The organism is Pectobacterium jejuense, from assembly GCF_026800125.1.
Lineage (GTDB): Bacteria > Pseudomonadota > Gammaproteobacteria > Enterobacterales > Enterobacteriaceae > Pectobacterium > Pectobacterium jejuense.
On record NZ_JAPQKX010000001.1, the window covers coordinates 574,225 to 689,567 of the forward strand.

The window sequence follows — 115,343 nt, forward strand, 5'->3', positions numbered from 1 at the left end:
GAATCGGGAGCTTGACCTGATGGGTGCGCCAGCGACGGATCATGCTCATGCCGTCTTCGTCGGGTAGCCCGAGGTCGACAATGGCGATATCCGGCATATTCTCATGCAGAAAATAATCCGCTTCTTTGGCGTCTGACGCCGCGTCAACCTGATGCCCCATTTCGTTCATCTGAACGGTTAAATGGTGGCGCAATAATACATTATCTTCAACGACCAGAATTCGCATCGCTATATCCTCTGTCGAATAGATAGAATCATATTTATCAAAATACCTTGATGCACTCTATCTTCCACGTATGTCGCCCCCGCGTATCAACATTATACGCAGAGAACGTTATTTATTTTATTTGTTAAATTATCCACAGGGAGAATAAACCGGGTATAAACAGGCTGGAAATGGTTGGTTTTATGCAAAACTGGCGGGCAGGGCGCCCGCCAGAGAGAGGTCACGTTCGGGTCTGAGAACGGTTATTTCAGGTCATCGACCATAGCGATAGCACGGCCGATATAGTTGGCTGGTGTCATCGCCTTCAGGCGCGTTTTTTCCGCTTCTGGCAATTCCAGACCATCAATAAATTCCTGAATACCGGCAGCATCAACACGTTTGCCACGCGTCAGCTCTTTCAGCTTCTCGTACGGCTTTTCAATTCCGTAGCGGCGCATCACTGTTTGGATTGGCTCTGCCAATACTTCCCAGTTGTGATCAAGTTCGTCAGCCAGACGATCGCGGTTCACTTCCAGTTTGCTGATGCCTTTCATCGTGGCCTGATACGCAATCAGCGCATAGCCCACGCCGACGCCCAGATTACGCAGTACGGTAGAGTCAGTGAGGTCACGCTGCCAACGGGAAACCGGCAGTTTGCTAGCCAGATGTCCCAGAACGGCATTCGCCAGACCCAGGTTGCCTTCCGAGTTTTCGAAGTCAATCGGGTTAACTTTATGCGGCATGGTGGAGGAACCGATTTCGCCAGCAATAGTCTTCTGCTTGAAGTGATTCAGGGCAATGTAGCCCCAAATATCACGGTCAAAGTCGATCAAAATCGTGTTGAAACGCGCGATGCAGTCAAACAGCTCAGCGATGTAATCGTGCGGTTCGATCTGCGTGGTGTACGGGTTCCAGTTGATACCCAGTGAGGTAACAAAGCTTTCGCTGAACTGGTGCCAATCCACTTCCGGGTAGGCTGCCAGATGGGCGTTATAGTTACCGACGGCACCATTAATCTTGCCCAGAATCTCAACCTGTTGCAGTTGGCGATATTGGCGGTCCATACGGTAAGCCACGTTAGCGAACTCTTTACCGATGGTGGATGGCGTAGCGGGCTGGCCGTGTGTACGGGAAAGCAGCGGGATATCGCGGTATTCCTGTGCCAGCGTTTTCAGCGCATCAATGATTTGACGCCAGTGCGGCAGGATGACATCGCGGCGAGCGGTATCCAGCATCAGCGCATGAGACAGGTTATTGATGTCTTCTGAAGTACAGGCGAAGTGGATGAATTCGTTGACGGCGTGCAGCGCCGGAATCGCGGCAACTTTCTCTTTCAGGAAATACTCAACGGCTTTCACGTCGTGGTTGGTCGTACGCTCGATCGTTTTAATGCGGGCCGCATCTTCTTCACTGAATTCGGCGACAATTTTATCAAGGAAAGCGTTTGCGTCAGCGTCAAATGCAGGAACTTCCTGGATCTCTGCACAGGCCGCCAGTTTTTGCAGCCAACGTACTTCAACCTGCACACGGAATTTCAGCAAACCGAATTCGCTGAAAATGGTGCGCAACGTGCTGACTTTATCGCCGTAGCGTCCATCGATAGGGGAAACGGCGGTCAGTGAGGATAATTCCATCGCAAGCAACTCCTGAGATTGGTTTCAATAACGATTAATTTCAATAAAAACGATTAATTTCAGTAAGGACAATGAGTTATTAACAATAATCCATTTCGTGACGCTGGCGTTACTCACACCAGCGTCGCTCATAGCGGCAAGAATACCATCAATCGGATGGGCAACGCGCCAATATCTGTTTTGCTTCTTTAACCAACTTGCCGCGTGAGAGCATCAGCTGTAAGCGTCCGCCGCCAATTTGCTGCCAGAGCACCGCAGAGCGGATTCCGGCCAGCAGCGCCGCGCGCACTTTCGCCTGTACCTGGCTGTTTTTCAGCACTTCCGGGGAACCGGTAACCTGAATACGTGGCCCCAGCGTACTGATGACATCCACATAAATCGCCGCCAGCGCGCTCACAATCGTTTCGGAGAGCAGGTCAAAATGCTCCAGTTGGCGTTCCAACTGCCCGATGCGTTTGCCCAATTCGTCAAGCGCGGCAGACTTCGCATTCAGCTTGCGCTCTAGCGCAATCAGGCTGAAAGCGTAGCGTGATAGTTCTGCACCCGCGCCTTTGTTGCTGCTGGTATTCAGAATCCCTAACAGCGTATCCAGCCCAACTTTCAGGTTTTGCTCGTCATTGCCGTAAACGGCCAACGTGGACGCCGGATTGAGATTCAAAACGCTGTTCAGCGAGGTATGCAGCACATCGTTATTACAGCTACCGGTATGGGCCAACTGCTGGACTACATACGCCGATTGGCAAATGCCTGCTAACGCCAGCGTAATGTCATGATAGTTCTTAGCCACGGTTACTCCTGTAAGCGTTCTTCAATGATGGCGCCGCCAAGGCAAACGTCGTCCAGATAAAAGACGGCGGATTGGCCCGGAGTCACGGCTGCGACAGGCTCATCAAAACGCACGGTAATGCGATCGTCGCCCAGTGGCGTGACGGTGCAGGGGATATCCGCCTGACGATAACGGGTTTTCACCGTACAACGTAATTCAGCGGTGAGCGGCTGACGATCGACCCAGTGTAACTGCTGTGCGATTAAACCGTACGACATCAGGCGAGGGTGTTCGTGACCCTGAGCGACATAAAGAATATTGTTGGCGACATCTTTATCCACCACGTACCAAGGGTCTTCGCCGCCGTCTTTGACGCCGCCAATACCAAGACCTTTGCGTTGCCCCAGCGTGTGGTACATCAGCCCTTGATGCTGTCCCATCGGTTTGTTGTCATCGACGGACAGAATCGGACCCGGCTGTGCGGGCAGGTAGCGCGCCAGAAAATCGGTGAATTTGCGCTCACCGATGAAGCAAATACCGGTAGAGTCTTTTTTCTTCGCGGTTGCCAGTTCCAGCTCTTCGGCAATTTTACGAACCTGCGGTTTTTCCAGCTCACCGACCGGGAACAGGCTCTGTGCGATCTGCTCGTGGCTCAGCGTATAAAGAAAATAGCTCTGGTCTTTGTTGCCGTCCATGCCGCGTAGCAAACGGCTCTTACCGTCAACGTCGTGACGACGGACATAGTGGCCTGTCGCGATGTAGTCTGCCCCGAGATCCTCGGCGGCGAACTCCAGGAAGGCTTTGAATTTGATTTCTTTGTTGCACAGGATATCGGGGTTGGGGGTACGGCCCGCTTTGTATTCTTCAAGGAAGAGTTCAAACACGTTATCCCAATATTCAGCGGCAAAGTTGACGGTATGTAATTCGATACCCAGCTTGTCGCAAACGGCCTGCGCATCGGCAAGATCGGTGGCCGCTGAGCAATACTCTGTGTCGTCGTCCTCTTCCCAGTTCTTCATGAACAGGCCTTCAACATGATAGCCCTGTTGCTGTAACAGGTAAGCGGAAACGGAGGAATCAACACCGCCGGACATACCGACAATCACTTTTTTCTGGCTGTTATCTGACATGGAAGTCTCACGAACTGAAATTTACTGACGCATTGATGCGAAAAACAAGCGGCATATTTTAGCATGTTGAGCCGAGGGCTGCATCGCTATTCCTGCCGCGCAGTGGTCAGGCCATTCACGGCAGGTTTATAAACAGACCTCTGTCTAAAAAGGCCAGTTGAACGCACCCAATACGGTTAACGGATAGCGTTCTGGCTGCTGATAGCAGCGAATACTTTCGGCCACCAGCGGTGAACGAAGCTGGCGAGAATGCAGAATTTCCTCGGCGGTCAGCCAGCGGCAGCATTCGATATCGCTGTCGTGCGGCTGGGTGTCGACCCGCGTAGGCAGATCGAGCGCGAAGCAAAAGCGTAAAAACGGCGTGTTATCGGGTGCGATCCATTGGTGCAGACGCAAGAAGCTTTGCGGTGTAGCCTGAATGCCCGTTTCTTCCCACAGCTCACGGCTTGCAGCCTGAATCAGCGTCTCATCGGCTTCCAGATGACCCGCAGGCTGGTTCCACAATAATTTATCGTTAATTAACTCTTCGACGAGCAGAAAATGGTTTTCGGCCTGTACCACACAGGCGACTGTCACATGGGGTTTAAACATCCATTATCTCCTTCCATTCTCCGGGTAACAGGTTTTCTACGGTCTGATTGGCCATGCCGTATCGAATCAGACGCAAGGTAGGATACCCGATATTTGCCGTCATACGACGAACTTGCCGATTACGGCCTTCATACAGCGTGATTTTTAACCAGCAGTCGGGAATGCTTTTACGCTCGCGTATGGGAGGATTGCGTGGCCACAGCCAGTTGGGTTCCGGTACGATCTCCGCGCCGGCGGGTAGCGTTTTGCCGTCATTCAGATCTAAACCCGTACGAAAGCGCGTCAATGCGGCGTCGTCAGGAATACCTTCGACCTGAACATAGTAAGTTTTGGCCGTTTTTTGCGTCGGTTGGGTCAGTCGAGCCTGAAGTTTGCCGTCATTGGTGAGAATCATCAGGCCTTCGCTGTCGCGATCCAGACGCCCGGCGGCATAAATACCGCTAATCGGAATATAATCTTTCAGCGTGCGGCGTCCGGCTTCATCAGTGAATTGCGGTAGCACATCGAAGGGTTTATTGAACAAAACGATGCGGCGCGGCGCGTTGTCAGGCTGCCTTTTTCTTGCCGACTGTGAGCTGAATCGTTTAACTTTGTGATTTTTAACAGAGAATTTATTCATCATCTTTATAGTCGCGGATAACAAAAGCATTATACTCAAATGGTTTGCGATTGGCGCGGGCTAAATATTCAAGTAGTATTGACACGCATCTTACAAGTCATTAACAAAATTGCGCTCGAAGGAGAGGTTAATGGAAAGCAAAGTAGTTGTACCGACAGAAGGTCAGAAAATCACGGTTGACGCTCAAGGCAAACTGGTTGTTCCAAACAATCCGGTCATTCCGTTTATCGAAGGCGACGGCATCGGTATCGATGTAACGCCAGCCATGATCAACGTCGTTGACGCCGCCGTGAAGAAAGCCTATCAGGGCAAGCGCGCGATTTCCTGGATGGAAATCTATACGGGTGAAAAATCCACGCAAGTCTACGGTAAAGATGTTTGGCTGCCGGAAGAAACACTGGATTTGATCCGTGAATACCGTGTGGCGATTAAGGGCCCGCTGACAACGCCAGTCGGTGGTGGTATTCGTTCTTTGAACGTTGCACTGCGCCAACAGTTGGATCTGTATGTTTGCCTGCGTCCGGTACGCTACTACGAAGGTACACCTAGCCCGGTTAAACAGCCTGAGCTGACCGACATGGTGATCTTCCGCGAAAACGCCGAAGACATCTATGCAGGTATCGAGTGGAAAGCGGGTTCTGCTGAAGCAGACAAAGTGATCAAATTCCTGCGTGAAGAAATGGGCGTTAACAAAATCCGTTTCCCTGAGCAGTGTGGTATCGGCGTGAAGCCGTGTTCCGAAGAAGGTACTAAACGTCTGGTTCGCGCCGCAATCGAATACGCGATCACCAACGACCGTGATTCCGTCACGTTGGTACACAAAGGCAACATCATGAAATTCACCGAAGGCGCGTTCAAAGACTGGGGATACCAGTTGGCGCGTGAAGAATTCGGCGGTGAGCTGATCGATGGTGGCCCGTGGGTGAAAATCAAGAACCCGAACACTGGCAAAGAGATCGTAGTAAAAGACGTGATCGCCGATGCGTTCCTGCAACAAATCCTGCTGCGTCCTGCTGAATACGATGTCATCGCCTGTATGAACCTGAACGGTGACTACATTTCTGATGCCCTGGCTGCACAGGTTGGCGGTATCGGTATTGCACCGGGCGCGAACATCGGTGACGAATGCGCACTGTTTGAAGCCACGCACGGTACTGCACCGAAATATGCGGGTCAGGACAAAGTGAACCCAGGTTCCGTGATTCTGTCTGCTGAAATGATGTTACGTCACCTGCAATGGTTCGAAGCGGCTGACTTGATTGTTAAAGGCGTTGAAGGCGCGATCAAGAACAAGACCGTGACTTACGATTTCGAACGTCTGATGGAAGGCGCGAAGCTGCGTAAATGTAGCGAATTCGCTCAAGACATCATCGACAATATGTAATCTGCTATTCAGTGCAGATGAAAATCAGGGGCCAATTTGGCCCCTTTTTCTTTATGGGTGACCATACTTTATGGATGGCCAATACTTTGTGAGCCGGGGATGAGCCGGAAATACATGTGTTCGGGAATCGGGCTGTCCCAGCCGCCGATGTACATCGCAAAGCCGATCATGCCGAAAAGGATGCCGAGCACCAGTACCGTCATCGTGATACCGGACAGTGCAGTGTGTCGCCATAGCGGTTTGGTTGTTTCGCTGCCTTTTGCCTGTGAACCCGAGGGCTTCGTCAGCGAAAAATGAAGCGTCGATGCCACCGGGCAGGATTCGACGCAGGTCATGCAGGCCGTGCATTCCGCTGTTCTCACTTGAATGAGCTTATCCACCGGGATGTTAGACGGGCAGGCCTTGGCGCACTTACCGCAATCGATACAGCTGGTGGCATTACGGCGAATCTTGAAAGGCGACAGCAGCGAAAATACCCCCATGAGCGCACCGTAGGGACAAAGGTAGCGACACCAAAAATGGCGGACGAACAGGCTGACAAATGTAAAAAGAAAAACGCAGACTAACGTGATGGTGCCGATATTGCGGAAGAAACCGAGCATTTTGACGTCGGCGATCAAACCGTAGGGTGACATCAGGAACATATAAATGCCCTGTGCTGGCATGGATAAGGCGATATAGAGGAAAAAACCTAATAATAGATATTTCAGGCTGCGCAGTGGAATATCCAGCCACTTCGGAAGAATGAAGTGACGGCCAAATATTTTTTTCCCCAATGCGCCTACCCACTCGGAAATTGTGCCGATAGGGCACAGCCAGGAGCAGAACGATTTCTTCAGCAACAGGCTGGTGAGAACAAATGCGAGAAGTAATAGCATTGACGCAAGGTGGATAGGGGGAAAATTACCTGTTTCCCACGTGAATTTAACGTTCATCAATCCGGCAATTGGCAGCCAGCCTTCTATGCCGCCTGGCCTCGACATATAAAGGCTCGTGCCGCCAGTTTCAAAGTAGCGTACCCAAAAATAGAAGGTGATGCCGATATAAACGTTAATCGCCAATAGCAGAATTTGCGTCGCTCTGCGCCAGGTCAGGGCGTTGCGCCAGTCATTCCAGGGAAGTTTACCGCCAGTGGTTCCGGGGCGGCGTTGCCACCGCTTTCTTGCTTTCTCACTCATTGCTCTCAATTGCCCCCATTTATTTTTTTCACTCGGCGCTTTCAATACACCGAAGGGATCGTGGGGCAACGTTATCACGCTCAGAATGGTTAAAAATTGATTTGTGCATTGTAAATGCATGTTTGTTGTTTTTTTAGCTGATTGATTTGAATAAGAAGAGAGGGGCAAGAGAGCAGAAGGGCGATTTTTTCTAAGAGCAAGATGAGAGATATAAAAAAGAATGGATACGCAAACGTACCCATTCTATTAATTACCAGACGGTATTATTTTTGAATATATCTGTCATGCTTCAAATTGCATGTGTGGTCCGGCATCAACGTATAGGAATGCCTTGCTACATTTGCACAATTCTCATGACGTAGGTTATTTTTTATTAAAAGCAAAAAATTATAGTTGTTATTAAATAATCTTTTTTTATTGTTTTCTTTTAATTATCACCTGGGTTTTTAATTCATGGCTTTTTAGATTATGCCTGAGTGTGCTGTTTTGCCTGTAGTTCCTCTTTTCGCATCGTTCTGACAATTTTATAAATCCATTGCAGCGAGACATTATATTTTTTAGCCAGCGCGCTGTGATTGCGTCCGTCAAACTCTTCATAGATTTGAAGATCGCGTTGAGACGCGCGCCAGGAGATTCCCATCGGGAAATAAACGTTTTGTCCGCCCCATACGGTCATCATATGTTTGGCAACGGCATTGCCGACCAGCTCGGCGGTTTGTGGATCCAACTCCGTGACGGTTTTAACCGTATCGGCAACGTGTTGAGAAAGCTCGACCAGAAGCTCAGGACCTTTACTGCGAAATTGTGGCTCAGTCATAAATCACCCTATTGTTATGTGTGTTGTTACTGACGTGAAAACTGGGTTGTTACCTTTGCAGAGACTTCCCTGCTGCTATGTGTTTATTTAAAACTATAGTTGTTTTCATGTCAACATCTTTAGTTTTAATTTAAGTTGTTTTTGGTTGTAAAAAGAAATGACAACAGGAAGGGCTACACGCAAAAGAGGCCGATGAGGGACAAAAAAAATCCCGCCACAGGGCGGGAAAGGAACAACATAGACAGGGTGAATAACACAACATCAACAAGGGTTGATGAAACAATAGCACGGTGATTGTATAAAACTGTTGCGCGTAGGTAAGGTTACTTGGGCGGGGGTAAACGTTTTTTAGCGCTGAAACGTTTGTTGATAAAGCGGTTACTCACAACTCTTTTATAGGCAAAATATTTGTTGATAAAACAAACCGGTGTCCGTATCGGTCCACCGGTTTTGATGAGAAGAAAAGAGAGCGCTATAGCGCGGGATACCGCCAGTATCGGGCTATAGCAGCACCGAATACCAGAACACGCGGCCAATGATCTCGACGTCAGATTCGTAGGCTTCTTCATCAGTCTCGCGATTGAAGCTATGGATGACGAGAAGACCGCCCGGTTTGCGGTAAAGTTGTTTGATTCGTTTTAATTTGTCGTTGCCGCCGCCTTCCTGAGCGATGGCGTAGAGCTTTCCATCAATGATGCGTTTGTTGTTAGTATCAACCGCAACGGTGGTGCCATCAGGAATGATGGGTTCCATACTGTCGCCCGCTGCCGGGAAACAAAGAACGCCTGAACCGTCCGTATTTGCACCCACCTTACGCAGCGTAGCTTTGGAGAAACGGAGCTTAAAGCCGTTGTAATCCTCACTTTGAATGCGTCCGTCACCGCAGGCAAACTCAATATCCTTTAAAAAAGGCACTTCCACCTCGTCCTCTGATAGTTCTGTTGTGCTGTCCCAAGCTGATACGGTGCCCCATTCGGATTTTGGCGGAATGCTGGGTTCCTGAAGCGAGCGAGTGACTTCGCTGCTACGCATTGGGTCTTCGCCGTTTGCCAGCCATTCAGGGCGAACATGTAGTGCATTGGAAAGCTCAACAATTTTGGTTGTCTGCGACGCTTTCCCCACCTCGATCTTCTGTATGGCGGCCTGAGATACGCCAATCATGTCGCCAAGTGCTTTTTGGCTAAGCCCTTGTGCAGTTCTGGCGGTCTTTAATCGTTCTGCAAGTGTCGTTTTCATTCGTTCAATGTACAACCTAGGTTGTCATTTATCAAGCGGGTATTAATCTTGTTTAAAAAAACCACCGCCGTTCGTCATTAACGCATGCAATAGTCACGCATGAATACAACTTTGAATACGATTTTAGTTGTTATTCTATGACGCGAATCCTGTGTGACTGGATGAGATAGCGTCGGCATCCCTAAGCGCTATCGCTTGATTATCAAAAATCCTAATAAGTAGCAGGCAGTCATAGTATCGCCTTATTCCACCGCCTGATTTGCTTTAAACGTGTGAGTCACTTGATCTAAATCACAATCTGGCTGTATGCATTTTGCTCTTATGGAAATCCCGCTGTGGGAAATATAACCAATAAATTCGTTTCATTAAGCATACGCATGACTGCGTGTCGCGGAGGATGTATGTCTGTAATTCGCACGTGTTTAAGTCTGTTTGGTGGTGATACGGTAATTGTTCGGTGTACAAATACCTTTGAAGTGAAAATGAGCAGTAGTGAACAGGAAACCATGACCGAAGAGAATAGTGCTACGCAGGATTCGATTTGCCGTCATGCAGAAGGCGAAGTGTATTTAACGGTGCCTTATACCGGGATTTGGGATGTCGTGATCCGAGCGAAAAATGACACGCCTGAGCATTCAATAACCTATTTCCCCGCCTGATGACGCTCTGGTTGGTTATATTCTGTTAATAACTTGATAATACGTTGTCGTTATCTGGTCATGAGTACTTGAATATACCAACCTTCCCCTTCCTTTTCTTCCCTCATTGCTCAACGTTGTGAGTACGTCGGTATCTTTCTATTTCGTTTTTCATCTATTATCTTAATTGATGCTTCCACTTGTTATTATTCATGATTCGCAGGGGTGATAGAGTCTGGATCTTTTGCCATACTCATACTCAGCCTTGACTCTTGGCAAGATAGGGGGGGATTTTCTAACGTTGGCTTGCTGTTCTTATCGTGCTCATTGCTGCAACATTTTGGATTTATAGCTAAATTTTTGTCTAATCTGAACATTAATACGATGGGAGGGGGGAACCCATGAGTCGTGCCCCAATAAGCAAAGATGAAGACAAACGTCTTGCTGCTCTTCGTGAGTATGGAGTTAAGAACGTATTATTCGACCCGAGTCTGAGTAACCTGATTAGTCTGGCCGCTAACATCTTCAGCGTGCCTATCGTTTTGGTATCGTTGGTCGAGGCTGAACGCCAACTGTTTGCCGCTAGCGTGGGCGTTCCTTTTTGCGAAACGCCTCGCGATATCTCTTTTTGCGCGCATACGATCCTAAAGAAAAAAATCATGGTCGTGCCCGATGCCCTCAAGGATGCGCGTTTTAAAAATAACCCGCTGGTTGTGGGCGTTCCCTACATTCGTTTTTATGCCGGCATTCCATTAATTACGCCGTCCGGGCATGCCATCGGCACCTTGTGCATTATCGATTTGAAACCCAGAACGACATTCACCAAACGTGATGAGCATAATTTGCAGGATCTGGCTTCATTAGTCATGGACAAGCTGGAAATGCGACGTCTGGAACTGGCGCGAAAAGCCAGTCAGGTGCGTTTTGAAAATATTGCTAATACCTCGCCCGATACCATTTTGTGCGTTAATGAGAAGGGGATGATCACCTTCTGGAATACCGCCGCTGAGCACATGCTGGAATATACTGACGAGGAGATTATTGGCCGCAGTATTAATACCATCGTGCCCGATGCCTTTGTCGTGCAGCTCAATCATCTGGTCACCGATCGCGATTCGCTGATGAAAGGCGTGACGCTGGAACTGAACGTTCAAGCCAAAAGCGGTAGCCTGGTTCCAGTCGAATTGTCGGTTTCGATGTGGGAAGACAACGCCAATATTAGCTATGGCGCGATATTGCGTGACATTACAGAACGGCGACGGAATGAAGAGCGGCTGTTCTTACTCGCGCATCTGGATCCACTCACCGGATTGGCAAACCGCACGCTGCTGACATCCAATCTGGAAACTGCACTAAAGAATGAACCTGCGGTTTGTATCATGATGGTCGATCTGGACGGGTTTAAGGATGTGAATGACAGTCTGGGGCATTCCAGCGGCGATAATATTCTGGTGCATGTCGCCAAAAAAATAAAAGCTACGGTTCGCTCTGGTGATGTTGTGGCGCGAATGGGCGGGGATGAGTTTGCGCTGCTGTTCCCCGGCCTGAGTGACAAAAAGGTCGCGGGCAAAATTGCCGAACAAATTATTCATGAAATTTCGCAGGCGATGATTATTGACGATCATCAAATCAATATTAGTGCCAGCATTGGTGCGGTGCTGTACCCAGAATATGGGCTGACCGTGCAGGACCTGTTGACCAGCGCGGATCTGGCGCTGTATCAGGCGAAATCTGAAGGTCGAAACTGCTACCGCTTTTTTACGCGCGAGCTGCTTGAGGTCTTTCAGGCTAAGCATGCCTTCCAGTTAGAATTTGTGCGTGCTTACGAGCAGCATGAGTTTGAGATGTTCTACCAGCCACAGGTCAAACTGGCGACGAATGAGATTGTTGGTGCCGAGGCGCTGCTGCGCTGGCGTCATCCGGAAAGAGGGCTGCTTAGCCCCGCGGCCTTTCTTACCGCACTGGAAAACGGCCCGTGGGCAGAACGCGTCGGTGATTGGATCGTCGAAACGGCATGCCGGCAGGCGGCGGAATGGAGCCAGGCGAGCGACAGCTATTTTCGTATCAGCATTAATCTTTTCAGCGCACAGTTTCGTACCGGTATGTTGGCGCAAAAGATTATGGATATTCTTGCGCGTACCGGGTTACAGCCAGGTTCGCTGGAGCTGGAAATCACGGAAAATATCATCCTGCGTTACGATGAAAGTATGCTGCAGCCGTTAAATACGCTGCGTGAAGCGGGAATCGGTATTGCTTTTGATGATTATGGCACGGGCTATGCGTCGCTCAGCATGCTTAAAAACTACCCGGTGACTCGGCTGAAAATCGATCAAACGTTTGTCAGAACTATGTGCGAGTCTCCGCCGGATGCGGCGATTGTTCGAGCGATCCTGTATCTCGGGAAAAGTTTCGGTCTGGGGGTGATTGCCGAAGGGGTCGAAACATTAGAGCAGAGCGAGCGTCTGCGGGGTAAAGGGTGTGAGGAAGCGCAGGGATATCTGTTTGGACATCCAATGCCTGCCGAGGAATTCACCCAGTTACTGAAACTGAATAAGCCAATAGACGTTTAAGCAAGACAGACGTTTAGACAAGATAGACGAACGGCGGTTTTACCATCCAGCCTTACCAGAAAGCCAGCGCCAGCTGGCTTTCATACTTTGCGCTCCCTGCACGGTTAACAGACTAAAAAGTAGAATCTGGATCACATTTTTTCTATAGTGCTGGCTCGTAACCCAGTATCGGATGTCCCGTGCACGAAATATTTGAGATGCTCCTTGCGGTCTTCGACCGCGCCGCCTTGATGCTGATCTGTCTGTTTTTCCTGACAAGAACGCGTCAGTTCCGGCAATTACTGCAAAAAGAGCAACATTCGCCAGGAGAGCGGGTGACGGTGACGGCCATCTTTTCACTGTTTGCGCTGTTTGGTACCTATTCCGGCATTAATGTTGAAGGGTCGCTCGTCAACGTGCGTGTAATTGCCGTGATGTCCGGCGGCATTCTCTTCGGTCCTTGGGTCGGCATTGCGACCGGTATCATCGCGGGAGCGCACCGTTATCTCATTGATATTGATGGTATCACCTCCGTCCCTTGCCTGATTACCAGCATCATCGCGGGTATCACTTCCGGCTACATCAATAAGAAAGTCAAAAAAGAGCAGCAGTGGAGCATCGGGATTCTGGGCGGCATGCTGTGTGAGTCGTTAACCATGTTGCTGGTTGTGGCATGGGCGACGCCGATCGAGTTAGGGCTCGATATTGTTTCAAAAATTGCGGTGCCGATGATTCTTGGTTCCGTCTGTATTGGCCTGATCGTCCTGCTGGTACAAAGCGTGGCGAATGAAAAAGAGGTGATTGCCGCGAGGCAGGCCAAACTCGCGCTGGATATCGCACACAAAACACTGCCGTATTTCCGCAACATCAACAGCGATTCACTGACGGCCATCTGTAGGATCATTCGGACTGAAATTAATGCAGATGCGGTGGCAATAACGAACACGCAGCACATTCAGGCTTATGTGGGAATTGGGGAAGAAAAGTATAATATCGGCCACGACATTATCAGCCCCATGACGCAGCAGGCGATTCATGACGGGAAAATCATCATTAAAAATAATGATGAACAGCACCTGACGCCGGAAATCCATTCGATGATCGTCATCCCACTGTGGGAACACGGGCAGGTAACCGGCACGCTGAAAATCTATTATCGCCATGCGCATAAAATTACCTATTCATTGCGTGTGATGGCCGTCGGTTTATCGCAAATAATGTCAACGCAAATTGAAGTGTCCCGCACCGAGCAGTTGCGTGATATGGCAAATAAAGCGGAACTGAGAGCGCTGCAAAGTAAGATCAATCCGCACTTTCTTTTTAATGCGCTGAATGCGATTTCCTCATCTATTCGTATTAATCCCGATACCGCGCGCCAGCTGGTGATCAATCTGTCTCGCTATTTGCGCTATAACCTCGAACTCAACGACGATGCGCTGATTGATATAAAGAAAGAGCTGTACCAGATTCAGGATTATATCGCGATTGAGCAAGCGCGGTTCGGCGCCAAGCTAACGGTGATTTACGATATCGACGACGATTTAGCGTACAAAATCCCCAGCTTGTTAATTCAGCCGCTGGTAGAAAACGCGATTGTGCACGGTATTCAGCCTTGCAGAGGCAAAGGAACCGTTGTGCTATCCGTGAAGGAGCAGGGCGATAAGCTGCTGGTGGCGGTAAAAGATACGGGTAATGGCATTAGTCAGGAAACGATGGATCGCGTCGCACGTAACGAATTGCCAGGGAATAGAATTGGTCTGCTGAATGTCCATCACCGGGTTCGCCTGCTTTATGGCGATGGGCTGCATATTCGCCGTCTGGAACCGGGGACCGAAATTTATTTCTACATTCCACGAGAAGATAAAACCCCGTCGGCGCTGCCGGATGCCATTCAGGTGCCGCCGCCGGGCTCTTCTGCTGCTGAACAAACAGGAGGCAACCCATGAAAGCCATTATTGTTGAAGATGAGTTCCTCGCGCAGCAAGAGCTGAGTTACCTCATCAAACAGCACAGCGATATTACGATTGAGGCGACATTCGATGACGGGCTGGATGTACTGAAATACCTGCAACATAACGAGGTCGATGCGATCTTTCTGGATATCAATATTCCCTCGTTGGACGGCGTCTGGCTGGCGCAAAATATCAGCAAATTCGCGCATAAGCCCTACATCATTTTTATTACGGCTTACAAAGAACATGCCGTTGAAGCGTTTGAAGTCGAAGCCTTCGATTACATTCTTAAGCCGTATCATGAATCACGTATCGTCACGATGTTGCGTAAGCTGGAAACAACCTGGCAACAGCGACAAATAGCGCCTGCTGTTGAAACGGGCGTGCCTTCTGGTGCCCCGAGAAGTGCGCAGCACACCATTAACCTGATGAAAGACGAACGGATTATCGTCACGGATATTAACAATATCTACTACGCGGCCGCGCAGGAAAAGGTCACGTTGGTTTATACACGGCGTGAGGAATTCATCATGCCGATGAATATTACTGAGTTTTGCAGCCGTTTGCCGGAAGAGTACTTCTTCCGCTGCCATCGTTCTTACTGCGTCAACCTGACGAAAATCCGTGAAATTGTGCCGTGGTTTAATAATACCTATATCCTGCGATTGAACGATCTGGATTTTGAAGTCCCGGTAAGCCGAAGCAAGATAAAGGCGTTCAGGTCATTGATGCGCCTTTAACGGCATTTCATTCCGCGTTTCAGGCATCTCATTCCCCATTCGATCAACCACTGTCAGCCCGCTTGTATACTGGCCTCAGCCCATAAGCTGACAGTGTTTTGATGGATTCTCTCTTCTCCACATCAGCTTATATTTTTTAGCGTGCCGAGTGAATCGGACCAATTTTTGATGTAGGGGAAAACCCATGAATACCAAACCTGTTAACCGTGGATTGATTGTCCTCGGTACGATCATCACCCAAATGGGACTCGGCACGATTTACACCTGGAGTTTATTCAACCAGCCGCTGGTGGACAAATTTGGCTGGACGTTGAGCTCCGTGGCGACGACGTTTTCCATTACCAGTTTCTGTCTGGCCTTCGCCACGCTGTTTGCCGGTAAGTTTCAGGAGCGTATTGGTCTGCGCCGCTTAACGATGATCGCCGGTATCGCGCTGGGCGCGGGGCTGATGGCGAGTGCGGCAAGTCCGTCACTGACGCTGATTTATCTGTTGATGGGCGTTGTTGTCGGTTTTGCGGACGGCACGGCTTACATCACGACGCTGTCTAATTTGATCAAATGGTTCCCGAACCGCAAAGGATTGATTGCGGGCATTTCTGTTGGCGCATTTGGTACCGGAAGCCTGCTGTTCAAATACGTAAACAGCTTCTTGATTGCGGAAGTGGGTGTGTCAGAAGCCTTTTTCTACTGGGGCATTATCGTCATGGCGATGATTCTGGTCGGTAGTTCACTGCTGAAAGAACCTGCTGCGGTACCCGTTCAACAGGCTGCGGTTCAGGGGCAGGCGCGTGATTTCTCGCTGGCTGAAATGTTGGCGACCAAAGAATCGTATTTGCTGTTTATTATCTTCTTCACCGCGTGTATGAGCGGCCTGTATTTGATTGGTATTGTGAAAGATATCGGTGTGCAAATGGCCGGAATGGATATGGCCATGGCGGCCAATGCCGTGTCTGCGATTGCGATTTTTAATACCGTCGGACGTATTGTGCTGGGTGCGCTTTCCGATAATGTCGGACGTATGCGGGTGATCAGTTTTACCCTGTTCGTGACGATTCTGGCGGTGTCAGTGATGACGTTCCTGCCGCTTAACCCGCTTCTGTTCTTTACCTGTGTCAGTGCGATTGCCTTCTGCTTTGGTGGCAATATCACGGTGTTCCCGGCGATTGTTGGCGACTTCTTCGGCCTGAAAAATCACAGCAAAAACTATGGCGTGATTTATCAGGGATTCGGTATTGGTGCATTGTCTGGCTCATTTATCGCCGCTCAACTCGGAGGCTTCCAGGCTACCTTTATGGCCATCATCATTATGTCTGTCGTTTCGATTCTGATCACCCTGTGGGTTAAACCACCGAAACATCAGCCCGTTGCGGCCTCAATGCGTACGGATATGGCACACGCACAGAGCTAATCGAATACCGCGGCGGGCAGTCGAAGGACTGTCCGCCACAAGGTTTTTCTGACATAAGGTTTTTCTGCCACACGACTTCCCCTCTCTTATCGGCTGAAATATCGCGATACAGTTCATCACTTCCCCGGTCATCTACGTGTCACAGGCGAACCCTAGCGTCGTTATCAGCACGCCTTTTTCCTAAAACACGTTTTCCAAAATGAAATTTTCCTAAAAATAACGCGATTTTCCTAAAAAATCGTACCGGAGAAAACATCATGATGATTCGGTTTAGGTTCACGTCTGTTGTTTTGATGCTGTTAAGTGTGGTCTTGCTCATTCCGCTGTCTGCCACGGCGGCTGTTGAACTGACGTTTTGGCATGGCATGGACAGCAACCTGAACACGGAATTAATACGGCTGGTCAATCGGTTTAACGAATCTCAGACGGTGTATCACGTTGAGCCTATCTACAAGGGCAGCTATGAACAGACGCTGGCCGCTGGCATTGCCGCTTATCGCACGGGGAACGCGCCGGATATTTTGCAGGTTTATGATGTCGGTACACCGAATATGATGCACAGCGGGGCGATTATCCCGGTGTTCGATCTGTTCAATCAGGTTGGTATCGATAATAACGAAAACGCCTTTTTGCCTGCGGTGGGGCTGTTTTACAGCGACAGCCAGACCGGGCACCTGATTTCCCAGCCGTTTAACAGTTCAACCCCCGTTCTCTACTACAACAAAGATGCGTTTATTAAAGCGGGGCTCGATCCTGATAAGCCGCCACGCACCTGGAATGAGCTGGCGTACGACGCGATGCGGCTGCGAGAGAGTGGAATGACATGCGGCTATACGAATGCAGGGCAGCAGGGCTGGATATTGCTGGAGGCCTTTAGCGTGTGGAACGGATTGCCGATTGCGACGAAAAACAATGGATTCGATGGTGTCGACGCGCACCTGTTGGTGAATGGTCCATTGCAGGTCGCCCACATCACCCAGCTTGCGGAGATGATGAAGAAGAAGGAATTCAGCTATTTCGGCCGCAATGATGAAGGCACCACGCGCTTTTATAACGGCGACTGCGGCATATTGACCACCTCATCGGGTGGGCTACGCAAGATTCAGAACTATGCCAAATTTCACTACGGTGTCGGCATGCTGCCTTACAGCGAAGAAGCGAAAGGCGCGCCGCAGAATACGTTCATCGGAGGGGCGAGTCTTTGGGTCATGAAAGGGAAAGCAGCATCGCATTATCAAGGGATCGCTGAGTTCCTGCATTTCCTCACGCTGCCGGAAAATGCCGCCGAATGGCATCAGATGACGGGCTATCTACCAGTGACGCAACCCGCTTACGAGCTCACGCGCGATCAGGGATTCTATGCCCGATATCCCGGCAGCGATGTGGCGATGAAACAGCTCACCAATAAACCGCCACTGCCTTATACGCGCGGGTTCCGTTTGGGCAACATGCCACAAATTCGCACCATCATGGATGAAGAACTGGAGAAGGTCTGGGCAGAGCAAGAAACGCCGCAGCAGGCGCTGGACAATGTGGTTTCTCGGGGCGATCTCCTGTTGCAGCATTTCGCGCAGTCGGTTTCCCGTCACTCGTGACATTTCCCGTTGATTTGGAGTTTTCGACAGATGACAAGGCAAAATAGAGGCATAACTCAGGACGTGATTGCGGGGCAAAACGCGACGATTCTGGCAGTGGCACATCGTGGCGTTTGGGATTCGGCACCGGAAAATTCGCTGGCGGCGCTGCGTGAGGCGATTCGTCTGGGCGTTGATATCGTGGAAATTGATGCGCAATTAACGGCAGATAGCCACGTTGTCGTGATTCATGATGATACGCTCGATCGCACGAGCGATATGAGCGGTCGCATTGGCAAGATGACGCTGGCGGAGATTCGTCAGGCACGTCTGCGCGGGAGCGATGGCGGTTCGTCATGGCCATTGAGTAACGAAAAAGTCCCACTGTTGTATGAAGTTCTCGAAGAGGCGCGAGGGCGTATTGTCATCAATGTGGATGTCAAACATGAGCAGGAATTGGGTGTGATCGCCCGTGATATTCGCGATAAAGGCCTGAGTGCTGGTGTGATCATGAAAAGCCCGGTTGATCTTGCTTCTGCCCGGTTTCCCATTGCATCACCGTCGCTGGATACCCAAGTACCCTATATGCCGATGATCCACCTCAAACGGGGGAAAACTGTCGATATTTTGCGACAGATTGATGATATTGGCGTCGGCATTGTTGAAGCCAATTTTGATCATATTGATGCGGTGACCGAAGCGTATGCCGAGTTTCAACGGCTTGGGGTACGGATTTGGGTGAATACGCTGGATTGTTCGCATTCGCTCGACTATAGCGACACGCGAGCCTTAGCCGAACCTGACGCCGTATGGGGCGCATTAATTCGCGCTGGGGTGGGGGCGATTCAGGTGGATCACGCTGCCGAATTTATCGAATTTCGCTCAACGTTGTTGCGCTGACATATCAGGATTGACAGCCGGCAGGATGCCGCTTTCCTTTTGAAAAGTGTAAAGTTATGTGGATTTAGTAACTGAAAAGTTAAGAATGCTTGAAAATGCCACGGCAACCCATACGATGTATGAGTGCAAACTTTATCTTTCTGCAAGAGGAAATCAGACCTTTATGATGCGTATTGCGCTTTTCCTGATCACCAACCTGGCGGTGATGTTGGTTTTCGGGCTGGTACTCAGCCTGACGGGAATTCAGTCCAGCAGTGTCCAGGGCTTAATGATTATGGCTGGGCTGTTTGGCTTTGGCGGTGCGTTTGTTTCACTGCTGATGTCTAAATGGATGGCGTTACGGTCCGTTGGCGGTGAAGTCATTGAACAACCACGTAACGAAACTGAACGCTGGCTGATGGAAACGGTTCGCTCACAGTCACAGCAGGCTGGGATCGCGATGCCACAGGTGGCAATCTACCATGCACCGGACATCAATGCGTTCGCGACGGGAGCCCGTCGTGATGCGTCGCTGGTGGCCGTGAGTACGGGTTTACTGCAAAACATGAGCCGTGACGAAGCGGAAGCGGTTATCGCGCATGAGATTAGCCACATCGCGAATGGCGACATGGTGACCATGACGTTGGTTCAGGGGATCGTAAACACCTTCGTTATCTTTATCTCTCGTCTCATTGCACAAGTCGTTTCCGGTTTCCTGTCCGGCAACCGTGACGAAGGTGAAAGCAGCAATGGCAACCCGCTGGTTTACTTTGCTGTCGCCACCGTGCTGGAACTGGTGTTTGGTATTCTTGCCAGCATCATTACCATGTGGTTCTCACGCTACCGTGAATTCCATGCGGATGCGGGTTCAGCCAAGCTGGTGGGGCGCGAGAAAATGATCGCTGCACTGCAACGCCTGAAGACCAGCTATGAACCGCAGGAAGAGAGCAGCATGATGGCTTTCTGCATTAACGGAAAATCGAAATCCTTCAGCGAACTGTTCATGTCACACCCGCCGTTGGATAAGCGTATCGAAGCGCTGCGCTCCGGCGAATACCTGAAGTAATTTACGTATTATCTTCTAAAGCTATCTTCCCAAAGGCCCATTCGGGCCTTTGTTATTTCTGCGTTTATTGGTTCAGCAATCCTGCGTTTTCTCCGCCCGAATGTTTTCATTAGATCTGAAACAGGTGGTGAAAATATGAAGAATGTTTTATAAAATAAAACCACGATCACGGAAAAATGAAACATTGTTTCTATAATGCCGATATAACAGGCGTCTCGCGTGAGATTGGTGGCCTGATTTTTGAACAACCGGTGTCGGGATGACCGATTTATCGGGCGAACGAAAGGTCAGGTTATCGAAGAGTATGCGCGTGTGGCGTCAGATTCTTCATGATAAGTTCTAAGGATTTACGGATGGCCAAAGGTAACAAGATCCCCCTAACGTTTCATACCTACCAGGATTCAGCAACCGGCACCGAAGTTGTGCGCTTAACCCCGCCCGATGTTATCTGCCATCGCAACTATTTCTACCAGAAGTGTTTCTTCAATGACGGCAGCAAGCTGCTGTTTGGTGCTGCGTTTGATGGCCCGTGGAACTACTATCTGCTGGATTTAAAAGAGCAGAGCGCCACGCAGCTGACGGAAGGCAAAGGCGATAACACCTTCGGTGGCTTCCTGTCTCCGAATGACGATGCGCTGTATTACGTTAAAAATACCCGCAATCTGATGCGTGTCGATCTGGCTACGCTGGAAGAGAAAACGATTTATCAGGTACCTGACGATTGGGTCGGCTACGGTACCTGGGTTGCCAACTCCGATTGCACTAAAATGGTCGGTATTGAGATCAAAAAAGAAGACTGGAAACCACTGACCGATTGGAAAAAATTCCAGGAATTCTATTTCACTAATCCTTGCTGTCGTCTGATTCGTGTCGATTTGATAACGGGCGAAGCGGAGACTATCCTTCAGGAAAACCAGTGGCTGGGTCACCCAATCTACCGTCCGGGTGATGACAACACGGTGGCTTTCTGCCACGAAGGTCCACATGACCTGGTTGATGCGCGTATGTGGTTCATCAATGAAGATGGCACCAACATGCGTAAAGTGAAAGAGCATGCGGAAGGCGAAAGCTGTACCCACGAATTCTGGGTTCCAGATGGTTCAGCGATGATTTACGTCTCTTACCTTAAAGACGATACCAATCGCTACATCCGCAGTATCGATCCGGTTACGCTGGAAGATCGCCAACTGCGCGTAATGCCGCCGTGCTCTCACCTGATGAGTAACTATGACGGCACGCTGCTGGTGGGTGATGGTTCCGATGCGCCGGTCGACGTGCAGGACGATGGCGGTTACAAAATTGAGAACGATCCGTTCCTGTATGTTTTCAATCTGAAAACAGGCAAAGAACATCGTATTGCACAGCACAATACATCTTGGGACGTGTTGGAAGGGGACCGTCAGGTTACTCACCCACATCCTTCCTTTACGCCGGATAATAAACAAGTGCTGTTTACTTCTGACGTAGATGGAAAGCCTGCGCTGTATCTGGCGAAGGTTCCTGATTCAGTCTGGCACTAATAATACTAATAAATCCGCGTCACATTTTATGGCGCGGATTATTCTAAAATATTTTCTTACATATTATTTTATTAAGTCTCTGACGCGGTTATTTCTCAAACTTAACTTGATTATCGTTATTGCTCCATTGCCATAATCAAAGCGTTCCCTTTATACTAAAACCATTGTTCTATTTTTTTTAAAACAAAAAACCTGAGTAGGGTAACCACAAAAATGGCTAGTGCAGATTTAGATAAACAACCCGATTCCGTGTCGTCCGTTTTAAAGGTTTTTGGTATTTTACAGGCATTAGGTGAAGAGAGAGAAATTGGTATTACCGAGCTTTCTCAGCGAGTCATGATGTCCAAGAGTACCGTTTACCGCTTCTTGCAGACGATGAAATCCCTGGGCTATGTTGCGCAGGAAGGTGAATCAGAGAAATATTCGCTGACGCTCAAGTTGTTTGAACTTGGGGCAAAAGCATTGCAGAACGTAGATTTAATCCGCAGTGCGGATATACAGATGCGTGAGTTGTCTGCACTAACGCGGGAAACGATCCACCTTGGCGCGTTGGATGAAGACGGCATCGTTTATATCCACAAGATTGATTCGATGTATAACCTGCGTATGTATTCACGCATTGGCCGCCGCAATCCGCTGCACAGTACCGCAATTGGTAAAGTGCTGTTGGCATGGCGCGATCGCAGCGAAGTGGAAGAGGTTCTGTCGACCGTCGAATTCACTCGCAGTACGCCACACACGCTGTGCTCTGCTGAAGCGCTTCTCAACCAATTGGATGTCGTGCGTGAGCAAGGCTACGGAGAAGACAACGAAGAGCAAGAAGAAGGGCTGCGTTGTATCGCTGTGCCAGTATTCGATCGCTTTGGCGTGGTGATTGCGGGCCTCAGTATTTCTTTCCCAACGATTCGTTTTTCAGAAGAAAACAAACACGAATATGTCGCTATGCTGCACACCGCAGCCAGAAATATCTCTGAGCAAATGGGCTACCACGATTACCCTTTCTGATATTCCCTATCAATGCCTGAGCCTGTCCTTGCCGACAGGCTTTTTTATTGCGTGCCACAAGCGACGTTGAAAAACGTTCCCCACGTTTTTTATTTTTGTACCAATACGATAGCGATGCGCATCAACACGGTGTGAGTAACGGATTAGGGTTGGGTATCGAACTTGGCTATGCCACGGTGGTAAGATAGCCCACAGGTACCTGTCATAAGTGGTTATAAGTGGAGTCGTTGTGAACATATTAGAAGTGGTTTTTGTCTTGCTGATTGTGCTGCTGGCCGCGCTGGTCTGGTTTTTTGTTAATCGGGCGAGTGTCAGAGCGAATGAGCAAGTGAAATTGCTGCAGGAAATCGTAGAGCAGCAACGCCAGCAGTTAGCGTTATTGAAAAAATTGCTGCCCCAGAATGCAGAGAAAAGTGAGCCTAAGGCGCTTGCCGCTGAGCGCGATCGTGATGATGTGGAGTTAACGTTTAAAAGTGTCATCCCGGAACGTTAATGGCTCAATCACTGTGTAACGCGTAAAACACCTATCCCTTTGCCTGCTTACGTCATCCTTCATGCTGATGGCGTAAGCAGGCATTGTTATAAAATGAAGAAGGCTTTACAGGAAGCACAAAAACAACATGGCAAATGCTCAAAACAACATAGCAAACGATCAACAGGAATTGGTTCTAAAACGAGGGTTAAAGAATCGACATATTCAACTGATTGCGCTGGGTGGCGCAATTGGTACCGGATTGTTTTTAGGGATATCGCAGACTATCCAAATGGCAGGCCCGTCCGTTTTATTGGGCTATGCGATTGCCGGAATGATTGCGTTTCTGATTATGCGGCAGTTGGGTGAGATGGTGGTGGAGGAGCCGGTAGCGGGTTCGTTTAGCCATTTTGCCTATAAATACTGGGGCGACTTTGCGGGCTTTCTGGCTGGCTGGAACTACTGGGCGATGTTTATTCTGGTAGGGATGGCTGAACTGACGGCCGTGGGGATTTATATTCAATACTGGTGGCCTGAAACGCCAACCTGGCTGTCCGCGGCAATATTCTTCGTGCTGATCAACCTTATCAATCTGGTTAATGTGCGGATGTTTGGGGAAACAGAATTCTGGTTCGCCCTGATCAAAGTGCTTGCCATCGTTGGGATGATTGTCTTCGGTAGTTGGTTGCTGCTAAGTGGCAATGGCGGCGAAACGGCAACGGTGCGTAACTTATGGATCCATGGCGGATTCATGCCGAATGGCGCAAGCGGGTTGATCATGGCGATGGCGGTGATCATGTTTTCATTCGGCGGTCTGGAATTGGTGGGTATCACTGCTGCCGAAGCGGCCGATCCGAAGCGTTCTATTCCGCAGGCGACGAATCAGGTGGTCTATCGCATTCTGATTTTCTATATCGGTGCGCTGTCTATTTTGTTATCGCTTTATCCGTGGGGAAATGTCGTCGATGGTGGGAGTCCGTTTGTCCTGATTTTCCAGGCGCTGAATAGCAATATTGTGGCAAACGTACTTAACATCGTGGTACTCACGGCAGCGTTATCGGTTTATAACAGCGGTGTGTATTGCAATAGTCGAATGCTGTACGGTTTGGCAAAACAGGGAAATGCGCCGAAATCTCTTGCGAAGGTCAATGCGCGAGGTGTCCCCGTTCGTTCTATCGTGCTGTCAGCATTAGCGACATCGTTCGGCGTAGCGATCAACTATCTCATGCCAGGCAAAGCCTTTGAGCTGTTGATGGCGCTGGTGGTGTCGACGCTGGTGATTAACTGGATCATGATCTGCTTTGCGCACCTGCGCTTTCGTCAGGCGATGATAGAGAAGGGCATTGTTCCTGCGTTTAAAGCCTTCTGGTATCCGTGGGGTAACTACCTGTGTCTGGCGTTTCTTGCGGGGATTCTGGTGATTATGCTGCTGTCTCCGGGGATTCGCATTTCGGTCATCTTAATTCCGTTCTGGATTGCCATTATTTGGCTTGGCTTCCGACTCTCCCGCAAAAATAATGCAGCGATGAAGTCGGTGCAGACACAGTAAACACCCCGTGGCTTGTTCATCACGATGCAAAGATGAACAAGCCACCATCCGGCTTTAACACGCAAGTTATAAGGTGTATTATTGCCTCGACGTTATCCATGTCACGCTAATGCGCGCCTCTAGAGTTCGCATCATGTGTATATATTTCACAGAGTAAAGAGAAATAGCATGGCTAACACTTTTGATTTTCAATTGATATATGATTTTTTGCATGTGAGCTTTCGTGTGGCTCACCACTGTAAATAAGGGAATTATAATGCCAGTTATCACCCTTCCTGATGGAAGTCAGCGTCATTACGACCACGCCGTTTCTCCCCTCGATGTTGCACTTGATATTGGTCCCGGTCTGGCAAAAGCCTGTATCGCAGGACGTGTCAATGGCGAGCTGGTTGATGCCAGCGATAAGATCGATACCGATGCGCAGTTAGCCATCATCACCGCTAAAGATGAAGCCGGTCTGGAAATTATTCGCCACTCCTGTGCGCACCTATTAGGCCATGCGATTAAGCAACTGTGGCCAGATACCCAAATGGCGATTGGTCCCGTTATCGATAACGGTTTTTACTATGACGTTGATATCGACCGTACCCTGACTCAGGAAGACATTGAGCTGCTCGAAAAGCGCATGCATGAGCTTGCTGACACTGACTATGACGTCATTAAGAAAAAAGTCAGTTGGCAAGAAGCGCGCGATGCGTTCGCTGCACGCGGTGAGACCTACAAAATGGCGATTCTGGATGAGAACATCAGTCGTGATGATCGTCCAGGTCTGTATCACCATGAAGAATACATCGATATGTGCCGTGGTCCGCACGTACCGAATATGCGTTTCTGCCACCATTTCAAATTGCAGAAAACGTCTGGTGCTTACTGGCGTGGCGACAGCAAAAACAAAATGCTGCAACGCATCTACGGCACCGCATGGGCAGATAAAAAGCAACTAGCTTCTTATTTGCAACGCCTTGAAGAAGCGTCTAAGCGCGACCACCGCAAGATCGGCAAACAGCTTGACCTGTACCATATGCAGGAAGAAGCGCCAGGTATGGTGTTCTGGCACAACGACGGCTGGACGATCTTCCGCGAGCTGGAAGCGTTTGTGCGCATGAAGCTGAAGTCGTACCAGTATCAGGAAGTAAAAGGTCCATTCATGATGGATCGCGTGATGTGGGAAAAAACCGGTCACTGGGAAAACTACAAAGAAGCGATGTTCACGACGTCATCAGAAAACCGTGAATACTGCATCAAGCCAATGAACTGCCCAGGCCACGTACAGATTTTCAATCAGGGATTGAAATCATACCGCGATCTGCCGCTGCGTATGGCGGAGTTCGGTAGCTGTCACCGTAATGAACCGTCAGGTTCTCTGCATGGCTTAATGCGTGTGCGCGGCTTTACTCAAGACGATGCGCACATCTTCTGTACGGAAGAGCAGGTTCGTGATGAAGTGAATAGCTGCATCAAGATGGTGTATGACATGTACAGCACCTTCGGTTTTGAAAAAATCGTGGTGAAACTGTCTACGCGTCCTGAAAAACGTATTGGTAGCGATGAGATGTGGGATCGCGCTGAAGCCGATTTGGCGGCCGCGTTGACTGAAAATAACATCGAATTCGCCTATCAGCCGGGTGAAGGGGCGTTCTACGGCCCAAAAATTGAATTTACCCTGCATGACTGTTTGGATCGTGCGTGGCAGTGTGGTACGGTGCAACTCGACTTTTCATTACCGGGCCGTCTGAACGCGTCTTACGTTGGCGAAAGCAACGAGCGTCAGGTTCCGGTTATGATTCACCGGGCTATTTTGGGATCAATGGAGCGTTTCATCGGTATTCTGACCGAAGAATTCGCCGGTTTCTTCCCGACCTGGTTAGCCCCGGTTCAAGCGGTGATTATAAATATCACTGATAGCCAGTCTGATTATGTCAACGAATTGACCCGAAAACTGCAAGAAGCGGGCATTCGTGTAAAAGCAGACTTGAGAAATGAGAAGATAGGCTTTAAAATCCGCGAACACACTTTACGCCGGGTTCCCTATATGCTGGTTTGTGGCGACAAAGAGGTCGAGGCAGGAAAAGTTGCTGTCCGTACTCGTCGTGGTAAAGACCTTGGGAGCATGGATGTCAGTGAAGTCATCAGTAAGCTGCAGCAAGAGATTCGCAGCCGTAGTCTTCATCAATTGGAGGTATAGGTATTAAAGGCGGAAAACGAGTTCAACCGGCGCGTCCTAATCGCATCAACAGAGAGATTCGCGCACATGAGGTACGCCTATCAGGCGTCGAAGGCGAACAGCTGGGCATCGTAAGTCTAAATGAAGCATTAGAAAAAGCCGAAGAAGCAGGTGTTGATTTAGTTGAAATCAGTCCGAACGCCGAGCCGCCGGTTTGCCGAATTATGGATTACGGCAAGTTCCTTTATGAGAAGAGTAAGGCCACAAAGGAACAGAAGAAAAAACAAAAAGTTATTCAGGTCAAGGAAATCAAATTCCGACCTGGTACTGATGATGGCGACTATCAGGTCAAACTACGCAACCTGATTCGCTTTCTTGAAGATGGTGACAAAGCCAAAATCACACTGCGTTTCCGCGGTCGTGAAATGGCGCACCAACAGATTGGTATCGAAGTGCTTAACCGCGTTCGTGACGATCTGAGTGAACTGGCAGTTGTCGAATCCTTCCCATCGAAGATCGAAGGCCGTCAGATGATCATGGTGCTAGCACCGAAGAAGAAACAGTAAGGCATTCAAGTAGCAAGACCGTACAACCTCTGTGTTGTACGGCTTTGTTCGCCTTATCTGATTCGTTTTATTAACAATGCGAAGTGGAAATAACAATGCCAAAGATTAAAACAGTACGTGGCGCCGCTAAACGCTTTAAAAAAACCGCAAGCGGTGGTTTTAAGCGTAAGCATGCTAACCTGCGTCATATTCTGACCAAAAAGTCAACTAAGCGTAAACGTCACCTGCGTCCAAAAGGTCTGGTCTCCAAAGGGGATCTGGGTCTTGTTATCGCATGTCTGCCGTACGCATAAGTAACCTTTTTTTAATTCAGAATAAGACTTTAGGAGAGAGCATATGGCTCGCGTAAAACGTGGTGTAGTTGCCCGTGCACGTCACAAGAAAATATTGAAACAAGCGAAAGGTTACTACGGTGCCCGTTCGCGTGTTTATCGTGTTGCCTTCCAGGCAGTAATCAAAGCTGGCCAATACGCTTACCGCGACCGTCGTCAACGTAAACGTCAATTCCGTCAGCTGTGGATTGCACGTATCAATGCGGCAGCTCGTCAAAACGGCTTGTCTTACAGCAAATTCATCAACGGCCTGAAAAAAGCCTCTGTTGAAATTGACCGTAAGATTCTGGCTGATATCGCAGTATTCGATAAGTTAGCGTTCAGCGCGCTGGTCGAAAAAGCGAAAGCAGCACTGGCGTAAGTCAGTTGAGAGAGGGAGCTTTGGCTCCCTCTTTTCGTCGAGTTCTACACGTTTCGTTTTTATTATTGATAAGACAAAGGTAACGCAAGTATGAACGCTGCTATTTTCCGTTTCTTTTTTTACTTTAGCGCCTGAATTCAGGGGGCTTTGCGCGTAAGAAAAGAAACGAAAAGTAGCGCTTAAGCCTCCCCATAGGGAGGCTTTTTTGTTTACAATAATCGGTTTTTACTCTTGTTTTTAGTAACATTTATCGTTTTGAGTAAAACGACATTCTTCAATCATGACCGTTGGCCACATAGGCAGAAAAAGAGGAACACAATGCCACATCTCGCAGAGCTGGTTGCCAAAGCCAGAACAGCTATAGAAGAGGCTCAGGATGTTGCCGCACTGGAAAATGTGCGTGTCGAATATCTGGGCAAAAAAGGTCACTTAACCCTTCAGATGACCTCGCTGCGCGAGTTGCCGGCTGAAGAGCGCCCTGCGGCTGGTGCTGTCATTAACCAGGCTAAGCAAGATGTTCAGGACGCGCTGAATGCCCGTAAGCACATGCTGGAATCCGCTGAGTTAAATGCGCGTCTGGCGCAAGAAACCATCGACGTTTCCCTGCCGGGCCGCACCATTGAAAATGGTGGCTTGCATCCGGTGACCCGTACCATCGATCGCATCGAAACCTTCTTCGGCGAGTTGGGTTTTTCCGTGGTAACCGGGCCAGAAATCGAAGACGATTATCACAACTTTGATGCGCTGAATATTCCAGGGCACCACCCTGCGCGTGCTGACCACGACACGTTCTGGTTTGATGCGACACGCCTGCTGCGTACACAGACTTCGGGCGTTCAGATTCGTACCATGGAAAAGCAGCAACCGCCTATCCGTATCATCGCGCCAGGTCGCGTTTATCGTAACGATTACGATCAGACCCACACGCCGATGTTCCATCAGATGGAAGGGTTGATCGTCGATAAAGACATCAGCTTCACCAACCTGAAAGGCACGTTGCATGATTTCCTGCGTAATTTCTTTGAGGAAGATTTGCAGGTTCGCTTCCGTCCGTCTTATTTCCCGTTTACCGAACCGTCTGCTGAAGTGGATGTGATGGGTAAAAACGGCAAATGGCTGGAAGTCCTGGGCTGCGGTATGGTGCACCCGAATGTCCTGCGTAATGTCGGTATCGACCCAGAAGTGTATTCCGGCTTCGCGTTCGGTATGGGCATGGAGCGTCTGACGATGCTGCGCTATGGCGTGACCGATCTGCGTGCATTCTTCGAAAACGATCTGCGTTTCCTCAAACAGTTTAAGTAAGGCGGGTATACATCATGAAATTCAGTGAACTCTGGTTACGCGAGTGGGTAAACCCGGCGGTTGACAGTGAAACGCTATCTGAACAGATCACGATGGCAGGGCTGGAAGTGGATGGCGTTGAGCCGGTTGCTGGCGCATTCCACGGCGTGGTTGTCGGTGAAGTGGTTGAATGTGGACAGCACCCGAACGCAGACAAACTGCGTGTGACGAAAGTCAATGTCGGCGGCGAGCGTCTGCTGGACATCGTCTGTGGTGCGCCGAACTGCCGTCAGGGCCTGAAAGTAGCGGTGGCGACGGTCGGTGCTGTGCTGCCGGGCGATTTCAAAATTAAAGCCGCTAAACTGCGTGGCGAGCCGTCTGAAGGCATGCTGTGCTCATTTTCCGAGTTAGGTATTTCTGACGATCACGATGGCATCATCGAACTGCCAGCAGACGCGCCGATTGGCACGGATATTCGTGAGTACCTGAAGCTGGATGACAACGCGATTGAAATCAGCGTGACGCCAAACCGTGCTGATTGCCTCGGCATTATCGGCGTGGCGCGTGATGTGGCCGTGTTGAATCAGATGGCGTTGAATGAACCGACGATTGAGCCCGTTGCTGCGACGATTCAGGATACCTTCCCGATTCAGGTCGATGCGCCGCAGGCATGCCCGCGTTACTTAGGTCGTGTGGTGAAAGGCATCAACGTTAAGGCGGCAACGCCACTGTGGATGCGAGAAAAGCTGCGCCGCTGCGGTATTCGTTCTATCGATCCGGTGGTTGACGTGACTAACTATGTTCTGCTGGAACTCGGTCAACCAATGCATGCGTTCGATCTTGATCGTCTCAACGGCGGCATTATCGTGCGTATGGCGACAGAAGGCGAAACGCTGACGCTGCTGGATGGTAACGAAGCGAAGCTGAACGCGGATACGCTGGTTATCGCTGACCAGCAGAGTGCGCTGGCGATGGGCGGTATCTTTGGCGGCGAGCATTCTGGCGTCAATGACGAAACGCAAAACGTTTTGCTGGAATGCGCTTACTTCAATCCGCTGTCGATTACCGGACGCGCACGTCGTCATGGTTTGCACACCGATGCGTCTCACCGCTACGAGCGTGGCGTCGATCCGGCGTTGCAACACAAAGCCATTGAGCGCGCTACTCGTCTGCTGATCGATATCTGCGGTGGTGAAGCAGGTCCGGTCGTTGATGTGACCAGCGAGGCAGATTTGCCAGCTCGCGCAACGATTACGCTGCGCCGTGAGAAACTGGATCGCCTGATTGGCCATGTGATTGCCGATGAGCAGGTGAGCGATATTCTGCAACGCCTGGGTTGTAACGTCGCGAAAACCGATGCAGGTTGGCAGGCGACAGCACCAAGCTGGCGCTTCGATATGGAAATTGAAGAGGATCTGATTGAAGAAGTCGCACGTATTTACGGCTACAACAACATTCCGAATATTCCGACTCAGGCTCCGTTGATTATGACCTCGCATCGCGAAGCGTCACTGTCATTGAAGCGTGTGAAGACATTATTAGTCGATCACGGTTACCAGGAAGCAATTACTTACAGTTTTGTTGACCCGAAAATTCAGGGATTAATCCACCCTAATGAAGCGTCGCTGAGCCTGCCGAGCCCGATTTCCGCAGAGATGTCGGTGATGCGTTTATCGCTGTGGAGTGGCTTGCTGAGCGCGGCAGTGTATAACCAAAACCGTCAACAAAGCCGCCTGCGCCTCTTTGAAAGCGGTCTCCGTTTTGTACCGGACACCAGTGCTGACCTGGGTATTCGTCAGGATCTGATGTTGGCGGGTGTGATTACGGGTACGCGTTATGAAGAGCATTGGGATCTGGCGCGTCAGGCCGTTGACTTCTATGATTTAAAAGGCGATTTGGAAGCTGTGCTGGCATTGACGGGCAAGTTGTCTGAAATCGAATTCAAGGCCGAAAATAATCCGGCATTGCATCCAGGACAAAGTGCTGCTATTTATCTGTGCGGAGAACGCATTGGATTTATTGGCGTTATTCACCCAGAACTGGAGCGCAAGTTGGATCTCAACGGGCGCACCGTGGTGTTCGAACTGTTGTGGGATAAGGTTGCAGACCGCGTATTGCCTGAGGCGAATGAGGTTTCCCGCTTCCCGGCGAACCGTCGCGATATCGCCGTTGTGGTCGCTGAAAATGTCCCTGCGGGCGATATTTTGGCCGAGTGTAAGAAAGTTGGCGCAAATCAGTTAGTTGGCGTAAACTTATTCGACGTGTACCGAGGGAAGGGCGTAGCGGAAGGTTATAAGAGTCTGGCTATCAGTCTGACCCTGCAAGATACCACGCGTACACTGGCAGAAGAGGAAATTGCCGCTACCGTTGCAGAATGCGTAGCAGCATTAAAACAGCGATTCCAAGCATCCTTGAGGGATTGAACCTATGGCGCTTACTAAAGCTGAAATGTCAGAATACCTGTTTGAGAAGCTCGGGCTGAGCAAACGGGATGCCAAAGAGCTAGTCGAGCTGTTTTTTGAAGAAGTTCGTCGCGCTTTGGAAAATGGCGAGCAGGTCAAGTTGTCAGGTTTTGGCAATTTTGATTTGCGAGACAAGAACCAACGTCCGGGACGTAACCCAAAAACTGGCGAAGATATTCCGATTACGGCGCGCCGTGTGGTCACGTTCCGTCCGGGGCAAAAGCTAAAAAGCAGGGTAGAGAACGCCTCTCCCAAAGAGTAACAGAGTCACCCAAAAAGGCCGCGCAAGCGGCCTTTTCCTATCTTATTCGCCTCATTTTTCCTATTTCAACGTCGATTCGGTATCTACTGGTGCAGTCTGCTGCGAGGCTAAACGCGTTGCTCGTCCATTTGGCGTTTTTGGTGCTGTCTCTTTTTTCGGATAGTCCGGCACAGGTCGATGGTCGTCAATTAAATGGCGTATTGCCAGAATCGGGTGACGCAACAACATCCGTGGCCCCGACCAGCGCATAATCGCTTTAATCGCTTCACGTCGGGCGGGTTGATAACAGTGGATAGGGCAATGCTTACACGCGGGTTTATCTTCACCGAATTGACAGCGTTCCAGACGCTTGATGGCGTAGTTGAATAAGTCTTTATGCTGCGCGTTATCGCCGGTTTCAGGATGATACTTTTCATACAGCTCGATCATCAATCCGACGGTACGGATCTCCCGCTGTCGGTATTTTCCCAGGGGTTTTCTCGCCATGTGCGTCATGTCCTGATGAAATCATAATGATGTATTTTAAATGCAATTTATTGCAAGGGAAACCTCTGAAGTCACATCTATGTGGGAAAGCAGAGAGAAAAAGGCGAGGAGAACCCTCGCCGAGGAAGGTTGTATCAAGCCTGACCGAACTGCGCCTGATGTAATCCGGCATAGATGCCACTTTGCTCCAGCAGTACCTGATGGCTGCCTTGCTCAATGATGCTGCCGTTATCTACCACCACAATGCGTCCCGCGTTCTGTATGGTTGCCAGCCTGTGGGCGATGATCAACGTGGTACGTCCTGCGGAAAGCTCGCTGAGCGATTGCTGTATCGCCTGCTCTGTCGCGGTATCCAACGCAGATGTCGCTTCGTCCAGAATCAGGATAGGCGGGTTTTTCAGGAAGATTCGTGCGATAGATAAACGCTGTTTTTGCCCACCCGATAGCTTAACGCCGCGCTCGCCGACCACGGTATCCAATCCATCAGGCAGATTCTCAATCAGCTCATCTAACCGCGCACGTCGTGCGGCTTTCATGATTTCGTCATCGCTGGCATCAAGTTTGCCGTAGGCGATGTTTTCCCGAATGGTGCCGCCGAACAGGAAAACGTCCTGCTGTACGATGCCGATTTGGCTGCGTAGCGATGCCTGCGTCATCTGGCGGATATCCATGCCATCAATGGTGATGGCACCGCTGGTTAAATCGTAGAAGCGGGGAAGCAGGGAGCAGAGAGTGGTTTTGCCCGCGCCGGAGGGGCCAACAAACGCCACAGTTTCCCCTGCGCGAATCGACAGGTCGATATTGCGCAGAATCGGACGATCGGCGGAATAACCAAAGCTCACCTGGTTAAAGCGGATATCGCCTTTCAGGGGCCCGGCATCATGCGCATCGGGAGCGTCGGCGATCTCGGGAACGGTGTCGATCAGCTGAGTAAAGCGTTTGAATCCCGCAATCCCTTTGGGATAGCTCTCCAACACCGAGGTAATTTTGGCGACCGGACGGAAGAACACTTCAATCAGCAACAGGAAGCCGATAAAACCACCGTAGCTGAGTTCGCCCTGAATCACGTACCAAATACCTGCCAGCATCACGATAAGCTGTATCAGGCGCGTGCTGAGGTAACTGAGCGTCATACTGGCGGTCATGATGCGGTAGGCCTGCAACTTGGTACGGCGGTAGTTTTCGTTATCGTTAGAGAACAGTTTCTTCTCATGCGCTTCATTGGCAAAAGCTTTAACGACGCGGATACCGCCAACGCTCTCTTCAATTCGGGCGTTGAAGTTGCCAACCTGACCAAATAGCTGACGCCACGTCTCCGTCATGCGGGCGCCATAGCGGCTGACGAGATACGTCATGAAAGGCACGATAATAATCGTCAGCAGCGCCAGATTCAGGTGAACCGTTGCCATCAGGATAAATGCACCAATAAACGTCATGATCGCGAGAAAGAGGTCTTCCGGGCCGTGGTGGGCAATCTCCCCGACTTCTTCCAAATCTTTGGTGACGTGGGTGATGATATGGCCGGTTTTCATATTGTCGTAGTAACGGAACGGCAAATTTTGCAGATGCTCAAAGGCCTGCCGGCGCATATCGGTTTCAATACCCACGCCCAGCGCATGTCCCCAATAGTTGACGATGGCCATCAGCGCGGTATTCAGCAGGTATACCGCTAATAGCGCCACCGATGCTAATAGGATCAGCGACCAGTCCTGAGCGGGTAATAGTTTGTCGATGAACGCTTTAATCGCCATCGGAAACCCTAATTCAAGCAGGCCAGCAATAATGGCACAGCCGAAGTCGAGGACGAACAACCCTTTGTAAGGGGAATAGTAGGAAAAGAAACGCCTTAACATGTGTGACTATTTTTAGGTAACGAAATGTGGGGATGACTATAACAGGTTAGCGTGAAGAATGTGACCGCGAGCAGATTAGGGTTTTTGCTAGCGGGTAAATCCAGACGAAAACAGCAGGGTGCGGCAGCAGATCAGCTTGTCGGTGCCCGTGTCGCATACCAACAGAGCAGTGAACCTGCCGTGACCATGACGACGCCTTGCCAGAATGATATAGCGGGCGTGATATTGAGCCAGAGCGCGGCCAATAGTGTGGAAAGCACGGGCGTGAAATAAGAGGCGGTTGCCAGTAACGTCAGGTTGCCATGCTGAATACCGATATTCCAGACGGAATAGGCTAATGCGGTCGATGTGCCCATAAAGAGCAGTTGCAGCGAACTCGGTAGGGTTAATGAAATCACCCCTTCGGCACTGAAGGAATACTGAATCCATAGCACGAGGGATGAGACGAAAAAGAACAGAGAGACGCCGCTTTTCCCCTGCGCGTAGCGCTTGGTGATATTGCAGTAGAGCGCCCAGGTCAGGGCCGCAGAAAACGCCAGGCTGTAGGCTAGCGGGTTAGTAAGAATGTTGTTCCACAGTAGCTCTGGTGTCCAGTCGCTTTCTCCTTTCATAATCCACACGATACCGCCCAGTGAGAGCGCAAGGCCGGGCCAGAGCAGGAAACGGCTTTTCTGCTGATTGATAAAAAGAGAAAAGAACACGGTCAAACTGGGCCACAAATAGTTAATCATCCCTATTTCTATCGCCTGCATACGGCTACTCGCTAGTCCGATGGACAGCGACAGAAATATCTCGTAGCAGACAAACATCGCACCGCCTGCGAATAAATAGATTCTGGGCAGCGTTTTAATGCGGGGAAAACCATAAAAGGCCAGTAGACATAGCGTGCTGGTGGAGTAAATCATCGCCGCACCGCCGATGGGGCCGAGCGCTTCTGTCAGGCTACGGATAAGCCCGACGGATGTGCTCCATAAAACGATCGCCAGTAAGCCCGTGAGCGTAGCGCGCTGTGACGTCATATTCATACCTGGTTATGAAGTCTGTGCAGAAGAAACTAAGCGCAAACCAGACGCCAATATCTGCGTCCGGTTTGCTCATCGCGATGAGTTACCGCCAGAAATCATCAAACACGGTAATCGGCGGACGACGCTTGTGTTCAGTTTTGCGATACCAGTTTTCGATAATGGCCGCATCGTTGGCCTCGATCTGCTTGCCTTCCAGATAGTCGTCGATCTTTTCATAGGTCACACCCAGCGCGACTTCATCGGGGAGAGAAGGACGGTTTTCTTCCAGGTCGGCGGTAGGGGCTTTGGTATAAAGATGAGAAGGGCAACCCAGTTCGCGCAATAGCGCTTTACCCTGACGCTTATTCAACCGGAATATTGGGTTGATATCGGTACCGCCATCACCGTACTTGGTGAAAAAGCCCGTTACCGCCTCTGCTGCATGATCGGTGCCGACGACAAGCCCGGCATTCATGCCCGCGATGCTGTACTGCGCTTTCATGCGTTCTCTGGCTTTCTCGTTGCCTTTTACAAAATCGGAAAGCTCTACGCCAATGGCACGTAAGGTGGCTTCACTGGCTTCAATCGCGGGTTTGATGTTGACGGTTAATACGCGGTCTGGTTGGATAAACGCGATGGCATCCTGACAGTCGGCTTCATCTGCCTGTACGCCGTAAGGCAGTCGAACGGCGATGAACTGATAGCGAGAATTTCCGGTCTCATTGCGTAACTCCGTGATAGCCGTCTGGCACAGTTTGCCGGTCAGCGTAGAGTCCTGACCACCGCTGATGCCCAAAACTAACGACGTAACGAACGGGTGAGCATTCAGATAATTCTTTAAAAAATCAACGCTAACACGGATTTCCTGTGCTGGATCGATGCTGCTTTTCACTCCCAACGCAGTGATAATGTCGTTTTGTAATGACATGCCATCCCCTCCTGAACTTATTGATACTGCAAAAGAATTATTACGATTGCCTGAGTGTAAAACGAATTGCCGTGAAGAAAAAGAACAAGCTGTCAGGTAGTCATTTTCCCTATAGATAACCCGTTTTTGACTATCGACCAATATGTTACATCCCTGCGTTATTATTTGAAAAAGTGGTCGCCGCCGACTAGCCTTAGGGTGACCCATTAATAATGAGGTGATGAGATGAAGAATAACAGATTACTGGTATGTATTGCGGCAGCAGGTGCTGTCATGTTGGCGGGATGTTCGGCTTATAACAAGGCAGAAAGCTATGTCAATGAGCCCGTAGTGAAAGATGTGAAAGTGGGAATGACGAAGCAGCAGGTTCATCAACTCGCAGGTAGTGGAGTGGAAAAACGTCTGGTAAATGCCAAAGGCACCTGTAGCGATTATCTGCTGAAAAACCGCGATGGTACTGCGCAGAACTATTTCGTTAGCTACGGCGAGACGGGTCATGTTCTCAATAAAGGCTTCCAGAGCTGCCAGGCTTACGATACTAACCCGCAGCGCTAACTAGCCCGATGGCACGATATCGTTATTAGAAAAGCGTCATAAAAAACATAGGGACCGTTTTCAGCGTTGTGCAGCAACGGTCCGTCATAAAAAAACGCCGATAGCATCAGCCGTCGGCGTTTTCTTTTGTGCAGCAAATGCGGCTTAGCGGTGCGTCAACTCAGCGTCATCCTGTGCGTTGAAAACCGTTTTGTCCGTCTGCTTCATCAACTGGCTGGTGACCGTACCAGCCGTCATGGATCCGCTGACGTTAAGCGCCGTACGGCCCATGTCGATAAGCGGTTCAATGGAGATCAGCAGCGCGACAAGCGTCACCGGCAGACCCATTGCGGGTAGAACGATTAACGCGGCAAAGGTGGCACCGCCGCCCACACCGGCTACGCCAGCAGAACTAATGGTGACGATACCGACCAGCGTCGCGATCCAGACAGGATCCAGCGGGTTGATGCCGACCGTTGGCGCGACCATCACGGCCAGCATCGCTGGGTAAAGCCCCGCACAGCCGTTCTGACCGATTGTCGTACCGAAAGACGCAGCAAAGCTGGCGATAGATTGCGGTACGCCAATGCGGCGTGTTTGCGCCTCAATGCTGAGTGGAATCGTCGCCGCGCTGGAACGGCTGGTAAATGCGAACGTCAGGACCGGCCAGACTTTGCGGTAAAAACGGGCCGGATTGATGCCTGTGAACGACAGGATCAACGCATGGACGCCGAACATAATCGCCAGTCCCAGATAGGAGGCGACAACGAAGCTGCCCAACTTGAGGATGTCTTGCAGGTTAGAACTGGCGACCATCTTGGTCATCAGCGCCATGACGCCGTAGGGGGTCAACTTCATCACCAGACGAACGAGCTTCATCACCCAGGATTGCAGCGTGTCAATGGCGGTTAAAACACGTTCTCCTTTGACCGCGTCATCTTTCAGCAGTTGTAACGCCGCAACGCCAAGGAACGCGGCGAAGACGACGACGCTGATGATCGACGTCGGGTTCGCGCCAGTCAGCTCAGCAAACGGGTTTTTAGGAATGAATGACAGGATAAGCTGAGGAACATTAAGATCAGCGACCTTACCGGCATAGTTGCTTTCAATCGCCGTTAATCGCGCGGTTTCTTGTGCACCTTGCACCAGTCCGGTTGCCGTCAGGCCAAACAGGTTAGTCACAAAAACGCCGACCAACGCGGAAATCAGCGTGGTGATCAACAGGGTAGAAAGCGTCAGCACGCTGATTTTCCCTAATGACGAGGCATTATGCAGCTTGGCAACGGAATTGAGGATGGAGATAAAGACCAGCGGCATGACGATCATCTGCAACAGCTGCACATAGCCATTACCTACGATGTTAAACCACGAGATGGACTGTTTAACAACCGGGTTGTCGCCACCATAAATCAGATGCAGTGCCAGACCAAATAGCACCCCGACAACTAAACCCAGCAACACTTTCTTTGCCAGGCTCCATGATGGGTTACGGCTGGCGTAACCTAATCCGAGCAGTAATACGACAAATAGCAGAATATTTATGAGTAGCGGAAAATTCATCCGGCTTTGCTCCCTATCAGTGAGTCGCGTCACGCTGCCCACGATCTCGCGCGGTAATGGAGATCGGCGGAGGTAGCGTGATTTTTTGCGATGAAAAATAACAAACGCGCACAGGATAGCAGGTCTTTTGCCATCATGTTACAGGGATATGTCTGACGGTAGGTAACGCTGTTACTTCACGTATTGAAAGAGGTAGGTTTGCGCGGACTGTAAAAAGCGAAATGACTGCTCATAGGTGCAGCAATCCAGATTCTTTTGTGGCTGATACAGCGAAAAAACGATACAGGCAAGACACAGAAAGCGTTCCAACTGATTGCCTTTCTGGCTGTTTAAAATCGGCAAGCGGAAACGCCAGCGACAGGGCCAGAGCAGGGGAACGCCAGAAGGCGTCAGCATATCCGCAAGAATGTGGCTCAGATAACCGACGATCATGGCATGGTAGGCATCGGTCGGAATTGGCCAGTCTGGCGGCAGGCGCGTCTGAATAAAGAAAATACCGGCGGCGATGGCAAGGAGGCTGTGCGTAAAACCGCGATGGCCAAAAAGGCGAGCAATCGGCGAAGAAAGCCACTTCAGGCGCTGCCCGAGGACGGATTTGGGGTGATCGATATCGGGCAGCAGCGCGGTAAGGAGTGCACCGGGAATAATGTGCCACCAGTCTCCGGTAGCCAGCGCAGGCGATAGCTCAACTTTCTTAGCCAGAATCGCGCAGGCAACAGAAAACAGCAGGTGTCCTTCCGCAGTCATGAAACTTCTCAAATAAAACTGTTATTTTATACAGTATAAGAGATTATTTCTGCCTGCGGAAGCGGTGACGGCGTAACGATTTATTTCGACTATTCGTTACTTACAGGTAAGGCTCGCAGCCAGTTGTCCAGCAACTGGGACCAGGCCGCCGCAGGAAGCCCTTTGGTGCCGCGCAGGCCGAAACCGTGCTTACCTTTCTCAAAGAGATGCATTTCGACGGGGATCTGTTTTTCCCGCAGCGCGCTGAACATCACCAGACTGTTATCAACCGACACTGACGGGTCGTCAACGGCATGCACCAGAAACGTCGGAGGCGTCTGTGCGGTAACCTGTTTCTCTGGGGAATAACGCAGCACCTGTGCTTCCGTTGGCTGTTCGCCGATTAACTGTTTGCGCGAACCTGTGTGCGCAATATCCGCCTGCATCGAAATAACGGGGTACATCAGTACCATGAAATCAGGGCGTGCGCTTACGCTGTCAATGGCATCCGTCGCGGGGTAAACGGACTGTGCAAATCGGGTTCCAAGGCTGGCCGCAACATGACCACCGGCGGAGAATCCCATGATACCGATACGCTGTGGGTCAATGTGCCACTTCTCGGCGTTGGCTCTCAGGGTTCGGATTGCACGCTGGGCATCGGCTAACGGGGCGTCAGCGCCTTCTTTATGGCCTTCTCCGGGCATGCGATAGGTCATCACGAAAAGGGTATAGCCCTGTTGATTAAAGAACGGTGCCAGATCGCTGCCTTCCTTATCCAACACGACGCGCTGGTAAGAACCGCCAGGCGTAATGAGCAAAGCCATGCCATTGGGCTTTTCTGCTGGATAAACGGTAATTTCGGGACTGCGAATTCCGGTTGCTGCCCGATCGGGAAGAGAGGGGTCTTTGCTACGCTCGACCACTTGCGGCTGTACTGTTGACGAAGAGGCACCTGGCGCTTCGCCGTGTGGCCAGACAGGAAAAACAGGTTGGGCGTAACTTAATCCATTTACAGACATCATAATGGCCCCGACAAGCAGAGAACGAACAATCATGATAGATCACCTGACAAAGGGAAGGAGGGGGTAAATCGTTGGGCAATGGTAAAAAATAGGGTAGCCATCACATCGGAGAAAAAATGACTACCCTGAACCGCAAACTTTAATAAAGAAATAACATTCATACACGAAGAGGGTAAATCAGACACAGCAATTTCAACAGCTAAAACGCATTTAACGACACTACATGTAACAACGAAACGTAACTAACTTGCTTAACCTACGACGAACATCATAATAAAGGGACGTTAATGATAAAATTGAGTGAGTCAATTAACAATAACATCCCTTTCACCAACTAATAACGCTTATTTAAATAACAAAACCATTATTAGAAGCTGTATTGCACACCAACACGGTAGCGAGTTTGGCGATTATCGGTAGTACCCGATTCTGCAACGTTACCGACTGCCATATAAGGCTTCCAGTTTTTGTCCAATTTATAAGACAATTTCACATCATGGTCAAAATTGTATGTTTCATTGTCATATTGGTATGCACCAGCTTTATTTGCTTTCTTGTAGTCCAGTTCGTAATCAACCTGGAAATCTTTCAGGAATTTATAGCTGACAACGGCTGTTAAATTATAACCATTTTCTTGGTTGTTTCTTGCTGCGTTTGGAACATCACCGCTGTTACGTTTGTAGTAAGGGCGATAACGTAAAGAAGTAGAAAGATCGTCAGTGATGTTCACTTTACCACGCAGGTAAGGACGATAGTTGTTAGAGGTAGAGCTTGAATCTAAAGAGAATCCTGGTTCTAAAGAAAAGGTTTTATTGAAGTTGTACACATAGCTGGCAACTACTTCCGTACCGTTGCTGACGGTTTCATTAAATGGTTTATTTGGCGTGTTGTCTGCACTAGATTGACGCCATTTTGCTTCAACAGATAAACCAAAACCATTGGCAAAACGGTGTGACATTGACAAACGATCGCGGTGATCATTTTTCGCAGTATCTTTCATTTCATGACGGTAATCGATCGTTACAGCCATTGCATTCACACTAATTAATGACGTAACTGCCAGAGCTAGTAATTTAAATTTCATTGTTATATTCCCTATTGGTTAGGATATCTCTAATAAAAACACGCATTATGCTTTTTGGGACAAGTTCTATTTTATTTATTATTAAACTACGTTCTGTGATCGAGATCGGTTTGGGTAACAAAAAGTAAAATAGGGTTTCAAATTGTGAGGGAGATCGAATTGAATATAGCGGTTGTTTTAATTTAAATGAAAAATCCCTGCCGTCAGTGCGGCAGGGATGAATTACAGTCTAAAACGGGTACAACATTACTTCATTGCGCGTTTCAGAATACGTTCTGATTGACGCTGGAAGTATTTCGCTGCGTCTTCTACAGATTTCTGACCGTAATCGATAGACTGGATGGTATCACCAAACAGAGAAACGATTTGTGGATCGTCGAAATAAGGAGAAACAGCAACCTCATGCGGCAGAGACAGCGCCAGTTTCAACCCGGCAACGGCTGGTGCATCATCTTTGATCACGCCATCTGAAGTCAGCTGAGCCACCGCGGCTTTACTCAACGGTACACCACGCTCCAGACCCAGAGCCTGAGCACCTTCTTTGCTGTTCAGCAGGAAGTTGATCAACTGAGCAGACTCTTTAGGATGCTTGGTTGACTTACCGATAGACAGCATCTGTGCTGGTTTGAAGAACAAGCCGGCATCTTTTGCACCTGGCAGCATTGGGTAGCTACCCAATTCCAGTTTTGCTGGTGGTTGCAGGTTGTCAGAGTACTTAGTGATTGTGGAGTTCCACATATAAGTACCAGACCACTCGCCGTTGATCCATGGCTTCATTTCATACATGTTGCTCTTACCGAAAGACGCATAGTATTTCGCATCAGGCATGACATGGCTGTCGATCAACTTCTTATACATGCCAAAGAATTCAGCCCATTGTGCATCGCTATAGGCGAATTTCTGACCTTTTACATCAATCGCTGGAATGTTGTACTTCTGAACCATATAAGAGTTCAGCAGTGCCAGAGAATCCTGATGTTCCAATACGATAGGGTAGTATTGGTCGCCCAGTTTTTCTTTGAACACTTTACCGGCGTTCAACAGCTCGTCCCACGTTTTCGGATATTCCAGACCGGCTTTTTTCCAGCTTTCGGTGTTGAAATAGAAGACGCGAGCTGTAACGGAAATTGGAATACCGTTCAGTTTCCCTTCTACCGTGGTACTTTGCAGTTCTTTCGGTTCGAACTGGGTCAGATCCAGCGTATCTTTCACTTTGTTCAGGTCATAAAAACCCGTACCGTTTTTAGAGAAGATCGGCAGCCAGTTCCAGTTGGTCTGCATCACATCTGGCTCGGTGTTACCGGCAATCTGTGTTGTCAGACGAGACAGGTGACCATCCCAGCCAGTGTATTCCGCTTTCACGGTGATGTTCGGGTGCTGTTTGTGGAACTCTTCAATGGCTTTGAGCGTCTGCTGGTGACGGCTGTTGCCGCCCCACCAGGACATTCTCAATTCCACATTATCAGCGGCTAAAGAGGGCATTGCCACTAATGACGCCAGAGATGAAGCTATTAACGTGTGTAGGATCGCTTTTTTCATCGGTTACTACTCCTGTTAAAGAGAGATATTTTTTTCTGTTTTTGCATCAAAAATATGGCATTTTTCCATGTCGAACTGGAAATATACCGGACGATGCAGTCCCTTCTCGATAATCAGCCGACCTTCGTCATAAGGAATGCGGCTGGTTAATTCAAAGCCATCGACTTTAATGTACATAAAGAATTCGTGACCCATGTTTTCTACGCGAACCAACTCACCCTGTGAGTGGCTGCCTTCAAATGGCGTATCTGACACGGAAACATAGTCTGGGCGAACACCGAAGAAGACGTCTTGTCCGATATAGCTGCGGACTTTGTCTTGTTTTGCAGCATTTAACACCAGCGCGTTATTCCCAACCACAACGCCAACCTGACCGTCTTTCTCGACCAGTTTGCATGGCTTAATGTTCATTTCTGGTGAACCAATGAAGCCAGCAACGAACATGTTGACAGGGAAGTGGTACAGGTTATCCGGCGTATCGACCTGCATGATGTGACCGAGTTTCATCACGCAGATACGGTCACCCATGGTCATTGCTTCAGTCTGATCGTGGGTAACATATACGCTTGTCGCTGCTTTACCGCTTTTCTTCAACTGCTTATGCAGGTCAGAAATACGGATTCGCATGGAAGCACGCAGTTTGGCATCCAGGTTTGACAACGGTTCGTCAAACAGGAATACATCTGGTTTTTTAACGATGGCGCGGCCTACGGCCACACGCTGTGCCTGACCACCAGACAGCTGGCGCGGCAGACGATCCATCAGTTCTTCCAGCTCCAGAATTTTGGCCGCTTCGGCGACCTGTGCTTCGATTTGCTCTTTGGGCAGTTTGCTCAGCTTCAGACCAAACGCCAGATTCTCTTTTACCGTCATGTGAGGGTAGAGGGCGTAGTTCTGGAACACCATCGCAATCCCGCGCTCTTTCGGCGCCAGATTGTTAACAACGCGCTCGCCGATACGTACTTCACCGCCGCTGATGGTTTCCAGACCCGCCAGCATACGCAGCGTAGTGGATTTCGCACAGCCAGACGGGCCGACGATAACCATGAATTCACCGTCTTTAATCGTCAGGTCGATGCCGTGAACCGCTTTGAAACCGTTGGAGTATACTTTTTCCAGTTTATTGAAAATAACTTCAGCCATGATAAATCCTCTATTAACCTTTAATTCCGCTGCTGGTCACGCCTTGTACGAAGTAGCGCTGTGCCAGGAAGAAAACAATAATGGATGGCAGAATGGAGATGCTGGACATGGCCAGGATTTCATTCCACGGAGCGCCTTCAGTAACGTCGATAGACATTTTCAGCGCCAGCGCAATCGGATATTTATCCACGCTATAGACATAAATCAGCGGACCGATGAAGTCGTTCATTGACCACATGAACTGGAACAGCGCAACAGAGATGATGGCTGGTTTCAGAATCGGCACGACCACATACCACAGCACCTGGAAGGAGTTACAGCCATCGATCTGAGCGGCTTCTTCCATATCACGTGGTACACCACGCAGGAACTGGATCAGCATGAACACAAAGAACCCTTGTGTTGCAAACGCTACCGGCAAATACAGTGGCAGATAGCTGTTCAGCATGCCCATCTCACGGAACATGAGGTACTGTGGAATCAGCAACACGGTGCTTGGCAACAGCATGGTGGCAATCAACGTGGCAAACCAGAAGTTCTTCCACGGAATGTCAAAGCGAGCGAAGCCATAAGCCACAATCACCGAGGAAATAACGGTCAGAACCACTTTCGGAATCACGTACTGGAAAGTGTTAATCATGTAGTGACCGAAATTGTATTCCGTACCGGTTTTCCAACCGTTAACGAAACCGTCCCAGGTGGCGTGAGCAGGCCACAGACCCAACGTGGTGAAAATCTCATGGTTCGGTTTGAACGACGCTGAGAACATCCACGCCAGTGGATAAAGCATCAGTAAACCAACGAACAGCAGTATCACGTAACGGATGGCGGCACTGAGTTTTTCTTTACGCAGCGTGCGGCGTACTTCTGCAGCAGCAACTTCTTGTGCTGTAGTCAGGTTTGAATGCATGTCAGCCATTTTTTCCTCCTTTATCAGCGGAGTAGAACACCCAGTATTTCGACGACTTAAAGGAGATAGACGCAAATACCGCAACAACCAGGAACAGAACCCATGCCAAGGCAGCACCGTAACCCATATCGAAATACTTGAACGCCGTATCATAGATATAGAGCGAGAACAGATAGGTGTAGTGCGTTGGACCGCCGCCAGTAATGACGTAAGGTGCTGTAAACTCCTGGAATGCCTGAGTGGTCTGCATGATAAAGTTAAAGAAAATAACTGGCGTAATCAGCGGTACCGTTACTTTCAGGAACATTTGCCATTTGGATGCACCGTCGATCATTGCCGCTTCATACTGAGATTGCGGAACGTTCTGCAATGCAGCCAGGAAGATAACCATCGCGGAACCGAACTGCCATACGCGCAACAGCGTTACTGACATCAGTGCCAGCGACGGTTCGCCCAGCCAGTTGATGGCATCAAAGCCAAACACGCCGAGGAAGCTGTTTAACAAGCCATCGATGGCGAACAGTGCACGCCACAGAACGGCAATGGCCACGCTGCTGCCCAGAATAGAAGGCACATAGTAAGCAGTACGGAAGAAACCGATACCACGTAATTTGAAATTAAGTACAAACGCAATTAACAGTGCGAAGATTAATTTCAATGGAATGGTCAGAAATACATAGGCAAAGGTGACGCCCATGGATTTCCAAAAGAGATCATCCTCGATGAACATACGGTGATAGTTTTCTAACCCCGTAAATTCAGGCGGATTGATCAAGTCATACTCAGTAAAACTGAGGATAAATGACGAAACAAAGGGGAAAGCGGTAAAAACTATCAGCCCTATAATATAGGGGGAGATATAGGCTAACCCCAGCATTCTGTTTTCATTCATAATGCTTACCTATTGATTAATTGTGAACCATTAAAAAAAACATAAAATTAAGCTGTTAATAACTCTGGATAAATTAATTCCACGTCATAAACAATTCTATTTTCCCCGTTAACGTGAAAATCACCGTGAACATATCCACCTTGTGTCAGGTACGGCGGGATATCGTTTAATTTGTTGCGACAAGCGGCAACGAAAGTCAGTAAAGCCAGCGGATAGGTATCATCCAGACGAACATAACGATGCTGTGCGGAGCGAACGAACAAACCACGATGGAAGTGTTGTTCAAACAGAACGCCAGCCAACTGCGCGGCGTAATGTGCCCAGGATTCTGATTGTTTGTGATCGGCCAGTTCAATGACGGTCAACAAGAGCAACGGGCTGGCGATGTGCTGAATATCTTCTTTATTCAGCCGCGTCAGCATGGTGTTAACCAGTGCGTACAGGTCCTCATCGCCACTCAGGCGATAAGCACGAACCAGCGGTAATAAATAATCACCTTCTAATGCAAACGGCTTTAATTCCGTACCCGCTTTACCATAATAGCCATCGCGTTTAAAACGGTAGCCAGTCATGTCCTGGCCGTTGTTCCACATTGGGCGCAGTGTATTGCTGGTGACATCGTAGGCGTACTGATAGTAATTTTTTAACCCTGAAATAACCCAGTCCAGCATTTCTGCATCAGGCTGCGTGCGGAGAATATCCAGCATTGCCAGTGGGTTATCAATCAGCAGTGGGCGCATGTCGCGGAACAGCACATTGGCTTCGCGCGCGATTTCACCGAACTCTGGGCCAAACTGACGTTGAGCGCGATCGCCAAACCAGGACTGCGTCTGGTTGTCGTCTTCCGGTACCGGCTGGCGCTGCTGTGGTGAACTGAACTGATACACCGGCATACCGGTTTCTGGGTTGCGAGCCAAAACGTATTGGCGATAAAGATGCTTACCCCAGGCCGCGGCGTGGCTATCGCCTGTGTATTCTGCGTATTTGAACGCGGCATAAATCAGGTCTGTGCCAGCATTAACAAAAGTCAGTCCTTTCGTTAATGGCAGAACAGGCCACTGTGCCGGATCGACGACATCATGGCGGGCATGCAGGAACACGTTTGGATCGCGCTTTTTGCTGTAATCGCCATGACGACCCAGATCCAGTGAATCCCAGTCTTCAACGTGCGCGTTCCAGAAACCCTGAAAGAAATTCAGCGTCTTTTCCGCATTAACATGGTGCAACAACGCGTAATAGGGAAGGTGGTGCTTTAATTCATGCACCTGAGCTTTGGATTCTGGCCCTTCGCCTGCCAGCGTATCCAGATTAATAAAGCGGTGACCGCCCCAGAAGAACAGGCCGCTATTATCATCAACGAAATGATCCAGGAAATATTCGCTTTGTGCGATAGCGTGCTGCTGGTAACTCTCATTACCCGTAACGACGCTCATGGCACACAGCGTTCTTAGCCAATTTTGCTGGCTGGCAAAATTAGAAATAGGTGCGCTATGTCCATCTGGGAATTGCCACATCACAGGTGCATAATTTTCCACATCAAAACCGTCAGCCAATAATAACGTCGGCTGACTTTGGCTGCGGCCTTTATCCTGAACGCAGGCAATGTGGCTATCGAGTGCTGCAACCCATTCGTCGAGCTGCGATTTCCTGCTGGTGTATAAGCTTTCAAAAATACTCATGGAGTACCTTCTTATGGAACCGTGGAACAGTTCCTTATAAATAGAAACACTGTTTTGATTGATTATATTGCGCTATTAACCTTGTCGTCATGCACGCAATATCGAAAGTGTGATCAAAGTCGGAACGTTGTTTTGATTTTTTTTAAGAAAGGATTTTGGCAGGAGAAAGAATTATGAAAAACGAAATAACAACTTGAAAAACAAATAAAAAGCACAACCGAAATTGTGCTTTTTATCGTAGGTTGGCGAAATGCCGCTAAGAAAAATTGTGCTTAGCGAGCCAGCCAGCCACCATCAACGGCAATCGTGTAACCATTGATGTAGTCAGATGCGCTGGATGCCAGGAAGACGGACGGGCCCATCAGATCCTGTGGCAAGCCCCAACGGCCAGCTGGGATACGATCCAGAATTTCTTTGCTGCGTTCTTCATCGGCGCGCAGTTGCTGGGTATTGTTGGTAGCCATATATCCCGGTGCAATTGCGTTGACGTTGATACCGTGTTTTGCCCACTCGTTTGCCATCAGACGGGTTACGCCCATAACGGCGCTTTTTGATGCGGTATAAGAAGGAACGCGGATACCGCCCTGGAAGGACAGCATAGAAGCGATATTGATGATTTTACCGCCTTTACCTTGCTTGATGAACTGGCGAGCAACGGTCTGAGACATAAAGAAAACGCTCTTAATGTTCAGGTTCATTACGTCGTCCCAGTTTTTCTCGCTGAAATCGATCGCATCTTCACGACGGATGATACCGGCGTTGTTGACCAGAATGTCAACGTGGCCAAATTCAGCAACGGCTTTCTCTACCAGTTCTGCATGACCAGCGACATTGCTCATGTCGGCGGTCAGGCTGAGGAAACGGCGTCCCAGTGCGGTGACTTTTTCGATAGTGTCTTTCGGTTCAACGATGTTGACGCCGACGATATCACAACCTGCTTGTGCCAGACCGATAGCCATGCCTTGACCCAAACCCGTATCACAACCCGTGATCAGAGCAACTTTACCTTGCAAATCAAAAGAATTTAAAATCATATCTGTAATCTCTCTATAAGCGACAAAATACTTAGTCGTTAGCTGTTACTGTAGGGAACACCGGTAATTCCGGTTGAAAGCGATTAACGTAACTCGCTAACCTTGACGTGATCCATGTCACCGAAAAACGTGATTCTCGCCAACCATGCCCCAGATAAAGGTGTAGCGTCTGGTGCCAACACCGGAATGCATCGACCAGATCGGTGAAATCACCGTCCGCTCGTTTTTTATTACGCTATGACGGGTTCCTGCTGCTGACCCACCATGTGGAAAACTGCCGTTTCATTACTGACTGTTTCGGGTGAAAGCGCCGGGCGAAACAGATGATGTCGCGTGGCAGTGACAACGTCACCTGTTCCTCAACCTGCCCGGTTCTTTCTTGTTATGCGGGATGATAGTTTGGATGGGATGCGAATTCAATAAAAATGAAATAATGTTTTATTTATTTCTTGAGGGCCGTCATGGTTTTGCTTATTTTATGTTTCTTCTAGTACTGATGTGGCTAAAATGTCGCAATCCATAATCATACCCTCGTTGTCGCGCACGGTTTGTTGACGCAATAGAAGGTATGGGCAATAAAAGCGTTAGAGGAGAGATGACGATGAGAAGATACTTTATTGATGATGAAACGCCGTGGGAAGAGCTGGGCGGTGGCATTAAACGTAAAATCATGACCTGGAGCGATGAGCTGATGATGGTTTACGTGCACTTTGATAAAGGTGCGATTGGTACGCCACACTTCCATGAGATTCACGATCAGATTGCTTATGTTGCTGCTGGCAGCTTTGAAGTCGTGATCGAAGGTGAGAAACGTATCCTGAAAACCGGCGACGCCTATCTGGCAGTGAAAAACGAGATGCACGGCGTGGTCTCGCTGGAAGACGGCAGCGTTCTGATCGATGCTTTCTCGCCTAAGCGAGCGGATTTTCTGTAATACTTCAAAGCGTGGTCAGCCAATAGACTGATCACGCTTTCGTCATATCCCGCGATGTCTGCTTTTCTATTCTTCTACTTCTACTGCTTTATTCCTAATCCCTAGACTACATGTTTAGCGGTCAGTTGATTCAGGGAATCCAGCTTATAATCGGCCAGCGCCCAGCGTGCGTCATCGCGAAACTCAGCCTGTGGAATAACGATTGAACGCATACGTGCCGCCTTGGTTGCAATCATGCCGTTCACCGAATCTTCCAGCGTCACGCACTGTGTCGGCGGAACACCGAGTCCGTTTGCCGCATTCAAATACACTTCTGGATGAGGCTTGCTATATGGCAGTGTCTCGGCTGACATTAAGACATCAAAGTAGTGCTCCAGATTAAACATTCGCAGCACCTGCTGCTGCATGCGGAGCGGCGAAGCGGAAGCCAGACCAATTTTCAGATTCTGTTCACGACACAGTTGCAGCGCATGTTCGACGCCGGGCAAGAGGGGGCGCTGTTCGGCAACGAGTTCAATTGCGCGATCGATAATACGACGGACAACCTCGTCCCGGCCTGGTGTCGCCCAAGGAGAGCGTTGATACCAGAGTTCAACCACCATATCGATGCGTAAACCCAGAGTATCTTTCATGGATTCTCGTAGTGAAATATCGACGCCAAGCGAGGCGATAACCTCCAGTTCGGCTTTGTCCCACAACGGTTCCGAATCAATCAGCAGCCCATCCATATCGAAAATCGCCGCTCGTATAGAAGAATCAAAGGACATACCACTGGCTCCGTCAGCAAAGGAAAAGAAAATTTACTGATAAACTATACCTTAAATAAGTTGAGTTGCAGGACGCTATGCGAGCATTTTGAACAACGTGAAGCGCCGGGCGTCAGTGGTAGCCCTTTGGCAGGGCTGAATGACAGCCAACGTACACGTAGCGTGATGTATGACGGAGTCAATCGCTATTGTGGCCGATCAGGCGGTGCGGGAGATAAAGTGTTGACTGCGCGTAAAGTTACAGTAGGCTACCCGTCGTACTAAAACGATACATTACCGATGTTGCGTCGCTAAGAAGGGGTTCTCATGACGTATCAACAGGCTGGCCGTATTGCCGTCGTTAAACGCATTGCCGGATGGATCCTTTTTATCCCCGCGCTGCTTTCAACCTTCGTCTCGCTGGCTAATTATCTCTACGCTTATACCCAGAAAAAACAGGGGATTGATGCTGTTCTTCTGGATTTTGTGCACCTGATGGTCGATATGGTGCGCTTTAATACGCCTTTCCTGAACATTTTTTGGTACAACTCGCCAGTACCGGATTTTACGCGTTTTTTCAGTGGGGCGACGCTGATGTTTTGGCTGATCTACATCCTGATTTTTGTTGGCCTGGCGTTGCAGGTTTCGGGTGCCCGGATGTCTCGTCAGGCTAAGGCCATCAAGGAAGGTATTGAAGATCAACTGATTCTGGAAAAGATGAAAGGTGATGGCGGGAACACGCGTGAAACGCTGGAGTCACGTGTTGTTGTGCCAGGACACACGATTTTTGTGCAATTCTTTCCGCTTTATATCCTGCCGGTGATTATCGCGGGTATTGGCTATCTGGTATTACGTTTATTAGGATTGCCAGTCTGATTGACGGTCTGGCGCAATGATTGCGCCAGACGCCGTATTCTGCTCATTTTTAGAGCAAGCACCTCATCTTAATGCAACAGTCCCGCCTTAGATCAAAAGCTGCCGTTCGATGAGCTGTTGCGCTTCAACTATATGCTTACCGCCAAAAAGATTGGCGCGGTTAAGCAGATAATAAATCTGGTAAATGGGCTGGCGATCGATAAAGCCTTTATCCAGCGGCCACACGCTCTGGTAACCGTCATAAATCTGTGGGGGCAGGGCTGGATAGCGCGGCAGCATCGCTAAATCACATTCTCTGTCTCCCCAATAGCAGGCCGGATCGAACAGATAAGCGCCATCCTGACTATTCGCACAGTTATCTGGCCATAGGTCACCGTGCAAGAGCGACGGCTGAGGCTGATGTCCTGCCAGACGTTCCTCAACGCGTGCGATCAGCGTTTCAATGTGACCAAAATGCATCCCTTTCTCCGCTGCCAACTGCAACTGCCAGCCAATACGCTGTTCGGCAAAAAAGGTCGCCCAGCGCCGCTGCCAGCTGTTTGGCTGAGGCGTTGTTGAGAGGTCGTTATCGAAATCCAGCCCAAATTGTGGCTGGTCGCTCCACTGGTGCAGGCGTGCTAACTGTTCACCCAGGCACCAGGCGCTGTGCGCATCCAACGGTTTGACGGGAAGATATTGCAGAAGCAGGAAACTGTTATCGCGTGAGCTACCGACCCCATAGACGGTGGGGACACGCACCGTATTGCTGCGGCTCAGCAAATGAAGTTGATCGGCTTCAGCCGTGAATTTGGCCAGCATTTCACGACTATCGCATTTTACGAAGACGTCGTGCTCGCCGTAGCGGATGTACCAGGCCGGATGTATTTCACCGCCGGATAATTCACGACGCTCCTGAATATCCGCAGCACCGTGATGTTCTTCCAAAAGTCGGCTGATAGCTTGCCACATAAGGTCATCCTCCCGTTGATGTTGCCTGATACCCTGCTGTTCACTGGGGTGATTCGTTTACGGTAACCCATTGAGCGCAATAAAAATGGAATCTATAGCACAGTGATAACCGATCGGTGGAGATAGCGCGAAACAAGTATAGTCGGAATTAAACATAACGGAGTTAGGATGGCGCTCAATCCGCTGATGAAGAAGTAAAAGAGAGATAACTGACGTAACCGGCGGTTGTTTTCCGGTTACGTCATACTAAGGGACTTATCGAGAGAAAGGGTTACAGTGCGTCGGTGATAGCCTGAGATGTTGCCTGGCGACGTAGTTTAAGCTGGTGGTAGGTCAGTGCTAACGTAAAGAACAGGGCCTGAACGATGACGATGCAAGGGCCTGTGGCGCCATCGATGTAGAAGCTGATCAAAGTGCCGGCAATACAGGAAATGACGGAAACCAGCGTGGCGACGAGAACCATCCGCTCGAAGCGCTTACAGACCATGAAGGCAATAATGCCCGGTGCAATCAGCATCGCAATCACCAGAATAACGCCGACGGCCTGTAATGATGCGACAATTGTCATCGCCAGCAGGCTTAACAATCCGTAGTGCAGCAGCTTAACGGGCAGGCCGATAACGCGGGCATGATTGGGATCGAAGCAGTACAGCATAAAATCGCGGCGCTTTAGCAAGATGACGGCCAGCGTCACCCCAGCAATCAGTAATATTTGCGTCAGCTCTTGCTGAGTGATGCCCAGCACGTTACCAAACAGAATATGGTTCAGGTGCTGATCGGTATCGATACGCGCAAACATCACGAGCCCCAGCGCAAACATGCCGGAAAAGATGATCCCCATGACAGTGTCTTCTTTGACCCGACTGTGTTCCTTCACGTAGCCCGTTGCGACCGCACAAAAAATACCGGAAACGAAAGCCCCGATGACTAATGGGATCCCCAGTAAAAACGCGACAACGATGCCGGGCAGCACGGCATGGGAAATGGCATCCCCCATTAGCGACCAACCTTTCAGCACCAGATAACACGACAGCACGGCGCAGACCGTACCAGTGACGACGGCGGCGAGTAACGCACGCTGCATGAACGGGTAGGACAGAGGATCGATGAGCCAGCTAATGAGCGTCATAATGCATCTCCTGATTGATCGCGTAACCGCAGGCGGCGCGATGCCAGCAACCCATGTTTGGGTGCAAAGACAAACGCCAACAGGAAGACGACGGTTTGCAACGTGACAATCACGCCGCCGGTTGCACCATCAAGGAAGAAGCTTAAATACGCCCCGACCGCGCTGGTGATCGCACCCAGTGCAATCGAAATCACCACCAGACGACCAAATCTATCGGTGAGCAGGTAAGCCGTGGCACCCGGCGTAATTACCATCGCGATCACCAAAATTGCCCCGACAGTTTGCAACGCTGCGACAGTACAGGCACTCAGCAGCGTAAAGAACAGAATTTTCAGCTTCAGAGGGGAAAGGCCAATGGAACGGGCATGGTTCTCATCAAAGAACACGGCCAGCAGATCTTTCCACAGCAGGCAGAGAATCACGAACGTTACGCCGATGATGATTTCAACTTGCAGAATATCTTCGTCAGCAATGCCCAAAATATTGCCAAAAATGATGGATTGCACGTTAACCGATGTCGGGTTGAGCGAAATAATCAGCAGGCCGACAGCGAAAAACGTTGAGAAAATAAAGCCGATAATCGCATCTTCACGCAATCGGGTAATGTGACGAATCAGAGTCATCGCCAGCGCGGCGAGCATACCGGTAAAAAATGCACCGGCCGCGTAGGGCAGGCCCAGAGCATAGGCTCCTGCGACACCAGGGACGACGGAGTGGGAGAGCGCATCGCCCATCAACGACCAGCCTTTCAGCATCAGATACGCCGAAAGAAAAGCACACACGCCGCCGACAATCGCGCTGACCCAGATCGCCTTGACCATGTAGTTATAACTGAATGGCTGCAACAGGATATCGATCATCAGGGCTTTTTCTCCTCCGGTATCACGCGTGACGCAGGAGGATCGCTCTTGGTCGATCCATAGAACACAGCCGGACGCTCATCGTCTGTTAACACCGTCACCGAACGGACATCGTCATCATCGTGAAGATGAGATCCCCCGAGGTTGATGTGTCGCAGAACACCACCGAACGTTTTCTCCAAATTGCTTTGGGTAAAGGTGCTGTGTGTCGCTCCTGCAGCTAAAACGGTGCGATTAACCAAAATAACGTTGTCACAAAACTCAGGAACGCTACCGAGGTTATGGGTTGCTACCAAAATTAAATGCCCTTCATCGCGCAAGGTGCGAAGCAGGTCGATAATAGCGTTCTCTGTTTTAACGTCTACGCCGGTGAAAGGCTCATCCAGCAGCAACACGCTGCCTTGTTGAGCCAGCGCCCGTGCCAGAAAGACGCGCTTTTTCTGTCCACCGGACAATTCACCGATCTGGCGATGTTGCAGCGTCGATAACCCGACACGCTCCAGCGACTCCGCCACGATAGCGCGGTCCTGTTTACTGGGAATACGCAGGAAATTCATCCTCCCGTAGCGTCCCATCATGACCACGTCGGAAACGAGAACGGGGAAATTCCAGTCCACGTCTTCTGTTTGTGGAACATAAGCAACCAGATTCTGTTTCAGTGCCTGGTAGATCGGTTGCTGGTTGAGCAGTACCTGCCCTGAGGTTGGCTTGACCAACCCCATGATGCTTTTGAACAACGTTGATTTTCCACTGCCGTTTACGCCAACCAAGGCGCAAATCGTACCGCCAGTCAGGGAAAAAGATGCATGGCGAATAGCCTGATGCCCGTTGCTGTAAGTAACCGAAACATCATTGACTTCTAATGACTGTACTGCTCGATCACTACTCATTGATTAAATCCTTTAGCGATAGTTTCCACCGTCACTTTTAACAGGTCGATATAGGTCGGCACGGGGCCTTTCTCTGTGGACAGCGAATCAACATACAGCACGCCGCCATATTTCGCCCCCGTTTCTTTACTGACCTGTTTTGCCGGCTTATCGGAAACGGTGCTTTCGCTGAATACGACAGGGATAGCCTTCTCACGCACGGTATCGATAACCCGACGCACCTGTTGCGGTGAACCTTGTTCGTCGGCATTGATTGGCCAGAGGTAGACTTCATTGAACTGATAATCTTTTGCCAGATAGCTGAACGCCCCTTCACTGGTGACTAACCAGCGCTGCTGTTCTGGGATACGGGCAAGACGCTCACGCAGCGGCGCGTCGAGAGCCTTAATTTTTTCCGCATAAGCTTTGGCGTTACGGTTATACGTTTCTGCATTCGCAGGATCGGCTTGCACCAGACCTTTGCGGATATTTTCAATATAGATTAATGCGTTGGAGGGCGACATCCAGGCATGCGGGTTTGGGTTGCCATTATAGGCACCTTCGCGGATAGGAAGCGGCGTGATGCCTTCCGTCACCACAACAGCGGGCACATTTTTCACGTTCTCGAAAAAGCGCGTAAACCAGCGTTCGAGATTCATGCCGTTCCACAGCACCAGCTGTGCTGACTGTGTTTTAACAATATCGCGTGGTGTTGGCTGATAATCATGAATCTCCGCACCGGGTTTGGTGATGGACTCAACCGTTGCCGCATCGCCCGCAATATTCTGTGCGATATCCTGAATGATGGTAAAGGTCGTGATGACTTTAAGCTTTTCAGCCGCCTGAGCAGAGGTGCTGGCTAAAAGCAGTAAAGCGCACGGCAGCGCGATGCGACGGAATAGGGCAGGTAAATGAGCGTGAAAACCAATCATGCGGATATCCTTACAAACCGTGAAAGTGTTACTTGAGAATAATTATCAATATCATTTAAGTCAAGAGGCAGAGAAAGGCGGGGAGTGAATATTAGAGGGTGTCTCGTGACACAAGAAATCACTGTTCGCAGGCACGTAGCACGCACTTGCGTGGGTAAGGAACGCATCATGCTCCTTTGATAACAGAAATGTTGCTTTAATTTAATGAATCGTACTTAAGGTTACAACGAAAGTCTAACGGTAACGGCAGTGAACTGTCGCGCGACTATACATAGCTATACGCATGGTGAAATTTACGCCAAAAGAAGAGAGAAATCTGATGCATCCTTAAGAAAATACCGAAGACTGCCGATAAACCATAAAGAATGTGAGAGATGTCTCTATTGGATACAAAAGGACTGTAAGTGATATGAGCACAAAATCAGAACGACGTTGGAAGCTGGCAAGTTTCGTCTTATTGACTTTTTTGGTGGTGTTATTAGTACTGCTGGTTCAAAGCAGTTAATTCCTAACGTGACGAAATGTTAGGTTATAAATAATTTCTATTATGTAATGTATTAATGCAAAAGATACAGATAGCATAAAAATGACAATCGATTTTAAACATTGATATAAGCGCACCTGCAGTCAGGCGCGCTTTTTTGTTAATGGTCAATATGCTTTCATAGCAGAGCATCAATTATAGCTTTTTGTTATGATTGCTGATGCCTCTGTGCCAGAAATGCGACGGTTGTCGCGTATTTTTTTGCATAATAGAATCAGAAGTGTACTTATTGTTCGGTGTTAGAAACAGCCTGTGAATATAGGTGTCAGCGAGCATTATCGTGTATTAATGAATCAAGGATGACGCGAATTTGTGCGGCATGTCCACGACTGATAAAAAAGCCCTTGCCATCGTTTACATAGTGTGTAATAACGCTTCTGGGTAAAACGAGGTACAGTTCTGTATATGAATGGCATTTTCAGTAAAGAAGACTTAAGTACAACCTTTAGTGTTGCATGCTGCTTCTCTGCCGATCCTTATCTTAGTGCCTCAAGCAGTAACGACTTTGGTTTGTCTGTATAACGCCTTTTTGGCGGTTTAAACAATTAAAGGAAATATTTGAAATGGCAAAGATTAAAGGTCAGGTTAAGTGGTTCAACGAGTCTAAAGGCTTTGGTTTCATCACTCCTGCTGACGGCAGCAAAGATGTATTCGTACACTTCTCTGCAATTCAAGGCAACGGCTTCAAAACTCTGGCTGAAGGCCAGAACGTAGAATTCGAAATTCAGGATGGCCAGAAAGGTCCTTCTGCAGTAAACGTCACTGCGCTGTAATTTTACAGCTCTGTTGCAAAACCCGCCATGGTGCGGGTTTTTTGTTGTCTGCGTTTTATCTGCACCAGTGATATTTTTATCTACACCCGTAATGCAATGAAGACGTTTTTAATGAGGAAAATGTGCCGATGAGTTATCAGTGTCCGCTATGCCAGTTACCTCTGGAGCGACACCCGCGGCAATGGACGTGTGGTAAACATAGCTTTGACCGTGCGAAAGAAGGGTACGTTAACCTGTTGCCGGTACAGTTTAAGCGTTCAAAACAGCCTGGCGACAGTGCTGAAATGATGCAGGCGCGGCGCAACTTTCTTGAAGCCGGTCACTATCAGCCGCTACGCGACGCCGTTGCGCAGCACGTTGATCGTATTGTGACAGATGACGCGGCGGCGCTGCTGGATATTGGCTGTGGCGAAGGGTATTACACTGCTGAGCTAGCCCGGTGTCTCACATCGCGCAGAACGATGACGATATACGGACTGGATGTGTCCAAAGCAGCGATTCAGCGCGCGGCAAAGCGGTATGACAACGTTGAGTTTTGCGTTGCCTCCAGCCAGCGGTTGCCTTTTCAGGATCAATCCCTTGATGCGGTAGTAAAAATCTATGCGCCGTGTAATGACGCGGAGTTGCAGCGCACCGTTAAGGTTGGCGGTTGGGTGGTGACGGTGTCTCCGGGGCCACGACACCTTTATCAACTGAAAGCAGAAGTCTACGATGAGGTGTTATTACATCCGAGTAAAGATGAAGTGCTCGCAGGCTTTCAGCTTATGGATCAACAAACGCTCGCGTACCCAATGCAGTTATCTGGGAATGAAGCCGCGGCGTTATTGCAAATGACGCCCTTCGCCTGGCGAGCAACGCCAGACGTTAGCGAGCGACTGCAGGCAGCAGCCACGTTTAGTTGTGAAACGGACTTTATTATCCGCTTGCATCAGCGTATTGATGGCGGGGCGGTAGCGTAATCGAGAAGAATAAAAAACGGGCAGCGCGATAATCGGGCTGCCCGTTAATGTGAAATGTGTTTTATCAGGCGGCGTAGCCGAGGTGCTCGTAAAGAATATTACAGCCGATACCAATCAGAACCAGCCCGCCAACCACTTCCGCTTTTTTGCCGAAGATAGGGCCGATATAGCGGCCAATCATCATTCCGAGCGTCACCATAATCATGGTGGCACAACCTATAACCATCGCGGTATGGAAAATATTGACCTGAAGGAAGGCCAGACCGACGCCGATTGCCATGGCATCCAGGCTGGTGGCGATGGCGGTACAAACTAACAGCGCCAGACTATGATTTTTGACTTTTTCGCAGCGGCAGTCTGAAGAACCTTTGAGGCCTTCGACGATCATGCGACCGCCCAGAATCAGTAACAGCGTAAAGGCAACCCAGTGGTCCCATTCGAGAATATATTGACTGGCAAAGAAACCAAGTGCCCAGCCGATGAGCGGGGTGATTGCTTCAATAACACCAAAGATGAGGCCGGTGCGAATGGCATCGCGGAAACGGGGGTTATGCAGGACGGCACCTTTACCGATTGACGCGGCGAAGGCATCCATTGACATACCAAATGCTAGGATAAGTGTTGCTGACATATTCATTGTAAATAGCCTCGGCTGGACGATTAACCATATACACGCAGATCATCCCCAACCCGAATGACGATCTTACGTGTCTATGGTCTCGCCTGCCAATCACGCTTGGCCGCCCGCACCACGTCTATGCTCCGGTGATAGGAGATAAAACGAGTATGTTGATACGAGCATTTCTGATGAATTATTGTGAATGTTAATTAATCAGAAATCGGCTACTCCCCAATGACGGCGCAACCTTACCATATTATTTATGGTGCAAACAACACTAAAAGTTTTAAGTGTTAATAATGCAATTGATAATTATTTTCATTTGATTGCCAAAAGAGAACGATCGTACAAAATAACGACAAGGTTAATGTGGTTAAAATGCCATCTAAAGAGAAGGTGTATACCCGTGGTTATTTGAAATGATTTACCTGATAAATTTACCTTATTGATTCTCAATCATAAATTTATATATTTTCTCTAAATCATCAAGCTGCGTAACCTGTATCAATAAACGGCGTTTCTCCAGTTCGATGACTAATACACCATCCTCAGATAAATTCATATTTTTAATTCTGGTATAAGGAATGAATATATTCGCATAAAAGAAACCGGTTGTTTTAAACACCAGTTTAGGACGACGAATATAGGCCAGGTAGCACGCCATGAAGGCCAGAGAAATCAAAAGATAGGTGGTAATAATAGCGCCATTATTCATCACGTTTTGATAAATAAGAATTCCCACTAAACCGATGAAAATCAGCGTATCGAGCCGGTTCATCCGCTTCAGAGGGACAAGGAGTTGGGTTTTTCCTTTGAGTTTATCCATGATGAACTCATCATAGATGGCATAAGCCAGTGCTAACGCAATCAACACAACCAGCGTGATATCTGTCATTGTCATCCGTATTACCCTTGTCCGTTGACTATCTGTGTCCGTGAATAAAAATAGCCGGGTGTGTTGGCACCCGGCCACTGAACATTATACGCCGAGCAGGCCGATCCAGTACCCGAAGATACCAATGGCGAAGAAGCCCATAATCAGCCACAGCGCGTTTACCTTGCGCCGTAACAACCACATACAACCGAACGTCAGCAGTAGGGGAACAAGTCCCGGCATGAGCTGGTCAAGGATGGATTGAACGGTAGTCACTGTGGTTTCCCCGTTCTGATTCGTCACTGTCGACACCACCATCGGGATGTTGACGTGAGTCCATTTATTGACCAATGCCCCCATGACGAACAAGCCGAGAATCGAGGCCGCCTCCGTCATTTTTTGCAGGAAACCACCGCCCATATCACTGACGATATCGATCCCTTTGCGGTAGCCGTAGGCGACGCCATAGTAACGCACCAGCAGGCGAACCAGGTTAAACAAAACGAAGAAGAGAATCGGCCCTAACAGGCTGCCACTCATGGCAATCCCTGCGCCTAGCGCAGCGAATACCGGACGTGCAGTGCCCCAGAATATCGGGTCGCCGACGCCAGCCAGTGGCCCCATCAGCCCGACTTTCAGACCGTTTATTGCCGCGTCATCGATAGGCGCACCGTTCGCACGTTGCTCTTCCATCGCCATCGTTACGCCGAGTATCGGAGCGGCAACAAAAGGCTGCGTATTGAAGAACTCCAGATGGCGCTTGATTGCTTGTTTACGCTCTTCCGAATTTTCAGGGTAAAGACGGCGAATCACTGGCACCATGGAAAAACAGAAGCCGAGTGCCTGCATACGTTCAAAGTTCCAGGAGCCTTGAAACAGGTTGGAACGGATAAACACCGCGCGGATGTCGCTGTCAGTGAGTTTTTTAACATTCGTATTGTCGACCATTTTGCTCACTCCTGTTAATCCAGTTCGTTATCAAGGTTGTTATTGCCTGATGAAACCGGCTGGCCTTGAACCTTGTTATATTTCGGGCTGAGCTGGATATACAGCACCGCCATCACAATACCAATTACGCCCAGCGCCACCAGGTTAAACTCGGTGAATGCAGCGGTAACGAAGCCAAGATAGAAGAACGGCATCAGGTAGCCTGCGCGCATCATGTTGATGACCATCGCGTAACCCACAACGACAATCATGCCCCCGGCGATATTCAGACCGTTGGTCACCACCTCCGGGATGGAGTTCAGCAGCGCGTGAACGGCATCGGTACCAACGGAAACGGCAACGATTACCGCAGGAATCGCGATACGCATGGCCTGCAGCAGGAGGGCAGAAACGTGAATCCAACTGATAGCCGTTAGATTACCTCGCTCTGCCGCGCTGTCTGCCGCATGTTGGAACGCAACGGTGATAGTACGAACAATGATGGTTAATACTTGCCCAGCGGCAGCGAGCGGAATTGCCAGAGCAATCCCTGCGCCGATCCCCTGACCGCCAGCAATAACCAGAATGGTTGAGATAATGGACGCCAGCGCCGCATCTGGTGCGACGGCCGCACCGATGTTCATCCAGCCTAACGCGATCATTTCCAGCGTACCGCCGATAATGATCCCCGTTTTTAAATCACCTAACACTGCACCAATCAGCGTACAGGCGACGAGTGGACGGTGGAACTGGAATTCATCAAGAATCGAACCCATCCCCGAAACACACGCGACGAGAAATATCAGCACAATTTGAAGTGTGGTAATCTCCATCGTACTTCTCCTATAAAATGTGTCTGAGTAAAAATAAATCGCCATCCCCGTTGATTTTCTATTTGGACATAAATACCTATCTTGAAAATCGTCAGGTCTATAAAACTATTATTGATGGTGACATTAGCGTTAATAACCTTCGTAGCTCGATGGGTATCAACGCGGCATTTTGTTAATTAAGTCCATCATTTTAATTCGGGAATCGGTTGATACTTTCCGAACCTCCAATTCAACACCGCGTTTATCTAATTCACGGAACGCTGCAATATCCTTCTCATCGATAGAGACGGCATTATTGACCTGCGTTTTCCCCTGCTTGAATGCCATCCCGCCAATATTGACCGAGGTGATGTTTACGCCATTTTCGATCAGCGTTAATACATCCGTCGGATTGGTGAACAGCAGCATCACGCGGTCAGCGGCATATTTCGGATTGTCATAAACACGAACGGCTTTTGCCACATCCACCACGTGCGCGGTAACGCCCGGTGGTGCAACCTGAGTCAGCAACGTTTTACGCACGTGATCGGCGGCGACTTCATCGCTGACAACAATAATGCGCGAAACATTGGTTTCTTTCGTCCAGCGGGTGGCGACCTGACCATGAATCAGGCGATCGTCGATACGAGCCAGACCAATTTTCATGTGTTCGCCGGGTCCTGCCGGTGTGGGGATAGCGTTGGCCTTTGGGGTTGGTGGAGGAGAAGGGGGCGCGACTTTGGCTTTTTCCTGATGCTTCAGCGCTTTTACGCCATCTCTGCCAGCTTCCAATGCGATAGAAACCAGATCGGAGAAGGACGGATTATCATCCCGGGCCATAAAGGTTTCCGCTAGCATGGGAATATTCACACCGGCGATAACATCATGGTTTTCTTTGTCGGTGACGAGGCGGCTGGCGGCGTTGAATGGGCTGCCGCCCCAGGTATCAACGAGAAACAGCACGCCTTGTGATGTGTCTAACTGCGTGAGTTTTTCCTGATATTTTTCTATCAATGTTTCGGCGTTTTCCCCAGGAACGAAATCAATCCAGGCGACATTACTTTGCTCGCCAAGAATCATTTCTGCTGTCTTTAACAGCGGTCCCGCAGTGGCGCCGTGAGTGCATAACATGATTGCAATACTCACTTGCTACCTCCTCACGTTCACGATCAAAAAAGAGTCAATGTGTCAGGAAACCGGGTCAGCGTTCCGGTAGTGAAAACGTTAACCGTCGCGGTATTAGTATGGCTGCAAGAAAAAATTTTACCGTGGATTCATGACATTCACTGTGTTCCTCCAGGTTGTCAGGCCAGAAAATCGTGACTGACAGATTTATTTTACTTATCGAAAAAATAAATAGTGTGATGATGCTCTAATGCTGACCAGTTAAATCAAGGGCTAAAAGGGCTCTGAATGGGAAAATTTGGGCGCGTTATCAATGCGAAGCTGACCGGAAGAAATTCTTTGTGAAAATTGGTAACAACCTGTTAGAGTAAACGTCCCTTAAATTGCTTAGGAGCACCGGGCATCAGCCCTTCCCATGGACTGTCACCGACAAAACGTTCTCTGTTTTCCCGCTAATGCTGGCGGTTTTCTGTACTCAACTGGTCACTCAGACCACATTCAGAATCTCTCTGATTCACACCAACTCTTTTTATTACCATTCAATGCGGCTCATGCATTGATGTCATCTGCTCGTTCATTTTCTGGAGTCTGACATGGAATTTTTGCTAGATCCTTCAATCTGGGCAGGCTTATTGACGCTGGTGGTACTGGAAATTGTTCTGGGTATCGACAATTTGGTGTTTATCGCCATTTTGGCGGATAAATTACCCCCCAAACAGCGAGATAAAGCCCGCATTATCGGTTTAAGCCTGGCGCTGTTAATGCGTCTGGGGCTGTTGTCTTTGATTTCCTGGATGGTCACACTGACGCGTCCACTGTTTAGCCTTGGCGATTTCAGCTTCTCGGGTCGTGACCTGATTTTGCTGTTCGGCGGTGTGTTCCTCTTGTTCAAAGCTACGATGGAGCTACATGAACGGCTAGAGAATAAAACGCACGACGGCAATGGCAATCGCGCCCATGCGAGTTTCTGGGCCGTAGTGGCACAGATCGTCGTGCTGGATGCGGTGTTCTCGCTGGATGCCGTGATTACTGCGGTGGGCATGGTCGATCACCTGGGCGTCATGATGACGGCGGTGATCATTGCAATGGGCGTCATGCTGATTGCTTCTAAGCCGTTGACCCGATTCGTCAACGAGCATCCAACGGTGGTTGTCCTGTGTCTCAGCTTCTTGCTGATGATTGGTTTGAGCCTGATGGCGGAAGGTCTTGGCTTCCACATTCCGAAAGGTTATCTGTACGCGGCGATTGGCTTCTCTATCCTGATCGAGCTGTTTAACCAAATTGCCCGTCATAACTTTATGAAGCATCAGTCGCACCGTCCTTTGCGTGAACGTACCGCAGAGGCCATTCTGCGCCTGATGGGTTCACGGAAAAACACGGACGACGTGGATGCGGATGAACCGCAGAAGAAACTCACAACTGAGGAATTCGCCGAAGAAGAGCGCAATATGATCAGCGGCGTGCTGACATTAGCCTCGCGTTCGCTGCGCAGCGTGATGACGCCGCGTACTGAAATTTCCTGGGTGGATAGTGCAAGTTCGGTCGAACAGATCCGTATGCAATTGCTGGATACGCCTCACAGCCTGTTCCCAATCTGTCGCGGTTCGCTGGATGAGCTTATCGGTGTCGTCCGTGCCAAGGACCTGCTGGTGGCGCTGGAAACGCAGACCGATGTGGAAAGCTTTGCTGCGGCTAACCCGCCAATCGTCGTGCCGGAAACGCTGGATGTGATTAACCTGCTGCCCGTTCTGCGTCGTGCGAAAGGTAGCCTGGTCATCATCGCCAACGAATTTGGTGTGGTGCAAGGGTTGGTAACACCGCTGGACGTGCTGGAAGCGATTGCCGGTGAGTTCCCAGATGAAGACGAAACGCTGGATATCATCCCTGACGGCGAAGGCTGGCTGGTGAAAGGCGGAACGGATCTCCACGCTTTGCAACAGGTGGTGAATAGCAGCGAGCTGGTTGATCCGAAAGAAGATTATGCTTCACTGGCAGGAATGTTGTTGGCGCATAGTGATGAGTTCCCGAAAGTCGGTGCCATCATCGAGTTGTACAACCTGCGCTTCCACATCATCGAAGTATCCGAATACCGTATTGAATTGGTGCGTGTAGAACGCATCATCGAGCGGGAAGAGGATGAAGAGGCGTAAGCCGTTCTGCGTAAGTAGATGACAAAATGAAGCCCCGCCAATGTGGCGGGGCTTTTTAATCGGTGGAAATAAAAACAGAAGTGGGGTGCGGACTAATCACACTGCACTTTAATCGCCAGTCCGCCCCGTGAGGTTTCGCGGTATTTGGCGTTCATGTCTTTACCCGTTTCGTACATGGTTTCAATCACCTTATCCAGCGAGACGCGTGCTTCGCTGGTGCGGCGGGTTGCCATGCGGGCGGCGTTAATCGCCTTAACGGAAGCAATCGCGTTACGTTCAATGCACGGGACCTGCACCTGGCCAGCAACTGGATCGCAGGTTAAGCCCAGATTGTGTTCCATGCCGATCTCAGCGGCGACACAAACCTGTTCCGGGCTCGCGCCCATCAGCTCTGCCAGTCCAGCGGCGGCCATGGAGCAGGCGACGCCCACTTCACCCTGACAGCCTACTTCCGCACCGGAGATGGAGGCGTTCATTTTGTACAGAATGCCAACCGCGCCCGCCGCGAGGAAGTAACGGATATAAATGGTTGGGCTAACCGGCTCGATGAAGTGGTCGTAATAAGCGAGGACAGCGGGGACGATGCCGCACGCACCGTTCGTTGGCGCGGTAACTACACGGCCACCTGCGGCGTTTTCTTCATTCACCGCCAGCGCGAACATATTGACCCAGTCCACCACGTTCATCGGGTCGTTGGACAGTTTATCGGAAGACACCAGCATGCGGCGCAGCGCAGAGGCACGACGTGGCACGCGCAGCGGTCCGGGTAAAACACCTTCGGTGTTCATACCGCGATCGATACAGGCACGCATTGTCTGCCAAATATCGGCAAAGTAGGCGTCAATGTCCTGACGGCTGTGCAGCGCCAGCTCGTTACGCATCACCATCCCTGAGAGCGACAGGCCACTTTGTTTGCAGTGATCCAGCATCTCTTTGGCGGAATTGAACGTATAGGGAACGGATACATCAGTGGCACTGTCTTTGCCAAAATTCTCTGCATCGACGATGAAGCCGCCACCGATGGAGTAATAGGTTTTGCTATAAATTTCTTTATTGCCGGCAAAGGCGGTGATGGTCATGCCGTTTTCGTGCAGCGGCAGATTTTCACTGCGGAAAACCATGCCACCTTCGCGTGGGAAATCGACCTCATGCTGCCCGTTAGCCAGCAGCAGGCGTTCGCGTTGCTCAACATCGCGGATGAAACCGGGAATGGCATCAATATCAACGGTATCCGGCATGTTACCCGCCAGACCCATAATGATAGCGATATCCGTATGGTGGCCTTTACCCGTCAGCGACAGTGAGCCATACACATCGACGGCAATGCGCGTGGTCGCGGTCAGTCGATCCTGGGTGATCAATTCATCGACAAATTGCTTACCGGCTTTCATCGGTCCAACCGTATGAGAGCTAGAGGGGCCAATACCGATTTTAAACATGTCGAAAACGCTTATCACGCGAAACTCCTCAAAGACTCAGGGTCGTACCCACTCTTTGTTATCTGATCGCCTGCATCCGGTTCCTTCATCATAATCAGATAGTTATGCTGCGAAGTATCTGATGATTTCGGTTCTGGCGAGACATGACCTGAATTTTAGTGGATATATACCCAAAGATTAGAATAAAACTCGTCAAATCGCGCTATTGTAGTGTGGAATATGTCGTGTGGCTTTCTTTTTCGCATGAAATAAACTTATGTCATCGCATAATTTAACTTATCCTAAATGTGAGTTAAGTCATTGTAAATCCTATGGCTGGGTGCTTTTTGAGCGCAAAGGCCGCTTTTTAAATAAGGATATTTGGCGAGAGAAAAGAAGTGGTGAGCCAAAAGCCGCTGAACGCGGCATTGAGCTTAGGGCTTGTCGGAAATCTGTAAGGCGAGCTGATGGATGATGGCGGCGGTTAGCCCCCAGACAAACTGCTGCTGATACCAGGAAAGATAAACCCGATGGCGCTGCTGCTTGCGCTCAATATCCAGTGGATAATAGCGCGTCAGCGCGAAGGCCTCGTCCAGCGGCATTTCAAACAGTTCGGCGACTTCGTCTTCATTGGGATGAAAGCGAGTCTGTGGAGCGATCAGCCCGACAACCGGTGTGACCTGAAATCCACTGACGCTGTCCAGCGGCGGTAATACGCCCAGCACCTGGACATTTTCCGGTGGGATAGCCACTTCTTCCTGCGCTTCACGCAGCGCCGTTTCGATGATGGAACGATCTTCTTTATCCGCCGCACCGCCGGGGAACGCCACTTGCCCGGCATGTTTACGCAGTTCGGCAGAACGTCGGGTCAATAACAGCGTGGGCGTAGGATGACAAATAATCGGCACCAGAACCGCAGCCTGACGCTGCTGGTGCACAGGCCGCAGCGATGGCGGAAGCTGTAACTGAAAGCGCGTAATAAAATCGTTCAGCGCAAAAGCTGTTGGCGGCAAGGCGATCTCACTCATTCACTCGGTACCTGAATTGTCTGGGAACCATCCAGTAGGGGAAGTATGCGGCCCACTTTATCAAACGTTTCCTGATATTCAGCCTGTTCCTGACTGTCGGCGACGATGCCGCCGCCTGCCCAGCAGTAAATTCTGCCGCGTTCGGTTAATAGCGTTCTGATGGTGATATTGGTATCCATCGTTCCGCACAGGCTGATGTAGCCGACGCTGCCGCAGTAAGCATTGCGACGCTGAGGTTCCAGTTCTTCAATAATCTGCATCGCGCGAATTTTGGGTGCGCCGGTAATCGAGCCGCCGGGGAAACAGGCGCGTAATAGCGTGGTTGCAGGACAATCTTCCGGTAGCTGTGCTTCAATGGTGCTGACCAGATGGTGCACCGCGGGGAAAGGTTCGACGACGAACAACTCCGGCACGCGGACGCTGCCTGGCACCGCGACACGACCAATGTCGTTACGCAGGAGATCGACAATCATCAGGTTTTCTGAGCGATCTTTCTCCGAATTAGCGAGTCGCACCGCTTGCTGTTTATCAGCTTCCGAATCTGCGAGACGCGGCAGTGTGCCTTTAATCGGGCGCGTTTGAATGCGGTGATTTTCCAGCCAGAGAAAACGCTCCGGCGATACGCTGATGACGGTATTTTCCGGCAGGCGCAGGAAGGCGGAAAAGGGCGCTTTATTGCCTGCTGACAGTCGTAAAAATGCCTGCCATTCATCACCCTCGTAAGCCGCAGAAAAGCGCTGTGCCAGATTGACCTGATAGCAGTCTCCCGCCAGAAGGTAGTCCTGTATTGTGCGGAATTTTTCGCCGTACGCCTCGCGTGACATGTTTGGTTGCCAATTGCTGGTAAGGTTGAAATCGGCTTTTGGGGCGGTAACGGGCGGAGTGGTTAACCCGTCGAGCCGCGCTTGAAGGGAATGATGTACGATCAGCGTTAACGTTTGTCGATGGTGATCGGCAACCAGCGCCCAGTCGTAGAGACCCACCGCCATATCCGGCAAATCGATATCTTGCTCGGCCTGTGCGGGCAGCGTTTCAATCTGCCGTCCCAGATCGTAGCCGAACAGGCCAAGTGCGCCGCCCTGAAAAGGGAAATCAGGATGTGTTTCCGCGGACAGCGCCAGTGAATCAAGCTGCTCTTGCAGTAAAGCAAATGGATCACCGTCCACGATATTCGTTACACCGTCACGCGTGATTTCCGTTTTGCTTCCGCGCGTGCAAAGTGTGACTCGCGGATCGGCGACCATAATATCGAAGCGATTATGCGGATGATCGGCAAATCCAGAATGCAGCAACATCGCCCACGGCTGTTGGGAAAAGGGCGCAAAGCGATCGAGCAGCACGGTCGGGTAGTAAGGCAGCGTGTGATAGATAGCGATGGAACCCGTCGCGGTGGTCGAATCGCTGGTGTCGGTTACGTGAGTCGTATTGGCGGCAGTCATGTTCTTCGTGTTGTGTCTACAGTATGGTTGTGTTGATAGCGCGTCGATTTTCCTGCCCACAGCGTACCACAAAGCAGAAATGCTGGTGTATGCCGAAGCGAGCATGCGATGATACGTGCGAATTTACCAACCAGGAAATTATCATGATTGCAGGTATGCCCGCGCTGACGCACAAGCAGCAGCAAGATGCCGTAGAGCGTATCCAGGAACTCATGTCTGAGGGCATGAGCAGCGGCCAGGCGATAGCACAGGTTGCCGCGGAGATCCGTCAGAATCATCAGGGCGACAACGTCGCGGTGATGTTTGACGAAGATGATGACGCATTTAATGACAGTAATGATAGCGACGAAGAACACCATTTTGACGATGGTGAAGAAGAGGACGAGCAGTAACCACATTTCTTCCTATACCCGTCATACTTCAAGTTGCATGTGCGTTGGCTGCGCTTAGTCACCCGAATCACTTACCTGAGTAAGCTCATCGGGATTCCCTCACTTGCCGCCTTCCTGAAACTCGAATTATTTAGGGTATGGGATTGGATAAAGACGGTGGCTTATATCGCCGCAATCGCTTTGATTTCGACTTTGAATTTCGGGTGCATCAATTTAGCCTGCACGGTGCAGCGTACAGGCGCGCTACCTGCCACGACCCAAGCATCCCACGCGGCGTTCATCGCAGCAAAATCATCCGCATCGGCGAGAAAAATCGTCACGTCCAACAGCTTACTCTTATCCGTTCCCGCCTGTTGCAGGATCGCATCTAACGCGCCCAGCGCGTTTTTCGTTTGCGCCTGTGCGTCGTCATCCAGATTCTCCGGCACGCTGGTGTAATAGAGCGTGTTGTTGTGGATGACGGCGTCTGACCAGCGGGCTTCAGGATTAATTCGTGTGATCGCCATGAGGTGGGGTTTCTCCATTGTGGGGATAGTTAAAATAGTGACATCAATCAATACCAGCCGCCAAGCCTAACACAGCAGGTTGCGGCACGCTTTCCTGATTTAAGGTGGTAGCGTCGGGTGACTCTTGGCATAATCAGCGCGATATTTTGCTGCGACCTGAAACGGTTAGCGGCTTACAGATATAGCATTCCCTTGAAAAAGAGAGCAGGCGTGACGAACGATCGTGTAATTGATGATTTTGCTAATGACGGCGTGCTGGCGAAAGCGATCACAGGCTTCAAGCCTCGTGAGCCACAGCGGCAGATGGCGCAGGCAGTCATGCGGGCCATCGACGATAAAACAGCGCTGGTGGTAGAAGCGGGAACAGGAACCGGTAAAACCTATGCCTACCTTGCGCCCGCCTTGCGTTCAGATAAAAAAGTCATCATTTCAACCGGTTCGAAAGCGCTACAGGATCAGCTCTATAGCCGCGATTTACCGACGATCGCGGAGGCGTTGAAGTACAAAGGCAAATTAGCGCTGTTGAAAGGTCGCTCGAACTACCTCTGTCTGGAACGGCTTGAACAGCAATCGCTGGGCGGCGATGATTTACCCGGCGAAACGCTGAGTGAACTGGTTCGGCTGCGCGGCTGGTCGTCGGAAACGACGGAAGGTGATGTCACGACCTGTTCAGGTGTGGCGGAAGACAGCGCAATCTGGCCGTTAGTGACCAGCACCAACGATAACTGCCTGGGCAGCGACTGTCCGCACTACAAAGAGTGTTTTGTGGTGAAAGCACGGCGTAAAGCGATGGATGCCGATATCGTGGTGGTTAACCATCATCTCTATCTGGCCGATATGGTGGTGAAGGAGAGCGGTTTTGCGGAGCTGATCCCAGAAAGTGACGTCGTTATTTTCGATGAAGCCCACCAGATTCCGGATATCGCCAGCCAATATTTCGGCCAGCAGCTTTCCAGCCGCCAACTATTGGATCTGGCGAAAGACATCATCATTGCATACCGCACCGAAGTGCGCGACGCCTCGCAACTGCAAAAAAGTGCCGATCGCCTGACGCAAAGTACGCAGGATTTTCGGCTGTCGCTGGGCGATCCGGGGTTTCGCGGTAATCTGCGCGATGTGCTCGAACAGCCGTCGCTTCAGCGTGCGCTGGTGCTGCTGGATGATGCGCTGGAGCTGTGTTACGACGTCGCGAAACTGTCGCTCGGGCGTTCAGCGCTGCTGGATGCCGCTTTTGAGCGCGCCACGCTCTATCGCAATCGCTTGAAACGGCTGAAAGACGTGCAGTTACCAGGTTACAGCTACTGGTACGAATGTAATTCACGTCATTTTGTGTTGGCGCTGACGCCGCTGTCCGTCTCCGATCGTTTTCGTGAACTGATAAAAGAGAAGCCTGCGGCCTGGGTGTTTACCTCCGCGACGCTGTCTGTTAACGATCAACTCTTCCACTTCACCGATAGGCTGGGGCTGGATAACGCGAATACGCTCCTGTTACCCAGCCCGTTTGATTATGCCAATCAGGCGCTGCTCTGCGTCCCCCGCAATTTACCGGAAACCAATCGTCCCGGTGCAGCGAAAAGGCTGGCGGCGATGCTGCGGCCGTTGATTGAGGCGAATCAGGGTCGCTGCTTTATGCTGTGTACGTCGCATCAGATGATGCGCGATTTGGCGGCCGAATTCCGCGCCACGCTGACGCTACCGGTGCTGTTACAGGGCGAAACCGGCAAGGCGCAATTGCTGTCGCAGTTTGTGTCGGCAGGTAATGCCTTGCTGGTGGCGACCAGCAGCTTCTGGGAAGGCGTGGATGTGCGTGGTGATACGCTCTCCTGCGTCATTATCGATAAACTGCCGTTTACCTCGCCGGATGACCCGCTGCTGAAGGCGCGTATTGAAGACTGCCGCCTGCGCGGCGGTGAGCCTTTCGACGATGTGCAGGTTCCCGATGCGGTGATTACCCTGAAGCAAGGTGTAGGCCGCCTCATCCGTGATGTTGAGGATCGCGGTGTGATTGTGATTTGCGATAATCGACTGGTGATGCGTCCGTATGGTGCCGTGTTCCTTAACAGCCTGCCACCGACGCCGCGTACCCGCGATATTGGGCAGGCGATTAATTTCCTGACGCGTAACACATAATTCCCCACTGGCGATTGCCGCATGGCCTGACTGACCGATGGCGGGAAGGGCTGCGGCTCGATAGGAGCTTATGCTATGATACGGGTTGTTAAGATTTATTTATCCTGCCTGAGGTTGGCATGTCTACGCGAATTCTAGCGCTTGATACCGCAACGGAAGCCTGTTCCGTCGCACTCTGGAATGAAGGTGAAATTCATTCTCTGTTCGAACTTTGTCCTCGTGAACACACACAACGTATTCTGCCGATGGTTCAGCAGGTGCTGGCCGACAGCGGCCTGACGCTTAACGATCTTGATGCGCTGGCCTTTGGTCAGGGGCCGGGAAGTTTTACCGGCGTGCGAATTGGCATTGGCATTGCCCAAGGACTGGCACTGGGAGCGGATTTACCGCTGCTCGGCGTCTCGTCACTGGCTACCATGGCGCAGGGCGCTTTCCGCCTGACGCAGGCAACGCAGGTGCTGGCGGCCATTGATGCGCGGATGGGAGAGGTCTACTGGGGTTGCTATCAGCGCGATGCTGACGGCGGCTGGCAGGGTGAATCCGAGGAAGCGGTATTGAAACCTGAACAGGTGCAGGCGTTAACTGCCGCGCTGTCAGGCGAATGGGCCACTGTAGGCACTGGATGGGAAACCTATCCTGAACTGGCCAGCCATGCCTCTCTGGTGTTAGCGAAGGGCGAGGTGCTGCTGCCGCAGGCGCAGGACATGTTGCCGCTGGCTTGTCAGCTATGGCAGGCAGGTAAAGCGGTAAGCGTCGAGAATGCACAGCCACGCTACCTGCGCAATGAAGTGACCTGGAAAAAGCTGCCCGGCCGCGAATAACAGAATGCACATTCGACGTGAAGTATGCCCGTCATAAACAGCAACTTATTCGATGCTGAGCAGTCTAACTATCAGATGTCTGAAGAGGGGTTGTGCCATGTCCGTACAAATAAAAAGCGTACAAATAAAAGGCGTACAGATGAAAAATGTGCATCTGAATCAGAAAAAAGCACGCCTCGGTATGGTAGTTGCGACAGCGCTGCTGCTTTCAGGTTGTGTCACGGTGCCGGATGCCATTAAAGGCACGTCGCCAACGCCGCAGGACGATCTGGTGCGCGTGATGAATGCGCCGCAGATTTATGTCGGTCAGGAATCACGCTTTGGCGGACGGGTGGTCAGCATCCGCAATGAAGCGAATAAAACGCGGTTGGAAATTGCCAGCATGCCGCTGGATAGCGGCGCGAAACCGCTGTTGGATATGCCGTCAGAAGGGCGCTTTATTGCCTATGTGAATCGCTTTCTGGAACCTGTCGATTTTAAAGACCAACTGGTCACCGTTGTCGGGCCAATTGTCGGCACCGAACAGGGCGCTATCGGGGATAAACCCTATCGTTATATCGTGATCGACGCACAAGGCTACAAACGCTGGAATGTCGTGCAGCGTCTTATGGTACCACCCGGCGGCTATGGCCCGTGGGGATGGCGTGCGGGTTACGGCTATGGTTGGGGGCCCGGATGGGGATTTGACGGCGGTTGGTCTGGGCCTGCGCGCATTGAGAATGTCGTGACAGAATAAGAATAGGGCTATTTTACTTGTCATTTTGAACCTGGGCAGTGCTCAAAATCCTCACGTACTACGTGTACGCTCCGGTTTTTCCGCGCTGTCCGTGTCCAAACTGACTGCGCCAATAACGCCCTATGGGGTAGGCTCTAAAATTATTTCGTTCAGTGTGAAGATATCAGGCGACGCAGGTTGCCTGATTTTTTTTGAATAAAGAATAAATTAGTGATCGATCTCGCAACCTTAACATTGTTTGTTAGCTAACTGGTAGGCTGAGTTAAAATAATGTTAATAACAATAAGCCTCTGAGGGCGAAGACGATGCCACTAAAAAAATATCTCGGGAGTGACGTCTTGGAAAAAATTTGGTTATCACGCTATCCGGCGGATGTGCCGGCGGAAATCGATCCAGATCGCTATTCGTCGCTGATTGAAATGTTTGAAAATAGCGTCAGGCGTTATGCCGATCGGCCCGCATTTGTCAACATGGGTGAAGTGATGACGTTTCGTAAGCTGGAAGAGCGGAGTCGGGCGTTTGCCGCCTATCTGCAAAACCAGCTTAAATTGCAAAAAGGCGATCGTGTCGCGCTGATGATGCCGAATCTGCTGCAATATCCCGTTGCGCTCTTTGGCGTGCTGCGCGCGGGGATGGTGGTCGTCAACGTTAACCCATTGTATACACCGCGTGAGCTGGAGCATCAGCTAAAAGACAGCGGTGCGAGCACGATTGTTATCGTGTCTAACTTCGCGCATACGCTGGAAAAAGTCGTCCATAACACGGCGGTGAAACACGTTATCCTGACCCGTATGGGTGACCAGCTCTCTACGGCCAAAGGCACGCTGGTCAACTTCGTGGTGAAGTACATTAAGCGGCTGGTGCCCAAATACCATCTGCCGGATGCGATATCGTTCCGTCGTGTTTTGCAGGAAGGACGGCGTCAGCAGTATATTCGCCCCGATATTATCAATACCGATTTGGCATTCCTGCAATATACCGGCGGCACCACGGGCGTCGCTAAAGGCGCCATGCTCACACACCGCAATATGCTGGCGAATCTTGAGCAGTGTAAAGGGGCATACGGCGCTGTTCTGCAAGAAGGGAATGAACTGGTGGTCACGGCGTTGCCGCTCTACCATATTTTCGCACTTACGGTGAACGGCCTTCTGTTCCTTGAATTGGGCGGGAAGAACCTGTTGATCACCAATCCCCGTGATATCCCGGCGGTCGTGAAGGAACTGAAACAATATCCGTTTACGGCTATCACCGGCGTCAATACGTTATTTAACGCGCTGCTCAACAACAAAGAGTTTCACGAGCTGGATTTCTCCACGCTGCGTTTATCGGTTGGCGGCGGCGCATCGGTGCAGCAAGCGGTGGCGGAGCGTTGGGAAAAAACCACAGGTAAACACCTGTTGGAAGGGTATGGACTGACGGAGAGTTCGCCGCTGGTGTCGGGAAATCCGTACGATCTGAAACACTACAGCGGCAGTATCGGGCTGCCAGTGCCGTCAACGGACGTCAAAATCATTGACGATGACGGCAACGACGCCGGGCCGGGAGAATCCGGCGAGCTGTGGGTGCGTGGGCCGCAGGTGATGTTAGGGTACTGGCAGCAGCCTGCTGCGACGGATGAGGTGTTAAAAGATGGCTGGTTAGCGACGGGTGACATTGTCACTTCTGATGACGAAGGATTCCTGCGAGTCATCGACCGTAAGAAAGACATGATTCTGGTTTCTGGCTTTAACGTCTATCCGACGGAAATTGAAGATGTGATCAGCCGTCATCCCAAAGTCTCCGAATCGGCGGTGGTTGGGGTGGACAATGAGGTCTCCGGCGAGGCAGTCAAAGCCTTTGTCGTCAGACGCGATCACTCGTTAACAAAAGAGGAACTCATTACCCACTGTCGCCGTAATCTTACCGGCTACAAAGTGCCGAAAGAGATCGAATTCTGCGACGATTTGCCGAAATCTAACGTGGGGAAAATCCTGCGCCGCGAATTACGTGGCGATAAGAAGGCGAAGAAAGACGCTGCCGCCTGACGATTTTCCACGAAAAACGACTGCCAGAGAGAGGCAGGACGCGATATGATGTTTTCACGCCGGTTTATCCGGCGTTCTTTTTTATGGCGAGCTTATACTCGTCACTCTATGGGCCGTCGCTTGCGACGTTAAAAATGTCCGCCGGGAATTTTTTACGGCGATACGGATTTGACCCAGAACCGTAAAGTAAAAACAACCAAGAGAATGACGTTTTGAATTATCAGTTGATCACTTCCGACATCGGGTTACAAGAGGTTTGCTCCCAGGCGCGACGCTTTCCGCAGGTGGCATTGGACACGGAGTTCGTCAGAACCCGCACGTATTACCCGCAATTAGGGTTGATTCAATTGTATGACGGCGAACAGCTTTCACTTATCGATCCGTTAACGATTACCGACTGGGCACCCTTTCAGGCGTTACTGCGTGATGAGCAGGTCACTAAATTCCTGCATGCGGGCAGCGAAGATCTGGAAGTGTTTCTCAATGCGTTTGGAACACTGCCGACGCCTTTCATTGATACACAGATTCTGGCCGCATTTTTAGGCAAGCCGCTTTCTTATGGATTTGCTGCGCTGGTGGCTGACTACATAGGCGTGACGCTGGATAAAAGCGAGTCGAGAACGGACTGGCTGGCTCGTCCTCTGAGCGAAAAACAGTGCGATTACGCCGCGGCCGATGTGTTCTATTTGTTGCCAATGGCCATTCAACTGGTGGCCGATACGGAAGCCGCAGGGTGGATGAACGCGGCGCTGGATGAGTGTCTCCTGCTGTGCCAGCGTAAACAGGATATTTTGGCACCGGCGCTGGCCTATCGCGAATTTGGCAACGCCTGGCAACTGCGTGGTCGAAATCTGGCTTGCCTTCAGCGTCTGGCTGAGTGGCGCTTGCGTAAAGCGCGTGAGCGAGACAGCGCGGTGAATTTTGTCGTACGTGAAGAGAACCTGTTGCAGGTGGCGCGTTGTCTGCCGACGTCGCTGGGTGAACTGAGCTCGCTGGGGCTGAGCGGCCCGGAAATCCGCTACCACGGCAAAACGCTGCTGGACTGCGTTGCACAGACGGATGGCCTTGCTGACGCGGATTGTCCACCGCCAGTGATTAATTTGATCGACTATCCCGGCTATAAAAAAGCGTTTAAAGATATCAAAGCGCTGGTGCAGCGCGTGAGCGAACAGAGTGGATTATCCGCCGAGCTATTGGCCTCACGTCGCCAAATTAATCGTCTGCTTAACTGGCACTGGAAATTAAGCGGGCAAGATGCGGGAATGCCGGAAATGTTGTCTGGCTGGCGCGGCCAGTTATATGGCGATGAACTGCGTGAAATTGTGCAGGGCTATTAATCACCGGTAAACACGTCTTATCAATACGCCTTATTTGCTGTGATGATGCAATCATGAAAAAAGCAGCAAATAGGGTGATAAGAATGCGGTGAAAAAAACAAAATAAGAAATAAAAGACTGGCTAAATATACAGTCTATTATGAAATGAAACGCACGTAATTTTATGTATGACGAATATACCCTAAATAATTCGAGTTTCAGGAAGGCGGTAAGAGAAAGAATCCCGATGAGCTTACTCAGGTAAGTGATTCGGGTGAGTGAACGCAGCCAACGCATCTGCAACTTGAAGTATGACGGGAATAGATATCCCCTGCGTAAAAGCAGGGGATACTACAGCAGAAAAATCATTTAGGCGTTTCTTCCGCTTCCGGTAATGTAACGTTCAACTCAAGCACGGAAATATCATCTCCTTTTTGCTCAAGCTGAACCGTCACCATCTCAGGATCAATCTGTACATATCTACAGATAACCTCAAGAATGTCTCGCTTTAATTGCGGCAGATAATGGGGCTCGCTATCTCCCCGGCGTCGCTCCGCGACAATAATTTGCAGCCGTTCCTTGGCAATATTGGCTGTCGTTTTTTTGCGGGACAGAAAGAAGTCCAGTAAAGCCATAATTTATCCCCCAAAAAGTCGTTTAAGGAAACCCTTCTTCTCTTCTTCAACAAAACGGAAAGGACGCTCTTCACCAAGCAGACGTTCAACGGTATCCGCGTAGGCTTTACCTGCATCGGCTTCCGCATCCAAAATAACGGGTTCGCCCTGGTTAGAGGCGCGGAGTACGGATTGGTCTTCTGGGATCACGCCAACCAGCGGAATCCGCAGAATTTCAAGAACATCTTCCATGCTCAGCATGTCGCCACGGCTCACCCGACCTGGGTTGTAGCGCGTCAACAGCAAATGCTCTTTGATCGGATCTTCAGAACGCTCAGCACGACGTGATTTCGAAGACAGAATGCCCAGAATACGGTCGGAGTCACGAACGGAAGAGACTTCCGGGTTGGTGGTGATAATCGCTTCGTCAGCGAAATAGAGCGCCATCAACGCACCGGTTTCAATCCCGGCAGGTGAATCACACACGATAAAATCGAATTCCATGTTGCCCAGATCATTGAGCACTTTCTCTACGCCTTCATGCGTTAACGCATCTTTATCACGCGTTTGTGAAGCGGGCAGAATGTAGAGATTATCCGTTCTCTTATCTTTGATCAGCGCCTGATTCAGCGTGGCATCACCTTGAATCACGTTGACGAAGTCGTACACCACGCGACGCTCACATCCCATGATCAGGTCGAGGTTACGCAGACCAATGTCAAAATCGATGACAACCGTCTTTTTTCCTTTCTGGGCTAAACCGGTAGCAATGGCCGCGCTTGATGTGGTCTTGCCAACGCCCCCTTTACCCGATGTAACAACAATGATGCGTGCCATAAATGTTTCCTTGGGAGATTCTAGTCTAGAGGTTTTATCGTTAAAACATTGTCCAGCTGGTTCAGATTGATCCGTGCTGGCTGCCCAAAATACGCTTCAGGAATCTGATCGCTCAGCCAGTAACGGCCAGCAATCGAGACCAGTTCTGCGGCCAGATGCGTACAGAATATCTGGCTCTGAACATCGCCAGAAACGCCTGCGAGGGCTCGGCCGCGCATCATGCCGTAAATATGAATATTGCCATCGGAAATCACCTCCGCCCCTGCGCTGACGCCGTTTGTGACAATCAAGTCACAGTTCCGGGCGTAAATCTGTTGGCCGGAACGTATGGGGGTGTTGATGACTTTCGTTTTCACCGCAGCAGGAACGGCGGCGACGGGCTCGACGACCCGGCGTTGTGCTTTACCTTCGCTCAGAAGGGGAAGCCCCGCCTGCGCAATGGTTTTCTTTAATGCGTCGTCGGTACATCCGCTGACGCCAACGACATGCAGGCCGGTTGACGAAATGGCCTGCTGTAATTTTATCCAGTCGGTTTCCGCTGTTAATGCAGCAACATTAATCACAACGGGGGCATTTTTCAGGAAAGCAGGCGCTTGCTCTATTTTTTCCTGTAGTGCCTGGTAAATTACCTCGGGTTGGGAATCATGCAAATGAACAACCGATAAGGTAAAGCTGCTGCCTTTTAGCTCTATTGGCGTTTGTGACATCTATCCTGACTCAGTTTCAGCATCTTTTAATCCCTAGAGTAACATTTAAGGCATGATATTCCAGAGCGCTGTAAGCATGTTATAGTCACAATTATATACAGGCAAGATGGCATTCCCATCAAATAGAGTAAAAAAAATGTTTTGTGTGATCTATCGAAGTGCTAAACGCGATCAGACCTATCTTTATGTTGAAAAAAAAGACGATTTCTCACGTGTGCCAGAAGAATTAATGAAAAGTTTCGGCACGCCGCAGTTAGCCATGGTTTTACCGCTGGATGGGCGTAAAAAACTGGCGAATGCCGATATAGAAAAAGTGAAACTTGCGCTGCAAGAACAGGGCTTTTATCTGCAAGTTCCTCCACCGGTCGAGAGCTTATTAAACACGCCGGTATAAGTGTAAAAAAATAATACCAAGGCGTACTTTCAGATAAAGCCGCAAACATAATTTAGCGTGGAATATCTCAGCCGTTTGCATGATATTCCGCGCGATAAATATTCACCTTTTGAGTTTTACCTCGCCACAATTTAATTGTTTCCCTTTTTGATGGGATAAGGCTTCGTTTCTCCCTCACCGGATCCCCAACCCTGCTCACCTGAAATCTGTTGGGGTAACCCCCGTAGCGATGATATAACGATGGTTTTGCACCATCGTGTTCTTATATAGCTGTTTTCCTTTTGGTCGTGTTCTGTGCCACGAAAGCAGCGATAATCCAACAGACAGGGCAGGAGAATACCCATGTATCAACACAGAGACTGGCAGGGCGCGCTGCTTGATTTCCCAGTAAATAAAGTCGTTTGCGTCGGGAGCAACTACTCAGAACACATCAAAGAAATGGGCAGTGCGACTCCAAGTGAGCCCGTTTTATTCATCAAGCCTGAAACCGCACTGTGTGACTTACGCCAGCCCGTTGCCATCCCTAAAAATCTGGGTTCGGTTCACCACGAAGTCGAGCTGGCTGTGCTGATCGGTACGCCGTTGAAGCAGGCGAATGAAGAGCGCGTTGCCCGGGCGATTGCGGGCTTTGGTGTAGCGCTGGATCTGACGCTGCGTGATTTGCAGTCCGACTTCAAAAAAGCGGGCCAGCCGTGGGAAAAAGCCAAAGCGTTTGACGGTTCTTGCCCGATCTCCGGTTTTATTCCGGTTGCCGAGTTTGGCGATCCGCAGCAAACCGATCTGGGTGTAAAAGTGAATGATGAAGTGCGCCAGCAGGGTAACACGCGTGATATGATTACGCCGATTCTGCCGCTGATTGCTTACATGAGCCGTTTCTTTACGCTGCGCGCGGGCGATATTATTTTAACGGGTACGCCAAAAGGGGTCGGTCCGATCCTGTCTGGCGATATGCTGACGATTACGGTAAATGACCGGACGTTAAGCACGCGTATTATCTAACGCTCCCCCGGCTGCCCGTGTTGAACGACGGGCAGCAAAGTTTCCCCGCTGCGCCCGCCAGAATCACGTATCTTTATTTACAACGCTATCGATTTATACAACTTAAGGTAACTGGAAGAGACATGACTGAACGCCCTTTTTGGCAGCAAAAAACGTTGTCTGAGATGTCCGACGATGAATGGGAGTCGCTGTGCGATGGCTGCGGTCAGTGCTGTTTGCATAAACTGATTGATGAGGATACGGAGGAAATCTATTTTACCAACGTCGCCTGTAATCAACTGAATATTAAAAGCTGTCAGTGTCGTAACTATGAGAAACGCTTCGAGTACGAGCCGGACTGCATCAAGCTGACACGTGAAAATCTACTGACGTTTAACTGGCTACCCGCGACCTGTGCGTATCGTCTGATTCATGAGCGTGAAGATTTACCGCAGTGGCACCCGCTGGTCTGCGGTACTAAAACGGCGATGCACCGTGAGCGTATCTCCGTGCGCCATATCGCCGTGCGTGAGAGTGAGGTGGTGGACTGGCAGGACCATATCCTGAACAAACCTGAGTGGGCGCGGTAGTGTCTGTTCGGCGCTAGGCTGTTATCTGGTTAAAACAAGAAGCCCCTCAATCTGAATCACTCAGAAGAGGGGTTTTTTATTGGGGGGAGAATCAGCTTTCATTCGTTATCCCCTCTGCATTTTGCCTGTCACTTCACATTTCTCTTTTTCATTGTGCGAATCATGCTGTCATCTCCGGCATAAATCGTGACGTGTTGTATAATTTTAGAGCAGTCAAACCAGAAGGAGGGAGAGCATGTGATTAACTTTGAGAAAATTATTCTTGAGTACAGCGAGCAGTACACCGATTTTGCTGCCTCCACCATTGCCTTTATGGAAAGTCAGGAAAAAAAGATCGACGCAGATGAAATATCACGAAGAATCCCGCAGGAAAAAAGACCTTTTTTTAACGAAAGATTAGGCCACTATCGCGATATCTACAGACCACAGCAGTGAGAGGTAGCACAAGCCTGTGAAGCGTAGAAACAGTTACCAGAAGCCCGACTCTCGTCGGGCTTTTCGGTATTTCATTAGCGGCTGAAGAGGTCGCGACGCTTAGGGCGGAAAGGCTGAGCGATCAATACCAGCACGGCAACCAACAGATAAGCGGCAAAGATGCCAAGCAGCCATTGCGGCATTTCCAGAGAGAGAAATTCCCACTGACGTACTGAGCAATCACCTGTCGCATTGAAAATAGCCGGAAGCCATTTGTCCAAAGGCAACCATGACGGGAAGCTGACAAAGAAATCACAGGTGGTAAACGGCGACGGATTTAACAAAATATCCGTGTGTTTCCAGGCCAGTCGGAACCCTTCATAAGAACTGTATATCCAGAGCGCGATGGCTGGGTAACGCAACGCCGTTGTTGGCGCGATGGCGCCAACAATACCTGCTGCGAACACGCCCCACAGCGCACAACGCTGATAGATACACAGCACGCACGGTTTTAATAACATCACATGCTGAAAATAGAGCGCGGTCAATTCCAACGCTAAAGCGGTAAACGCCAGCAGCAGCCACGCACCACGTCCGCGTGAGCAACGATTAAGAAATCGCAACATAAAAATATTCCATGCTAAACATGATTAAAGCAGCAGTGTAAACCGTTCTGGCTTCACTGCCATCATTTCACTGCGCAAAACGTAACGATATGTTTATTTGATGCTTTTCTGTCATTCTGCGGCGGCGAAAAGGGTGTTGATAACATCATCAAGGCCGAAATTGTCGCTGCCGCGATTACTATACACGATCGTGATTATGAGTGACTGCCCGATATGGTCAAGTCTGGCAAAGAAATCCATTGTTTATTCATCAAAAAATCGGTGAACGGCACCAGCGTGAACTCAACGCAAAGTAACCCGACCAGCGTCATCACAATGGTGTAAGGCAGTGCCATGATCACCATGCGCCCGTAAGATAAACGGATAAGCGGTGCCAGAGAGGACGTCAGCAAGAACAGAAACGCAGCTTGCCCATTCGGTGTGGCGACGGAAGGCAGATTGGTGCCGGTATTGATTGCGACAGCGAGCAGCTCGAACTGAGGCAGCGAGATCTGACCGTTCTCAAAGGCGTTGCGCGCTTCGTTAATGTAAACCGAGCCAACGAAGACATTATCCGATATTGATGAGAGCAGGCCGTTGAACAGATAAAACTGCGTCAGTTGCGCGCTTTCAGAAGATTGCAGGACGTAGTGGATAATCGGTGAAAACAGCTGCTGATCGATAATGACGGCGACGATTGCAAAAAAGACCGTCAACAGCGCGGTAAACGGCATGGCATCCTGAAACGCTTTACCAATGGCATGTTCTTCAGTCACGCCGCAGAACGTCGTCGCCATAATAATAACGGAAAGGCCAATCAACCCGACTTCCGCCAGATGAAACGCCAGCGCGACGATGAGCCAGACGCCAATCACCGCCTGCACGATTAAACGCGCTTTATCCTGCGGCGTGCGCTTTTCTGTCATATCCCGATCGTAATCCTCAAGCACGCGGCGCACGTTGTCTGGCAGGTTTACGCCGTAGCCGAAGAGTTTAAAACGCTCAACCAGCACGCAGGTCAGGATACCGCAAATAAACACCGGGACGGTCACGGGTGACATGCGCAGGAAGAAGCTGACGAAATCCCAACCGGCGCTTTTCGCGATAATCAGGTTCTGAGGTTCACCTACCATCGTCATCACGCCGCCCAGTGCCGTACCGACGCCAGCGTGCATGAGCAGGCTGCGCAGGAACGCCCGGAACTGCTCCAGCGTACGATGATGCTCCTCGCTGCTGAGTGTGCTGTCATCGCTGATATCGGCCTCGTCTTCACCCTGTTGAGAAGCGAAACGGTGATAAATACCATAAAACCCGATAGCGACGCTGATAACAACGGCAATCACGGTCAGCGCATCAAGGAACGCGGAAAGAAAGGCCGCGGCGATACAGAAAGCAAGGGAAAGCAGCGTTTTGGAATGAATGCGCAACAGCAGCTTGGTAAACACAAAGAGCAGCAGTTGCTTCATGAAATAGATGCCCGTCACCATAAACACCAGCAGCATGAGGACTTCAATATTCCCTGTGACCTCATGCCACACCTGCTGCGGGCTGGTCATTCCGATGAGGATTGCCTGTAGTGCCAGTAGGCCGCCAGGCTGTAACGGGTAACATTTCAGCGCCATACCGAGCGTAAAAATAAACTCCACAACGAGTAACCAACCGGCCCAAAACGGGCTGACAAAATAGAACAGCAGCGGATTAATCAGCAAGAAGCAAAAAATAGTCAACTTGTACCAGTCTGGCGCGTATCCCAGAAAATTTTTTAACAGCGCGCGGTGAAGGGGCATGCCGGTCATAATGGAAGGGGAATCCTTATTCGTTAGAATAGTTTGATGGTTTTTATCATATCGTAAAAACTTTACAAACGGGCAGAAGTCTACCGTTCTACGCCGCGAGAGGTCGGTTTGCAGTCACAATTTTTCATTGAAATGGTTCGGTGCCCGAGTGCGGCGCTATATCATGATTCTTTCGTCTGGTATTATGACTTGGCTTTTTTCGGCAATCACCGCTACGGATTATCAAACACATGGTTATAAAGGCGCAAAGTCCGGCTGGATTCGCGGAAGAATACATTATCGAAAGTATATGGAATAACCGCTTTCCTCCTGGCTCTATTTTGCCCGCGGAAAGAGAGCTTTCCGAACTGATTGGCGTGACCCGTACTACCTTGCGTGAAGTACTTCAGCGCCTGGCCCGCGATGGCTGGCTGACGATACAGCACGGGAAACCCACAAAGATCAACAACTTTTGGGAAACCTCCGGGCTCAATATTCTGGAAACGCTGGCGCGACTCGATCACGATAGCGTGCCGCAACTGATCGATAACCTGCTGGCCGTGCGCACCAACATCGCCGCCATTTTTATTCGGACGGCGTTACGCCATAACCCGGAAAAGGTGCGTGATGTATTAACGCAGGCAAGCGCGGTAGATGATAGCGCAGAAGCTTTTGCGCAGCTTGACTACAACGTGTTCCGTGGTTTGGCTTTTGCCTCTGGCAATCCGATTTATGGTCTGATCCTGAACGGCCTGAAAGGGCTGTATATTCGCGTAGGGCGTTACTATTTTTCCAATCCGGAAGCCCGCAAGCTGGCGGTGAATTTTTACGGTCGGTTGGACGCGTTGCGCAGCGAAGAGCTCTACGATCAGGTGATGGATGTCGTCAGGCATTACGGTAAAGAAAGTGGGGCGATCTGGCACAGTATGCAGAGCGCGATCCCACGGGACATCGCGGAAGTACGCCGCTAAGGCTCATACCGCAGCGTCATTGTGAAAATATGAAAAGGGGATTCAGGTTGTTGCCTGAATCCCCTTTTTCTTTGGTTGTGTCGCTGATCTGTGAACCAAGTTGCGTTATGTGGCTGCCGTTCCGTTACGCGGCGGGCAGCGTTCAATCAACTCGATGCTGCCATCCGTGTTAGCCTGTTCCAGATAGACGTCAAATCCCCACAGGCGATGGACGTGCTTCAACACTTCCTGGCTACTTTTATCCAGCGGTGCGCGATTATGCGGAACATAGCGCAGCGTTAGCGCCCGATTACCGCGTAAATCCACGTTCCAGACCTGAATGTTCGGCTCCAGATGACTCAGGTTGTACTGGGCGGAGAGTTCCTGCCGGATCAAACGATAGCCTTCTTCGTCGTGAATCGCGGCAATTTCCAGATAGTTATTGCGATCGTCGTCCAGAACCGTAAACAGCCGGAAATCACGCATCAATTTAGGCGACAGGAACTGGCTGATAAAACTCTCGTCCTTGAAGTTCTGCATCGCAAAATGCAGCGTATCGAGCCAGTCTTTACCCGCGATATCGGGGAACCAGTAGCGGTCTTCGTCGGTCGGTGACTGACAAATACGCTTGATATCCTGAAACATCGCGAAGCCCAGCGCATACGGATTAATCCCGTTGTAGTACGGACTATTGTACGGCGGCTGATAGATCACGTTGGTATGGCTGTGCAGGAATTCCAGCATGAAGCGCTCGGTGACCCGGCCTTCATCGTAGAGATGGTTCAGGATGGTGTAATGCCAGAACGTGGCCCAGCCTTCATTCATCACCTGAGTCTGCTTCTGTGGATAGAAATACTGGCTGACTTTCCGCACGATACGCAGAACCTCACGTTGCCAAGGCTCCAGCAGCGGCGCGTTTTTCTCCATAAAATAGAGCAGATTTTCCTGCGGTTCTTGCGGGAAACGCCTTGCTTGTTCCGGTGCGGCACCCTGTTCGCGACGCGGTAAGGTCTTCCAGAGATCGTTAACCTGGCTTTGCAGGTAGGCCTCGCGGCTTTTCTGACGGGACTTTTCCTCTTCGAGCGAAATCTTCTGCGGGCGCTTATAGCGGTCAACGCCGTAATTCATTAATGCATGGCAGGAATCTAGCAGGCGTTCCACCTCGTCCACGCCATAGCGCTCTTCGCATTGCGCGATATACTGGCGGGCAAACAGCAGGTAATCGACGATGGAACTGGCGTCGGTCCAACTGCGGAACAGGTAATTACCTTTGAAGAACGAGTTGTGTCCGTAGCAGGCATGCGCCATAACTAGCGCCTGCATCGGCAGCGTGTTCTCTTCCATCAGATACGCGATACAGGGATCGGAGTTAATGACGATTTCGTACGCCAGCCCCTGCTGCCCGTGCTTGTAGCGCTGTTCGGTTTCGATAAATTTCTTCCCGAACGACCAGTGGGCATAGTTGATCGGCATGCCTATGCTGGAATAGGCGTCCATCATTTGTTCTGAAGTGATGACTTCAATCTGATGAGGGTAGGTTGCCAGACGATACAGCTTCGCCACCCGATCAATCTCATCAAGGTAAACCTGTAATAACTCAAACGTCCAGTCCGGTCCATCACTCAGGCGAAGTGTTTTTTTTACCTGATTATCCGTCGATATAGCCATCAGCGCGCCCCCTAACATAACAAGTCTGTACGTGAGATCTCGTTTACTGCCTTCCCGCTGGCTCCTGTCAAAAAATCATCGTTGTTCATTTAGTTATAGCTGAGCTTTGGAAACGCGGCAATTGACGAATTGCGCGTGTTTGATGGAGAAAGGCCGCTAAGGGGAGAAAAAAGAAACCGGTCTTACGCTGTCGATTGACAGGGAAATGCGCTCTCCGGAGAGAGCGCGAAATACTGCCTGAACTAGGGGCGTTGATACCGTTTTAACAGCGCCTGAATGTCGTTAAGGCGGGAAACGGCAATCGTAGACAGCTTCTCTTTAGAAACGTTGCGATCGAGTGAGATGCAATCCTTCCACAGAGAACGACCGGCAATCACGCCAGAGGCTCCATTTTTCAACGCGCTCTCTACCTGAGGGAGAAACGTCGCGTGATCGACGCCGGCGGATAGGACGGCCCAGGGAATGTCACCGCAGAGCGCGGTTACGTGTGCACAAGCCTCATCCGATCCTGGGTAAGGGATTTTTAAGACCTTTGCGCCTTGGTCGATACAGGCCTGACAGCCTGCTGGAATGAGCTCAGGCAGGAGACGCGTGTAGGCTTCGCGAGATTCATTTTCCAGAGGATAGGTCAGGAATTCGACGACGAGCAATAAATCTTCCTGCGCAAAATCCTGAATCACGGTACGGAGTGTGGCAAGGTTACGGGTATTGGCGTCTGGTCTATCCGGACGAAGGTAGATCATGATTTTTCCGCCAGTGGCACCCCATTCGCGCACTTTACGTGCCGTTACGCCTTCAACCATCGTAGAGATTCGGTAACCTTCTGGCGTTGTTTCCCACCCTGACGCGTCAAGCCCGATGAGCAGGCCCGTATCGCGGGGCAGAATGTCTTCGTCTATCAGACCCGGTATGGCGCAGATCGGATCAACCAGCACACAGCCTGCTTCAGCCGCCAGATAGCGGGTGATGTCATATTTTGTTTTTCCTAATGTTTCATTGGTAATTGCGGCCTGGGCTTCTGATGTCGGTGCTAATAATGTTCGCATACCGCCACGTTGATCGCAGGCAATAACCATCATTGCGCCTGTCGCGTTACAAATTAATTGATATCCTCGGTGTTCAGCTGTTGTCATGGTGTTCATAATAATTACCCTCATAAAAAGTAATATAAATAAGCGATTAATCCAGGTGGGTTTTGATCCATTGAATTAATTCCTGATGATTAATTTCCTTATCCTGATCAACCGTGTAACACTTTCCAATACACATCGGTTTTGCCTGATGCGCGAGTGACATTAATTCCGGGAGATACTCATTGCCGGGATGGCCTTTTATTCTTTCATTAATTCTGGCTTGATATCGTGCAGCTACCCGATCAGATGAGATAGCATTCCATATTTCAAGCGTATGGTGGATGCCACACGAAGCCAGGTAGTCCTGTAATACGGATTTCTCGCGAAATCCGAACCAGGCATCAAGAACCAGAATACTATTTTCAGGAGCCTGTTTAACAATATTAAACATGGCCTGATAGGCGGCGTACCCCAGTTTTCTGTTTAACGTTCTATCAATTACATCGCAGAACTGCATCATGAATGGCTCTTTTATTTCATCAAGGCTTAACCGTGGGAAGCTCAATTCATCCGCAATGATACGTGCTACTGTGCTTTTCCCTGATGCGGGAATACCATTGACTAAAATAATCTTTTTCATAATACTCCGACAATATCATCTGCCGTAGTGGCGCTTCGAATACGGGTGAGCATGTCGTCCTTTTCCAATAGATTGATGATTGAGGCGATACCTTCCGTAATATGCGCATCGCTGTTAACGCCGCCGAACATAATTAAAATATCCACCGGTTCACTTCCCTGAATAGAGAGCGGAGTCTGTAGCGTCAGTAAACTGAAACAATTCTCCTGAACCCCACACTCAGGGCGCGCATGGGGAATAGCGATGCCTTCATCAAAAACATAATAAGGCCCGTATTCCTTCGTGCTTTCTATTACCGCGACGGGATAATTCTTCGTAATACACCCTGCACGGATTAACGGTTGTGCGGCGCAATAAATGGCCTCTTCCCATGTTTTACATATCACGCCCAGTTGAATGCAATCGTGCTGCAAAAGGAAATTTTTTATGCTCATAAATCCTCATATATTTTTCCGAATGGTGTTTCTGAGTTCATCTATCTGAATAAAAATATCATCAACGCGATTCCGATAGTCAGGATGAGAAGAAAATACCTGAATGGCCTGATTGTATTTAATCATTAGCGCTTTTTGCGTTTCACTATGAGCCGGATCTTGAACTAAACGAGACTCAAGCTCCGCTAATTCTTCCTCAATTTCCCTGACGCGATTGTCATCCTTATTATCGCGATGGTCGGAAGAGGGACCCGGGGATAAAAAGCGTTTGAGTAGAGAAAACATAGTGATTCCTTAAGCTGTTTGCATCATGACTACAGGCCAATACGCTATTGCGATAGTTTACGATTCGCAATAAAGGCAATGAATGCAACGAACGCGACAAAGGCGGCGACAAATAACCAGTCTTGCTGGAAAGCGTGTCCTAATATCAGGCCAGTACCGATGACATCGGAATCACTGAAGGTGACGCCGGTAAATCCGAAGACTTCCAATAATGGCACCAGAATGGCGGGCAAGAGCGTAATGAAAAGGCCATGAACGACACCGCCGATGACTGCGCCGCGCCGTCCTCCCAGCGCGTTACCGAAAATACCGGCTGTGCCGCCCGCAAAGAAGTTGGTCAATAAACCCGGCAAAATCATCGCCAGCCCAAACATCGGGAAGATCAGCATCCCGAGAATAGAACCGACGGTAGTGGCGAGGAATCCGACAATGACGGCGTTGGGTGCATAGGGGAAGAGCACAGGGCAATCCAACGCGGGTTTGGCATTAGGGACCAGCCGCATGGCGATACCTCGAAATGCGGGAACCAGCTCATTAAGCAGCAGACGGACACCGCTGTAGAGAACGAAAACGCCCGCGACAAACTGCATGGACTGCATGAAGGAATACATCAGATAGTTGACGCCGTTGGCGTACTGCGCGATGTAGGTCGGTCCTGCCGCCACGGCCGGGATGAGGTACATCGGCACCATGACGACGGCCATCGATAGGTAGGTATCCTGCAAGAATTTGAAGTTATCAGGCAGCGTTAAGTCTTCCGTGGATTTGGAATTTTTGCCGACTAACCGCGCGACGGCGGCCTGCACCAGATACCCGATGGTACAAAAATGCCCCAGAGCCACATCATCGGAATTCGTGATTTTACGGACTATCGGCTGTGCCAGTGCGGGCATCAGCACGGCCATAATGCCGCCAAATATGCCGCCGGTTAGGATCAGTGTCGCGCCGGTCAAGCCCGACTTATAGCCAATCACGGTACCGATTGTTGCCATCCACAGCAGAGCCTGTCCCGTTAGGAAGATATATTTAAAGGGCGTAATGCGTGCAATAAGGATGTTGACGGCAAAGATCACCATGAGCGTCAACGCGACTTCTGACCCGAGTTCGCGGTTTGCCAACCCGGCGATGGCGGCGACATCGGTGATGTAGCCTTTCATGCCAAAGCCTTGGGTAAATATGTTGTTCAAATAAGTCAGGGTATCAACGATGATGTTAATCCCTGCCATCATGATGAGGAAGCCCAACAGCGTCTTGAATGTCCCTTCTGCAATTTTCCCTACTGATTTCTTCTGTAAAATCAACCCGATCATGGCGATCAGTGCGATTAATATGGATGCCTGGCCTAATAAATCTTTCACAATGAAATTGATAACGGTGTTCATATTTCACCTCATGCTATTGATGAGCCTGGATATAAGTTAAAATTTTTTCTTCTATTTCATCTTTATCCGTCAATTTATTAAGAATGATGACTCTTTTTTTCTCATCTTCACTGGCATCGCTGTTCAGGATGTCAGCAAATATTTTCTGGGTTAGGATAACGTCATATTTGAAGGCAGAGGCCTCTGAAATCGTGGTGTGATTTATTTCTGCATCAATACCTAATTTTTTTAGTACGGATTTGGCTGTCATTTCGATAGCGAAACTGGAACCTAATCCACAACCGCAAACGCAAAGTACTTTCAACATAATCATGGCCTCATATAAGGTGATGGGCTTTCGCGAGCTTATAAAAGTGACTTTCGACATCAACCAAACGTCGTTCTGAATCCTCCAGGTCGATAGGAATAGCCTTGTTGTTATTATTGATAATGATAATTTTATTAGTCAGTCCGGCGTTAATACACCGAACGACTTCTTCTGCTAACAGGGTGCCCTGAATAATTTCTTCCCCGGTGGGCGCGCCATTTCGTAAACCATATCCCAAAATAGTTTTTCGGATACGGATGCCAATCTTATGCTCTAGTTTCTTGATAATGGTATCGATAGCGCCCTGAAAGCCAGGAGTATACTCATGGGTATAGCCTTCAGAGCATAAAATGATCACACTGTTTTGTTCTGCGATTTTCTCCCGAATACATTGTGATAATTTATCAATTTCCCACGGTGATTCTGGAATGAGTGCGATATCTGCGTTGCTCTTTAATGCCGCCTGCAAGGTTAATTCGCCACAATATCCACCGAGTAATTCGATCATGAATACCCGGCCTTGTAATCCCCGGCCTGTATTGCGCAATTTTTCCACTTCGCTCATGACCTGCTCGCAGGCGGTAGAAAAACCGATCGTATAGCTATTCCCTGAGATATCATTATCAATCGTCATTCCTACGCCATAGCAATGAACGCCATAGTGACTGAGTTTTTTTAAAAACTGGAATGAGCCATCTCCGCCAGCCATAATGAGCGCGTCGAGTTTTTGTTTTTGAATATTTTTGACGATTTGCTCATAGTCTGTTTTTCTACACTTTCCGGTTTTTCTCCCTGACGTAATCAGGGGCATTGCTGAGATGGAATAATCCACTAAATCGCGGCGAGTGAGGACTTTACAGCAGTTATCGATAAGGCCATTAATTCCACCATCGAAAATGACGATGTCAGAGGCAGTCATTCTGTTCACCTGAAAGATGAAGTTATTTATTCCGCTAACGTCGCCGCCGCTAATGACTAATCCAATTTTCATCGTCGCCCTCTGGAAATATGAATAACCACCGTGTGAACACAATGTTATTAAACTGATAAGGCGTTTTTTTGATGAATGTCGCAAATTTGTATTTAACTACGAGGTTTATTGTCTTGACAGTGACGTTGTTGATTCTATTGTTGTGAGGGATATCACGATTTAAAAATAAGCAATCCAACTAACTTATTAATTAATTTGGTGTTTAACGTTTTCCCATTTTTTACTTTTATTATACTTTTCAGCTAAAAAACGAATATGTATTTTGTGAATGATTTCACAGTTATTTCATTACGATCTCAGTGGAGACTCAACGGATCGAAGAGATCACAATAGATAAATGTTATCGTCGAGACGGGTGACAATTCCTTCCCAAATGCTAGAGTAGTCTTCAGTTTTACCTTTTAACTAGTGTTTTATGCCATTGAATAAGCATTTTTCCAGTAGATTAGACGGTTTTTAACGGAGAGAAAGGGAGAGCGGTAGCATGCGGGTTGTAATTCTGGGAAGTGGCGTCGTTGGCGTAAGTACCGCTTGGTATCTTGCGCAGGCAGGGCATGATGTTACCGTGATCGACAGACAACCGGAGCCCGCGTTGGAAACCAGCGCCGGGAATGCCGGACAGATTTCCCCCGGCTATGCCGCGCCCTGGGCTGCGCCGGGCATACCGCTGAAAGCGATAAAGTGGATGTTTCAGCGTCACGCGCCGCTGGCCATCCGGCCGGACTTCACGGCAGCACAGCTGTGCTGGATGTGGCAAATGTTGCTCAACTGCGATGCGCGCCACTACAAAACGAATAAAGCGCGGATGGTGCGTCTGTCGGAATACAGCCGCGACTGTTTGCAAGCGCTGCGGCGGGATACCGGTATCGAGTACGAAGGGCGGCAAGGCGGAACGCTGCAACTGTTCCGCACTGAGCAGCAGTATGAAAGCGCGACACGCGATATCGCCGTGCTGGAAGAGGCTGGCGTACCGTATCAACTGCTGACTCGTCATGAGCTGGCTTCGGTTGAACCAGCGCTGGCGCACGTGGCGGGAAAACTGACCGGCGGGCTGCGTTTACCGCATGATGAGACGGGCGACTGCCAGCTGTTCACTCGCCAACTGGTGGCGATGGCTGCCGATGCAGGTGTCACCTTTAAACTGGGGCGTAACGTTCGCCAACTGCGAGTGGAAGGGCAAAGCGTTACAGGCGTCCAGTGCGACGATGAAATGATCGTGGCAGATGCCTATGTGATGGCGTGTGGCTCCTATTCCACCGGATTACTGCGTCAGTGGTTCGATATTCCGGTTTATCCGCTGAAAGGCTATTCACTGACGATTCCGCTGGCGGATGACGCTTTTGCACCGGTTTCTACCGTATTGGATGAAACCTATAAAATAGCGATTACTCGCTTTGATCGCCGTATCCGCGTCGGAGGTATGGCAGAGGTCGTGGGTTTCAACACCGAGCTGAATCCCAAGCGACGTGAAACGCTGGAAATGGTGGTGCGCGATCTCTATCCCCATTGCGGCCCGATTGAACAAGCCACATTCTGGACGGGATTGCGTCCGATGACGCCAGACGGCACGCCGCTGGTAGGGCGCTCACCGCTGAAAAATCTGTACCTGAATACCGGCCATGGCACGTTAGGCTGGACGATGGCCTGTGGATCGGGGAAATTGCTGGCGGATATTCTGTCGAACAAATCACCGGAGATTGAGTCCGATGATTTGTCCGTGGAAAGGTATGCTCGTTAGTTTGGAACTACTTAGTTTTTAACTGCTTATTTTTAACCACTTAGCTTTGAACTACGTACGGGGCAGTGACGTAATGCTGCCCTTGTGGTGCCGCGTAAGCAGGCGGGCGCGTATTGCCAGCAGGGCGGCACAGAGCATGACCAGCGCCAGTGATACTTTTGACGGCAGAGGGAGCGCCATAGCAATCAAGCCCAGCGCTGCGCCGCCTGCCATCTGCACAAATCCTACCATCGCCGACGCAATCCCCGCCTCATTGGAATAAGGCTCCAGCGCATAGCTGGTGGACGGGCCGATCAAAAAAGCCAGACCGGCACAGGCCAGTGCGACAGGCAGCATGTAGGTCGGCCAGGTGTTTTGCATCGCATCGGGTAAGAGAACGACACCGCCAAGCAGCGAAAGAAACCCAGTCCCCATCAGCAGACTACCGATAGCCAGACAGCGCGGTCGGCCGACTTTGCGAATGATGCGATTTGCAAAGAAGCTGACCAGCATGATCCAAAAACCGTTGACGCCAAAAGCAATGGAAAACTCAAGCGGCGTGAGCTGAGCCTCGTTCATCAATACCACGGGAGAGAAGGTGACATAGGTCAATGCCATCCCCATAGCACCCGCGTTGACTGAGGCAAATCCCAGAAACTGGCGATCGGATAACAGACGTGCGTATTGGCGCAGCGGCAAGCCGTGTACGGGCAGCGTTGAGTCTGGTCGCGTTTCAGGCAGGAAGCGGATGACGAGTGCCAGTACCAGGATGCTGTAGCCTGCAAGGAACCAGAAGGGCGCACGCCAGCCGAAGGTTTCGGCCAAAAGCCCGCCCAAGAGCGGCGCCAGCGCTGGCACAATGTTCAGCGTGCCATTAAGAAAGCCATAGGTTCTGGCGGCATCGTCGCCGTTCAGTTTGTCACGCACGCTGCTGAAAATGGCGACGGCGGTACAACAGACGGCCAGCCCCTGAAAAAGACGTGAGAGGACAAATAGCGTGGCGCTGGTAGCCAGTGCAGCCATGATCGCACCGACGAGATAGATAATCACACCAGCCAGTGCCATAGGGCGGCGACCGTACTTATCGACCAGCGGCCCCGCCAGCAGCTGACCTAATCCCATGATCAGAATAAACAGGGCGACGGTGGATTGAATCAGCGATTCAGGGCTGTTCAGTGCCACGGCGATGGTGGGAATAAGCGGTAAATAGATGTCGATGCCCAGAGGGCCGAGTAGAACCAGAGTTAGTAAAATCAGAACAAATCGTTGCATAACAAAAGCAGAAATCTATGTTTTATGGGTTCGACAGGGTAATGCGCACACTGGCGGAAAGAAAGCGTTATCTTTGTGACAATGTCACGATGATGCGAAGGAAAATGGCGTGGCGAGGTTGCATGAAGGCGCTAATCAACAGGGCGGAGCAGAGATTTTCCGCCCTTTAGTCAAACGTGCTTAATCCACTCAGGCTGTTTCAATGCGGGGATAAAAATCATGATTCTCCCGCTGCATGCGTTCATAGACCTTACGCAACACGTTATTGGCATCAGCCCGGAAATCCCTGTCGTGCCCCACCAGTTGCGAAGCCGTATTCCAGCGACGGGAAAACGCATCGTAATCGGCGGCAATGGTTTGCATTTCATTCTGATAATGCTGACTCATCTTCGTTAACTGTTCGTCACCGCTGCGCTGAAGCGAAGGGTACAGCACGCGATCTTCTGCGGAAAGGTGAAGCTTGATGGTTGAGCTCATAGCGACGATGGCGCGGGCAATGTCAGTGGCATTTTCTGTCACACCGGCCCGGGATAGCTGACGCAGGGTATCAATGCTGTCGAGTATTTCGTTGTGCTGGTGCTTGAATTTATCAATGTTCATAAGCGATTCTCTGTGCAGGTATAATGCCATTTATAATACATGTATTTTAAATGCATGTTTATAGAAAAATGCCCAGAAAGAGAAAATCAGCCAGCTAACTATTAATCATTAACAGATAACTGGCTGATTGAGAGGCGGGTCAATGCCCTACAGTTTGTTTACGGAAGAGTTCACGGAAGACAGGGTAGATATCATCCTGATCGCGGATATGCTGCATGGCGAAATTATCGAATGTATCGCGCAGCGTTTCATATTCGCGCCAGAGCGTCTGGTGTGAACGCCGGGTGATTTCAATGTAGCTATAGTAACGCACCATCGGCAGAAGCTGATTCGCCAGAATCTGGTGACACAGCGGCGAATCATCAGCCCAGTTATCACCATCCGACGCCTGTGCTGCGTAGATATTCCACTGCGATGGGTCGTAACGCTCGCGAACCACTTCCTCCATCAGCTTTAACGCACTGGAGACAATGGTGCCGCCGGTTTCCTGAGAGTAGAAGAACTCCTGTTCATCGACCTCTTTCGCCTGCGTATGGTGGCGAATGTAGACGACGTCGACGTTTTTATAATTTCGGCTGAGGAACAGATACAGCAGAATATAAAAACGCTTCGCCATGTCTTTCGTCGCCTGATCCATTGAGCCGGATACGTCCATCAAACAGAACATCACGGCCTGACTCGACGGTTCGGCCCGGCGCTCGTAGTTCCGGTAGCGCAGGTCAAACGTATCGATAAACGGCACGCGGGCGATTTTCTGGCGCAGTTCGTTAATTTCCTGCCGCAGCCGTTCCTCTTCCAGCAATTGTGCGGGTTCGGTATGCGCTAGCTGTTCCAGTGACTCTTCCAACTCATGCAATGTGCGCCGTTTACCCGCTGTCATCGCCATACGGCGTGCCAGCGAATTTTGCAGCGAACGTACCACGCTGATATTGGCAGGGACGCCATTAGCGGTGTACCCGGCGCGGTGCGTTTTGTACTCGGTCATCTGCCGATGCTGGGTCTTCTTCAGATTCGGCAGCGCCAGATCTTCAAACAGCAGGTCCAGATATTCGTCTTTGGAGATCTGAAAGACAAATTCATCTTCGCCTTCGCCATCTTTACTGGCATCACCCTGACCGGAACCACCGCCGCCACCTCCTTGTGGCCGCTCGATTTTGTCATTCTGTACAAAGTGATCGTTGCCCGGGTGGACGCGGTGGCGGCGTCCTCCACGGCCCTGATGGAACATCGGTTCGTTGATGTCTGCATTGGGGATCGAGACTGACTCCCCGCTTTCGATGTCGGTCACCGAACGCTTATTAATGGCCTCGGAAATCGACTGTTTTATTTGCGACTTATAGCGGCGCAGAAAGCGTTGGCGGTTCACCGTGCTTTTGTTTTTGCCGTTCAGTCGTCGGTCAATAAAATAGGCCATGTTTCCCCCAAACGCTGTTGCCAGCATCGTGCGTCATTATGATGACTTCCTCACCCGCAGATACCATTCGCACAGCAAACGCACCTGTTTCCGGGTGTAGCCTTTCTCCATCATGCGATCGACGAAGTCATCATGTTTTTTCTGTTCATCCGTTGAGGTTTTGGTATTGAACGAAATCACAGGCAGCAGCTCTTCCGTATTGGAGAACATCTTCTTCTCAATGACCGTGCGCAGCTTCTCGTAACTGGTCCAGTTTGGATTCCGGCCGCTATTGTTGGCACGGGCGCGCAGGACAAAGTTGACGATCTCGTTACGGAAGTCTTTAGGGTTGCTGATGCCCGCGGGCTTCTCGATTTTTTCCAGCTCGGCGTTTAACGATTCGCGGTCAAACAGCTGGCCAGTATCTGGGTCACGGTACTCCTGATCCTGAATCCAGAAATCCGCATAGGTAACATAACGGTCAAAAATATTCTGTCCGTATTCGGAATAGGATTCGAGATAGGCGGTCTGGATCTCTTTACCGATAAATTCGGCGTATTTCGGCGTCAGATAGCCTTTCAGGTGCTCTAAATACTTCTCTGCCAGCTCCTGCGGGAACTGTTCGCGCTCGATCTGCTGCTCCAGCACGTAGAACAGATGTACCGGGTTGGCCGCGACTTCGCTGTGATCGAAGTTAAAGACACGCGACAGAATCTTGAACGCGAAGCGGGTCGACAGACCGTTCATGCCCTCATCTACGCCCGCATAGTCGCGATACTCCTGATAGGACTTCGCCTTCGGATCGGTATCTTTCAGGCTTTCTCCGTCGTAAACCCGCATTTTGGAGTAGATGCTGGAGTTTTCCGGATCTTTCAGGCGCGACAGAATGGAGAAGCGAGCCAGCGTTTCCAGCGTGCCGGGCGCGCAAGGGGCATGCGTCAGTTCGCTGTGGTCCAGCAGCTTGTCGTAGATCTTCACCTCTTCGGACACGCGCAGGCAGTACGGCACCTTCACGATGTACACGCGGTCAAGAAACGCTTCATTGTTCTTGTTGTTACGGAACTGCACCCACTCGGATTCATTGGAGTGCGCCAGAATAATCCCGTTGAACGGCAGGGCGGCAATACCTTCCGTCCCGTTATAGTTGCCTTCTTGTGTTGCCGTCAGCAGAGGATGAAGCACCTTGATCGGCGCTTTGAACATTTCGACGAATTCCATAATGCCCTGGTTCGCCCGGCACAGCGCGCCGGAGTAGCCGTAGGCATCGGGATCGTTCTGAGCATAATGCTCCAGCTTGCGGATATCGACTTTACCGACCAGCGCTGAAATGTCCTGATTATTCTCATCACCGGGCTCGGTTTTCGCGATCCCGATTTGCGCCAGAATTGATGGCCACACTTTGACGACTTTGAACTTGGTAATGTCGCCGCCAAATTCCTGAAGGCGCTTGGCTGCCCACGGTGACATGATGGTGCCGAGGTAGCGCCGCGGGATGGCATACTCTTTCTCAAGTATCGCGGCATCTTCCTGCGGGTTGAACAGGCAAAGCGGATGGTCATTCACCGGGCTGCGTTCGCCGTTGGCGCTAAGGATGTAAATCGGTACGCGCTGCATGAGCGCTTTCAGGCGTTCGGCCAGAGAGGATTTCCCGCCGCCGACCGGCCCCAACAGATACAGAATCTGTTTCTTCTCTTCCAATCCCTGCGCGGCATGTTTCAGGTAAGAGACAATCTGTTCGATGGCCTCTTCCATACCATAAAATTCTTCAAAAGCAGGATAGCGAGCAATCACCCGGTTCGAGAATAGGCGCGACATTCGTGATTCTTGGGCGGTATCCACCATTACAGGCTCACCGATAGCCGTTAACAATCGTTCAGCCGCATTCGCATAAGCGTTGCGATCCTGCTGACAGATGGTAAGGAATTCCTGCAGAGTGAACTCTTCGTCCTTGGCAGCGTCGTAGCGCTGGCGGTAGTGATCAAATATGTTCATAGCGATGCCCGTCCTTCGTCGATTAGCACAGATTAAGAGAGCGTGTGGAATATATGCCTATTAATGTATTGCCCCCCGAAAGAAGAAATCTCCTGAGTCCAGCAACCCTTATGCCAACTTGTAGCGTCGGGGCGTCGTGATTTTATTCATTCCTGCTGGTCAGGAAGACGTCACCTTCTGTATTAAAGCGTAGTTTGCATCCGTAAAATTTCCTCTAGTCCACAGACGTATTTTTAAGATATTTCAAGGACTCACTTTCAGGAAAATCCGTGTACGATTATAGAGAATGGGCGTTCAGCCTTCAGAACACGGCCTATTACCGACGTTAGCGCACGTAAAACCTATCGAATATATAGGTTATTCGTTAATGTTATTTTTATATAACCTGAACGCGAACGTGTGTAATTGGCTTATCATGTTTCATGATATTTATCTGTAATAGGAAATAGAAAACTGTGAAAAAACCTCAACTATGTATGCTGGCCGCACTGGTTTCTGGTGCTGTGCTCCTGCCTTCAGCCTATGCCGCAGATGTCTCTCTGGGCCTTGGCGCTGCGGGTTCAACGTCCGTGTACCGTGGTGTTGATAATGACGTTTATCCGCTTCCTGTACTGAATTATGAAAGTGAAAATTTTTATTTCCGCGGGCTGGGTGGTGGATACTACCTGTGGAATGACGGCGCAAATCGTTTCTCTTTAACGGCCTACTACCTGCCTTTAGGGTTTAAGCCGGGAGATAGCGACGATCTGCGTATGAAGCAGTTGGACAAACGCCGCGGTACGCTGATGGCGGGTGCGGCTTATCGTCATACTGCCGACTGGGGTGAAATTCGTACTGTGCTGGCCGGGGATACGCTGGATTACAGCAACGGCTTTGCGTGGGATACCGCTTACCTTTACCGCTTCTCCATGGGCGATCTGAGTATCACCCCCGGTATCGGTGCCACCTGGTTCAGTGAAAACATGAACCAGTATTACTACGGCGTTAGCGCACAGGAGTCCGCCCGTTCCGGCTTTAACCAGTATAGCCCTGGCGATGGCTGGGCCCCGTATCTTGAACTGAGCGCCGGTTATCAGATTAACCAAAGCTGGAGCGCCTGGGCTGTGGGCCGCTACACGCGTCTGTCTGACGAAATGAAAGACAGCCCGATTGTTGATAGTAACCACAGCATCTTAATGAGCGCAGGCGTCAGCTATCGCTTCTGATGCTTTTCGTGGGCGCTTTTAATGCTCTTCGTAAGCATAGTGCATCTGCCGTACAATAATGGGGTGATATCACCCCATTTGCACGTTTATGGTGCGCTGAATGCCATGTTAGGTTTAATGGCAAACTCGTTACGTTGACGGCAAACAGGGAGGAACGCATGACAAAAGCGATTCGTTTTCCAGATGACACTCGCGTACCGGCGATCGGTCAGGGAACGTGGTACATGGGCGAAGATGCCCGAATGAAAGCGCAGGAGGTGACGGCGCTGCAAACGGGGATCGACCTTGGCTTAACGCTGATTGATACGGCCGAAATGTATGCGGAAGGCCGGGCGGAGGAGGTCGTCGGTGAAGCGATACGTGGCCGCCGTGACAGCGTTTATCTGGTGTCGAAAGTCTATCCGCACAATGCGGGAGGCGAAAAGGCGATACAGGCGTGTGAACGCAGCCTGAAGCGACTGCAAACTGAGCGTATCGATCTGTATCTGCTGCACTGGCGCGGCGGTATCCCGTTAGTGGATACGATTGCGGCGATGGAGCGATTGCAGCAGGCGGGAAAAATCGGCCAGTGGGGCGTCTCCAATCTCGACCTTGAGGATATGCAGGAGCTCTGGTCGCTAAATGGCGGGCAGCACTGCATGACCAATCAGGTGCTTTACCATTTGGCATCGCGCGGTATTGAGTTTGATTTGCTACCGTGGTGTCAGCAACAGCAGCTTCCAGTGATGGCGTATTGTCCGCTGGCGCAGGCAGGACGCCTGCGTGATGGATTATTTTCGCATCCGGTGGTGAACTGCATTGCACGCGAACATAGTATCACGCCTGCTCAACTGTTACTGGCGTGGGCAATTCGTCAACCGGGCGTGCTCGCGATTCCTAAAGCCAGCTCTGTGAAGCATGTTCAGGAAAATGCCAAAGCGCTGGACGTGGTGCTATCGACGGAAGATATCGCACAGCTCGATCAGGCTTTTCCACCGCCGACGCGTAAACAGCATCTGGATGTGGTGTAGCGGAAGGATTTACGGAAAAGGATTTGCAGAATAAATAGGGCGTATGGCGACATCGTCATACGCCTATCGCGTGATTATTTCTTGATACGGATAACTGTCGCCAGACGCGCCGGTGCGTTGGCGGATGCGACAAACGGTTGATTAATACGCGCAGTTTCCACACACACGAACGTTTTATATCCCTCATCGGTCATATCGCTAATCGTACGAGAGAGCTCTGCACCGGGGTTCCATGACACGACATCGCTATGGTGCGTATGGTGCACTTCGATAGCACGTTTCAGTACTGCATCATGTACCACGCTGGTGTCCTGCGGCTGGGTATAAATGCGGTCTGTACGATCGGTAAAGACCAGATCGCCTTGCTGCGTTGCCAGCTTGCCCTGATCCACTTTATCAATGAATGTCTCACCCAGACCCGCAATGCGGATATCGCTGATATCGCCGATATTGAAGTAGGTGTGCAGCGCGCTGGTAATGCTGTAATCGCCATGCGCTTCCAGTTCAATGCCACATTCCTTGCCCAGCTTGAAGCGGGCGATGAGCGTGAACGCATGCGGCCAGCTCTTGCGCGTTTCTTCATTGTCTTTCAGCGTAAAGGTGAGTTGTACGCCGTGTTCATCTTCGCTGTGGTCGGTAAATTCCCACGGCAGCAGACGGGCAAAACCGTGATTAGGATCGGCGAAAGGGCCAAACCAAGGGAAACAGATCGGGACACCGCCGCGAATCGCAACGTGATGAGTAAAAGGCGTATTGTCGCTCAGCCAGAGCACCGGCTCTTCGTTTGTTGGCTGCCAACTGAGCAGGTGCGCACCTTGTAATGCGACTGCGGCGCGCACTTCAGGGTGATCGACGACGATGATAGGTAATTGGTCCAACTGACGCTGGGTGAGGGTTGCGCTAATTTGCTTCGTGACGGGGAGTGAGAACATTGTGTTATGCATGATAGTGCCTTTTTTTGATTGTTTTTCGTGGTAAAAAGAAATCTGCAATAAACAATAAAAAAGGGCGACATCACGTCGCCCTTTTTTCACAGAATCATCGCTGACGCTTATTTAGAGATGTGAGCGATCAGATCCAGAACTTTGTTTGAGTAACCAGTTTCGTTGTCGTACCAGGAAACCAGTTTCACAAAGTTATCGCTCAGAGCGATACCGGCTTTAGCATCGAATACGGAAGTCAGTTTTTCACCGTTGAAATCGGTAGAAACTACTTCGTCTTCGGTGTAACCCAGAACGCCTTTCAGCTCGCCTTCAGAAGCAGCTTTGATTGCTGCACAAATTTCTTTGTAAGACGCTGGTTTTTCCAGACGTGCAGTCAGGTCAACAACAGAAACGTTAGGGGTAGGAACGCGGAACGCCATACCAGTCAGTTTGCCGTTCAGCTCAGGAATCACTTTACCTACTGCTTTAGCAGCACCGGTAGAAGATGGGATGATGTTCTGTGCTGCGCCGCGGCCGCCGCGCCAGTCTTTGTGAGACGGGCCATCAACGGTTTTCTGCGTTGCAGTAGTTGCGTGAACAGTGGTCATCAGTGCTTCAACGATACCGAAGTTGTCGTTGATAACTTTTGCCAGTGGCGCCAGGCAGTTAGTGGTGCAAGATGCGTTAGAAACGATTTCCTGACCAGCGTAAGTTTTGTGGTTTACGCCCATAACGAACATCGGGGTGTCATCTTTAGATGGACCAGTCAGAACGACTTTCTTCGCACCAGCAGCGATGTGTTTACGCGCAGTGTCGTCAGTCAGGAACAGGCCAGTTGCTTCAGCAACAACGTCCACGTTGACTTCGTTCCACTTCAGGTTTGCAGGATCGCGCTCTGCGGTAACACGAATGGTTTTGCCGTTAACAACCAGGTGGCCATCTTTAACTTCAACGGTGCCGTTGAAACGACCATGAGTTGAGTCGTACTTCAGCATGTACGCCATGTACTCAGCATCTAACAGGTCGTTGATTGCAACGATCTCGATGTCAGAACGCTCTTGCGCAGCGCGGAAAACAATACGGCCGATACGGCCAAAACCGTTGATACCTACTTTGATAGTCATATATTCCACCAGCTATTGGTTTGTGAATAAAAGGTTGGTTGTAAAATTACAAAAACCTTGCTGAGCGTCAAGCGGAATCGTGTCAATAGTTGCTGTAAGTCAAACCTATGACCAAACTTTGTGCGAAAACCGCTCGACCCTGTAACTAAGTAACATCTAAGACTAATATGAGGATGAAATGCATCATATAAAGCCTGTGTGATCTCAATATGTGATGTGCATCACAATTAAATATTGATGCTAATAACATTCCTAATATTAGGCCAGAACAGCCTGTTAGGTTGTTAATTTTTTGTTATAATCAATGATTAATTGAATTGATAACACCCGCCGTGAGACTTCCTATGACTAACGACTCTGCTTCGCGTACCCCATCCGACAATACTGAATTGACAGAGATGCAGCGCTATGTCACCCAGCAACGTGGTACGGAACCTGCGTTTTCAGGCAAATTGCTGCATAACAAGCGCACTGGCGCTTATCACTGCCTGTGTTGCCAGGCTCCGCTGTTTTATTCCGACAGCAAATACGACTCCGGCTGTGGCTGGCCGAGCTTCGATCAGCCGGTCTCCTCAGAGGCTATTCGCTATCTGGAAGATGATTCACACAATATGCGCCGTATCGAGATCCGCTGCGGGCAGTGTGATGCGCACCTGGGGCACGTGTTCCCTGATGGCCCGAAAACTACGGGCGAACGTTACTGCGTGAATTCGGCTTCACTGAGTTTCATCGACGACGTTGATGGCGAACGCGTTGACGGGTAATCTGTCTGCGATAGGTGCGACAGCGATAAGTTAGATGATAGCTTGCTTTAAACGATTCAGCTACTAAAAACGCTGTTAGCACAAGAACCCAGTAAGAATAAATCTGACCTTTCTCGGAGCAGAAACCGGATATGGAACTCAATGATCTGATCGACGCCATGACGCCAGAAATTTACCAACGGTTAGTCACGGCGGTGGAGTTGGGCAAATGGCCAGACGGTGTCGCGTTGACGGCGGAACAGAAAGAAAACTGCCTGCAAATGGTGATGATGTGGCAGGCTCGCCATAATGAACAGGCTGAGCACATGACGATTGGCACTGATGGCGAAATCGTGATGAAGAGCAAGCAGGAGCTGAAGCGCGAGTTTAACATCGCTGACGCTATTATTACGCTAAAACCCGACGCGTAAAATAGAAGCAGGCAGCCTCATCGGCTGCCGCTATTTCGGTTGTTAATAGCGTTAGTCAGCGGCAGACAAAGTAGTAAGAAACTGCGTCATATCCGTCAATGTTGCCCCACGCTGTACCATTTCCCGTAACGCAGATTCGCTGTCATCAGGCGAAAGATTCACGCCACGACAGCCATCTACCAAGACTTCAGTGTGATAGCCCAGAGCAATCGCATCCAGCACGCTAAACTTGACGCAATAATCGGTCGCCAGACCCAGAATGGTCAAATGGGTGATGTGATTAGCGTGCAGCCACGCATCCAATTCGGTTTTCACGCGATGCCCGTTATCGAAAAAAGCGCTATAGCTATCGATCTCAGACTGAGTCCCTTTTTGCACGATCCACTGAATGGCCGACTGATTCAGCGCTGGATGAAAATCAGCGCCGGATGTTCCCTGTACGCAGTGAATCGGCCACCAGATCTGCGGCCACCCGTTTAACTCACCGAGTTCTCCGACCTTGGTATGCGCATTAACCGCAAAACTGCCGTGATTAGCGGGGTGCCAATCCTGGCTGGCAATCACTGGAACGCCAGCGGCGACGCAGGCTTCAATCGCGCGGTTAGCCACCTCAATGACGCGGTTGCCTTCGTTAACAGCCAATGCACCGTCGGGACAAAAATCATTTTGCAGATCAACTAATAGCAATGCTTTTTTCATTACGACTCCGTGATTAACTCAATCTTTATCGCTCAATTCCCCGTGCAGGTTTTGCTGCATCAACTGGCGAATGTCATCAGCGCTTAGGTCTTGCTGGCTAAGTAAGTAATGCAGCTTGGTCAATGCGGCTTCGACGGTCATGTCAAAGCCGCTGATAACGCCCGCATGCGCCAGCGCATTGCCCGTCGCATAACCGCCCATGTTTACGCGCCCAGAAATACACTGTGTCAGGTTGACGACCACAATACCGCGTGCGGAGGCTTCACGTAATTCGTGCAATAGTCCGGGGCTTTGCGGCGCGTTGCCAACGCCGTAGGAACGCAGGATAAGCGCTTTCACCGGCTGACGGAGGAAATTGCTGATGACATCGGCAGAAATGCCGGGATAAATCGTAATCACCCCGATAGGCTGCGGTGTAATGTGATGCACTTTCAGCGGCGGACAGTTGTTACATTCCACGGTCGGCGCCAGCCGACGAATATGGATACCGGCTTCCAACAGCGGCGGATAATTGGGGGAGGCAAAAGCATCAAAGCCATCCGCATGGGCTTTGGTGGTGCGGTTACCGCGCAGCAGTTTGTTATTGAAGAAGAGGGCGACTTCATTAATCGGATGATTAGCCGCAACGTACAGCGCGTTCAGCAGGTTGGTCTGTCCGTCCGAGCGTAATTCCGCTAGCGGAATTTGTGACCCTGTCACGATAACCGGCTTAGCAAGATTTTCCAGCATAAACGAGAGTGCGGATGCGGTGAACGCCATCGTGTCAGTACCATGCAGAATCACGAAACCATCGTAGTCATCGTAATGGTTTTGAATATCGTCCGCGATGGATTGCCAATCCGCTGGCGTCATATCAGACGAGTCGATCAGCGGGTCATATTCATGAATCGTGAACGACGGCATTTCTTCGCGGTGGAATTCCGGCATTTTTGCCAACTGCTGCTGTAAATGACCGGATACCGGGACGTAGCCATTAGCAGAGCGCTGCATGCCGATGGTGCCGCCCGTATAGGCGACATAAATGGATTTCTTTCGCATGGTGGTGTGAGTCAGGGTTAAACCGAGAATTATAGAGGGAAAAGTAGCCCGATAATATCATCATAAGTAATGACTATTACTACCGGGCTAGACTTGAGGTCTATCTAAACGCTACCGGACTTCTCCGCAGTTAAGGCAAAATGCGTACCGGTTCTGCGGGTCGTTCAGGTTATTCATGATGGACGGCTGTGACCGCATGGCTTCCGCCAGCTGTGCGACCGGAGCTGGCAACATAGACTGGACGGCAACGGGCAGCAGGGCATAAACGGACGCGTTCACCTGATTCAGCATCGTGTCGAGCAAACCTGGCTGTTCGGCATACCAGTTCAACTGATACTGTCCCAGTTTTGCCAGCTCGGCCGCTTTCTTCACGGCATCATCAAAATCACCGATCTGATCGACCAAACCATTTTCTTTCGCGTCGCTACCGATCCAGACGTGACCTTGCGCGATCTGATCGATTTGCTCAGGCGTTTTCTTACGAGCCTGCGCCACGATATCGATGAAGTTCTTATAACCGCGTTCGATGCTTAACTGCATCATCTGCGAGAATTCAGGCGGCAGTGATTTCGTGATCGACAGATCGGCCAGTGGCGAGGTGGCAACGCCATCCGTATGGACGCCAAGGTTTTCCAGCGAATCTTCGAACGTGGTTATCACGCCAAAAATACCGATAGAACCTGTCAGCGTACTGGCGCTGGAGATGATTGCGTTCGCTGGCGTTGAGATCCAGTAGCCGCCCGATGCCGCCATACCGCCCATGGATACCACGATCGGTTTACCTGCCAAACGGAGCGCCATCAATTCTGAGCGAATCAACTCCGATGCGGTGACACTACCGCCAGGGCTATTGACGCGCAGTACCAGCGCTTTGACTTTAGGATCGAGGCGCGCGGCGCGGATTTGTGCCGCAGTGGTATCACCACCGACCATTCCCGGCGTTTCCGGGCCATCAATGATTGCGCCATTGGCAAACACAACCGCGATCTGGTTGTTGTTTTGCACCGGCGGTTTGATGGTGTAGTCGTAAATGCTGATGAAATTAAAGTTGTTCTTCTGGCTATTCCAGCCGAACGCTTTAACCAGCGATTGCTCGGTCACGGAACGTGATGCCACTTCGTCGACCAGCTTGTTATCCAGCGCATAGCGCGCGGTGTCGCCCTGAACGGCCTGCAGGCCTGCAAGGATACTGGTTGCGCCAGGGAAGAGCTGCTGAGGTGTAATCTGGCGGTTAGCAGAAACAGTATTTAAATACTGCTGCCACAGGGCATTGATCCAACGGCCATCGGCATCGCGTGCAGCCGGTGACATATCGTCACGCAGATACGGTTCAACGGCTGATTTATAGGTTCCCACACGGAAGATATTGGTGGTCACTTTCAGCTTGTCCAACATGGACTTGAAGTAGAGATTGTTGGTCGCGAAACCGTGCAGATCAACACTGCCTTGTGGCGTCAATGACACTGTATTGGCAAAACTGGCCAAATAGTATTGAGACTGGTTATAGCTGTCGCCGACTGCATAAATGGGTTTGCCGCTATCGCGGAATTCGCGCAGCGCCTTGCCGATATATTGCAGAGACGGTTGGTCGGCACCGGTAAAGTCGCTGAGATCCAGCACCATTCCCGTGATGTTGTCGTCACTCTTTGCCTGACGAATACTGTCGACAATATCGAACAGTGAGTTCTCCTGGCGACGGTTGTTCGATGCGCCGAAGAATTCACGTCCTAATTGACGCAGTTTGTTGTTAACGGTGGGTTGATCAACAACCACGCCCGTTAAATCGACCAGCAGCGCACCTTTCGTGGCTTCTTCAGGCGTCGTTTTTACCTGTGAGTAGATCCCAACACCAACTAAAATCAGAGCAATAAGGAAAATATTGAGAATAAATTCTCTGATAAAATTAAGCAGACGCCATGTCCACTTAAAAAATCCGCTAAAAATTCGCCACAATGTGCGCATGATATCTCCATGAACGGGTAAACAGCGTGTGCCCTACGTCCTTCAACTCGCCCTCTGGCAAGTGATGAAGCACAAGGAGTGATAGTATCCTAATGAGCGGACAGTAAAAAGTCAGCATTAAATCGCCGCAGAAGCGCGCCCTGTCGGGGTTATCTTGTAACAAAACTTCTACTTGTGCTAACGTGGCGCGCAACGTTGCCGTTCAGTCGTTTCTACCGTAGAAATGGGTTGTACCGCAGAAATTATATTGCCAGACAGGAGATGTGCGATGGATGCTCTTGAATTGCTATTGAATCGTCGTTCGGCCTCGCGCCTGACCGCGCCAGCACCGACGGGTGACGCATTGAATAACATTATCCACGCCGGTATGCGTGCGCCGGATCATGGCGCAATGAAGCCGTGGCGCTTTTTTATGATCGAAAATGACGGTTTGGATCGTTTTAGTTCGCTACTGACTCGTGCGGCGCAGCAGGAAGGGTTGGACGAAGCCGGTATCGATAAAGCGCGTCAGGCGCCTTATCGCGCACCGCTGATTATCACCGTTGTTGCGCATTGTGAAGAGAACCCGAAAGTCCCGCTTTGGGAGCAAATTGTCTCCGCAGGCTGTGCGGTTCAGGCCATGCAGATGGCGGCATTGGCGCAGGGCTTTAACGGTATCTGGCGTAGCGGTGCCTGGACGCATAATTCGCTGGTGCGTGAAGCGTTCAACTGCCGTGAGCAGGATGAAATTGTCGGTTTCCTCTATCTGGGGACGCCCGTGCTCAAAGCTTCGACGACGGTTACGTCGCTTGATACCGACGCGTTTGTTCACTACTTCTGATCGTCATCTCTTGAATAATATCGATTTCCACCCCGTTTTACAGCGTGCTTTCCCGCGAGTTACGCGGGAAATGCCCAGTCTGCTTGATGGTGAATAATGCGACTTTTTATTGCCGAAAAGCCCAGCCTTGCGCGGGCGATTGCAGACGTGTTACCCAAACCGCATCGACGCGGCGATGGCTTTATTGCCTGCGGTCAGAATGATGTTGTGACGTGGTGCGTGGGGCACCTGCTGGAGCAGGCGCAGCCGGATGTTTATGATGCGCGCTATGCTCGCTGGTCGCTTGCCGATCTCCCTATCATTCCCCAGAAATGGCTGTTGCAGCCGCGACCCTCGGTCAGTAAGCAGCTCAACACCATAAAAAAGCTCCTGAATGATGCCACCGAAGTGATTCACGCGGGAGACCCCGATCGTGAAGGACAACTGCTGGTGGATGAGGTGCTGGAATACCTTTCCCTGCCGGAAGAAAAACGTCAGCAGGTACGTCGTTGCCTGGTTAACGATCTCAATCCACAGGCGGTAGAACGTGCCGTTTCTCGTCTTCGCGAGAACCGAGAGTTCATCCCGTTGTGCGTGTCGGCGCTGGCGCGTTCCCGTGCAGATTGGCTCTACGGCATTAACATGACCCGTGCCTATACGATATTAGGGCGCAATGCGGGCTATGACGGCGTGTTGTCGGTTGGCCGCGTGCAAACGCCGGTGCTGGGGCTGGTGGTGCGACGCGATGAAGAGATAGAAAACTTCGTTTCCAAAGATTACTTTGAAGTGAAAGCCCATATCGTGACGCCTGCCGATGAGCGTTTTGTCGCGATGTGGCAGCCCAGCGAATCCTGTGAACCTTATCAGGATGAAGAAGGGCGATTGCTGCATCGCTCGTTGGCGGAACATGTCGTCAAGCGTATCGAAGGCCAGCCCGCGATTGTCACCAGCTATAATGATAAGCGGGAATCAGAAACCGCGCCGTTGCCTTATTCGCTGTCGACGTTACAGATCGAAGCCGCGAAGCGTTTCGGGCTGAGTGCGCAGCAGGTGCTGGACGTGTGCCAGAAGCTCTATGAAACCCATAAGCTGATTACGTACCCGCGTTCTGACTGCCGCTATCTGCCAGAGGAACATTTTGCCGGGCGTCATGCCGTCTTGAATGCGATATCCGTACACCAGCCGGATCTGTTGCCACAGCCGGTAATGGATGTGGATCGACGTAATCGCTGCTGGGACGATGGTAAGGTCGATGCTCACCACGCGATTATTCCCACCGCCCGCAGTGCAAGTGCCTCGCTGACGGAGAATGAGCGCAAGGTCTATGGTTTAGTCGCGCGGCAGTACATCATGCAGTTCTGCCCGGACGCCGTGTTTCGCAAGTGTGTCATTGAACTGGATATCGCGGGTGGTAAATTTATTGCCAAAGCGCGGTTCCTGGCCGAAGCCGGGTGGCGCACGTTGTTAGGCGGCAAAGAGCGGGACGAAGAAAACGAAGGCATGCCGTTGCCTGTGGTGGCAAAAGGCGATGAGTTACTGTGCGAACGCGGCGAGGTCGTTGAGCGCCAAACACAGCCGCCGCGGCCGTTTACCGATGCCACGCTGTTATCGGCGATGACGGGCATCGCGCGTTTTGTGCAGGATAAAGAACTAAAGAAAATCCTGCGGGCGACCGATGGGTTAGGAACCGAGGCGACGCGCGCGGGTATTATCGAGTTGTTGTTTAAACGGACATTTCTGTTTAAGAAAGCCCGCTATATTCACGCGAGTGAAGCGGGGCGGGCGTTGATTCACTCACTGCCTGCGAGCGCGGCGCATCCTGACATGACCGCACATTGGGAAGCCACGTTGACGCAAATCAGCGAGAAGAAATGTCGCTATCAGGATTTTATGCAACCGTTGACCCACTCCTTGCAGGAGCTGATTCAGCAAGCGAAACAGAACGGTGCGGTGAGAGCGTTTAAAGGGCTTTCAGCGCCGCCGTCAGGTGCTTCAAAACGGCGTAAGCCTCAGACTAAAAAAGCGAAGGAGCAGGAGCAATGAAATCGTTAGTGTCTTTGTGTTTCGCCAGTGTGATGCTGGTACTGCCTACGCTGGCACAGGCTAATCGTGGCGGAACGGATATTGTTGTTCCCGTTCCTCCGGAAGTGTGGGGCGCTGGGACCGCGGTGCGTGAGCAAAGTAACAACTGCCTGCGCTGCTGCGTGTATGAAAACCGGAACTATTCTGAGGGCGCGGTGGTAAAGGTCGAAGGGGTGATTCTGCAATGCGTGCGCGACAAGCAAACGCTGGGAACGAATAACCTGATATGGCAGTTGGTTAAGCAATAATCGTGCGTTAAAAAGCTCTACGATTAATATTTCTGCGAATTTTAATCACCGCTGTGGCTTTGATGCACAGCGGTGATGTTATTTTTACTACGTACGATCTTTTACAACGTACTATTTCTGCAACGAAAGTTTCTACAACGAAAATTGCGCCCAGATCGGTGCATGGTCAGACGGTTTTTCCATCCCTCGGATATCGTAATCAATACCGGTAGCGACGCAGCGTTCGGCCAGGAACGTACTGGCAAGAATCAGGTCAATACGCAGGCCGCGGTTGTCATCGAACCCGGCAGAACGGTAATCAAACCACGAAAAACGATCGTTGCTGTCTGGATTCGCGGCACGGAAGGTGTCGATAAGCCCCCAGCCTTGCAAACGTGCCATCCATTCACGCTCTTCCGGCAGGAAAGAACATTTACCGGTACGCAACCAGCGCTTACGGTTCTCTTCGCCGATGCCGATATCCAGATCGGTAGGGCTAATATTGACATCACCCATCACAATCAGCGGTTGTGTCGCGCTGTGGTGCTGTTCCAGATAGGTTTGTAGGTCCTGATAAAAGCGCGTCTTCGCGGGGAATTTCACCGGATGGTCGCGGCTTTCTCCCTGTGGGAAATACCCGTTAACGACCGTAAGCGTGCCATGCTCGGTGGCAAAGTCTGCCATGATGATCCGGCGCTGCGCATCGTCTTCATCCGTTGGGAAACCGCGACGAACCGCAATCGGCTGCGTTTTACACAATAGCGCGACGCCGTAGTGACCTTTTTGTCCGTGGTAATAAACGTGGTAGCCGTATTGGCTGACATCCTCTAACGGAAACATGTCATCGTGGACTTTGGTTTCCTGCAACCCGATCACATCCGGCTGGTGTTGTTCGATAATGGCGGCCAACTGATGAGGGCGCGCCCGCAGGCCATTGATATTAAAAGATACAACTTTCATGTTCGCTGCCATTCGCTAAAAAATGTGACCAGATGGTAGCAGAAAATGAGGGATGCCGTCACGGTGAGGCTGTGCTTTCTAACGGCGTTGATGGGCTTATTGCTGTGGCTTCAGAGACGGTTGGCGCAGATGAGAATCGTTAAAAATAAGATTCACTTATATTCAGTTGAACACGAGGCTTGTCGACCGTTATACTCCGCACCTCGCAGGAGAGAGGGCGTATAGTATCAGTAATACTATGGCGCTCCGCCGAAGGCGCAAACTCCCATAATCGCTCAGGCTACCCTAACTGCGAATTCCATTGAAGCCAACTGGAGAGAGGTTGCAATGCAACCCACCGAAGGGGCAAGCAGCACTGCTGCGTAAACTCTCAGGTAAAGCGGACAGAGGGAGTGGCACATTTCACAGGATAACTTGTGTGCTGACTTACATCTATCTGATCGCGATTACGGCAGAGGGGATGTCCGGGGCGCTGGCCGCTGGACGTCGTAATATGGATATTTTTGGCGTAGGCATGATTGCCTTTATCACCGCGCTTGGCGGTGGCACCGTTCGCGATATTCTCCTTGGTAATTATCCCATCGGCTGGACGCAGCATCCCGGCTATATCTACCTCACCATTGGTGCGGGTCTTTTCACGATTATCATTGCGCGCTTCATGCATCATCTGCACCGACTCTTTCTGGTTCTGGATGCGATGGGGCTGATTGCCTTTACGGTTATTGGCTGCAACGTCGCACTGCAACTGAATTATTCAACGACGGTGGTGGTTATGGCGGGTATCGTAACTGGAATTTTCGGTGGGATACTGCGTGATATTTTCTGTAACCGTACGCCAATGGTGCTGAAAAAAGAGCTGTATGCCAGCGTCTCGCTTTTAGTCGCACTTCTCTATCTTGGGCTAAAGTCGCTTAACGTTAATCACGATATTAACCTGCTGGCGTCATTCAGCATTGGTTTGGCCGTGCGTCTGGCAGCAATCCGCTGGTCGTGGCAGCTTCCCGTGTTCTCTTATGTTCCTGGGCGCTGGAAAGGGAAGGCGTAAGGCTATTTTTCCCCATTCCCTAAAGCGCGCTGATTATTGGTGCGAGTGGCGGTGGGGAAATAACGCGGCGCGTTGCTCAAAACCGTACCGGTTTTGTCAAACCTTGGTCGAAGGTTCTCACCTTCCCCTGATGGGAATCTGATGCTTTGGTGTTGGGGGATAATTCAGAGGTGCTGCTTTGAAATGGTGGTGGGGGAAGGATTCGAACCTTCGAAGTCTGTGACGGCAGATTTACAGTCTGCTCCCTTTGGCCGCTCGGGAACCCCACCACTGGCCTTGCTACAAGAAGCTTTCGCTTCAAGCGGGGCGCATCATATCAAATGACGCGCCCCTGTAAAGCGGTATATATCAAAAATAAATGCGGTTGCCGTTTTTTTATTCCGTTCGGCGCATCCTTATACAAAAAGATGTCCGATCAACCAATTACAGAATAATGGTGCGGTTACCGTAGACAAAAACACGCTGTCCGAGCACGCGATACAGCGCACGACTCAGGACATTTTTCTCAACGTCACGACCTGCACGCATCATGTCATCTGCAGAATACGTATGGTCGACGTGAATAACGTCCTGCATGATGATCGGGCCTTCATCCAGATTATCGTTGACGTAGTGTGCCGTCGCGCCAATGATTTTTACTCCGCGCTCATAAGCCTGATGGTACGGGCGAGCTCCGATAAAGGCGGGTAAGAACGAATGGTGAATGTTGATCACCTGATTCGGGTAGTGCTGAACAAACGCCGGTGTCAGCACTCGCATATATTTCGCCAGCACGACGTAATCGGGTTTGTATTGATCGATCTGCGCGATCATCTTTTGATCGTGCTCTTCGCGAGTCAGTCCTTCATGGCTGACCAGATGAAAAGGAATATCAAACCGCTCAACCAGCGTCTGCAAGGTATCGTGGTTACCGATAACGGCAGAGATTTCTACGTCCAAACCACCGTAGGCGCTTTTCATCAACAGATCGCCCAGACAGTGGGCTTCTTTCGTCACAAGAACGACGATGCGACGACGGCCAGCGGCGGTTAATTCGCGAGAAGAGCCTTCGGGAAGTGCGCTATCCAGATCGGCTAACAGTGTAGTGTCGTTGAAAATCCCTTCCAACTCGGTTCGCATGAAAAAGCGACCCGTGCGATGATCGACAAACTCATTGTTTTGCACGATGTTCAGTTCGTGCTTATAACAAATATTCGTAATTTTCGCGATGAGCCCTTTTGCGTCGGGGCAAATGGTTCGTAATACTTTTCTTTGTATATTTTGGGATTGCATGAGCGTGTGGATCCTGTCCAAAACTAAAATAACGATCTTATGGTAACGCAGCAATAAGGCCGCGTGGGCGACTGCCTGTGTTCTATTGTCCGCAACATTTTTTGTATTTTTTGCCGGAACCACACGGGCAAGGTTCATTTCTGCCTGTCTGCAAATGAACGCCGTCTATATAGTACCAGCGATTATGCTGGCGAAGGAAGCGTGAGCGCTCTCGCATCACTTCTGTTCGCTGGTTGTCGCTTTCAGATATATAACGTGCGGCGAATTCCACATAGCCCTCATCGGGCGTTTTTCCGGGAGAAGTTGCCAGTATAGTAAGGCCGAGCCATTGCGAATTCTGGCAACTTTCCGCGAGGGACTCGCGCCATTTCTCGGGCTGAAGGTCGGGATGCCAGGTGGCGATAAGGTAATCGACATCGTGTTTGACATAGGCGGTATAACGCGATCGCATTAATATGGCGGGCTCAGCCGCTGTTGCGGCATGCGTGAGGTAGGGTTGACAGCATGCGTTATACTGCAATCCACTGCAACAGGGGCAAGATTCTGACACGACGTCTCCTGAAGAAAATTTAAGATAAAAACTGATAGATAATAAACAGATCACTATGCAGGATGCCGATATGTTACCTAAGAAGCTCTACGGGTAGCAATGTGCGCTAAAATGAAGACAGGTGGATCGATCATGCAACGGAAAAAAATTGGAATAGCCTTGGGATCAGGGGCAGCGAAAGGATGGGCGCATATTGGTGTGTTTAATGCGTTAACCGAAATGGGGGTAAAGGTTGATGTTGTGGCGGGTTGTTCTATCGGTGCGCTTGTTGGCGCGGCGTATGCCACAAACAATCTATCTTCGATGGATCGCTGGGTGAGGGCGTTTGGTTACTGGGACGTGATTCGACTGATGGATCTCTCCTGGCAGCGCGGTAGTTTGTTGCGTGGCGATCGTGTCTTTAATAGTGTGAAGCATTTGTTACATACAACACAGATTGAAGATTGTGATATCAAATACGGCGTAGTGACGACAAACCTCAGTACTGGGCGTGAGCTCTGGCTGACGGAAGGCGACTTGCATCAGGCTATGCGTGCGTCTTGCAGTATGCCAGGCCTGCTATCCCCCGTTCGATTTAACGATTACTGGCTGGTGGATGGCGCGGTGGTTAACCCTGTCCCCGTTTCTCTGGCGAGGGCAATGGGAGCCGATATCGTGATCGCGGTTGATCTCCAGCACGACGCTAGCCTTAATCATCAGGATTTGCTGTCGATCAAACCGACGGCATCAGATATTGATGTGGAGAATGTTCCGCAAGGTTGGCGTAGCAGAATCCGGGAACGCTTACTGCGGGGCCGTCGTCAGCCAGCGGAAAGTTCGCCAACGGCGATGGAGATAATGAGTACGTCGATCCAAATTCTGGAAAATCGGTTGAAGATGACGCGAATGGCGGGCGATCCGCCTGATGTGTTGCTGCAACCGCATTGTCCCCAGATTGCTACCTTAGATTTTCATCGGGCGCAGGAGGCGATTGAGGCGGGTTATAAGGCGGTGGGAAAGATGCGTGATGAATTGTTGCCGCTAGTGAAAGAGGC

Annotated in this window: 111 protein-coding genes, 1 tRNA gene, 2 pseudogenes, 1 riboswitch and 1 other annotated feature (2 of these 116 only partly in view); of the genes and pseudogenes, 49 read left to right on the top strand and 65 right to left on the bottom strand. The window is 50.3% G+C overall.

Annotated features, from left to right (window positions below):
• The 6 genes from phoP to rluE all read right to left on the bottom strand — a co-directional run.
• Window positions 1-226: the beginning of a two-component system response regulator PhoP gene (gene phoP / locus NXT09_RS02580; RefSeq protein WP_205550680.1), read on the bottom strand. It extends 464 nt beyond the left edge of the window; only the first 226 of its 690 coding nucleotides appear in the window; it begins with the start codon at window positions 224-226; the stop codon falls past the left edge of the window.
• Window positions 227-468: 242 nt separating this feature from the next.
• Entirely contained in the window at window positions 469-1,839 is a 1,371-nt protein-coding gene (purB, locus tag NXT09_RS02585; protein ID WP_039544634.1) for an adenylosuccinate lyase, read from the bottom strand.
• A gap of 148 nt (window positions 1,840-1,987) precedes the next feature.
• The gene (gene hflD / locus NXT09_RS02590; RefSeq protein WP_268578711.1) at window positions 1,988-2,626 is read right to left on the bottom strand and encodes a high frequency lysogenization protein HflD; all 639 of its coding nucleotides are present in this window, start codon (window positions 2,624-2,626) and stop codon (window positions 1,988-1,990) included.
• Window positions 2,627-2,628: 2 nt separating this feature from the next.
• Window positions 2,629-3,735: a tRNA 2-thiouridine(34) synthase MnmA gene (gene mnmA, locus NXT09_RS02595; RefSeq protein WP_268578712.1), complete on the bottom strand. Its 1,107-nt coding sequence runs from the start codon at window positions 3,733-3,735 to the stop codon at window positions 2,629-2,631.
• Window positions 3,736-3,879: 144 nt separating this feature from the next.
• On the bottom strand, window positions 3,880-4,326 hold the full coding sequence (locus NXT09_RS02600; protein ID WP_268578713.1) for an NUDIX hydrolase: 447 nt from the start codon (window positions 4,324-4,326) through the stop codon (window positions 3,880-3,882).
• Window positions 4,319-4,945, bottom strand: a complete 627-nt coding sequence (gene rluE / locus NXT09_RS02605; protein WP_268578894.1) for a 23S rRNA pseudouridine(2457) synthase RluE — start codon at window positions 4,943-4,945, stop codon at window positions 4,319-4,321. Before rluE ends, NXT09_RS02600 begins: the two co-directional genes overlap by 8 nt.
• Before the next feature lie 130 nt (window positions 4,946-5,075).
• Here rluE and icd point away from each other — a divergent pair, with 130 nt between their 5' ends.
• Window positions 5,076-6,329, top strand: a complete 1,254-nt coding sequence (icd, locus tag NXT09_RS02610; RefSeq protein WP_039286734.1) for an NADP-dependent isocitrate dehydrogenase — start codon at window positions 5,076-5,078, stop codon at window positions 6,327-6,329.
• Between the two features lie 68 nt (window positions 6,330-6,397).
• Here icd and NXT09_RS02615 read toward each other — a convergent pair whose 3' ends face one another.
• The 3 genes from NXT09_RS02615 to NXT09_RS02625 all read right to left on the bottom strand — a co-directional run bounded on the left by NXT09_RS02615 (window position 6,398) and on the right by NXT09_RS02625 (window position 9,560).
• Window positions 6,398-7,507: a 4Fe-4S binding protein gene (locus tag NXT09_RS02615; protein WP_268578714.1), complete on the bottom strand. Its 1,110-nt coding sequence runs from the start codon at window positions 7,505-7,507 to the stop codon at window positions 6,398-6,400.
• Between the two features lie 466 nt (window positions 7,508-7,973).
• Window positions 7,974-8,324 carry a Mor transcription activator family protein gene (locus NXT09_RS02620; RefSeq protein ID WP_010275738.1) on the bottom strand — a complete coding sequence of 117 codons (351 nt, stop codon included), beginning with the start codon at window positions 8,322-8,324 and terminating at the stop codon, window positions 7,974-7,976.
• Between the two features lie 501 nt (window positions 8,325-8,825).
• Window positions 8,826-9,560, bottom strand: coding sequence for an XRE family transcriptional regulator (locus NXT09_RS02625; RefSeq protein ID WP_040032427.1), 735 nt, complete (start codon window positions 9,558-9,560; stop codon window positions 8,826-8,828).
• 482 nt (window positions 9,561-10,042) lie between these two features.
• Here NXT09_RS02625 and NXT09_RS02630 point away from each other — a divergent pair, with 482 nt between their 5' ends.
• The 20 genes from NXT09_RS02630 to ihfA all read left to right on the top strand — a co-directional run bounded on the left by NXT09_RS02630 (window position 10,043) and on the right by ihfA (window position 32,340).
• Complete coding sequence (locus NXT09_RS02630) at window positions 10,043-10,219, top strand: hypothetical protein (RefSeq protein ID WP_227528166.1); 177 nt, start codon at window positions 10,043-10,045, stop codon at window positions 10,217-10,219.
• Window positions 10,220-10,599: 380 nt separating this feature from the next.
• Window positions 10,600-12,768: a sensor domain-containing phosphodiesterase gene (locus tag NXT09_RS02635; RefSeq protein WP_268578716.1), complete on the top strand. Its 2,169-nt coding sequence runs from the start codon at window positions 10,600-10,602 to the stop codon at window positions 12,766-12,768.
• A gap of 179 nt (window positions 12,769-12,947) precedes the next feature.
• On the top strand, window positions 12,948-14,693 hold the full coding sequence (locus tag NXT09_RS02640) for a LytS/YhcK type 5TM receptor domain-containing protein (RefSeq protein WP_268578718.1): 1,746 nt from the start codon (window positions 12,948-12,950) through the stop codon (window positions 14,691-14,693).
• Complete coding sequence (locus NXT09_RS02645) at window positions 14,690-15,439, top strand: LytR/AlgR family response regulator transcription factor (RefSeq protein WP_268578720.1); 750 nt, start codon at window positions 14,690-14,692, stop codon at window positions 15,437-15,439. The genes NXT09_RS02640 and NXT09_RS02645 overlap by 4 nt, the downstream gene beginning before the upstream one ends.
• Window positions 15,440-15,623: 184 nt before the next feature.
• Window positions 15,624-16,847: an L-lactate MFS transporter gene (locus NXT09_RS02650; RefSeq protein WP_268578722.1), complete on the top strand. Its 1,224-nt coding sequence runs from the start codon at window positions 15,624-15,626 to the stop codon at window positions 16,845-16,847.
• A gap of 260 nt (window positions 16,848-17,107) precedes the next feature.
• Window positions 17,108-18,442: a sn-glycerol-3-phosphate ABC transporter substrate-binding protein UgpB gene (ugpB, locus tag NXT09_RS02655; protein WP_268578895.1), complete on the top strand. Its 1,335-nt coding sequence runs from the start codon at window positions 17,108-17,110 to the stop codon at window positions 18,440-18,442.
• A 30-nt stretch (window positions 18,443-18,472) separates the two neighbouring features.
• The gene (locus tag NXT09_RS02660) at window positions 18,473-19,321 is read left to right on the top strand and encodes a glycerophosphodiester phosphodiesterase family protein (RefSeq protein WP_268578724.1); all 849 of its coding nucleotides are present in this window, start codon (window positions 18,473-18,475) and stop codon (window positions 19,319-19,321) included.
• Window positions 19,322-19,484: 163 nt separating this feature from the next.
• Complete coding sequence (gene htpX / locus NXT09_RS02665; RefSeq protein ID WP_010297866.1) at window positions 19,485-20,366, top strand: protease HtpX; 882 nt, start codon at window positions 19,485-19,487, stop codon at window positions 20,364-20,366.
• 353 nt (window positions 20,367-20,719) lie between these two features.
• Complete coding sequence (ogl, locus tag NXT09_RS02670) at window positions 20,720-21,886, top strand: oligogalacturonate lyase (RefSeq protein ID WP_010275714.1); 1,167 nt, start codon at window positions 20,720-20,722, stop codon at window positions 21,884-21,886.
• A gap of 213 nt (window positions 21,887-22,099) precedes the next feature.
• Window positions 22,100-22,891 (top strand): DNA-binding transcriptional regulator KdgR, encoded by a 792-nt coding sequence (gene kdgR / locus NXT09_RS02675; protein ID WP_039275156.1) that lies wholly within the window; start codon window positions 22,100-22,102, stop codon window positions 22,889-22,891.
• A gap of 229 nt (window positions 22,892-23,120) precedes the next feature.
• Complete coding sequence (locus tag NXT09_RS02680; RefSeq protein WP_268578734.1) at window positions 23,121-23,384, top strand: YebO family protein; 264 nt, start codon at window positions 23,121-23,123, stop codon at window positions 23,382-23,384.
• Window positions 23,385-23,511: 127 nt separating this feature from the next.
• Complete coding sequence (locus NXT09_RS02685) at window positions 23,512-24,912, top strand: amino acid permease (RefSeq protein ID WP_205550654.1); 1,401 nt, start codon at window positions 23,512-23,514, stop codon at window positions 24,910-24,912.
• A 256-nt stretch (window positions 24,913-25,168) separates the two neighbouring features.
• Window positions 25,169-27,097: a threonine--tRNA ligase gene (thrS, locus tag NXT09_RS02690; RefSeq protein WP_205550652.1), complete on the top strand. Its 1,929-nt coding sequence runs from the start codon at window positions 25,169-25,171 to the stop codon at window positions 27,095-27,097.
• A 2-nt stretch (window positions 27,098-27,099) separates the two neighbouring features.
• On the top strand, window positions 27,100-27,642 hold the full coding sequence (gene infC / locus NXT09_RS02695; protein WP_071822580.1) for a translation initiation factor IF-3: 543 nt from the start codon (window positions 27,100-27,102) through the stop codon (window positions 27,640-27,642).
• Window positions 27,643-27,737: 95 nt separating this feature from the next.
• The gene (gene rpmI, locus NXT09_RS02700; RefSeq protein ID WP_010275699.1) at window positions 27,738-27,935 is read left to right on the top strand and encodes a 50S ribosomal protein L35; all 198 of its coding nucleotides are present in this window, start codon (window positions 27,738-27,740) and stop codon (window positions 27,933-27,935) included.
• A 43-nt stretch (window positions 27,936-27,978) separates the two neighbouring features.
• On the top strand, window positions 27,979-28,335 hold the full coding sequence (rplT, locus tag NXT09_RS02705; RefSeq protein WP_005968887.1) for a 50S ribosomal protein L20: 357 nt from the start codon (window positions 27,979-27,981) through the stop codon (window positions 28,333-28,335).
• An 85-nt stretch (window positions 28,336-28,420) separates the two neighbouring features.
• Window positions 28,421-28,545, top strand: a sequence feature (Phe leader region).
• Window positions 28,426-28,470 carry a pheST operon leader peptide PheM gene (gene pheM, locus NXT09_RS02710; RefSeq protein ID WP_106120997.1) on the top strand — a complete coding sequence of 15 codons (45 nt, stop codon included), beginning with the start codon at window positions 28,426-28,428 and terminating at the stop codon, window positions 28,468-28,470. It overlaps the preceding feature by 45 nt.
• A gap of 108 nt (window positions 28,546-28,653) precedes the next feature.
• Window positions 28,654-29,637, top strand: a complete 984-nt coding sequence (gene pheS / locus NXT09_RS02715) for a phenylalanine--tRNA ligase subunit alpha (RefSeq protein ID WP_014915263.1) — start codon at window positions 28,654-28,656, stop codon at window positions 29,635-29,637.
• Window positions 29,638-29,651: 14 nt separating this feature from the next.
• Window positions 29,652-32,039: a phenylalanine--tRNA ligase subunit beta gene (pheT, locus tag NXT09_RS02720; RefSeq protein WP_268578749.1), complete on the top strand. Its 2,388-nt coding sequence runs from the start codon at window positions 29,652-29,654 to the stop codon at window positions 32,037-32,039.
• 4 nt (window positions 32,040-32,043) lie between these two features.
• Window positions 32,044-32,340, top strand: a complete 297-nt coding sequence (gene ihfA, locus NXT09_RS02725) for an integration host factor subunit alpha (protein ID WP_009112984.1) — start codon at window positions 32,044-32,046, stop codon at window positions 32,338-32,340.
• Window positions 32,341-32,400: 60 nt separating this feature from the next.
• On the opposite strand, the gene NXT09_RS02730 is transcribed toward ihfA, so the two are convergent.
• The 4 genes from NXT09_RS02730 to nadE form a co-directional block, all read right to left on the bottom strand.
• Window positions 32,401-32,826 carry a nitrous oxide-stimulated promoter family protein gene (locus NXT09_RS02730; RefSeq protein WP_268578754.1) on the bottom strand — a complete coding sequence of 142 codons (426 nt, stop codon included), beginning with the start codon at window positions 32,824-32,826 and terminating at the stop codon, window positions 32,401-32,403.
• 134 nt (window positions 32,827-32,960) lie between these two features.
• Window positions 32,961-34,679 carry an ABC transporter ATP-binding protein gene (locus NXT09_RS02735; protein ID WP_268578756.1) on the bottom strand — a complete coding sequence of 573 codons (1,719 nt, stop codon included), beginning with the start codon at window positions 34,677-34,679 and terminating at the stop codon, window positions 32,961-32,963.
• 131 nt (window positions 34,680-34,810) lie between these two features.
• Window positions 34,811-35,698 (bottom strand): aromatic amino acid DMT transporter YddG, encoded by an 888-nt coding sequence (yddG, locus tag NXT09_RS02740; protein WP_268578758.1) that lies wholly within the window; start codon window positions 35,696-35,698, stop codon window positions 34,811-34,813.
• Between the two features lie 88 nt (window positions 35,699-35,786).
• Window positions 35,787-36,611: an NAD(+) synthase gene (nadE, locus tag NXT09_RS02745; RefSeq protein WP_052900546.1), complete on the bottom strand. Its 825-nt coding sequence runs from the start codon at window positions 36,609-36,611 to the stop codon at window positions 35,787-35,789.
• A 225-nt stretch (window positions 36,612-36,836) separates the two neighbouring features.
• Here nadE and osmE point away from each other — a divergent pair, with 225 nt between their 5' ends.
• Window positions 36,837-37,166, top strand: a complete 330-nt coding sequence (osmE, locus tag NXT09_RS02750; protein ID WP_010297828.1) for an osmotically-inducible lipoprotein OsmE — start codon at window positions 36,837-36,839, stop codon at window positions 37,164-37,166.
• Window positions 37,167-37,310: 144 nt separating this feature from the next.
• Here osmE and NXT09_RS02755 read toward each other — a convergent pair whose 3' ends face one another.
• The 11 genes and pseudogenes from NXT09_RS02755 to NXT09_RS02805 all read right to left on the bottom strand — a co-directional run.
• Complete coding sequence (locus NXT09_RS02755; protein ID WP_039275127.1) at window positions 37,311-38,705, bottom strand: L-cystine transporter; 1,395 nt, start codon at window positions 38,703-38,705, stop codon at window positions 37,311-37,313.
• A gap of 240 nt (window positions 38,706-38,945) precedes the next feature.
• Window positions 38,946-39,452, bottom strand: a pseudogene (locus NXT09_RS02760) (metal-dependent hydrolase); the annotation flags it as partial.
• Window positions 39,453-39,541: 89 nt separating this feature from the next.
• Window positions 39,542-40,486, bottom strand: coding sequence for a pectin acetylesterase PaeX (gene paeX / locus NXT09_RS02765; RefSeq protein ID WP_268578770.1), 945 nt, complete (start codon window positions 40,484-40,486; stop codon window positions 39,542-39,544).
• 334 nt (window positions 40,487-40,820) lie between these two features.
• Window positions 40,821-41,537: an oligogalacturonate-specific porin KdgM family protein gene (locus NXT09_RS02770; RefSeq protein ID WP_268578772.1), complete on the bottom strand. Its 717-nt coding sequence runs from the start codon at window positions 41,535-41,537 to the stop codon at window positions 40,821-40,823.
• Between the two features lie 246 nt (window positions 41,538-41,783).
• Window positions 41,784-43,076, bottom strand: a complete 1,293-nt coding sequence (locus tag NXT09_RS02775) for an ABC transporter substrate-binding protein (RefSeq protein WP_268578774.1) — start codon at window positions 43,074-43,076, stop codon at window positions 41,784-41,786.
• A gap of 15 nt (window positions 43,077-43,091) precedes the next feature.
• Window positions 43,092-44,219, bottom strand: coding sequence for an ABC transporter ATP-binding protein (locus tag NXT09_RS02780; RefSeq protein WP_039469251.1), 1,128 nt, complete (start codon window positions 44,217-44,219; stop codon window positions 43,092-43,094).
• A gap of 13 nt (window positions 44,220-44,232) precedes the next feature.
• Window positions 44,233-45,138 (bottom strand): carbohydrate ABC transporter permease, encoded by a 906-nt coding sequence (locus tag NXT09_RS02785; protein WP_010299968.1) that lies wholly within the window; start codon window positions 45,136-45,138, stop codon window positions 44,233-44,235.
• On the bottom strand, window positions 45,131-46,021 hold the full coding sequence (locus NXT09_RS02790) for a carbohydrate ABC transporter permease (protein WP_010275610.1): 891 nt from the start codon (window positions 46,019-46,021) through the stop codon (window positions 45,131-45,133). Before NXT09_RS02790 ends, NXT09_RS02785 begins: the two co-directional genes overlap by 8 nt.
• A 47-nt stretch (window positions 46,022-46,068) precedes the next feature.
• Window positions 46,069-47,700 carry a pectate disaccharide-lyase PelW gene (gene pelW / locus NXT09_RS02795; protein ID WP_268578782.1) on the bottom strand — a complete coding sequence of 544 codons (1,632 nt, stop codon included), beginning with the start codon at window positions 47,698-47,700 and terminating at the stop codon, window positions 46,069-46,071.
• Between the two features lie 272 nt (window positions 47,701-47,972).
• A complete protein-coding gene (gene kduD, locus NXT09_RS02800; RefSeq protein WP_039480559.1) occupies window positions 47,973-48,734 on the bottom strand; it encodes a 2-dehydro-3-deoxy-D-gluconate 5-dehydrogenase KduD in 762 nt (253 codons plus the stop codon).
• 83 nt (window positions 48,735-48,817) lie between these two features.
• Window positions 48,818-49,027 (bottom strand): annotated as a pseudogene (locus NXT09_RS02805) (5-dehydro-4-deoxy-D-glucuronate isomerase); the annotation flags it as partial.
• A 308-nt stretch (window positions 49,028-49,335) separates the two neighbouring features.
• Between NXT09_RS02805 and NXT09_RS02810 the strand changes: the two are divergent.
• Entirely contained in the window at window positions 49,336-49,668 is a 333-nt protein-coding gene (locus tag NXT09_RS02810; RefSeq protein WP_010275594.1) for a cupin domain-containing protein, read from the top strand.
• A 101-nt stretch (window positions 49,669-49,769) separates the two neighbouring features.
• Here the strand turns inward: NXT09_RS02810 and hxpB are convergent, their stop codons facing one another.
• Window positions 49,770-50,435 (bottom strand): hexitol phosphatase HxpB, encoded by a 666-nt coding sequence (gene hxpB / locus NXT09_RS02815; protein WP_268578792.1) that lies wholly within the window; start codon window positions 50,433-50,435, stop codon window positions 49,770-49,772.
• 306 nt (window positions 50,436-50,741) lie between these two features.
• Here hxpB and NXT09_RS02820 point away from each other — a divergent pair, with 306 nt between their 5' ends.
• Complete coding sequence (locus tag NXT09_RS02820) at window positions 50,742-51,290, top strand: YniB family protein (RefSeq protein ID WP_205550626.1); 549 nt, start codon at window positions 50,742-50,744, stop codon at window positions 51,288-51,290.
• Between the two features lie 87 nt (window positions 51,291-51,377).
• Here NXT09_RS02820 and NXT09_RS02825 read toward each other — a convergent pair whose 3' ends face one another.
• The 5 genes from NXT09_RS02825 to NXT09_RS02845 form a co-directional block, all read right to left on the bottom strand.
• Complete coding sequence (locus NXT09_RS02825) at window positions 51,378-52,238, bottom strand: fructosamine kinase family protein (RefSeq protein ID WP_039469262.1); 861 nt, start codon at window positions 52,236-52,238, stop codon at window positions 51,378-51,380.
• A gap of 271 nt (window positions 52,239-52,509) precedes the next feature.
• Complete coding sequence (locus NXT09_RS02830; RefSeq protein WP_193398669.1) at window positions 52,510-53,367, bottom strand: metal ABC transporter permease; 858 nt, start codon at window positions 53,365-53,367, stop codon at window positions 52,510-52,512.
• Window positions 53,364-54,227 (bottom strand): metal ABC transporter permease, encoded by an 864-nt coding sequence (locus tag NXT09_RS02835; RefSeq protein ID WP_010275570.1) that lies wholly within the window; start codon window positions 54,225-54,227, stop codon window positions 53,364-53,366. Before NXT09_RS02835 ends, NXT09_RS02830 begins: the two co-directional genes overlap by 4 nt.
• Window positions 54,227-55,117, bottom strand: coding sequence for a manganese/iron ABC transporter ATP-binding protein (locus NXT09_RS02840; protein WP_268578802.1), 891 nt, complete (start codon window positions 55,115-55,117; stop codon window positions 54,227-54,229). The genes NXT09_RS02835 and NXT09_RS02840 overlap by 1 nt, the downstream gene beginning before the upstream one ends.
• Window positions 55,114-56,028 (bottom strand): metal ABC transporter substrate-binding protein, encoded by a 915-nt coding sequence (locus tag NXT09_RS02845; protein ID WP_039469270.1) that lies wholly within the window; start codon window positions 56,026-56,028, stop codon window positions 55,114-55,116. The genes NXT09_RS02840 and NXT09_RS02845 overlap by 4 nt, the downstream gene beginning before the upstream one ends.
• Before the next feature lie 949 nt (window positions 56,029-56,977).
• Here NXT09_RS02845 and NXT09_RS02850 point away from each other — a divergent pair.
• The 3 genes from NXT09_RS02850 to rlmA all read left to right on the top strand — a co-directional run bounded on the left by NXT09_RS02850 (window position 56,978) and on the right by rlmA (window position 58,304).
• Complete coding sequence (locus NXT09_RS02850; protein ID WP_085996916.1) at window positions 56,978-57,094, top strand: DUF2627 domain-containing protein; 117 nt, start codon at window positions 56,978-56,980, stop codon at window positions 57,092-57,094.
• Between the two features lie 41 nt (window positions 57,095-57,135).
• Window positions 57,136-57,345 (top strand): transcription antiterminator/RNA stability regulator CspE, encoded by a 210-nt coding sequence (gene cspE, locus NXT09_RS02855; protein ID WP_005968829.1) that lies wholly within the window; start codon window positions 57,136-57,138, stop codon window positions 57,343-57,345.
• 128 nt (window positions 57,346-57,473) lie between these two features.
• The gene (gene rlmA / locus NXT09_RS02860; protein ID WP_268578813.1) at window positions 57,474-58,304 is read left to right on the top strand and encodes a 23S rRNA (guanine(745)-N(1))-methyltransferase; all 831 of its coding nucleotides are present in this window, start codon (window positions 57,474-57,476) and stop codon (window positions 58,302-58,304) included.
• 64 nt (window positions 58,305-58,368) lie between these two features.
• On the opposite strand, the gene mntP is transcribed toward rlmA, so the two are convergent.
• From mntP to manX, 5 genes are all read right to left on the bottom strand, one after another.
• Entirely contained in the window at window positions 58,369-58,941 is a 573-nt protein-coding gene (gene mntP, locus NXT09_RS02865; protein WP_205550622.1) for a manganese efflux pump MntP, read from the bottom strand.
• 424 nt (window positions 58,942-59,365) lie between these two features.
• A complete protein-coding gene (locus NXT09_RS02870; RefSeq protein ID WP_268578814.1) occupies window positions 59,366-59,824 on the bottom strand; it encodes a DUF986 family protein in 459 nt (152 codons plus the stop codon).
• Window positions 59,825-59,902: 78 nt separating this feature from the next.
• Window positions 59,903-60,745, bottom strand: coding sequence for a PTS mannose transporter subunit IID (locus NXT09_RS02875; protein ID WP_205550618.1), 843 nt, complete (start codon window positions 60,743-60,745; stop codon window positions 59,903-59,905).
• Between the two features lie 14 nt (window positions 60,746-60,759).
• Entirely contained in the window at window positions 60,760-61,557 is a 798-nt protein-coding gene (locus NXT09_RS02880; RefSeq protein ID WP_010299942.1) for a PTS mannose/fructose/sorbose transporter subunit IIC, read from the bottom strand.
• Window positions 61,558-61,713: 156 nt separating this feature from the next.
• Entirely contained in the window at window positions 61,714-62,682 is a 969-nt protein-coding gene (gene manX / locus NXT09_RS02885; RefSeq protein ID WP_268578815.1) for a PTS mannose transporter subunit IIAB, read from the bottom strand.
• A 572-nt stretch (window positions 62,683-63,254) separates the two neighbouring features.
• Here manX and NXT09_RS02890 point away from each other — a divergent pair.
• Window positions 63,255-64,811: a TerC family protein gene (locus NXT09_RS02890; RefSeq protein WP_205557279.1), complete on the top strand. Its 1,557-nt coding sequence runs from the start codon at window positions 63,255-63,257 to the stop codon at window positions 64,809-64,811.
• 92 nt (window positions 64,812-64,903) lie between these two features.
• Here the strand turns inward: NXT09_RS02890 and sdaA are convergent, their stop codons facing one another.
• From sdaA to pabB, 3 genes are all read right to left on the bottom strand, one after another.
• Window positions 64,904-66,268 (bottom strand): L-serine ammonia-lyase, encoded by a 1,365-nt coding sequence (gene sdaA, locus NXT09_RS02895; RefSeq protein ID WP_039511315.1) that lies wholly within the window; start codon window positions 66,266-66,268, stop codon window positions 64,904-64,906.
• Between the two features lie 395 nt (window positions 66,269-66,663).
• Entirely contained in the window at window positions 66,664-67,257 is a 594-nt protein-coding gene (locus NXT09_RS02900; protein ID WP_119888757.1) for a CoA pyrophosphatase, read from the bottom strand.
• The gene (pabB, locus tag NXT09_RS02905; protein WP_268578816.1) at window positions 67,254-68,696 is read right to left on the bottom strand and encodes an aminodeoxychorismate synthase component 1; all 1,443 of its coding nucleotides are present in this window, start codon (window positions 68,694-68,696) and stop codon (window positions 67,254-67,256) included. Before pabB ends, NXT09_RS02900 begins: the two co-directional genes overlap by 4 nt.
• A gap of 143 nt (window positions 68,697-68,839) precedes the next feature.
• Here pabB and NXT09_RS02910 point away from each other — a divergent pair, with 143 nt between their 5' ends.
• Window positions 68,840-69,088, top strand: a complete 249-nt coding sequence (locus tag NXT09_RS02910) for a YoaH family protein (RefSeq protein WP_180788802.1) — start codon at window positions 68,840-68,842, stop codon at window positions 69,086-69,088.
• 161 nt (window positions 69,089-69,249) lie between these two features.
• Here NXT09_RS02910 and NXT09_RS02915 read toward each other — a convergent pair whose 3' ends face one another.
• Window positions 69,250-69,594, bottom strand: a complete 345-nt coding sequence (locus NXT09_RS02915) for a RidA family protein (protein ID WP_268578817.1) — start codon at window positions 69,592-69,594, stop codon at window positions 69,250-69,252.
• A gap of 210 nt (window positions 69,595-69,804) precedes the next feature.
• On the opposite strand from NXT09_RS02915, the gene yoaA reads away from it, so the two are divergent.
• The 5 genes from yoaA to rnd all read left to right on the top strand — a co-directional run bounded on the left by yoaA (window position 69,805) and on the right by rnd (window position 76,642).
• Complete coding sequence (gene yoaA / locus NXT09_RS02920) at window positions 69,805-71,724, top strand: DNA repair helicase YoaA (protein ID WP_268578818.1); 1,920 nt, start codon at window positions 69,805-69,807, stop codon at window positions 71,722-71,724.
• Between the two features lie 119 nt (window positions 71,725-71,843).
• The gene (tsaB, locus tag NXT09_RS02925) at window positions 71,844-72,545 is read left to right on the top strand and encodes a tRNA (adenosine(37)-N6)-threonylcarbamoyltransferase complex dimerization subunit type 1 TsaB (RefSeq protein WP_268578819.1); all 702 of its coding nucleotides are present in this window, start codon (window positions 71,844-71,846) and stop codon (window positions 72,543-72,545) included.
• Window positions 72,546-72,684: 139 nt separating this feature from the next.
• Window positions 72,685-73,281: a Slp family lipoprotein gene (locus NXT09_RS02930; RefSeq protein ID WP_268578896.1), complete on the top strand. Its 597-nt coding sequence runs from the start codon at window positions 72,685-72,687 to the stop codon at window positions 73,279-73,281.
• A 338-nt stretch (window positions 73,282-73,619) separates the two neighbouring features.
• A complete protein-coding gene (gene fadD / locus NXT09_RS02935; RefSeq protein WP_268578820.1) occupies window positions 73,620-75,305 on the top strand; it encodes a long-chain-fatty-acid--CoA ligase FadD in 1,686 nt (561 codons plus the stop codon).
• A gap of 212 nt (window positions 75,306-75,517) precedes the next feature.
• A complete protein-coding gene (gene rnd, locus NXT09_RS02940) occupies window positions 75,518-76,642 on the top strand; it encodes a ribonuclease D (protein ID WP_268578821.1) in 1,125 nt (374 codons plus the stop codon).
• A 344-nt stretch (window positions 76,643-76,986) separates the two neighbouring features.
• On the opposite strand, the gene minE is transcribed toward rnd, so the two are convergent.
• The 3 genes from minE to minC are packed head-to-tail and all read right to left on the bottom strand — an operon-like array spanning window position 76,987 to window position 78,779.
• Window positions 76,987-77,256, bottom strand: coding sequence for a cell division topological specificity factor MinE (gene minE / locus NXT09_RS02945; protein ID WP_005968801.1), 270 nt, complete (start codon window positions 77,254-77,256; stop codon window positions 76,987-76,989).
• 3 nt (window positions 77,257-77,259) lie between these two features.
• The gene (gene minD, locus NXT09_RS02950; RefSeq protein ID WP_010275490.1) at window positions 77,260-78,072 is read right to left on the bottom strand and encodes a septum site-determining protein MinD; all 813 of its coding nucleotides are present in this window, start codon (window positions 78,070-78,072) and stop codon (window positions 77,260-77,262) included.
• Window positions 78,073-78,092: 20 nt separating this feature from the next.
• A complete protein-coding gene (gene minC / locus NXT09_RS02955) occupies window positions 78,093-78,779 on the bottom strand; it encodes a septum site-determining protein MinC (protein ID WP_205550598.1) in 687 nt (228 codons plus the stop codon).
• Between the two features lie 136 nt (window positions 78,780-78,915).
• On the opposite strand from minC, the gene NXT09_RS02960 reads away from it, so the two are divergent.
• The 4 genes from NXT09_RS02960 to NXT09_RS02975 all read left to right on the top strand — a co-directional run bounded on the left by NXT09_RS02960 (window position 78,916) and on the right by NXT09_RS02975 (window position 81,176).
• The gene (locus NXT09_RS02960) at window positions 78,916-79,173 is read left to right on the top strand and encodes a YcgL domain-containing protein (RefSeq protein ID WP_039315168.1); all 258 of its coding nucleotides are present in this window, start codon (window positions 78,916-78,918) and stop codon (window positions 79,171-79,173) included.
• Window positions 79,174-79,515: 342 nt separating this feature from the next.
• The gene (locus NXT09_RS02965; protein WP_039496120.1) at window positions 79,516-80,172 is read left to right on the top strand and encodes a fumarylacetoacetate hydrolase family protein; all 657 of its coding nucleotides are present in this window, start codon (window positions 79,516-79,518) and stop codon (window positions 80,170-80,172) included.
• 122 nt (window positions 80,173-80,294) lie between these two features.
• On the top strand, window positions 80,295-80,741 hold the full coding sequence (gene ycgN, locus NXT09_RS02970; RefSeq protein WP_010275477.1) for a cysteine cluster protein YcgN: 447 nt from the start codon (window positions 80,295-80,297) through the stop codon (window positions 80,739-80,741).
• 237 nt (window positions 80,742-80,978) lie between these two features.
• Window positions 80,979-81,176, top strand: a complete 198-nt coding sequence (locus NXT09_RS02975) for a DNA polymerase III subunit theta (protein WP_010275471.1) — start codon at window positions 80,979-80,981, stop codon at window positions 81,174-81,176.
• 74 nt (window positions 81,177-81,250) lie between these two features.
• Here NXT09_RS02975 and dsbB read toward each other — a convergent pair whose 3' ends face one another.
• Window positions 81,251-81,781 (bottom strand): disulfide bond formation protein DsbB, encoded by a 531-nt coding sequence (gene dsbB, locus NXT09_RS02980; RefSeq protein WP_109410968.1) that lies wholly within the window; start codon window positions 81,779-81,781, stop codon window positions 81,251-81,253.
• Window positions 81,782-81,975: 194 nt separating this feature from the next.
• A complete protein-coding gene (gene nhaB, locus NXT09_RS02985) occupies window positions 81,976-83,556 on the bottom strand; it encodes a sodium/proton antiporter NhaB (protein WP_268578822.1) in 1,581 nt (526 codons plus the stop codon).
• 230 nt (window positions 83,557-83,786) lie between these two features.
• Between nhaB and fadR the strand changes: the two genes are divergently transcribed.
• Window positions 83,787-84,506 carry a fatty acid metabolism transcriptional regulator FadR gene (gene fadR, locus NXT09_RS02990; protein WP_205550591.1) on the top strand — a complete coding sequence of 240 codons (720 nt, stop codon included), beginning with the start codon at window positions 83,787-83,789 and terminating at the stop codon, window positions 84,504-84,506.
• Between the two features lie 105 nt (window positions 84,507-84,611).
• Here fadR and NXT09_RS02995 read toward each other — a convergent pair whose 3' ends face one another.
• From NXT09_RS02995 to NXT09_RS03030, 8 genes are all read right to left on the bottom strand, one after another.
• Window positions 84,612-86,153, bottom strand: a complete 1,542-nt coding sequence (locus tag NXT09_RS02995) for a SpoVR family protein (RefSeq protein WP_039319701.1) — start codon at window positions 86,151-86,153, stop codon at window positions 84,612-84,614.
• 242 nt (window positions 86,154-86,395) lie between these two features.
• Window positions 86,396-87,295 (bottom strand): tagatose-bisphosphate aldolase, encoded by a 900-nt coding sequence (locus NXT09_RS03000; RefSeq protein WP_205550588.1) that lies wholly within the window; start codon window positions 87,293-87,295, stop codon window positions 86,396-86,398.
• Window positions 87,296-87,332: 37 nt separating this feature from the next.
• Window positions 87,333-87,866 carry a P-loop nucleotide/nucleoside kinase family protein gene (locus NXT09_RS03005; RefSeq protein ID WP_268578823.1) on the bottom strand — a complete coding sequence of 178 codons (534 nt, stop codon included), beginning with the start codon at window positions 87,864-87,866 and terminating at the stop codon, window positions 87,333-87,335.
• Window positions 87,863-88,300 (bottom strand): PTS sugar transporter subunit IIA, encoded by a 438-nt coding sequence (locus tag NXT09_RS03010; protein WP_268578824.1) that lies wholly within the window; start codon window positions 88,298-88,300, stop codon window positions 87,863-87,865. The genes NXT09_RS03005 and NXT09_RS03010 overlap by 4 nt, the downstream gene beginning before the upstream one ends.
• A 6-nt stretch (window positions 88,301-88,306) precedes the next feature.
• The gene (locus NXT09_RS03015; protein WP_268578825.1) at window positions 88,307-88,585 is read right to left on the bottom strand and encodes a hypothetical protein; all 279 of its coding nucleotides are present in this window, start codon (window positions 88,583-88,585) and stop codon (window positions 88,307-88,309) included.
• A gap of 44 nt (window positions 88,586-88,629) precedes the next feature.
• On the bottom strand, window positions 88,630-89,967 hold the full coding sequence (locus NXT09_RS03020) for a PTS sugar transporter subunit IIC (RefSeq protein WP_225582777.1): 1,338 nt from the start codon (window positions 89,965-89,967) through the stop codon (window positions 88,630-88,632).
• Window positions 89,968-89,980: 13 nt separating this feature from the next.
• On the bottom strand, window positions 89,981-90,274 hold the full coding sequence (locus tag NXT09_RS03025; RefSeq protein WP_205550579.1) for a PTS sugar transporter subunit IIB: 294 nt from the start codon (window positions 90,272-90,274) through the stop codon (window positions 89,981-89,983).
• 10 nt (window positions 90,275-90,284) lie between these two features.
• The gene (locus NXT09_RS03030) at window positions 90,285-91,265 is read right to left on the bottom strand and encodes a 6-phosphofructokinase (protein WP_205550578.1); all 981 of its coding nucleotides are present in this window, start codon (window positions 91,263-91,265) and stop codon (window positions 90,285-90,287) included.
• A gap of 484 nt (window positions 91,266-91,749) precedes the next feature.
• Between NXT09_RS03030 and NXT09_RS03035 the strand changes: the two genes are divergently transcribed.
• Complete coding sequence (locus NXT09_RS03035; RefSeq protein ID WP_268578826.1) at window positions 91,750-93,003, top strand: D-amino acid dehydrogenase; 1,254 nt, start codon at window positions 91,750-91,752, stop codon at window positions 93,001-93,003.
• Window positions 93,004-93,054: 51 nt separating this feature from the next.
• On the opposite strand, the gene NXT09_RS03040 is transcribed toward NXT09_RS03035, so the two are convergent.
• The 4 genes from NXT09_RS03040 to yeaG form a co-directional block, all read right to left on the bottom strand.
• On the bottom strand, window positions 93,055-94,254 hold the full coding sequence (locus NXT09_RS03040; RefSeq protein ID WP_268578827.1) for a multidrug effflux MFS transporter: 1,200 nt from the start codon (window positions 94,252-94,254) through the stop codon (window positions 93,055-93,057).
• A 189-nt stretch (window positions 94,255-94,443) separates the two neighbouring features.
• A complete protein-coding gene (locus NXT09_RS03045) occupies window positions 94,444-94,854 on the bottom strand; it encodes a hemerythrin domain-containing protein (protein WP_268578828.1) in 411 nt (136 codons plus the stop codon).
• Window positions 94,855-94,993: 139 nt separating this feature from the next.
• Complete coding sequence (locus NXT09_RS03050) at window positions 94,994-96,268, bottom strand: YeaH/YhbH family protein (protein WP_268578829.1); 1,275 nt, start codon at window positions 96,266-96,268, stop codon at window positions 94,994-94,996.
• Between the two features lie 36 nt (window positions 96,269-96,304).
• On the bottom strand, window positions 96,305-98,239 hold the full coding sequence (yeaG, locus tag NXT09_RS03055; protein WP_010275400.1) for a protein kinase YeaG: 1,935 nt from the start codon (window positions 98,237-98,239) through the stop codon (window positions 96,305-96,307).
• 455 nt (window positions 98,240-98,694) lie between these two features.
• Here yeaG and NXT09_RS03060 point away from each other — a divergent pair, with 455 nt between their 5' ends.
• Entirely contained in the window at window positions 98,695-99,444 is a 750-nt protein-coding gene (locus NXT09_RS03060; RefSeq protein ID WP_205550567.1) for a MipA/OmpV family protein, read from the top strand.
• A 158-nt stretch (window positions 99,445-99,602) separates the two neighbouring features.
• On the top strand, window positions 99,603-100,454 hold the full coding sequence (locus NXT09_RS03065; protein WP_268578830.1) for an aldo/keto reductase: 852 nt from the start codon (window positions 99,603-99,605) through the stop codon (window positions 100,452-100,454).
• Window positions 100,455-100,528: 74 nt separating this feature from the next.
• Here the strand turns inward: NXT09_RS03065 and NXT09_RS03070 are convergent, their stop codons facing one another.
• Both NXT09_RS03070 and gapA read right to left on the bottom strand, forming a co-directional pair.
• On the bottom strand, window positions 100,529-101,398 hold the full coding sequence (locus NXT09_RS03070; protein WP_205550563.1) for a D-hexose-6-phosphate mutarotase: 870 nt from the start codon (window positions 101,396-101,398) through the stop codon (window positions 100,529-100,531).
• 107 nt (window positions 101,399-101,505) lie between these two features.
• Window positions 101,506-102,501 (bottom strand): glyceraldehyde-3-phosphate dehydrogenase, encoded by a 996-nt coding sequence (gene gapA / locus NXT09_RS03075; RefSeq protein ID WP_048260224.1) that lies wholly within the window; start codon window positions 102,499-102,501, stop codon window positions 101,506-101,508.
• 344 nt (window positions 102,502-102,845) lie between these two features.
• On the opposite strand from gapA, the gene msrB reads away from it, so the two are divergent.
• Together msrB and NXT09_RS03085 are read left to right on the top strand one after the other, a co-directional pair.
• Window positions 102,846-103,265 carry a peptide-methionine (R)-S-oxide reductase MsrB gene (msrB, locus tag NXT09_RS03080; protein ID WP_029367374.1) on the top strand — a complete coding sequence of 140 codons (420 nt, stop codon included), beginning with the start codon at window positions 102,846-102,848 and terminating at the stop codon, window positions 103,263-103,265.
• 131 nt (window positions 103,266-103,396) lie between these two features.
• Window positions 103,397-103,675 (top strand): YeaC family protein, encoded by a 279-nt coding sequence (locus NXT09_RS03085; protein ID WP_010275380.1) that lies wholly within the window; start codon window positions 103,397-103,399, stop codon window positions 103,673-103,675.
• 51 nt (window positions 103,676-103,726) lie between these two features.
• Here NXT09_RS03085 and pncA read toward each other — a convergent pair whose 3' ends face one another.
• From pncA to sppA, 3 genes are all read right to left on the bottom strand, one after another.
• Window positions 103,727-104,374: a bifunctional nicotinamidase/pyrazinamidase gene (pncA, locus tag NXT09_RS03090; RefSeq protein WP_268578831.1), complete on the bottom strand. Its 648-nt coding sequence runs from the start codon at window positions 104,372-104,374 to the stop codon at window positions 103,727-103,729.
• Window positions 104,375-104,392: 18 nt separating this feature from the next.
• On the bottom strand, window positions 104,393-105,412 hold the full coding sequence (gene ansA, locus NXT09_RS03095; RefSeq protein ID WP_039500890.1) for an asparaginase: 1,020 nt from the start codon (window positions 105,410-105,412) through the stop codon (window positions 104,393-104,395).
• Between the two features lie 111 nt (window positions 105,413-105,523).
• Complete coding sequence (gene sppA / locus NXT09_RS03100; protein ID WP_268578832.1) at window positions 105,524-107,374, bottom strand: signal peptide peptidase SppA; 1,851 nt, start codon at window positions 107,372-107,374, stop codon at window positions 105,524-105,526.
• A gap of 268 nt (window positions 107,375-107,642) precedes the next feature.
• On the opposite strand from sppA, the gene NXT09_RS03105 reads away from it, so the two are divergent.
• From NXT09_RS03105 to NXT09_RS03115, 3 genes are all read left to right on the top strand, one after another.
• Complete coding sequence (locus tag NXT09_RS03105; RefSeq protein ID WP_205550556.1) at window positions 107,643-108,194, top strand: NAD(P)H nitroreductase; 552 nt, start codon at window positions 107,643-107,645, stop codon at window positions 108,192-108,194.
• A 96-nt stretch (window positions 108,195-108,290) separates the two neighbouring features.
• Complete coding sequence (locus tag NXT09_RS03110; protein WP_205550554.1) at window positions 108,291-110,216, top strand: DNA topoisomerase III; 1,926 nt, start codon at window positions 108,291-108,293, stop codon at window positions 110,214-110,216.
• A complete protein-coding gene (locus tag NXT09_RS03115) occupies window positions 110,213-110,503 on the top strand; it encodes a YnjH family protein (protein ID WP_095994509.1) in 291 nt (96 codons plus the stop codon). Before NXT09_RS03110 ends, NXT09_RS03115 begins: the two co-directional genes overlap by 4 nt.
• Window positions 110,504-110,635: 132 nt before the next feature.
• On the opposite strand, the gene xthA is transcribed toward NXT09_RS03115, so the two are convergent.
• A complete protein-coding gene (gene xthA, locus NXT09_RS03120; protein WP_039286590.1) occupies window positions 110,636-111,442 on the bottom strand; it encodes an exodeoxyribonuclease III in 807 nt (268 codons plus the stop codon).
• 301 nt (window positions 111,443-111,743) lie between these two features.
• Window positions 111,744-111,839: riboswitch (glycine riboswitch) on the top strand.
• Between the two features lie 21 nt (window positions 111,840-111,860).
• Here xthA and NXT09_RS03125 point away from each other — a divergent pair.
• The gene (locus NXT09_RS03125) at window positions 111,861-112,487 is read left to right on the top strand and encodes a trimeric intracellular cation channel family protein (RefSeq protein WP_039277547.1); all 627 of its coding nucleotides are present in this window, start codon (window positions 111,861-111,863) and stop codon (window positions 112,485-112,487) included.
• A gap of 184 nt (window positions 112,488-112,671) precedes the next feature.
• Here the strand turns inward: NXT09_RS03125 and NXT09_RS03130 are convergent.
• The 3 genes from NXT09_RS03130 to NXT09_RS03140 all read right to left on the bottom strand — a co-directional run bounded on the left by NXT09_RS03130 (window position 112,672) and on the right by NXT09_RS03140 (window position 114,309).
• Window positions 112,672-112,756, bottom strand: a tRNA-Tyr gene (locus NXT09_RS03130).
• Window positions 112,757-112,910: 154 nt separating this feature from the next.
• Window positions 112,911-113,759 carry a formyltetrahydrofolate deformylase gene (purU, locus tag NXT09_RS03135; RefSeq protein ID WP_010275347.1) on the bottom strand — a complete coding sequence of 283 codons (849 nt, stop codon included), beginning with the start codon at window positions 113,757-113,759 and terminating at the stop codon, window positions 112,911-112,913.
• 82 nt (window positions 113,760-113,841) lie between these two features.
• The gene (locus NXT09_RS03140; protein ID WP_180774146.1) at window positions 113,842-114,309 is read right to left on the bottom strand and encodes a YchJ family protein; all 468 of its coding nucleotides are present in this window, start codon (window positions 114,307-114,309) and stop codon (window positions 113,842-113,844) included.
• Window positions 114,310-114,441: 132 nt separating this feature from the next.
• On the opposite strand from NXT09_RS03140, the gene rssA reads away from it, so the two are divergent.
• Window positions 114,442-115,343: the 5' portion of a patatin-like phospholipase RssA gene (gene rssA / locus NXT09_RS03145; RefSeq protein WP_205550552.1), read on the top strand. It continues 4 nt past the right edge of the window; 902 of the gene's 906 nt are visible here — the first part of the coding sequence; it begins with the start codon at window positions 114,442-114,444; its stop codon lies off the right edge, out of view.

What these genes read in the sequence shown, in the direction of transcription:
- purB (WP_039544634.1), bottom strand. Translation starts at nt 1,839, where the DNA reads ATGGAATTATCCTCACTGACCGCCGTTTCCCCTATCGATGGACGCTAC.
- mnmA (WP_268578712.1), bottom strand. Translation starts at nt 3,735, where the DNA reads ATGTCAGATAACAGCCAGAAAAAAGTGATTGTCGGTATGTCCGGCGGT.
- NXT09_RS02600 (WP_268578713.1), bottom strand. Translation starts at nt 4,326, where the DNA reads ATGTTTAAACCCCATGTGACAGTCGCCTGTGTGGTACAGGCCGAAAAC.
- rluE (WP_268578894.1), bottom strand. Translation starts at nt 4,945, where the DNA reads ATGAATAAATTCTCTGTTAAAAATCACAAAGTTAAACGATTCAGCTCA.
- icd (WP_039286734.1), top strand. Translation starts at nt 5,076, where the DNA reads ATGGAAAGCAAAGTAGTTGTACCGACAGAAGGTCAGAAAATCACGGTT.
- NXT09_RS02615 (WP_268578714.1), bottom strand. Translation starts at nt 7,507, where the DNA reads ATGAGTGAGAAAGCAAGAAAGCGGTGGCAACGCCGCCCCGGAACCACT.
- NXT09_RS02620 (WP_010275738.1), bottom strand. Translation starts at nt 8,324, where the DNA reads ATGACTGAGCCACAATTTCGCAGTAAAGGTCCTGAGCTTCTGGTCGAG.
- NXT09_RS02625 (WP_040032427.1), bottom strand. Translation starts at nt 9,560, where the DNA reads ATGAAAACGACACTTGCAGAACGATTAAAGACCGCCAGAACTGCACAA.
- NXT09_RS02630 (WP_227528166.1), top strand. Translation starts at nt 10,043, where the DNA reads ATGAGCAGTAGTGAACAGGAAACCATGACCGAAGAGAATAGTGCTACG.
- NXT09_RS02635 (WP_268578716.1), top strand. Translation starts at nt 10,600, where the DNA reads ATGAGTCGTGCCCCAATAAGCAAAGATGAAGACAAACGTCTTGCTGCT.
- NXT09_RS02645 (WP_268578720.1), top strand. Translation starts at nt 14,690, where the DNA reads ATGAAAGCCATTATTGTTGAAGATGAGTTCCTCGCGCAGCAAGAGCTG.
- NXT09_RS02650 (WP_268578722.1), top strand. Translation starts at nt 15,624, where the DNA reads ATGAATACCAAACCTGTTAACCGTGGATTGATTGTCCTCGGTACGATC.
- ugpB (WP_268578895.1), top strand. Translation starts at nt 17,108, where the DNA reads ATGATTCGGTTTAGGTTCACGTCTGTTGTTTTGATGCTGTTAAGTGTG.
- NXT09_RS02660 (WP_268578724.1), top strand. Translation starts at nt 18,473, where the DNA reads ATGACAAGGCAAAATAGAGGCATAACTCAGGACGTGATTGCGGGGCAA.
- htpX (WP_010297866.1), top strand. Translation starts at nt 19,485, where the DNA reads ATGATGCGTATTGCGCTTTTCCTGATCACCAACCTGGCGGTGATGTTG.
- ogl (WP_010275714.1), top strand. Translation starts at nt 20,720, where the DNA reads ATGGCCAAAGGTAACAAGATCCCCCTAACGTTTCATACCTACCAGGAT.
- kdgR (WP_039275156.1), top strand. Translation starts at nt 22,100, where the DNA reads ATGGCTAGTGCAGATTTAGATAAACAACCCGATTCCGTGTCGTCCGTT.
- NXT09_RS02685 (WP_205550654.1), top strand. Translation starts at nt 23,512, where the DNA reads ATGGCAAATGCTCAAAACAACATAGCAAACGATCAACAGGAATTGGTT.
- thrS (WP_205550652.1), top strand. Translation starts at nt 25,169, where the DNA reads ATGCCAGTTATCACCCTTCCTGATGGAAGTCAGCGTCATTACGACCAC.
- rpmI (WP_010275699.1), top strand. Translation starts at nt 27,738, where the DNA reads ATGCCAAAGATTAAAACAGTACGTGGCGCCGCTAAACGCTTTAAAAAA.
- rplT (WP_005968887.1), top strand. Translation starts at nt 27,979, where the DNA reads ATGGCTCGCGTAAAACGTGGTGTAGTTGCCCGTGCACGTCACAAGAAA.
- pheS (WP_014915263.1), top strand. Translation starts at nt 28,654, where the DNA reads ATGCCACATCTCGCAGAGCTGGTTGCCAAAGCCAGAACAGCTATAGAA.
- pheT (WP_268578749.1), top strand. Translation starts at nt 29,652, where the DNA reads ATGAAATTCAGTGAACTCTGGTTACGCGAGTGGGTAAACCCGGCGGTT.
- ihfA (WP_009112984.1), top strand. Translation starts at nt 32,044, where the DNA reads ATGGCGCTTACTAAAGCTGAAATGTCAGAATACCTGTTTGAGAAGCTC.
- NXT09_RS02730 (WP_268578754.1), bottom strand. Translation starts at nt 32,826, where the DNA reads ATGGCGAGAAAACCCCTGGGAAAATACCGACAGCGGGAGATCCGTACC.
- NXT09_RS02735 (WP_268578756.1), bottom strand. Translation starts at nt 34,679, where the DNA reads ATGTTAAGGCGTTTCTTTTCCTACTATTCCCCTTACAAAGGGTTGTTC.
- yddG (WP_268578758.1), bottom strand. Translation starts at nt 35,698, where the DNA reads ATGACGTCACAGCGCGCTACGCTCACGGGCTTACTGGCGATCGTTTTA.
- nadE (WP_052900546.1), bottom strand. Translation starts at nt 36,611, where the DNA reads ATGTCATTACAAAACGACATTATCACTGCGTTGGGAGTGAAAAGCAGC.
- osmE (WP_010297828.1), top strand. Translation starts at nt 36,837, where the DNA reads ATGAAGAATAACAGATTACTGGTATGTATTGCGGCAGCAGGTGCTGTC.
- NXT09_RS02755 (WP_039275127.1), bottom strand. Translation starts at nt 38,705, where the DNA reads ATGAATTTTCCGCTACTCATAAATATTCTGCTATTTGTCGTATTACTG.
- paeX (WP_268578770.1), bottom strand. Translation starts at nt 40,486, where the DNA reads ATGATTGTTCGTTCTCTGCTTGTCGGGGCCATTATGATGTCTGTAAAT.
- NXT09_RS02770 (WP_268578772.1), bottom strand. Translation starts at nt 41,537, where the DNA reads ATGAAATTTAAATTACTAGCTCTGGCAGTTACGTCATTAATTAGTGTG.
- NXT09_RS02775 (WP_268578774.1), bottom strand. Translation starts at nt 43,076, where the DNA reads ATGAAAAAAGCGATCCTACACACGTTAATAGCTTCATCTCTGGCGTCA.
- NXT09_RS02780 (WP_039469251.1), bottom strand. Translation starts at nt 44,219, where the DNA reads ATGGCTGAAGTTATTTTCAATAAACTGGAAAAAGTATACTCCAACGGT.
- NXT09_RS02785 (WP_010299968.1), bottom strand. Translation starts at nt 45,138, where the DNA reads ATGGCTGACATGCATTCAAACCTGACTACAGCACAAGAAGTTGCTGCT.
- NXT09_RS02790 (WP_010275610.1), bottom strand. Translation starts at nt 46,021, where the DNA reads ATGAATGAAAACAGAATGCTGGGGTTAGCCTATATCTCCCCCTATATT.
- pelW (WP_268578782.1), bottom strand. Translation starts at nt 47,700, where the DNA reads ATGAGTATTTTTGAAAGCTTATACACCAGCAGGAAATCGCAGCTCGAC.
- kduD (WP_039480559.1), bottom strand. Translation starts at nt 48,734, where the DNA reads ATGATTTTAAATTCTTTTGATTTGCAAGGTAAAGTTGCTCTGATCACG.
- NXT09_RS02810 (WP_010275594.1), top strand. Translation starts at nt 49,336, where the DNA reads ATGAGAAGATACTTTATTGATGATGAAACGCCGTGGGAAGAGCTGGGC.
- hxpB (WP_268578792.1), bottom strand. Translation starts at nt 50,435, where the DNA reads ATGTCCTTTGATTCTTCTATACGAGCGGCGATTTTCGATATGGATGGG.
- NXT09_RS02820 (WP_205550626.1), top strand. Translation starts at nt 50,742, where the DNA reads ATGACGTATCAACAGGCTGGCCGTATTGCCGTCGTTAAACGCATTGCC.
- NXT09_RS02825 (WP_039469262.1), bottom strand. Translation starts at nt 52,238, where the DNA reads ATGTGGCAAGCTATCAGCCGACTTTTGGAAGAACATCACGGTGCTGCG.
- NXT09_RS02830 (WP_193398669.1), bottom strand. Translation starts at nt 53,367, where the DNA reads ATGACGCTCATTAGCTGGCTCATCGATCCTCTGTCCTACCCGTTCATG.
- NXT09_RS02835 (WP_010275570.1), bottom strand. Translation starts at nt 54,227, where the DNA reads ATGATCGATATCCTGTTGCAGCCATTCAGTTATAACTACATGGTCAAG.
- NXT09_RS02840 (WP_268578802.1), bottom strand. Translation starts at nt 55,117, where the DNA reads ATGAGTAGTGATCGAGCAGTACAGTCATTAGAAGTCAATGATGTTTCG.
- NXT09_RS02845 (WP_039469270.1), bottom strand. Translation starts at nt 56,028, where the DNA reads ATGATTGGTTTTCACGCTCATTTACCTGCCCTATTCCGTCGCATCGCG.
- NXT09_RS02850 (WP_085996916.1), top strand. Translation starts at nt 56,978, where the DNA reads ATGAATGGCATTTTCAGTAAAGAAGACTTAAGTACAACCTTTAGTGTT.
- cspE (WP_005968829.1), top strand. Translation starts at nt 57,136, where the DNA reads ATGGCAAAGATTAAAGGTCAGGTTAAGTGGTTCAACGAGTCTAAAGGC.
- rlmA (WP_268578813.1), top strand. Translation starts at nt 57,474, where the DNA reads ATGAGTTATCAGTGTCCGCTATGCCAGTTACCTCTGGAGCGACACCCG.
- mntP (WP_205550622.1), bottom strand. Translation starts at nt 58,941, where the DNA reads ATGAATATGTCAGCAACACTTATCCTAGCATTTGGTATGTCAATGGAT.
- NXT09_RS02870 (WP_268578814.1), bottom strand. Translation starts at nt 59,824, where the DNA reads ATGACAATGACAGATATCACGCTGGTTGTGTTGATTGCGTTAGCACTG.
- NXT09_RS02875 (WP_205550618.1), bottom strand. Translation starts at nt 60,745, where the DNA reads ATGGTCGACAATACGAATGTTAAAAAACTCACTGACAGCGACATCCGC.
- NXT09_RS02880 (WP_010299942.1), bottom strand. Translation starts at nt 61,557, where the DNA reads ATGGAGATTACCACACTTCAAATTGTGCTGATATTTCTCGTCGCGTGT.
- NXT09_RS02890 (WP_205557279.1), top strand. Translation starts at nt 63,255, where the DNA reads ATGGAATTTTTGCTAGATCCTTCAATCTGGGCAGGCTTATTGACGCTG.
- NXT09_RS02900 (WP_119888757.1), bottom strand. Translation starts at nt 67,257, where the DNA reads ATGAGTGAGATCGCCTTGCCGCCAACAGCTTTTGCGCTGAACGATTTT.
- pabB (WP_268578816.1), bottom strand. Translation starts at nt 68,696, where the DNA reads ATGACTGCCGCCAATACGACTCACGTAACCGACACCAGCGATTCGACC.
- NXT09_RS02910 (WP_180788802.1), top strand. Translation starts at nt 68,840, where the DNA reads ATGATTGCAGGTATGCCCGCGCTGACGCACAAGCAGCAGCAAGATGCC.
- NXT09_RS02915 (WP_268578817.1), bottom strand. Translation starts at nt 69,594, where the DNA reads ATGGCGATCACACGAATTAATCCTGAAGCCCGCTGGTCAGACGCCGTC.
- tsaB (WP_268578819.1), top strand. Translation starts at nt 71,844, where the DNA reads ATGTCTACGCGAATTCTAGCGCTTGATACCGCAACGGAAGCCTGTTCC.
- NXT09_RS02930 (WP_268578896.1), top strand. Translation starts at nt 72,685, where the DNA reads ATGAAAAATGTGCATCTGAATCAGAAAAAAGCACGCCTCGGTATGGTA.
- minE (WP_005968801.1), bottom strand. Translation starts at nt 77,256, where the DNA reads ATGGCTTTACTGGACTTCTTTCTGTCCCGCAAAAAAACGACAGCCAAT.
- minD (WP_010275490.1), bottom strand. Translation starts at nt 78,072, where the DNA reads ATGGCACGCATCATTGTTGTTACATCGGGTAAAGGGGGCGTTGGCAAG.
- minC (WP_205550598.1), bottom strand. Translation starts at nt 78,779, where the DNA reads ATGTCACAAACGCCAATAGAGCTAAAAGGCAGCAGCTTTACCTTATCG.
- NXT09_RS02960 (WP_039315168.1), top strand. Translation starts at nt 78,916, where the DNA reads ATGTTTTGTGTGATCTATCGAAGTGCTAAACGCGATCAGACCTATCTT.
- NXT09_RS02965 (WP_039496120.1), top strand. Translation starts at nt 79,516, where the DNA reads ATGTATCAACACAGAGACTGGCAGGGCGCGCTGCTTGATTTCCCAGTA.
- ycgN (WP_010275477.1), top strand. Translation starts at nt 80,295, where the DNA reads ATGACTGAACGCCCTTTTTGGCAGCAAAAAACGTTGTCTGAGATGTCC.
- dsbB (WP_109410968.1), bottom strand. Translation starts at nt 81,781, where the DNA reads ATGTTGCGATTTCTTAATCGTTGCTCACGCGGACGTGGTGCGTGGCTG.
- nhaB (WP_268578822.1), bottom strand. Translation starts at nt 83,556, where the DNA reads ATGACCGGCATGCCCCTTCACCGCGCGCTGTTAAAAAATTTTCTGGGA.
- fadR (WP_205550591.1), top strand. Translation starts at nt 83,787, where the DNA reads ATGGTTATAAAGGCGCAAAGTCCGGCTGGATTCGCGGAAGAATACATT.
- NXT09_RS02995 (WP_039319701.1), bottom strand. Translation starts at nt 86,153, where the DNA reads ATGGCTATATCGACGGATAATCAGGTAAAAAAAACACTTCGCCTGAGT.
- NXT09_RS03000 (WP_205550588.1), bottom strand. Translation starts at nt 87,295, where the DNA reads ATGAACACCATGACAACAGCTGAACACCGAGGATATCAATTAATTTGT.
- NXT09_RS03005 (WP_268578823.1), bottom strand. Translation starts at nt 87,866, where the DNA reads ATGAAAAAGATTATTTTAGTCAATGGTATTCCCGCATCAGGGAAAAGC.
- NXT09_RS03010 (WP_268578824.1), bottom strand. Translation starts at nt 88,300, where the DNA reads ATGAGCATAAAAAATTTCCTTTTGCAGCACGATTGCATTCAACTGGGC.
- NXT09_RS03015 (WP_268578825.1), bottom strand. Translation starts at nt 88,585, where the DNA reads ATGTTTTCTCTACTCAAACGCTTTTTATCCCCGGGTCCCTCTTCCGAC.
- NXT09_RS03020 (WP_225582777.1), bottom strand. Translation starts at nt 89,967, where the DNA reads ATGAACACCGTTATCAATTTCATTGTGAAAGATTTATTAGGCCAGGCA.
- NXT09_RS03025 (WP_205550579.1), bottom strand. Translation starts at nt 90,274, where the DNA reads ATGTTGAAAGTACTTTGCGTTTGCGGTTGTGGATTAGGTTCCAGTTTC.
- NXT09_RS03030 (WP_205550578.1), bottom strand. Translation starts at nt 91,265, where the DNA reads ATGAAAATTGGATTAGTCATTAGCGGCGGCGACGTTAGCGGAATAAAT.
- NXT09_RS03035 (WP_268578826.1), top strand. Translation starts at nt 91,750, where the DNA reads ATGCGGGTTGTAATTCTGGGAAGTGGCGTCGTTGGCGTAAGTACCGCT.
- NXT09_RS03040 (WP_268578827.1), bottom strand. Translation starts at nt 94,254, where the DNA reads ATGCAACGATTTGTTCTGATTTTACTAACTCTGGTTCTACTCGGCCCT.
- NXT09_RS03045 (WP_268578828.1), bottom strand. Translation starts at nt 94,854, where the DNA reads ATGAACATTGATAAATTCAAGCACCAGCACAACGAAATACTCGACAGC.
- NXT09_RS03050 (WP_268578829.1), bottom strand. Translation starts at nt 96,268, where the DNA reads ATGGCCTATTTTATTGACCGACGACTGAACGGCAAAAACAAAAGCACG.
- yeaG (WP_010275400.1), bottom strand. Translation starts at nt 98,239, where the DNA reads ATGAACATATTTGATCACTACCGCCAGCGCTACGACGCTGCCAAGGAC.
- NXT09_RS03065 (WP_268578830.1), top strand. Translation starts at nt 99,603, where the DNA reads ATGACAAAAGCGATTCGTTTTCCAGATGACACTCGCGTACCGGCGATC.
- NXT09_RS03070 (WP_205550563.1), bottom strand. Translation starts at nt 101,398, where the DNA reads ATGCATAACACAATGTTCTCACTCCCCGTCACGAAGCAAATTAGCGCA.
- gapA (WP_048260224.1), bottom strand. Translation starts at nt 102,501, where the DNA reads ATGACTATCAAAGTAGGTATCAACGGTTTTGGCCGTATCGGCCGTATT.
- msrB (WP_029367374.1), top strand. Translation starts at nt 102,846, where the DNA reads ATGACTAACGACTCTGCTTCGCGTACCCCATCCGACAATACTGAATTG.
- NXT09_RS03085 (WP_010275380.1), top strand. Translation starts at nt 103,397, where the DNA reads ATGGAACTCAATGATCTGATCGACGCCATGACGCCAGAAATTTACCAA.
- pncA (WP_268578831.1), bottom strand. Translation starts at nt 104,374, where the DNA reads ATGAAAAAAGCATTGCTATTAGTTGATCTGCAAAATGATTTTTGTCCC.
- ansA (WP_039500890.1), bottom strand. Translation starts at nt 105,412, where the DNA reads ATGCGAAAGAAATCCATTTATGTCGCCTATACGGGCGGCACCATCGGC.
- sppA (WP_268578832.1), bottom strand. Translation starts at nt 107,374, where the DNA reads ATGCGCACATTGTGGCGAATTTTTAGCGGATTTTTTAAGTGGACATGG.
- NXT09_RS03105 (WP_205550556.1), top strand. Translation starts at nt 107,643, where the DNA reads ATGGATGCTCTTGAATTGCTATTGAATCGTCGTTCGGCCTCGCGCCTG.
- NXT09_RS03110 (WP_205550554.1), top strand. Translation starts at nt 108,291, where the DNA reads ATGCGACTTTTTATTGCCGAAAAGCCCAGCCTTGCGCGGGCGATTGCA.
- NXT09_RS03115 (WP_095994509.1), top strand. Translation starts at nt 110,213, where the DNA reads ATGAAATCGTTAGTGTCTTTGTGTTTCGCCAGTGTGATGCTGGTACTG.
- xthA (WP_039286590.1), bottom strand. Translation starts at nt 111,442, where the DNA reads ATGAAAGTTGTATCTTTTAATATCAATGGCCTGCGGGCGCGCCCTCAT.
- purU (WP_010275347.1), bottom strand. Translation starts at nt 113,759, where the DNA reads ATGCAATCCCAAAATATACAAAGAAAAGTATTACGAACCATTTGCCCC.